The organism is Streptomyces sp. NBRC 110028, from assembly GCF_001417735.1.
Classification (GTDB): Bacteria; Actinomycetota; Actinomycetes; order Streptomycetales; family Streptomycetaceae; genus Streptomyces.
This window is the reverse complement of sequence record NZ_BBUZ01000022.1, coordinates 1,001,321-1,111,930: the sequence shown is the minus strand read 5'-3', so window position 1 is coordinate 1,111,930 and position 110,610 is coordinate 1,001,321. Positions and strand designations below refer to the sequence as shown.

General features: G+C 71.4%; 112 protein-coding genes and 4 pseudogenes (1 of these 116 running past the window's edge). 56 read left to right on the top strand and 60 right to left on the bottom strand.

All coding sequences use genetic code 11. The features are described 5' to 3' along the window. A partial coding sequence (locus tag ASC60_RS05180; protein ID WP_159043206.1) for a biotin/lipoyl-containing protein occupies positions 1 to 565 on the top strand: 565 nt, incomplete at its 5' end. A gap of 62 nt (positions 566 to 627) precedes the next feature. Here ASC60_RS05180 and ASC60_RS05175 read toward each other — a convergent pair. Beyond that, positions 628 to 1,803 carry an esterase family protein gene (locus ASC60_RS05175; RefSeq protein WP_055547025.1) on the bottom strand — a complete coding sequence of 392 codons (1,176 nt, stop codon included), beginning with the start codon at positions 1,801 to 1,803 and terminating at the stop codon, positions 628 to 630. Between the two features lie 142 nt (positions 1,804 to 1,945). Here ASC60_RS05175 and ASC60_RS05170 point away from each other — a divergent pair, with 142 nt between their 5' ends. Continuing rightward, positions 1,946 to 2,545: a TetR/AcrR family transcriptional regulator gene (locus ASC60_RS05170; protein ID WP_055547023.1), complete on the top strand. Its 600-nt coding sequence runs from the start codon at positions 1,946 to 1,948 to the stop codon at positions 2,543 to 2,545. A 39-nt stretch (positions 2,546 to 2,584) separates the two neighbouring features. Here the strand turns inward: ASC60_RS05170 and ASC60_RS05165 are convergent, their stop codons facing one another. After that, the gene (locus ASC60_RS05165; RefSeq protein ID WP_055547021.1) at positions 2,585 to 3,577 is read right to left on the bottom strand and encodes a DeoR/GlpR family DNA-binding transcription regulator; all 993 of its coding nucleotides are present in this window, start codon (positions 3,575 to 3,577) and stop codon (positions 2,585 to 2,587) included. A gap of 162 nt (positions 3,578 to 3,739) precedes the next feature. After that, complete coding sequence (locus tag ASC60_RS05160) at positions 3,740 to 5,245, bottom strand: NAD(P)H-quinone dehydrogenase (protein ID WP_055547019.1); 1,506 nt, start codon at positions 5,243 to 5,245, stop codon at positions 3,740 to 3,742. Between the two features lie 108 nt (positions 5,246 to 5,353). Here ASC60_RS05160 and ASC60_RS05155 point away from each other — a divergent pair, with 108 nt between their 5' ends. The 4 genes from ASC60_RS05155 to ASC60_RS05140 all read left to right on the top strand — a co-directional run bounded on the left by ASC60_RS05155 (position 5,354) and on the right by ASC60_RS05140 (position 9,753). Further along, a complete protein-coding gene (locus ASC60_RS05155) occupies positions 5,354 to 5,791 on the top strand; it encodes a gamma-glutamylcyclotransferase (protein WP_055547017.1) in 438 nt (145 codons plus the stop codon). Positions 5,792 to 5,919: 128 nt separating this feature from the next. Further along, a complete protein-coding gene (locus ASC60_RS05150; protein ID WP_055547289.1) occupies positions 5,920 to 6,855 on the top strand; it encodes a hypothetical protein in 936 nt (311 codons plus the stop codon). A 75-nt stretch (positions 6,856 to 6,930) separates the two neighbouring features. After that, complete coding sequence (locus ASC60_RS05145; RefSeq protein ID WP_199830865.1) at positions 6,931 to 7,767, top strand: purine-nucleoside phosphorylase; 837 nt, start codon at positions 6,931 to 6,933, stop codon at positions 7,765 to 7,767. Positions 7,768 to 8,061: 294 nt separating this feature from the next. Next, on the top strand, positions 8,062 to 9,753 hold the full coding sequence (locus ASC60_RS05140) for a phospho-sugar mutase (protein ID WP_055547015.1): 1,692 nt from the start codon (positions 8,062 to 8,064) through the stop codon (positions 9,751 to 9,753). A 10-nt stretch (positions 9,754 to 9,763) separates the two neighbouring features. On the opposite strand, the gene ASC60_RS05135 is transcribed toward ASC60_RS05140, so the two are convergent. Continuing rightward, positions 9,764 to 10,438 carry a PH domain-containing protein gene (locus ASC60_RS05135; RefSeq protein WP_199830864.1) on the bottom strand — a complete coding sequence of 225 codons (675 nt, stop codon included), beginning with the start codon at positions 10,436 to 10,438 and terminating at the stop codon, positions 9,764 to 9,766. A 146-nt stretch (positions 10,439 to 10,584) separates the two neighbouring features. On the opposite strand from ASC60_RS05135, the gene deoC reads away from it, so the two are divergent. Genes deoC through ASC60_RS05120 form a run of 3 tightly spaced genes read left to right on the top strand, consistent with a single transcriptional unit; the run spans position 10,585 to position 13,872 of the window. Further along, positions 10,585 to 11,580 carry a deoxyribose-phosphate aldolase gene (gene deoC, locus ASC60_RS05130; RefSeq protein WP_199830863.1) on the top strand — a complete coding sequence of 332 codons (996 nt, stop codon included), beginning with the start codon at positions 10,585 to 10,587 and terminating at the stop codon, positions 11,578 to 11,580. Between the two features lie 5 nt (positions 11,581 to 11,585). Next, a complete protein-coding gene (locus ASC60_RS05125) occupies positions 11,586 to 13,019 on the top strand; it encodes an aldehyde dehydrogenase family protein (RefSeq protein ID WP_055547011.1) in 1,434 nt (477 codons plus the stop codon). After that, positions 13,012 to 13,872, top strand: coding sequence for an aldehyde dehydrogenase (locus tag ASC60_RS05120; protein ID WP_055547009.1), 861 nt, complete (start codon positions 13,012 to 13,014; stop codon positions 13,870 to 13,872). The genes ASC60_RS05125 and ASC60_RS05120 overlap by 8 nt, the downstream gene beginning before the upstream one ends. Before the next feature lie 213 nt (positions 13,873 to 14,085). Here ASC60_RS05120 and ASC60_RS05115 read toward each other — a convergent pair whose 3' ends face one another. The 3 genes from ASC60_RS05115 to ASC60_RS05105 are packed head-to-tail and all read right to left on the bottom strand — an operon-like array spanning position 14,086 to position 15,867. Beyond that, a complete protein-coding gene (locus ASC60_RS05115) occupies positions 14,086 to 14,529 on the bottom strand; it encodes a PaaI family thioesterase (RefSeq protein WP_055547007.1) in 444 nt (147 codons plus the stop codon). Between the two features lie 50 nt (positions 14,530 to 14,579). Further along, complete coding sequence (locus ASC60_RS05110; RefSeq protein ID WP_055547005.1) at positions 14,580 to 15,251, bottom strand: enoyl-CoA hydratase-related protein; 672 nt, start codon at positions 15,249 to 15,251, stop codon at positions 14,580 to 14,582. A 10-nt stretch (positions 15,252 to 15,261) separates the two neighbouring features. Continuing rightward, positions 15,262 to 15,867 (bottom strand): TetR/AcrR family transcriptional regulator, encoded by a 606-nt coding sequence (locus ASC60_RS05105; RefSeq protein ID WP_234356785.1) that lies wholly within the window; start codon positions 15,865 to 15,867, stop codon positions 15,262 to 15,264. 54 nt (positions 15,868 to 15,921) lie between these two features. On the opposite strand from ASC60_RS05105, the gene ASC60_RS05100 reads away from it, so the two are divergent. Further along, on the top strand, positions 15,922 to 16,620 hold the full coding sequence (locus tag ASC60_RS05100; RefSeq protein ID WP_370592876.1) for an ATP-binding protein: 699 nt from the start codon (positions 15,922 to 15,924) through the stop codon (positions 16,618 to 16,620). Positions 16,621 to 16,813: 193 nt separating this feature from the next. Here ASC60_RS05100 and ASC60_RS05095 read toward each other — a convergent pair whose 3' ends face one another. Beyond that, entirely contained in the window at positions 16,814 to 17,035 is a 222-nt protein-coding gene (locus tag ASC60_RS05095; RefSeq protein WP_234356784.1) for a hypothetical protein, read from the bottom strand. A 203-nt stretch (positions 17,036 to 17,238) separates the two neighbouring features. Continuing rightward, positions 17,239 to 18,369 (bottom strand): Lrp/AsnC family transcriptional regulator, encoded by a 1,131-nt coding sequence (locus ASC60_RS05090; protein ID WP_234356783.1) that lies wholly within the window; start codon positions 18,367 to 18,369, stop codon positions 17,239 to 17,241. Positions 18,370 to 18,488: 119 nt separating this feature from the next. On the opposite strand from ASC60_RS05090, the gene ASC60_RS05085 reads away from it, so the two are divergent. Beyond that, entirely contained in the window at positions 18,489 to 19,217 is a 729-nt protein-coding gene (locus ASC60_RS05085) for an SDR family NAD(P)-dependent oxidoreductase (RefSeq protein ID WP_055546995.1), read from the top strand. A 20-nt stretch (positions 19,218 to 19,237) separates the two neighbouring features. Here the strand turns inward: ASC60_RS05085 and ASC60_RS05080 are convergent, their stop codons facing one another. Together ASC60_RS05080 and ASC60_RS05075 are read right to left on the bottom strand one after the other, a co-directional pair. Then, complete coding sequence (locus ASC60_RS05080; protein ID WP_063787063.1) at positions 19,238 to 19,552, bottom strand: SCO4225 family membrane protein; 315 nt, start codon at positions 19,550 to 19,552, stop codon at positions 19,238 to 19,240. A gap of 260 nt (positions 19,553 to 19,812) precedes the next feature. Beyond that, positions 19,813 to 20,607 carry a SigE family RNA polymerase sigma factor gene (locus ASC60_RS05075; RefSeq protein ID WP_055546991.1) on the bottom strand — a complete coding sequence of 265 codons (795 nt, stop codon included), beginning with the start codon at positions 20,605 to 20,607 and terminating at the stop codon, positions 19,813 to 19,815. A gap of 196 nt (positions 20,608 to 20,803) precedes the next feature. Between ASC60_RS05075 and afsQ1 the strand changes: the two genes are divergently transcribed. The 5 genes from afsQ1 to ASC60_RS05050 all read left to right on the top strand — a co-directional run bounded on the left by afsQ1 (position 20,804) and on the right by ASC60_RS05050 (position 24,792). Further along, positions 20,804 to 21,481, top strand: coding sequence for a two-component system response regulator AfsQ1 (gene afsQ1, locus ASC60_RS05070; protein ID WP_199830862.1), 678 nt, complete (start codon positions 20,804 to 20,806; stop codon positions 21,479 to 21,481). Between the two features lie 112 nt (positions 21,482 to 21,593). Next, positions 21,594 to 23,147 carry an ATP-binding protein gene (locus tag ASC60_RS05065; RefSeq protein ID WP_370592886.1) on the top strand — a complete coding sequence of 518 codons (1,554 nt, stop codon included), beginning with the start codon at positions 21,594 to 21,596 and terminating at the stop codon, positions 23,145 to 23,147. Continuing rightward, positions 23,144 to 23,761, top strand: coding sequence for a hypothetical protein (locus ASC60_RS05060; protein ID WP_055546985.1), 618 nt, complete (start codon positions 23,144 to 23,146; stop codon positions 23,759 to 23,761). The genes ASC60_RS05065 and ASC60_RS05060 overlap by 4 nt, the downstream gene beginning before the upstream one ends. Positions 23,762 to 23,944: 183 nt before the next feature. After that, positions 23,945 to 24,520, top strand: a complete 576-nt coding sequence (locus ASC60_RS05055) for a VanZ family protein (protein ID WP_055546983.1) — start codon at positions 23,945 to 23,947, stop codon at positions 24,518 to 24,520. Between the two features lie 68 nt (positions 24,521 to 24,588). Further along, positions 24,589 to 24,792, top strand: a complete 204-nt coding sequence (locus ASC60_RS05050) for a PspC domain-containing protein (protein ID WP_055546981.1) — start codon at positions 24,589 to 24,591, stop codon at positions 24,790 to 24,792. Positions 24,793 to 24,872: 80 nt separating this feature from the next. On the opposite strand, the gene ASC60_RS05045 is transcribed toward ASC60_RS05050, so the two are convergent. Together ASC60_RS05045 and ASC60_RS05040 are read right to left on the bottom strand one after the other, a co-directional pair. Further along, positions 24,873 to 25,184: a hypothetical protein gene (locus tag ASC60_RS05045; protein ID WP_055546979.1), complete on the bottom strand. Its 312-nt coding sequence runs from the start codon at positions 25,182 to 25,184 to the stop codon at positions 24,873 to 24,875. Between the two features lie 138 nt (positions 25,185 to 25,322). Continuing rightward, entirely contained in the window at positions 25,323 to 26,489 is a 1,167-nt protein-coding gene (locus ASC60_RS05040) for an adenosine deaminase (protein ID WP_055546977.1), read from the bottom strand. A 103-nt stretch (positions 26,490 to 26,592) separates the two neighbouring features. On the opposite strand from ASC60_RS05040, the gene ASC60_RS05035 reads away from it, so the two are divergent. Beyond that, positions 26,593 to 27,357, top strand: coding sequence for an alpha/beta fold hydrolase (locus ASC60_RS05035; protein ID WP_055546975.1), 765 nt, complete (start codon positions 26,593 to 26,595; stop codon positions 27,355 to 27,357). A gap of 92 nt (positions 27,358 to 27,449) precedes the next feature. Here the strand turns inward: ASC60_RS05035 and ASC60_RS05030 are convergent, their stop codons facing one another. Further along, positions 27,450 to 28,616 carry a hypothetical protein gene (locus tag ASC60_RS05030; RefSeq protein WP_234356782.1) on the bottom strand — a complete coding sequence of 389 codons (1,167 nt, stop codon included), beginning with the start codon at positions 28,614 to 28,616 and terminating at the stop codon, positions 27,450 to 27,452. 215 nt (positions 28,617 to 28,831) lie between these two features. On the opposite strand from ASC60_RS05030, the gene ASC60_RS05025 reads away from it, so the two are divergent. Together ASC60_RS05025 and ASC60_RS05020 are read left to right on the top strand one after the other, a co-directional pair. Next, the gene (locus tag ASC60_RS05025) at positions 28,832 to 30,172 is read left to right on the top strand and encodes a S8 family serine peptidase (protein WP_079038159.1); all 1,341 of its coding nucleotides are present in this window, start codon (positions 28,832 to 28,834) and stop codon (positions 30,170 to 30,172) included. Then, the gene (locus ASC60_RS05020; protein ID WP_055546973.1) at positions 30,169 to 30,423 is read left to right on the top strand and encodes a hypothetical protein; all 255 of its coding nucleotides are present in this window, start codon (positions 30,169 to 30,171) and stop codon (positions 30,421 to 30,423) included. The genes ASC60_RS05025 and ASC60_RS05020 overlap by 4 nt, the downstream gene beginning before the upstream one ends. 15 nt (positions 30,424 to 30,438) lie before the next feature. Here the strand turns inward: ASC60_RS05020 and ASC60_RS05015 are convergent, their stop codons facing one another. From ASC60_RS05015 to ASC60_RS05005, 3 genes are all read right to left on the bottom strand, one after another. After that, positions 30,439 to 32,067 carry an MDR family MFS transporter gene (locus ASC60_RS05015; protein ID WP_055546971.1) on the bottom strand — a complete coding sequence of 543 codons (1,629 nt, stop codon included), beginning with the start codon at positions 32,065 to 32,067 and terminating at the stop codon, positions 30,439 to 30,441. A 61-nt stretch (positions 32,068 to 32,128) separates the two neighbouring features. Continuing rightward, positions 32,129 to 33,364: a glycosyltransferase gene (locus tag ASC60_RS05010; RefSeq protein WP_055546969.1), complete on the bottom strand. Its 1,236-nt coding sequence runs from the start codon at positions 33,362 to 33,364 to the stop codon at positions 32,129 to 32,131. A 48-nt stretch (positions 33,365 to 33,412) separates the two neighbouring features. After that, the gene (locus ASC60_RS05005; protein WP_055546967.1) at positions 33,413 to 34,723 is read right to left on the bottom strand and encodes a UDP-glucose/GDP-mannose dehydrogenase family protein; all 1,311 of its coding nucleotides are present in this window, start codon (positions 34,721 to 34,723) and stop codon (positions 33,413 to 33,415) included. A gap of 210 nt (positions 34,724 to 34,933) precedes the next feature. Between ASC60_RS05005 and ASC60_RS05000 the strand changes: the two genes are divergently transcribed. Continuing rightward, on the top strand, positions 34,934 to 35,692 hold the full coding sequence (locus ASC60_RS05000; protein WP_063787062.1) for a TetR/AcrR family transcriptional regulator: 759 nt from the start codon (positions 34,934 to 34,936) through the stop codon (positions 35,690 to 35,692). Here ASC60_RS05000 and ASC60_RS04995 read toward each other — a convergent pair. Further along, the gene (locus tag ASC60_RS04995; RefSeq protein WP_055546965.1) at positions 35,649 to 36,602 is read right to left on the bottom strand and encodes a LysR family transcriptional regulator; all 954 of its coding nucleotides are present in this window, start codon (positions 36,600 to 36,602) and stop codon (positions 35,649 to 35,651) included. The genes ASC60_RS05000 and ASC60_RS04995 overlap by 44 nt on opposite strands. Positions 36,603 to 36,695: 93 nt before the next feature. On the opposite strand from ASC60_RS04995, the gene ASC60_RS04990 reads away from it, so the two are divergent. Further along, positions 36,696 to 37,982, top strand: coding sequence for an MFS transporter (locus ASC60_RS04990; protein WP_055546963.1), 1,287 nt, complete (start codon positions 36,696 to 36,698; stop codon positions 37,980 to 37,982). A gap of 351 nt (positions 37,983 to 38,333) precedes the next feature. On the opposite strand, the gene ASC60_RS04985 is transcribed toward ASC60_RS04990, so the two are convergent. From ASC60_RS04985 to ASC60_RS42040, 3 genes are all read right to left on the bottom strand, one after another. Next, positions 38,334 to 38,969: a nucleotidyl transferase AbiEii/AbiGii toxin family protein gene (locus ASC60_RS04985; RefSeq protein ID WP_055546961.1), complete on the bottom strand. Its 636-nt coding sequence runs from the start codon at positions 38,967 to 38,969 to the stop codon at positions 38,334 to 38,336. Between the two features lie 117 nt (positions 38,970 to 39,086). After that, a complete protein-coding gene (locus ASC60_RS04980) occupies positions 39,087 to 40,019 on the bottom strand; it encodes a type IV toxin-antitoxin system AbiEi family antitoxin domain-containing protein (protein WP_079038158.1) in 933 nt (310 codons plus the stop codon). A 389-nt stretch (positions 40,020 to 40,408) separates the two neighbouring features. Beyond that, complete coding sequence (locus tag ASC60_RS42040) at positions 40,409 to 40,582, bottom strand: hypothetical protein (RefSeq protein WP_199830861.1); 174 nt, start codon at positions 40,580 to 40,582, stop codon at positions 40,409 to 40,411. Between the two features lie 167 nt (positions 40,583 to 40,749). On the opposite strand from ASC60_RS42040, the pseudogene ASC60_RS04975 reads away from it, so the two are divergent. Then, positions 40,750 to 41,052: pseudogene (locus ASC60_RS04975) on the top strand (tetratricopeptide repeat protein); the annotation flags it as partial. Here ASC60_RS04975 and ASC60_RS41495 read toward each other — a convergent pair. Further along, complete coding sequence (locus ASC60_RS41495) at positions 41,038 to 42,144, bottom strand: hypothetical protein (RefSeq protein WP_055546955.1); 1,107 nt, start codon at positions 42,142 to 42,144, stop codon at positions 41,038 to 41,040. The pseudogene ASC60_RS04975 and the gene ASC60_RS41495 sit on opposite strands and share 15 nt — an antisense overlap. Before the next feature lie 239 nt (positions 42,145 to 42,383). Between ASC60_RS41495 and ASC60_RS04965 the strand changes: the two genes are divergently transcribed. Together ASC60_RS04965 and ASC60_RS41490 are read left to right on the top strand one after the other, a co-directional pair. Next, the gene (locus ASC60_RS04965) at positions 42,384 to 43,052 is read left to right on the top strand and encodes a PepSY domain-containing protein (protein ID WP_055546953.1); all 669 of its coding nucleotides are present in this window, start codon (positions 42,384 to 42,386) and stop codon (positions 43,050 to 43,052) included. Between the two features lie 116 nt (positions 43,053 to 43,168). Next, the gene (locus ASC60_RS41490) at positions 43,169 to 43,627 is read left to right on the top strand and encodes a hypothetical protein (RefSeq protein ID WP_159043205.1); all 459 of its coding nucleotides are present in this window, start codon (positions 43,169 to 43,171) and stop codon (positions 43,625 to 43,627) included. Here ASC60_RS41490 and ASC60_RS04960 read toward each other — a convergent pair. After that, positions 43,624 to 44,043 (bottom strand): hypothetical protein, encoded by a 420-nt coding sequence (locus tag ASC60_RS04960; protein ID WP_055546951.1) that lies wholly within the window; start codon positions 44,041 to 44,043, stop codon positions 43,624 to 43,626. The two genes, ASC60_RS41490 and ASC60_RS04960, sit on opposite strands and share 4 nt — an antisense overlap. 661 nt (positions 44,044 to 44,704) lie before the next feature. On the opposite strand from ASC60_RS04960, the gene ASC60_RS04955 reads away from it, so the two are divergent. Beyond that, the gene (locus ASC60_RS04955; protein ID WP_055546949.1) at positions 44,705 to 45,556 is read left to right on the top strand and encodes a hypothetical protein; all 852 of its coding nucleotides are present in this window, start codon (positions 44,705 to 44,707) and stop codon (positions 45,554 to 45,556) included. Positions 45,557 to 45,792: 236 nt separating this feature from the next. Here the strand turns inward: ASC60_RS04955 and ASC60_RS04950 are convergent, their stop codons facing one another. The 12 genes from ASC60_RS04950 to ASC60_RS04895 all read right to left on the bottom strand — a co-directional run bounded on the left by ASC60_RS04950 (position 45,793) and on the right by ASC60_RS04895 (position 60,027). Then, positions 45,793 to 46,434, bottom strand: a complete 642-nt coding sequence (locus tag ASC60_RS04950; RefSeq protein WP_055546947.1) for a LysE family translocator — start codon at positions 46,432 to 46,434, stop codon at positions 45,793 to 45,795. Between the two features lie 61 nt (positions 46,435 to 46,495). Continuing rightward, entirely contained in the window at positions 46,496 to 47,773 is a 1,278-nt protein-coding gene (locus tag ASC60_RS04945; RefSeq protein WP_055546945.1) for a thymidine phosphorylase, read from the bottom strand. 31 nt (positions 47,774 to 47,804) lie between these two features. Then, entirely contained in the window at positions 47,805 to 48,236 is a 432-nt protein-coding gene (locus ASC60_RS04940; RefSeq protein WP_055546943.1) for a cytidine deaminase, read from the bottom strand. Beyond that, positions 48,233 to 49,525, bottom strand: a complete 1,293-nt coding sequence (locus tag ASC60_RS04935) for an ABC transporter permease (protein WP_055546941.1) — start codon at positions 49,523 to 49,525, stop codon at positions 48,233 to 48,235. Before ASC60_RS04935 ends, ASC60_RS04940 begins: the two co-directional genes overlap by 4 nt. Continuing rightward, positions 49,522 to 50,643: an ABC transporter permease gene (locus tag ASC60_RS04930; protein WP_055546939.1), complete on the bottom strand. Its 1,122-nt coding sequence runs from the start codon at positions 50,641 to 50,643 to the stop codon at positions 49,522 to 49,524. Before ASC60_RS04930 ends, ASC60_RS04935 begins: the two co-directional genes overlap by 4 nt. Beyond that, entirely contained in the window at positions 50,643 to 52,244 is a 1,602-nt protein-coding gene (locus ASC60_RS04925; RefSeq protein WP_055546937.1) for an ABC transporter ATP-binding protein, read from the bottom strand. Before ASC60_RS04925 ends, ASC60_RS04930 begins: the two co-directional genes overlap by 1 nt. Positions 52,245 to 52,343: 99 nt before the next feature. Continuing rightward, positions 52,344 to 53,375, bottom strand: coding sequence for a BMP family protein (locus ASC60_RS04920; RefSeq protein WP_055546935.1), 1,032 nt, complete (start codon positions 53,373 to 53,375; stop codon positions 52,344 to 52,346). Positions 53,376 to 53,510: 135 nt separating this feature from the next. Continuing rightward, positions 53,511 to 54,734, bottom strand: a complete 1,224-nt coding sequence (locus tag ASC60_RS04915; RefSeq protein WP_055546934.1) for an amidohydrolase — start codon at positions 54,732 to 54,734, stop codon at positions 53,511 to 53,513. 190 nt (positions 54,735 to 54,924) lie between these two features. Then, the gene (locus ASC60_RS04910) at positions 54,925 to 56,223 is read right to left on the bottom strand and encodes a hypothetical protein (protein ID WP_079038156.1); all 1,299 of its coding nucleotides are present in this window, start codon (positions 56,221 to 56,223) and stop codon (positions 54,925 to 54,927) included. Positions 56,224 to 56,389: 166 nt separating this feature from the next. After that, complete coding sequence (locus tag ASC60_RS04905; protein WP_055546931.1) at positions 56,390 to 57,322, bottom strand: N-acetylneuraminate synthase family protein; 933 nt, start codon at positions 57,320 to 57,322, stop codon at positions 56,390 to 56,392. Next, the gene (locus tag ASC60_RS04900) at positions 57,323 to 58,522 is read right to left on the bottom strand and encodes an acylneuraminate cytidylyltransferase (RefSeq protein WP_055546929.1); all 1,200 of its coding nucleotides are present in this window, start codon (positions 58,520 to 58,522) and stop codon (positions 57,323 to 57,325) included. It abuts the gene before it with no gap. A 161-nt stretch (positions 58,523 to 58,683) separates the two neighbouring features. Next, positions 58,684 to 60,027, bottom strand: coding sequence for a DUF6716 putative glycosyltransferase (locus ASC60_RS04895; RefSeq protein WP_199830874.1), 1,344 nt, complete (start codon positions 60,025 to 60,027; stop codon positions 58,684 to 58,686). Positions 60,028 to 60,250: 223 nt separating this feature from the next. Between ASC60_RS04895 and ASC60_RS04890 the strand changes: the two genes are divergently transcribed. From ASC60_RS04890 to ASC60_RS41485, 6 genes are all read left to right on the top strand, one after another. After that, the gene (locus ASC60_RS04890) at positions 60,251 to 61,228 is read left to right on the top strand and encodes a glycosyltransferase family 2 protein (protein WP_055546925.1); all 978 of its coding nucleotides are present in this window, start codon (positions 60,251 to 60,253) and stop codon (positions 61,226 to 61,228) included. Next, positions 61,228 to 62,661, top strand: a complete 1,434-nt coding sequence (locus ASC60_RS04885) for a polysialyltransferase family glycosyltransferase (RefSeq protein ID WP_055546924.1) — start codon at positions 61,228 to 61,230, stop codon at positions 62,659 to 62,661. Before ASC60_RS04890 ends, ASC60_RS04885 begins: the two co-directional genes overlap by 1 nt. A 94-nt stretch (positions 62,662 to 62,755) precedes the next feature. Beyond that, positions 62,756 to 63,964, top strand: a complete 1,209-nt coding sequence (locus ASC60_RS04880; protein WP_079038155.1) for an acyltransferase — start codon at positions 62,756 to 62,758, stop codon at positions 63,962 to 63,964. 43 nt (positions 63,965 to 64,007) lie between these two features. Beyond that, on the top strand, positions 64,008 to 64,661 hold the full coding sequence (locus ASC60_RS04875) for an MOSC domain-containing protein (protein ID WP_055546922.1): 654 nt from the start codon (positions 64,008 to 64,010) through the stop codon (positions 64,659 to 64,661). Beyond that, a complete protein-coding gene (locus ASC60_RS04870; RefSeq protein WP_055546920.1) occupies positions 64,658 to 65,053 on the top strand; it encodes a VOC family protein in 396 nt (131 codons plus the stop codon). Before ASC60_RS04875 ends, ASC60_RS04870 begins: the two co-directional genes overlap by 4 nt. Before the next feature lie 188 nt (positions 65,054 to 65,241). Next, entirely contained in the window at positions 65,242 to 65,826 is a 585-nt protein-coding gene (locus ASC60_RS41485; protein WP_159043204.1) for a DUF6461 domain-containing protein, read from the top strand. Positions 65,827 to 67,363: 1,537 nt separating this feature from the next. Here the strand turns inward: ASC60_RS41485 and ASC60_RS04860 are convergent. Next, positions 67,364 to 67,693: a hypothetical protein gene (locus tag ASC60_RS04860; RefSeq protein ID WP_055546916.1), complete on the bottom strand. Its 330-nt coding sequence runs from the start codon at positions 67,691 to 67,693 to the stop codon at positions 67,364 to 67,366. A 199-nt stretch (positions 67,694 to 67,892) separates the two neighbouring features. Here ASC60_RS04860 and ASC60_RS04855 point away from each other — a divergent pair, with 199 nt between their 5' ends. The 7 genes from ASC60_RS04855 (at position 67,893) to ASC60_RS04825 (ending at position 71,832) form a co-directional block, all read left to right on the top strand. After that, the gene (locus tag ASC60_RS04855; RefSeq protein WP_055546914.1) at positions 67,893 to 68,744 is read left to right on the top strand and encodes a helix-turn-helix transcriptional regulator; all 852 of its coding nucleotides are present in this window, start codon (positions 67,893 to 67,895) and stop codon (positions 68,742 to 68,744) included. Between the two features lie 12 nt (positions 68,745 to 68,756). After that, positions 68,757 to 68,957 carry a DUF397 domain-containing protein gene (locus ASC60_RS04850; protein WP_055546912.1) on the top strand — a complete coding sequence of 67 codons (201 nt, stop codon included), beginning with the start codon at positions 68,757 to 68,759 and terminating at the stop codon, positions 68,955 to 68,957. A gap of 103 nt (positions 68,958 to 69,060) precedes the next feature. Further along, complete coding sequence (locus ASC60_RS04845; protein ID WP_055546910.1) at positions 69,061 to 69,327, top strand: hypothetical protein; 267 nt, start codon at positions 69,061 to 69,063, stop codon at positions 69,325 to 69,327. After that, positions 69,308 to 69,823 (top strand): DUF6879 family protein, encoded by a 516-nt coding sequence (locus ASC60_RS04840; RefSeq protein ID WP_055546908.1) that lies wholly within the window; start codon positions 69,308 to 69,310, stop codon positions 69,821 to 69,823. Before ASC60_RS04845 ends, ASC60_RS04840 begins: the two co-directional genes overlap by 20 nt. A gap of 15 nt (positions 69,824 to 69,838) precedes the next feature. After that, complete coding sequence (locus ASC60_RS04835; RefSeq protein WP_055546906.1) at positions 69,839 to 70,687, top strand: helix-turn-helix transcriptional regulator; 849 nt, start codon at positions 69,839 to 69,841, stop codon at positions 70,685 to 70,687. A 92-nt stretch (positions 70,688 to 70,779) separates the two neighbouring features. After that, positions 70,780 to 71,091, top strand: coding sequence for a hypothetical protein (locus ASC60_RS04830; RefSeq protein ID WP_055546904.1), 312 nt, complete (start codon positions 70,780 to 70,782; stop codon positions 71,089 to 71,091). A gap of 315 nt (positions 71,092 to 71,406) precedes the next feature. Further along, positions 71,407 to 71,832 carry a hypothetical protein gene (locus ASC60_RS04825; protein ID WP_055546902.1) on the top strand — a complete coding sequence of 142 codons (426 nt, stop codon included), beginning with the start codon at positions 71,407 to 71,409 and terminating at the stop codon, positions 71,830 to 71,832. A 181-nt stretch (positions 71,833 to 72,013) separates the two neighbouring features. On the opposite strand, the gene ASC60_RS04820 is transcribed toward ASC60_RS04825, so the two are convergent. Then, positions 72,014 to 72,655: a DUF4232 domain-containing protein gene (locus ASC60_RS04820; protein WP_055546900.1), complete on the bottom strand. Its 642-nt coding sequence runs from the start codon at positions 72,653 to 72,655 to the stop codon at positions 72,014 to 72,016. Between the two features lie 198 nt (positions 72,656 to 72,853). Here ASC60_RS04820 and ASC60_RS04815 point away from each other — a divergent pair, with 198 nt between their 5' ends. Beyond that, a complete protein-coding gene (locus tag ASC60_RS04815; RefSeq protein ID WP_055546898.1) occupies positions 72,854 to 74,311 on the top strand; it encodes a helix-turn-helix transcriptional regulator in 1,458 nt (485 codons plus the stop codon). Positions 74,312 to 74,363: 52 nt separating this feature from the next. On the opposite strand, the gene ASC60_RS04810 is transcribed toward ASC60_RS04815, so the two are convergent. The 4 genes from ASC60_RS04810 to ASC60_RS04800 all read right to left on the bottom strand — a co-directional run bounded on the left by ASC60_RS04810 (position 74,364) and on the right by ASC60_RS04800 (position 78,269). After that, positions 74,364 to 75,692: a CoA transferase gene (locus ASC60_RS04810; RefSeq protein WP_055546896.1), complete on the bottom strand. Its 1,329-nt coding sequence runs from the start codon at positions 75,690 to 75,692 to the stop codon at positions 74,364 to 74,366. Between the two features lie 4 nt (positions 75,693 to 75,696). Then, the gene (locus ASC60_RS41480; protein ID WP_159043203.1) at positions 75,697 to 75,861 is read right to left on the bottom strand and encodes a hypothetical protein; all 165 of its coding nucleotides are present in this window, start codon (positions 75,859 to 75,861) and stop codon (positions 75,697 to 75,699) included. A 147-nt stretch (positions 75,862 to 76,008) separates the two neighbouring features. Next, positions 76,009 to 77,208 carry a serine hydrolase gene (locus ASC60_RS04805; RefSeq protein WP_234356780.1) on the bottom strand — a complete coding sequence of 400 codons (1,200 nt, stop codon included), beginning with the start codon at positions 77,206 to 77,208 and terminating at the stop codon, positions 76,009 to 76,011. A gap of 617 nt (positions 77,209 to 77,825) precedes the next feature. Then, positions 77,826 to 78,269, bottom strand: a complete 444-nt coding sequence (locus ASC60_RS04800; RefSeq protein ID WP_063787074.1) for an SRPBCC domain-containing protein — start codon at positions 78,267 to 78,269, stop codon at positions 77,826 to 77,828. Positions 78,270 to 78,352: 83 nt separating this feature from the next. On the opposite strand from ASC60_RS04800, the gene ASC60_RS04795 reads away from it, so the two are divergent. Together ASC60_RS04795 and ASC60_RS04790 are read left to right on the top strand one after the other, a co-directional pair. Next, positions 78,353 to 78,961, top strand: a complete 609-nt coding sequence (locus ASC60_RS04795) for a TetR family transcriptional regulator (RefSeq protein WP_159043202.1) — start codon at positions 78,353 to 78,355, stop codon at positions 78,959 to 78,961. Positions 78,962 to 79,428: 467 nt separating this feature from the next. Next, positions 79,429 to 80,301, top strand: a complete 873-nt coding sequence (locus ASC60_RS04790) for a D-alanyl-D-alanine carboxypeptidase family protein (RefSeq protein WP_055547277.1) — start codon at positions 79,429 to 79,431, stop codon at positions 80,299 to 80,301. A gap of 138 nt (positions 80,302 to 80,439) precedes the next feature. Here ASC60_RS04790 and ASC60_RS04785 read toward each other — a convergent pair whose 3' ends face one another. From ASC60_RS04785 to ASC60_RS04770, 4 genes are read right to left on the bottom strand one after another with little or no spacing between them, the layout of a single operon-like run. Further along, positions 80,440 to 81,474, bottom strand: coding sequence for an L-idonate 5-dehydrogenase (locus tag ASC60_RS04785; protein WP_055546888.1), 1,035 nt, complete (start codon positions 81,472 to 81,474; stop codon positions 80,440 to 80,442). Between the two features lie 26 nt (positions 81,475 to 81,500). After that, on the bottom strand, positions 81,501 to 82,271 hold the full coding sequence (locus tag ASC60_RS04780) for an SDR family oxidoreductase (RefSeq protein WP_055546886.1): 771 nt from the start codon (positions 82,269 to 82,271) through the stop codon (positions 81,501 to 81,503). Between the two features lie 33 nt (positions 82,272 to 82,304). Then, positions 82,305 to 83,702 (bottom strand): gluconate:H+ symporter, encoded by a 1,398-nt coding sequence (locus tag ASC60_RS04775; RefSeq protein WP_055546884.1) that lies wholly within the window; start codon positions 83,700 to 83,702, stop codon positions 82,305 to 82,307. A 35-nt stretch (positions 83,703 to 83,737) separates the two neighbouring features. Beyond that, the gene (locus tag ASC60_RS04770; RefSeq protein WP_055546881.1) at positions 83,738 to 84,232 is read right to left on the bottom strand and encodes a gluconokinase; all 495 of its coding nucleotides are present in this window, start codon (positions 84,230 to 84,232) and stop codon (positions 83,738 to 83,740) included. Between the two features lie 169 nt (positions 84,233 to 84,401). On the opposite strand from ASC60_RS04770, the gene ASC60_RS04765 reads away from it, so the two are divergent. Continuing rightward, complete coding sequence (locus ASC60_RS04765) at positions 84,402 to 85,112, top strand: FadR/GntR family transcriptional regulator (RefSeq protein ID WP_055546879.1); 711 nt, start codon at positions 84,402 to 84,404, stop codon at positions 85,110 to 85,112. Between the two features lie 99 nt (positions 85,113 to 85,211). Here the strand turns inward: ASC60_RS04765 and ASC60_RS04760 are convergent, their stop codons facing one another. Then, positions 85,212 to 86,231, bottom strand: coding sequence for an NAD(P)-dependent alcohol dehydrogenase (locus tag ASC60_RS04760; RefSeq protein ID WP_055546877.1), 1,020 nt, complete (start codon positions 86,229 to 86,231; stop codon positions 85,212 to 85,214). Positions 86,232 to 86,322: 91 nt separating this feature from the next. Here ASC60_RS04760 and ASC60_RS04755 point away from each other — a divergent pair, with 91 nt between their 5' ends. Then, positions 86,323 to 86,898 (top strand): TetR family transcriptional regulator, encoded by a 576-nt coding sequence (locus ASC60_RS04755; RefSeq protein WP_055546875.1) that lies wholly within the window; start codon positions 86,323 to 86,325, stop codon positions 86,896 to 86,898. 19 nt (positions 86,899 to 86,917) lie between these two features. Here the strand turns inward: ASC60_RS04755 and ASC60_RS04750 are convergent, their stop codons facing one another. Both ASC60_RS04750 and ASC60_RS04745 read right to left on the bottom strand, forming a co-directional pair. After that, the gene (locus tag ASC60_RS04750) at positions 86,918 to 87,301 is read right to left on the bottom strand and encodes a VOC family protein (RefSeq protein WP_055546873.1); all 384 of its coding nucleotides are present in this window, start codon (positions 87,299 to 87,301) and stop codon (positions 86,918 to 86,920) included. Between the two features lie 224 nt (positions 87,302 to 87,525). Then, positions 87,526 to 88,101 (bottom strand): annotated as a pseudogene (locus ASC60_RS04745) (aldo/keto reductase); the annotation flags it as partial. Between the two features lie 183 nt (positions 88,102 to 88,284). Here ASC60_RS04745 and ASC60_RS04740 point away from each other — a divergent pair. The 5 genes from ASC60_RS04740 (at position 88,285) to ASC60_RS04720 (ending at position 92,328) form a co-directional block, all read left to right on the top strand. Next, on the top strand, positions 88,285 to 88,878 hold the full coding sequence (locus tag ASC60_RS04740; RefSeq protein WP_055546871.1) for a TetR/AcrR family transcriptional regulator: 594 nt from the start codon (positions 88,285 to 88,287) through the stop codon (positions 88,876 to 88,878). Positions 88,879 to 88,914: 36 nt separating this feature from the next. Beyond that, positions 88,915 to 89,397, top strand: coding sequence for a GNAT family N-acetyltransferase (locus ASC60_RS04735; RefSeq protein ID WP_199830860.1), 483 nt, complete (start codon positions 88,915 to 88,917; stop codon positions 89,395 to 89,397). A 102-nt stretch (positions 89,398 to 89,499) separates the two neighbouring features. Then, the gene (locus ASC60_RS04730; protein ID WP_055546869.1) at positions 89,500 to 90,111 is read left to right on the top strand and encodes a hypothetical protein; all 612 of its coding nucleotides are present in this window, start codon (positions 89,500 to 89,502) and stop codon (positions 90,109 to 90,111) included. Positions 90,112 to 90,292: 181 nt separating this feature from the next. Continuing rightward, positions 90,293 to 90,619 carry a hypothetical protein gene (locus ASC60_RS04725; RefSeq protein ID WP_234356779.1) on the top strand — a complete coding sequence of 109 codons (327 nt, stop codon included), beginning with the start codon at positions 90,293 to 90,295 and terminating at the stop codon, positions 90,617 to 90,619. A gap of 422 nt (positions 90,620 to 91,041) precedes the next feature. Continuing rightward, positions 91,042 to 92,328 carry a phosphatase PAP2 family protein gene (locus ASC60_RS04720; RefSeq protein ID WP_199830859.1) on the top strand — a complete coding sequence of 429 codons (1,287 nt, stop codon included), beginning with the start codon at positions 91,042 to 91,044 and terminating at the stop codon, positions 92,326 to 92,328. 5 nt (positions 92,329 to 92,333) lie between these two features. Here the strand turns inward: ASC60_RS04720 and ASC60_RS04715 are convergent, their stop codons facing one another. Beyond that, complete coding sequence (locus ASC60_RS04715; protein ID WP_055546865.1) at positions 92,334 to 92,960, bottom strand: hypothetical protein; 627 nt, start codon at positions 92,958 to 92,960, stop codon at positions 92,334 to 92,336. An 11-nt stretch (positions 92,961 to 92,971) separates the two neighbouring features. Between ASC60_RS04715 and ASC60_RS42625 the strand changes: the two are divergent. Together ASC60_RS42625 and ASC60_RS43965 are read left to right on the top strand one after the other, a co-directional pair. After that, positions 92,972 to 93,470, top strand: a pseudogene (locus ASC60_RS42625) (DUF5753 domain-containing protein); the annotation flags it as partial. Continuing rightward, positions 93,467 to 93,865 carry a DUF397 domain-containing protein gene (locus ASC60_RS43965; RefSeq protein ID WP_079038151.1) on the top strand — a complete coding sequence of 133 codons (399 nt, stop codon included), beginning with the start codon at positions 93,467 to 93,469 and terminating at the stop codon, positions 93,863 to 93,865. The pseudogene ASC60_RS42625 and the gene ASC60_RS43965, both read left to right, overlap by 4 nt. On the opposite strand, the gene ASC60_RS04705 is transcribed toward ASC60_RS43965, so the two are convergent. Next, positions 93,763 to 94,413 (bottom strand): GNAT family N-acetyltransferase, encoded by a 651-nt coding sequence (locus ASC60_RS04705; RefSeq protein ID WP_055546861.1) that lies wholly within the window; start codon positions 94,411 to 94,413, stop codon positions 93,763 to 93,765. The genes ASC60_RS43965 and ASC60_RS04705 overlap by 103 nt on opposite strands. A gap of 58 nt (positions 94,414 to 94,471) precedes the next feature. Beyond that, positions 94,472 to 94,990 carry an IS5 family transposase gene (locus tag ASC60_RS04700; protein WP_370592875.1) on the bottom strand — a complete coding sequence of 173 codons (519 nt, stop codon included), beginning with the start codon at positions 94,988 to 94,990 and terminating at the stop codon, positions 94,472 to 94,474. On the opposite strand from ASC60_RS04700, the pseudogene ASC60_RS04695 reads away from it, so the two are divergent. Further along, positions 94,946 to 95,395, top strand: a pseudogene (locus ASC60_RS04695) (tetratricopeptide repeat protein); the annotation flags it as partial. The gene ASC60_RS04700 and the pseudogene ASC60_RS04695 sit on opposite strands and share 45 nt — an antisense overlap. A gap of 113 nt (positions 95,396 to 95,508) precedes the next feature. After that, the gene (locus ASC60_RS04690) at positions 95,509 to 96,144 is read left to right on the top strand and encodes a class I SAM-dependent methyltransferase (RefSeq protein ID WP_055546858.1); all 636 of its coding nucleotides are present in this window, start codon (positions 95,509 to 95,511) and stop codon (positions 96,142 to 96,144) included. A gap of 13 nt (positions 96,145 to 96,157) precedes the next feature. On the opposite strand, the gene ASC60_RS04685 is transcribed toward ASC60_RS04690, so the two are convergent. After that, complete coding sequence (locus ASC60_RS04685) at positions 96,158 to 97,042, bottom strand: alpha/beta fold hydrolase (RefSeq protein ID WP_055546856.1); 885 nt, start codon at positions 97,040 to 97,042, stop codon at positions 96,158 to 96,160. Positions 97,043 to 97,161: 119 nt separating this feature from the next. Here ASC60_RS04685 and ASC60_RS04680 point away from each other — a divergent pair, with 119 nt between their 5' ends. Next, on the top strand, positions 97,162 to 99,225 hold the full coding sequence (locus ASC60_RS04680; RefSeq protein WP_055546854.1) for an AfsR/SARP family transcriptional regulator: 2,064 nt from the start codon (positions 97,162 to 97,164) through the stop codon (positions 99,223 to 99,225). Between the two features lie 56 nt (positions 99,226 to 99,281). Here ASC60_RS04680 and ASC60_RS04675 read toward each other — a convergent pair whose 3' ends face one another. Next, a complete protein-coding gene (locus ASC60_RS04675) occupies positions 99,282 to 100,100 on the bottom strand; it encodes a HipA family kinase (protein WP_234356778.1) in 819 nt (272 codons plus the stop codon). A 74-nt stretch (positions 100,101 to 100,174) separates the two neighbouring features. After that, a complete protein-coding gene (locus ASC60_RS04670) occupies positions 100,175 to 101,584 on the bottom strand; it encodes an amidase (RefSeq protein WP_055546850.1) in 1,410 nt (469 codons plus the stop codon). Between the two features lie 193 nt (positions 101,585 to 101,777). On the opposite strand from ASC60_RS04670, the gene ASC60_RS40575 reads away from it, so the two are divergent. Together ASC60_RS40575 and ASC60_RS04665 are read left to right on the top strand one after the other, a co-directional pair. Then, the gene (locus ASC60_RS40575; RefSeq protein WP_107096980.1) at positions 101,778 to 101,915 is read left to right on the top strand and encodes an SCO1431 family membrane protein; all 138 of its coding nucleotides are present in this window, start codon (positions 101,778 to 101,780) and stop codon (positions 101,913 to 101,915) included. Between the two features lie 52 nt (positions 101,916 to 101,967). Next, positions 101,968 to 102,690 (top strand): B3/4 domain-containing protein, encoded by a 723-nt coding sequence (locus ASC60_RS04665; protein WP_055547271.1) that lies wholly within the window; start codon positions 101,968 to 101,970, stop codon positions 102,688 to 102,690. 4 nt (positions 102,691 to 102,694) lie between these two features. Here ASC60_RS04665 and ASC60_RS04660 read toward each other — a convergent pair whose 3' ends face one another. Beyond that, positions 102,695 to 102,907 (bottom strand): hypothetical protein, encoded by a 213-nt coding sequence (locus ASC60_RS04660; RefSeq protein ID WP_055546847.1) that lies wholly within the window; start codon positions 102,905 to 102,907, stop codon positions 102,695 to 102,697. A gap of 48 nt (positions 102,908 to 102,955) precedes the next feature. Then, positions 102,956 to 104,539, bottom strand: a complete 1,584-nt coding sequence (locus tag ASC60_RS04655) for a methylmalonyl-CoA mutase (protein WP_055546844.1) — start codon at positions 104,537 to 104,539, stop codon at positions 102,956 to 102,958. Positions 104,540 to 104,673: 134 nt separating this feature from the next. On the opposite strand from ASC60_RS04655, the gene ASC60_RS04650 reads away from it, so the two are divergent. Next, positions 104,674 to 105,582 (top strand): L,D-transpeptidase family protein, encoded by a 909-nt coding sequence (locus ASC60_RS04650; protein WP_079038150.1) that lies wholly within the window; start codon positions 104,674 to 104,676, stop codon positions 105,580 to 105,582. Positions 105,583 to 105,764: 182 nt separating this feature from the next. Here the strand turns inward: ASC60_RS04650 and ASC60_RS04645 are convergent, their stop codons facing one another. The 4 genes from ASC60_RS04645 to ASC60_RS04630 all read right to left on the bottom strand — a co-directional run. Continuing rightward, positions 105,765 to 106,964 carry a hypothetical protein gene (locus tag ASC60_RS04645; RefSeq protein WP_055546840.1) on the bottom strand — a complete coding sequence of 400 codons (1,200 nt, stop codon included), beginning with the start codon at positions 106,962 to 106,964 and terminating at the stop codon, positions 105,765 to 105,767. Beyond that, a complete protein-coding gene (locus ASC60_RS04640; protein WP_055546838.1) occupies positions 106,964 to 107,608 on the bottom strand; it encodes an RNA polymerase sigma factor in 645 nt (214 codons plus the stop codon). Before ASC60_RS04640 ends, ASC60_RS04645 begins: the two co-directional genes overlap by 1 nt. A 54-nt stretch (positions 107,609 to 107,662) precedes the next feature. Beyond that, positions 107,663 to 108,700, bottom strand: coding sequence for a DUF4328 domain-containing protein (locus ASC60_RS04635; RefSeq protein ID WP_055546836.1), 1,038 nt, complete (start codon positions 108,698 to 108,700; stop codon positions 107,663 to 107,665). Between the two features lie 346 nt (positions 108,701 to 109,046). Continuing rightward, positions 109,047 to 110,610: the 3' portion of a family 20 glycosylhydrolase gene (locus tag ASC60_RS04630; RefSeq protein ID WP_055546834.1), read on the bottom strand. The gene runs 98 nt beyond the window's last position; the window shows 1,564 of its 1,662 coding nt (coding positions 99-1,662); the start codon falls outside the window, past its right edge — the gene reads right to left on this strand; it ends in the stop codon at positions 109,047 to 109,049.

The window sequence follows — 110,610 nt, the reverse complement described above, 5'->3', positions numbered from 1 at the left end:
GCTGCAGCGCGCCGCCCGCGCGCTGGCGGAGTTCCAGGTCGAGGGCATGGCCACCGCGATCCCCTTCCACCGGGCCGTGGTCGCCGACCCCGCCTTCACCAGCGACCCGTTCACCATCCACACCCGCTGGATCGAGACCGAGTTCACCAACACCATCCCGCCCTACACCGCCGCTCCCGCCACCGACGAGGACGAGGAAGCCGGCGCGCGGGAGACGGTGGTGGTCGAGGTCGGCGGCAAGCGGCTGGAGGTCTCCCTGCCCGCCTCCCTCGGCGTGGCCACCGCACCCGCGGGCGGCTCGAAGAAGCCCAAGCGCAAGGCCGTCAAGAAGGGCGGCTCCGCCGCCTCCGGCGACGCCCTCGCCTCCCCCATGCAGGGCACCATCGTCAAGGTCGCCGTCTCCGAAGGCGACACCGTGGCCGAAGGCGACCTCATCGTCGTCCTCGAAGCCATGAAAATGGAACAACCCCTCAACGCCCACCGCGCGGGCACCATCAAGGGCCTGAGCGCCGAGGTCGGCACCTCGATCACCTCGGGCTCGGTCATCTGCGAGATCAAGGACTGACACCGCGCCGTACCGCCAACCGGGCCCCGGCCGTCACAAGACGGCCGGGGCCCGCGGCATGCTCAGCGTCTCGCCACGTCCTGCGGGAAGGTCAGCTGCCCGCTCATCCAGCGCAGCGCCGTGGGCAGTTCGCGCCGCCAGGTGCGGAAGTTGTGGCTGCCCCGGCCCAGGATGATCGACTGGGCGCGCATCGGCGGCCGTACGGCGGCCAGGAACGACCGGGTCGCGCCGTAGTCCGGCTCGCCCTTGCGGCTGGAGGCCACCAGCACCGACACCTCGGGCCCCGGCAGGTGCCGCAGCCGCCACAGCAGATCGTGCTCCCGCATCCGCCGCCGCCCCGCCGGACCGCCGCCGAACAGGTCCCCGGTGGTGGGGTCGTTGACCACGCGGTAGTCGGGCGAGAGCGCGACCGCCGCGGAGTAGACCCGCGGATGGCGCATGGCCAGCTGCAGCGCACAGGTGCCGCCCGAGGAGTAGCCCAGGACGCCCCAGGCGCTGGAGTCATGGCCGATCCGGTAGTGGTGTGACAGCGCCTCGGGCAGGTCCTCGGCGAAGTACGTCTCGGCCCGCGGCCCTCCGGGGACGTCCACGCACTGGGTGTCCCGCGGCGGGGCGATGGTGGGCCGGACCATCACGATGACGGCGGGCTGCGCCGTCCCCCGCCGGATCAGGTCGCCCGCGGTCTGCGGCACCCGCAGATGCTGGGCCAGCAGAAACGACCCGCCGGGGTAGCCGCTGATCGCGACGATGACGGGGAACCGCTGGCGGGCGTACGGGCGCTGGAAGTACTGCGGCGGCAGGAAGACGTACGCCGGGTTGGCGACCTGGCTGCGGCGGCCCAGGATCCGCACCGACTCCACCGCTCCGGTCCGCTCCGGCGGCCCGCCGGGCAGCCCGTGCACCCGGTCGAGCCCCTGCGGCGGCGCGGGCTGCACCAGTGCCCCGGCCGGTCCGCCGGGGGCCGTCTCGCCGCCGTGCACGTCCGAGAGGGCGGCCGGGGCCTCGTCGCCCCCGCCCAGCAGCTCGTCCCAGGACCCGTAGAACTGGAAGTGGGCGTTGACCGCGAGCGCCAGCGCGGCGACCAGCGCGCACTGGGTCACCGCCAGCGAGCCGAGCCGGCCCAGCCACGCCCGTACGCCCCGACCGGCGAAGCGCGGCCACAGCCAGGCCGTGAGCGCGAAGCACACCACGGCGGCGGCCATCAGCACGCACTCCAGCGGCCGTCCGGTCAGCCCCATGGGCGTTGCCCGGCGCGGACGTTGATCCCCATCGTTTCCCCTCCTCGCGCGCCGAAGACGACAGTCTCCGGCGCCCCCATGCCGCGTGATGGCATGCTTGACCTACCGGCAGGCACAGCAAGGCACAGCAGGGAGGACCGCGATGGCGACCGAGACAGCCCCGGCGCACACGCCACCACTCCCCCGCCCCATGCGCGCCGACGCGCGCCGCAACTACGAGCGGCTGCTGGCCGAGGCGCGCACCGCCTTCACCCAGCACGGCACCGACGCCTCGCTGGAGGACGTCGCGCGCCGCGCGGGCGTCGGCATCGGCACGCTCTACCGGCACTTCCCCAACCGCACCGCGCTCATGGGCGCCGTCTTCCAGGGCGAGATGAACGCGCTGCTGACGCGCTCCCGCGAGCTGGCGAAGGCGCCCCAGCCGTGCACCGCGCTGGTCGACTGGCTGCGGGCGATCGTCCACCACGCCAGCACCTACCGCGGACTCGCCCAGGCCCTGATGGCCTGCTCGGGCGACGAGAGCTCGGAGCTGTCCCGCGGCTGCCGGCTGCCGCTGCGCGAGGCGGGCAGCGAACTGCTCGCCCGCGCCCAGCGGGCCGGGGCCGTGCGGCCGGACGTGGTGATCGCCGACCTGATGCAGCTGACCAACGCCATCGCGCTGGCCGTCGAGCAGTCGCCGGACGACCCGGAGCTGGCGGACCGGCTGCTCGCCCTGACCTTCACCGGCCTCAAGGCGCACTGAAGCGATCACCCTGGCACCGCTGTCCCACCGGCCGCCCGGTCAGCGGCGGCGCGGCGCCAGATCCGCCACCCGGCCACCGCCCGTCTGCTGCTCGGGCAGCGAGGCCGCGCTGCGCAGCTGGCCCGCGCCGCCGGGCCCCTGGCCGTGCGGATTGCGGCGCGGCCCGGGCAGCGGCAGCCCGTCCTCACCGGATCCGGCCCGCGGGGCCGATGAGCCCAGCCGCCCCGCCTGGCGGCCCGCGCCCGACGAGCCGCCGCCCTCGCCACCGGCCGGGCCGGACTCCGCGCCCGGCCCCGCCACCGCGATCTGCACGCCCTGGTCGGCCAGGGCCTGCAACTCGGTCAGCGCGCGGTCGTCCTGGGCGGGTGGCTCATCGGTCACCAGCCGCGTGATCACATCGGTGGGCACCGTCTGGAACATGGTGTCGGTGCCCAGCTTGGTGTGGTCGGCGAGCACCACCACCTCCGCCGCGGCCTGGACCAGCGCCCGGTCGACGCTGGCCGACAGCATGTTGGACGTGGACAGTCCGCGCTCGGCGGTCAGCCCGCTGCCGGACAGAAAGGCGCGCGAGACCCGCAGCCCCTGCAGGGACTGCTCGGCGCCGCTGCCGACCAGCGCGTAGTTGGAGCCGCGCAGGGTGCCGCCGGTCATCACGACCTCGACCCGGTTGGCATGCGCCAACGCCTGCGCGACCAGCAGGGAATTGGTGACCACGGTCAGCCCGGGGACCCGCGCGAGCCGGCGGGCCAGCTCCTGCGTGGTCGTACCGGCGCCGACCACGACGGCCTCGCCCTCCTCGACGAAACCGGCCGCGAGATCGGCGATCGCCGTCTTCTCCGCGGTCGCTAGATGGGATTTCTGCGGGAAGCCGGACTCCCTGGTGAATCCGCCCGGCAGCACCGCACCGCCGTGCCGGCGGTCGAGCAGTCCTTCTGCCTCCAGCGCCCGCACATCACGCCGTACGGTCACTTCGGAGGTCTGGACGACGCGGGCGAGCTCACGGAGCGATACCGCTCCGTTCGCACGCACCATTTCAAGGATCAATTGGCGACGTTCTGCAGCGAACACGAAACTGACAGTAACGCCAACGACTGTCTGTTTTCAGCAGCTTGCACTAATTAGCAGAAGTTGTTCATCTGCGCGGGCGCAAGCTGCTATAAGGGGCGCACCTCATACCCCGCCGGACCGTCCTGACTACCCTTCGGACGACTTGCGCGTGTGCAACTGCCGTGCCACCTCGGCGATCGAGCCGGACAGCGAGGGGTACACGGTGAACGCCTTGGCGATCTGCTCGACCGTCAGGTTGTTGTCGACGGCCAGCGCGATGGGGTGGATCAGCTCGCTCGCGCGCGGCGCGACCACCACACCGCCCACCACGATGCCGGTGCCCGGACGGCAGAAGATCTTCACGAAGCCGTCCCGGATGCCCTGCATCTTCGCCCGCGGGTTGCGCAGCAGCGGCAGCTTCACCACCCGGGCGTCGATCTTCCCGGCGTCCACGTCGGCCTGCGAATAGCCCACGGTGGCGATCTCGGGGTCGGTGAAGACGTTCGCCGACACCGTCTTCAGGTTCAGCGGCGTGACCGCGTCCCCCAGGAAGTGGTACATCGCGATCCGGCCCTGCATCGCCGCCACCGACGCCAGCGCGAACACCCCGGTGCAGTCACCGGCCGCGTACACGCCCGGCGCGCTGGTGCGCGACACCTTGTCGGTCAGGATGTGCCCGGACTCCTTCATCCGGACCCCGGCCTCCTCCAGGCCCATGCCCGCGGTGTTCGGGATCGAGCCCACGGCCATCAGACAGTGGCTGCCGGTGATGACCCGCCCGTCCGCGAGCGTGACCTCCACCCGGTCCCCGACTCGTCCCTCCTCGCCCGCCTTCGGCGAGGAGGGTCCCTGTGCCGATGCGGGTCCGGGGACACGCTTCACCGCCGTTGCCCGCGACCGGGACATCACGTTCATCCCGCGCCGCCGGAAGACGTCCTCCAGCACCGCCGCCGCGTCCGGGTCCTCGCCCGGCAGCACCCGGTCCCGGCTGGAGACCAGCGTGACCTTGGAGCCCAGCGCCTGGTACGCGCCCGCGAACTCGGCGCCCGTGACACCGGACCCAACCACGATCAGCTCCTCGGGCAGCTCATCGAGGTCGTACACCTGCGTCCAGTTCAAGATGCGCTCGCCGTCCGGCTGCGCGTCCGGGATCTCCCGCGGGTGCGCGCCGGTCGACACCAGCACCGCGTCCGCGACCAGGGTCTCCTCGGAGCCGTCCGCCGCCCGGACGATCACCTTCCGCGATCCGTCCGGCCCCTGCGCGGGCTCCAGCCGCCCACGCCCCCGCATGACCCGCGCGCCGGCGCGCGTCACGGAGGCCGTGATGTCGTGCGACTGCGCGAGCGCCAGCCGCTTCACCCGCCGGTTGACCTTGCCCAGATCCACGCCCACCACCCGGGCCGCCTGCTCCAGCGGCGGGGTGTCATCGGCGACGATGATGCCCAACTCCTCGTACGAAGAGTCGAACGTCGTCATCACCTCTGCCGTGGCGATCAACGTCTTCGACGGCACGCAGTCGGTCAGCACCGACGCCCCGCCCAGACCGTCGCAGTCGACGACGGTCACCTCCGCGCCGAGCTGGGCGGCGACCAGCGCCGCCTCGTAGCCGCCGGGTCCGCCACCAATGATCACGATCCGAGTCACATGCTCCATTGTCCCGTACCCACCCATTAGGCTTCCGCCCGGGGGTTCGAGTGCGCATTCCGCTACGAACCCGCCACCCCAAGAGCGCTTCCACCCCTCTCCCGTACCCTCTGATCCATGTCGCTCTACGCCGCGTACGCCGGCAACCTCGACGCGCGGCTGATGTCCCGCCGCGCACCGCACTCACCCCTGCGCGGCACAGGCTGGATCACCGGCTGGCGCCTGACCTTCGGCGGGGAGCAGATGGGCTGGGAAGGAGCCCTCCCCACCATCGTCGAAGCCCCGCGCTCGCAGGTCTTCGTCGCCCTCTACGACATCGCCCCCATGGACGAGGACTCCATGGACCGCTGGGAGGGCGTCGGCCTGGACATATACCGCCGCATGCGGATCCGCGTCCACACGCTGGACGGCGACGAACCCGCCTGGCTGTACGTCCTCAACGGCTACGAGGGCGGCCTGCCCTCCGCCCGCTACCTCGGCGAGATCGCCGACGCCGCCGAATCCGCCGGGGCGCCCCACGACTACGTCATGGAACTGCGCAAGCGTCCCTGCTGACTCCGCTTGCGCGCGGCTGGTGAAGTCATCGTGCCGATGCGGCCGTCCCCCTGTTCTCCCACGTGGGGCCCGGGTGAGGATGCGAGTTGATCTCGACCGCCACCACCGAAAGCCGAAAGCCGACCGATATGCCCGTCTTCAGGCGCCGCAAGGGCAACCGACCTCGACTGGCCCCCGAACTCGACGACACCGCCCTCGGCCGGGTCCGGCAACGCCTTGAGACGAGCTGGGTCCGCGGCGACCTCGACACCACCGTGATCGCCCAGGTCTCCAGGGTGGTCGAGGACGCCGGTGAGGACTGGGACCGCAAGGCCCACCGCCTCGCCGTGCTCGCCGCCGCCGCGGGGCGGGCACTGCCCGGGATCTGGCGCCGTCACCACCCCCGCGACCAGGGAGCCCTGCTGCTGCACGCCTGGTCGGACCTGGTGCAGGACCAGCCCGACCTGAGCGACGCCCGCGAGGCCTGCCGCCTCGCCGCCGAGCTGGTTCCCGCCGACCCCACCCCCTACGTGGTGCACCTGGCCACACTGCGCCGCGAGCGGCGCCCCCACCACGAGCTGTCGGCGATCTGGCAGGAGATCATGACCCGCGACCGGTGGAACCGCGAGGCGCACCTCCAGGTCCTCGGCTATCTGTCCCCCGAAGAGTGCGGCTCCGCCGTACAACTCCTCGACCTGCTCGACTCGGTCCGCGGCCGCATGCCCGCCGACGCCCCCGCCGCCGCCCTGGAGCTGACCGCGATCGTCCGCGGCCACCAGCGCGCCATGGCCACCGGCGGCATGGAGGCGATCAGCGCCGGCGAGTACTGGCGGCGCGAGCAGGTCGCCTCCGTCCTCGACCAGGCCACCCAGGACTGGACCCGCCCCGGCTTCCTCCGCCACGCCGCCGCCCTCGCGGACCTCAACGTCCTGGCCTACGCCCTGGTCAGGTCCGGCCGCATGGCCGACGCCACCACGGCCCTGCGCGCCACCACGGGCGTGGTGACCCCCTGGCCCTGGAACGCCGACGGCGACCCCCTGGAACGGTTCTCCCAGCCCTACGAACGCCTCGTCGCCCTCTCGTAGCGCGCCCGCTTCACAACGATCCGAACACCACCCACGAAGACCGTCTACGCGCGTAGGCCCGGACGGGCTACCCTCGTGCGCGTGAACGCATCTGTTACCAGGAACAGCCACGGCGACCCCGCCGACCCCCACGCCGTCGCCGACGCCGCCGCCACGCGCCTGCGCGAGCTGACCGGCGCGGAGACCCACGACGTCGCCCTGGTCCTGGGCTCCGGCTGGGTCCCCGCCACGGACGCGCTCGGCAACCCGGAGCACGAGTTCCCCGTCACCGAGCTGCCCGGCTTCCCGCCGCCCGCCGTCGCGGGCCACGCGGGCACCATCCGCTCGTACAAGCTGGGCGACAAGCGGGCCCTCGTCTTCCTCGGCCGCACCCACTACTACGAAGGCCGCGGCGTCGCCGCCGTCGCCCACGGCGTCCGCACCGCCGTCGCCGCCGGCTGCAAGACCATCATCCTCACCAACGGCTGCGGCGGCCTCCGCGAAGGCATGCGCCCCGGCCAAGCGGTCCTCATCAGCGACCACATCAACCTCACCGCCGCCTCCCCCATCGTGGGCGCCAACTTCGTCGACCTCACCGACCTCTACTCGCCCCGGCTGCGGGCCCTCTGCCAGCAGATCGACCCCACCCTGGAAGAGGGCGTCTACGCCCAGTTCCCCGGCCCGCACTACGAGACGCCCGCCGAGATCACCATGGCCCGCACCATCGGGGCCGACCTGGTCGGCATGTCCACCGCCCTCGAAGCCATCGCGGCCCGCGAGGCGGGCGCCGAGGTCCTGGGCATCTCCCTGGTCACCAACCTCGCCGCGGGCATGACCGGCGAACCCCTCAACCACGAGGAGGTCCTCCAGGCCGGCCGCGACTCCGCCACCCGCATGGGCACGCTGCTGTCCCAGGTCCTGGACCGCCTCTGACGCTGGGGGCTCCGCCCCAAACCCCCCGCCGGGGCTCCGCCCCAAACCCCCCGCCGGGGCTCCGCCCCCAAACCCCCCGCCGGGGCTCCGCCCCGGACCCCGGCTTTCGCTGCGGGGTGGGTGCGCGGTGCGTCCGGTCGGCGGCCACCCGCCAGTGGCCCCGCCCCAGCCCGTCCCCGGTTGCGCACCGGGGTCGCACCACGCCGCCCGGCCGGCGGGCGTACCGGAGCCGGGCCGCGGGCCCGGAGTCCGGCGCACCCACCCACCACCCGCACCCCCACCCAGGAGGCCCCCATGGCGCTCGACCTCATCGACCAGGCCACCACCTGGCTGGCCGAGGACCCCGACCCCGATACCCGCGGCGAGCTGCGGGCGCTGCTGGACGCGGCCGAGGGGGGCGACGACGAGGCGCGGCGCGCGCTCGCCGAGCGCTTCTCCGGCACGCTTCAGTTCGGCACCGCGGGCCTCCGCGGCGAACTGGGCGCGGGACCCATGCGGATGAACCGCGCGGTCGTCATCCGCGCCGCCGCCGGTCTGGCCGCGTACCTCGCGCGGCGGCCGGAGCACGCGGGCGGCCTCGTCGTCATCGGCTACGACGCCCGCTACAAGAGCGCGGACTTCGCCCGCGACACGGCCGCCGTCATGACGGGCGCCGGTTTCCGCGCGGCGCTGCTGCCCCGCCCGCTGCCGACGCCGGTGCTGGCGTTCGCGATCCGCCACCTCGGCGCGGTCGCGGGGATCGAGGTCACGGCGAGCCACAACCCGCCGCGGGACAACGGGTACAAGGTCTACCTGGGCGACGGTTCGCAGATCGTCCCGCCCGCCGACGCGGAGATCGCGGCGGAGATCGCGGCGGTGGGCGGTCTGGGCGGCGTACGCCGCCCGGACACCGGGTGGGAGACGCTGGACGACGGCATCCTCGACGCGTACCTGGCCCGTACCGACGCCGTGCTGACGCCCGGCTCGCCGCGTGACGCCCGCGTCGTCTACACGCCCCTGCACGGCGTGGGCCGCGAGACGCTGACGGCGGCGTTCGCGCGGGCGGGCTTCCCGGAGCCCACGGTGGTGCCGGAGCAGGCGGAGCCCGACCCGGCCTTCCCGACGGTGGCGTTCCCGAATCCGGAGGAGCCGGGGGCGATGGACCTGGCGTTCGCGGCGGCCCGCGAGGCGGCGCCCGACATCGTCATCGCGAACGACCCGGACGCGGACCGCTGCGCGGTGGCGGTCCCCGAGCCGGGGGCGGGTACGAGGACGAACACCGGCTGGCGGATGCTGCGCGGCGACGAGGTGGGCGCGCTGCTCGCCACCCACCTCGTGCGCAAGCGCGTCCGCGGCGCCTTCGCGACGACGATCGTGTCGTCGTCGCTGCTGTCGCGCGTCGCGGCAGACGCGGGCCTGCCGTACGACGAGACGCTGACCGGCTTCAAGTGGCTGGCCCGGGTGGACGGTATGGCGTACGCGTACGAGGAGGCGCTGGGCTACTGCGTGGACCCGGACGGCGTGCGCGACAAGGACGGGATCACGGCGGCGCTGCTGGTGGCGGAGCTGACGTCGGAGCTGAAGGAGCAGGGGCGGACGCTCACCGACCTGCTGGACGACATCGCCGTCGCGCACGGTCTGCACGCCACGGACCAGCTGTCCGTACGGGTCGAGGACCTGTCCCTGATCGCGGCGGCGATGCGACGGCTGCGCGAGCGGCCCCCGGCCGAGCTGGCGGGCCTGAAGGTCACGACGGCCGAGGATCTGACGCGGGGGACAAAGGCCCTGCCCCCGACGGACGGCCTGCGCTATCGGCTCGCCGGGAAGGACACGGTCCGCTCGGCCCGCGTGATCGTCCGCCCGAGCGGCACGGAGCCGAAGCTGAAGTGCTACCTGGAGGTGGTCGTGGACGTGCCCGGCGCCGCGGACCTGCCCCCGGCCCGCGCGACGGCGGAAACGGTGCTGGCGGCCCTGAAGAAGGACCTCTCGGCGGCGGCCGGGATCTGACGCCCCGCCCTCAGATCAGCAGCATGATCACCAGCAGCACCGCACCGGCCAGGGTGGGCGCGATGACCTCGAACGCCCAGCGCACCTCGGGCTCGCCCTGCGCGCCGTCGCGGGACGCGTGGGACTCGGCCAGTTCGCGCAGATCGCCGATGGTCTGGTCGGCCTGGGCGCGGCGGTCCGCCGTCGCGCCCGGGCCGGAGGCGCGGCCGGTGACGCCGGGCGTACGGCCGAAGGAGCCCGCCGCCGCGTCGCGGCTCTGCTGCCGGGCGGCCCGCTTGCGCTGCCGCAGCGAGACGGGGACGGCCCACAGCTGGTACGTCGCGCCGCCCGCCAGCACTTCGCTGGTGTAGCCGGCGCGCAGGGTGTCCACGGAGCCCCAGGGGAGGGTGATGGTGCGGAAGGGGTTGCGTACGAGAAGGCGGTCCGCGCCCGCGTACACCGCCGGGCGCACGGTGAAGGCGATCACCACCGGCACCGCGAACAGCAGCCCGGCGAGGGCGAGCCACGGGGTGCGGCCCTCGCCGCGCAGGATGGCGTCGATGCCGAGCCAGCCGCCGAGTCCGAGCAGCAGCACGCCGCCCACGATGCCGCCCGGGGAGCGGTAGACGCGGTCGGCGTACGTGGTGGGTTCCCCGGGCTCCTCGGCGGGCTGCGCAGGGTCGGCGGGGTCGTCCGGGCTCGTCATGGGGCCGATTGTGCCGCACGGCCCTTCCCCTTGGGCCTCGGGATCAACACGGAACGAATACGGATCGGAGCCGTTCCCTTCCGGTTCGGCCCCAGGTCAGGGGGGTGACATACCGCTACGCGCGTAGATATGCTCAGGTGGTGACCATGCCCACCACTGTTCCCGCATACGGCAAAGAGGCCGCGGAGCGACTGGCGTCGATGGCGGACGTGACCGCCACCGACAGCGCGCTGCGCCGCTTCCTGCACGGCCTGCCGGGCGTCGACGCGGTTGGCCTGCAGGCCCGTGCCGCGACCCTCGGCACCCGCTCGATCAAGACGACGGCGAAGGCGTACGCCATCGACCTGGCGATCTCGATGATCGACCTGACGACCCTGGAGGGCGCGGACACCCCGGGCAAGGTCCGGGCGCTGTGCGCGAAGGGGATCAGCCCCGACCCCACCGACCGCACCGTCCCGAAGGTCGCGGCGATCTGCGTCTACGGCGACATGGTGGCGACCGCGAAGGAGGCGCTGGGCGCCGGCGGCATCCACGTGGCGGCCGTGGCGACCGCGTTCCCGTCCGGCCGGGCGGCCCGCTCCGTGAAGCTGGCCGACACCCGGGAGGCGGTGGCCGCCGGGGCGGACGAGATCGACATGGTGATCGACCGCGGGGCGTTCCTCTCCGGCCGCTACCTGGAGGTCTTCGAGGAGATCCGGCAGGTGAAGGAGGCGTGCGTCCGCCCGGACGGCAGCGCCGCCCATCTGAAGGTCATCTTCGAGACGGGCGAGCTGCAGACGTACGACAATGCGCGCCGCGCGTCCTGGCTGGCGATGCTCGCGGGCGCCGACTTCATCAAGACGTCGACCGGCAAGGTGTCCGTCAACGCCACACCGCCGGTCACCCTCGTCCTCCTGGAGGCGGTCCGCGACTTCCGCGCCGCGACCGGGGTGCAGGTGGGGGTGAAGCCCGCCGGTGGCATCCGTACCTCGAAGGACGCCATCAAGTACCTGGTGATGGTCAATGAGACGCTGGGCGAGGAGTGGCTGTCCGCGGACTGGTTCCGCTTCGGCGCGTCGAGTCTGCTGAACGATCTGCTGATGCAGCGCCAGAAGCTGAGCACCGGCCGGTACTCCGGTCCCGACTACGTGACGGTGGACTGATCGCCATGCCCGTTTTCGAGTACGCCCCCGCTCCCGAGTCCCGCACGGTCGTCGACATCGCGCCGTCGTACGGGCTGTTCGTCGACGGCGAGTTCCGCGAGGCGGGTGACGGGAAGGTCTTCAAGACCGTCTCCCCCTCCACCGAGGAGGTCCTCTCCGAGGTCGCCCAGGCAGGCGCCGAGGACGTGGACCGCGCGGTGAAGGCCGCCCGTAAGGCGTTCGAGCCCTGGTCCGCCCTCCCCGGCTCCGAGCGCGCCAAGTACCTGTTCCGCATCGCGCGGATCATCCAGGAGCGCTCGCGCGAGCTGGCGGTGCTGGAGTCGCTGGACAACGGGAAGCCGATCCGCGAGTCGCGGGACGCCGATCTGCCGCTGGTCGCCGCGCACTTCTTCTACTACGCGGGGTGGGCCGACAAGCTGTCCTACGCGGGCTACGGTTCCGATCCCAAGCCGTTGGGCGTGGCGGGCCAGGTCATCCCCTGGAACTTCCCGCTCCTGATGCTGGCGTGGAAGATCGCCCCGGCGCTGGCCTGCGGCAACACGGTCGTGCTGAAGCCCGCCGAGACGACTCCCCTGAGCGCCCTGTTCTTCGCGGACATCTGCCGCCAGGCGGGCCTGCCGAAGGGCGTGGTCAACATCGTCACCGGCGACGGCTCGACCGGCGCCGAGCTGGTGGCCCACCCCGGGATCGACAAGGTGGCCTTCACGGGATCGACCGAGGTCGGCAAGGCGATCGCCCGCACGGTGGCCGGTACGGAGAAGAAGGTCACCCTGGAGCTGGGCGGCAAGGCCGCGAACATCGTCTTCGACGACGCGCCGATCGACCAGGCGGTCGAGGGCATCATCGGCGGCATCTTCTTCAACCAGGGCCACGTCTGCTGCGCGGGCTCCCGCCTGCTGGTCCAGGAGTCCGTCCAGGACGAGCTGCTGGACGCGCTCAAGCGCCGTATGCGCACGCTGCGCGTCGGCGACCCGCTGGACAAGAACACCGACATCGGCGCGATCAACTCCGCCGAGCAGCTGGCCCGCATCCGCGACCTGGCCGACGCGGGCGAGGCCGAGGGAGCCGAGCGCTGGGCGCCCGAGTGCGAGCTGCCCAGCTCCGGCTACTGGTTCGCGCCCACCCTCTTCACCGGCGTCACCCAGGCCCACCGGATCGCCCGCGAGGAGATCTTCGGCCCGGTCCTGTCGGTGCTGACCTTCCGCACCCCCGACGAGGCGGTGGCGAAGGCGAACAACACCCCGTACGGCCTGTCGGCGGGCATCTGGACGGAGAAGGGCTCGCGCATCCTGGCGATGGCGGGCAAGCTGCGCGCCGGGGTGATCTGGTCCAACACGTTCAACAAGTTCGACCCCGCCTCGCCGTTCGGCGGCTACAAGGAGTCGGGCTACGGCCGCGAGGGCGGCCGCCACGGCCTGGAGGCATATCTCGATGTCTGAACGACTCTCCGTCCTCAAGACCTACAAGCTCTTCATCGGCGGCAAGTTCCCACGTTCCGAAAGCGGCCGGGTGTACGAGGTGACCGATCCCAAGGCGCGCCGGCTGGCCAACGCCCCCCTGGCCTCCCGCAAGGACGCCCGCGACGCGGTGGTCGCCGCGCGCAAGGCGTTCGGCGGCTGGTCCGGGGCCACCGCGTACAACCGCGGCCAGATCCTCTACCGCGTCGCCGAGATGCTGGAGGGCCGCCGCGACCAGTTCGTACGCGAGGTGGCGGCCGCCGAGGGGCTTTCCGCGGCCAAGGCCACCGCATCGGTCAACACGGCGATCGACCGCTGGGTCTGGTACGCGGGCTGGTCCGACAAGGTCGCCCAGATCGCGGGCTCCGCCAACCCGGTCGCCGGGCCGTACTTCAACCTCTCCACCCCCGAACCGACCGGCGTCGTGGCCCTCCTGGCCCCCCAGGGCTCTTCCTTCCTGGGCCTGATCTCGGTCCTGGCCCCCGCGATCGTCACCGGCAACACGGCGGTCGTCGTGGCCAGCGAGAAGGCCCCCCTCCCCGCCCTCTCCCTCGCCGAGGTCCTGGCCACCTCCGACCTCCCGGGCGGCGTGGTCAACATCCTCTCCGGCCGCACCGCCGAACTGGCCACCCCGCTCGCCGCCCATCAGGACGTCAACGCGATCGACCTGACGGGCGCGGCCCCCGAGCTGGCGGCCGACCTGGAGAGGGCCGCCGCCGACAACCTCAAGCGCGTGGTCCGTCCACACCCCGTGGACTGGCCCGCCGACCCGGGCACCGGCCGCCTCCTGTCCTTCCTGGAGACGAAGACGGTCTGGCACCCCATGGGCGTCTGACCCCGCGGGCCCCTCGCCCACCCGGCGAGGGGCCGCCTCTCAGCACCGCTCCCGCCGACCGGACTACCGCACCGGCGGCCGCCACCCCGGCGCGCGTCCGCAGGCACAGGCTGACTCGAGCGCGTCGCGCACACGCCTTTGGTCAGCCCTTCGGCATGGGGCACGCAGCGCCAGGCGTCGCCGCACCCCACCTCGGCTGACGCGTAGGCCGACCTAAAAGATCATGCACGTGGTGGTGGCGTGGGCGATCAGGTTGCCCTGGTCGTCCAGCACCCTGCCCTCGGCGGTGGCGGTACGGCGGCCGGCGTGGATGACGGTGCCTTCGGCGGTGAGGGTCTGGCCGTCCGTGCGGGCGGCGCGGATGTAGTTGACCTTGAGTTCGAGGGTGGTGTAGCCGGTCCCGGCGGGGAGAGTGGTGTGGACGGCACAGGCCATGGCGGAGTCGAGGAGAGTGGCGGCGATGCCGCCGTGGACGGTGCCGAGCGGGTTGGCGAAGTCGGGGCGGGTGTCGAGGGAGATGACGATGCGGCCGTGCTCGACCTCGTCGAAGCGCATGCCGAGCAGGCGGCCTATGGACGGGATGTCGGTGGGGCGTTCGGTCTGCACCCAGCGCATCAGTTCCAGGCCGGTCATGGCTGCGAGGTCGGTGGTGGTCACGGTCGTTCTCCTAGGTGGTGCCGGGCGTGCGGGGATCGGCGCGGTGTGGGTCAGCCGAGCGGGTCGGCGGTGTCGCGCAGGGTGGCCAGGGCCGGGGCGTACATGCGGGTCTTGATGGTGCCGAGGGTGTCACCGGCCTTGTCCACCTGGGCCTGGGCGAGGGCGATGGCGGTGGAGCGCACGGCGTCCTCGACGACCGCCTGGTCGACGATACCGACGGCCGCGGCGTCGGACCCGCCGTAGCGGCGGGCGGTGACCATGGCCTCGTGCGCGGTCCGCGGTGTCAGCCGGGACTGGATGAGGGCGGACATGCCGGGAGTGAAGGGGATGTTGATGTCCGCTTCGGGCAGGCACCAGTAGCCGCGGTCGGCGCGCATGACGCGGAAGTCGTGGGCCAGGGAGAACATCGCGCCCGCGGCGAACGTGTGGCCCTGGAGCGCGGCCACCGTGATGACCGGCAGCGACAGCATCCGCGCGAACAGCTCGTGGACGGAGACGACGTAGTCCTGGTGCTGGTCGGCGTGGGCGAACAGCCAGTCCAGGTCGAGCCCGTTGGAGTAGAACTTGCCCGTGGCGGCGGTGACCAGGGCGCGGGGGCCTTCCGCCTTCTCCACCTCGTCGAGCGCGGCGCTGACGGCGGCGATCCAGTCGGGGTGGAAGCGGTTCTCGCCGTCTCCCAGATCGAGGACGAAGACGTTTTCCTGACGGTCGAGCGAGGGCATGACGGCTCCTTCAGGGCTGGGATCCGGCCTCGGGCCGTTGGGGCAGGGCGTTGAGCAGCAGGTCGTGGATCTCGGCGGCGGCAGCTTCCAGCGGAGCGGTGCTCTGCTCGGCACGGCACATGATCACCGCGCCTTCGACCGCCGCGATGATGAAGGCGCCGAGCCTCCGGCCGCGTTCCTCGGTCAGACCGTGCCGGATGAACAGGACCGCAAGTGCCTCCCGCCACCGGGCGAAGACGGTGGCGGCGGAGCGGGCCAGCTGAGGTGCGTCGTCGTTGGTCTCCACGGCCACCGCCACGATCGGACAGCCCGCCCGGAAGCCGCTCTCCACCAACCGGTCGCGCCACAACGCGAAGAACGCGTCGACAGCCCGCACAGGATCGTCGGCCTGCGTGGCGGCAGCGATCAGCCCGGCGATGAAGTCGCCCGCCAGCGCGACCGCTTCGTCGATGAGCTGCGTCCGTCCGCCGGGAAAGTGGTGATACACCGAGCCGCGCGGCGCTCCGCTGTGGGCGAGCACCCGGTCGATACTGGTCGCGCTCGCGCCATGCTCGCGCAACAGGGCGGCGGCGCTGAGAATCATCCGGTCCCGGCTGTCACTCCTGCGCGGGCTCACCTGCTCACCCCTTCTGATCTACCTGTCGGTAACTTATGGGGCATGGCATAGAACATGCAAGAGGGGCGCCGGCGGTCTTTCCGTTCATGCGGGACGGTGGATGCAGCACACTGGTGTTCCGTGACCCTTCATCCAGCCTCCGCGCGCGTCGTCCTGCTCACCGGGCCCTCGGGGTCGGGAAAGTCGTCCCTCGCGGCCCGTACCGGGCTGCCCGTGCTGAATCTCGACGACTTCTACAAGGAGGGGGACGATCCGACGCTCCCGCAGCTCGCCGGGGATGAAGGGGCCGACTGGGACTCGCCGTTGGCGTGGGACGCGGACGCGGCGGTGGCAGCGGTCGAGGCGTTGTGCCGGACATCGCGGACGACGGTGCCGGTGTACGACATCGCCTCCAGCTCGCGGGTGGGCGAGGAGCCGATGGACATCGGGGCGGCATCGCTGTTCGTGGCGGAGGGGATCTTCGCGGCGGACATCGTCGACCGGTGCCGGGCGTCGGGGCTGCTGGCGGACGCGATCTGTCTGCGGGGGCGGCCCTCGACCACGTTCCGGCGGCGGCTGACGCGCGATCTGCGGGAGGGGCGCAAGTCGGCGCCGTACCTGGTGCGGCGGGGCTGGCGGCTGATGCGGTCCGAGCGCGGCATCGTGGAGCGGCAGACGGCGCTGGGCGCGTACGCGTGCGGCCGGGACGAGGCGCTGGAGCGGATAGCGATGGCGGCCACGGCGGGGCGGCGGCGGGAGAACGCACGGGCTTGAGCGGCGCGGGCCTCATCCCGCGGCACGTACCGGCCGAGGGCGGCGGTGCGGCATTCGGTCGGTACGCCCGCGGGACGCGACGGCTTTCACGTGATACGAAAAGGCGAGGCGCCCTGGAATCGTGGCGCCCCGCCGGGGTATTCAGCACACGGCCGGAAAAGGGCCGCCGGAAGTGCCGTTTACCAGAGGCTGTTTACCAGGGGTACATGACGACCCAGCTGCCTTCCCGGACACAGCTGAAGCCGCTCAGCTGACCGGCCTGTGCCGCCCGGTTGCCCAGCGTCTGGCACTCCTGGAAGGAGTACGTGTAGTGCGGGAGGAGACGGGTCTCGGCGGAGGCGGTGCCCGCCGTCACGAGCGGCAGGGCGACGGCAGCCGTGGCAACCGCGGCTACGGCGAGCGCCTTCACGCGCATAGCCTTCTTCATAAGTCTCTCCCATCGAGTACGGAAATACACGATCCGTCATTTCACCCCCACACGGCTCGCGTTCCGGGCGGCAGGGGCGACGGAAGGGAGAGTATCAACGGGCAGGTATCGACTGCCCAGAATCTTGGCGTTTGTCGGCGCCACACTAGGGAAAAGCAAAGAAACGCGCCGCCCAAGGAACCAGAATTCCCTCAGACCACTGGAGGGCAGGATTCCCGCGCGCGACGCGGAAGTCCCGGCCCCCGGCGGCCTTCGCCGGCCGGCGCGTCCGACCGCTTCGCGGCTCTGTGGGAGGGCTCGACGAGACGGCCGCCGGACAGGAGCGTGCCGGCCTGCTTGACCTGGTGGTGCAGGGGAGAGACCTCCATGCTCTGGAGGCCGGGCAGGGAACCGATGCGGTCCGTGGTGAATTCGAAGAGTTCGTCGAGGTCCCGGCAATGCGCGACGGCGTGGATGTTGTGGGGCCCGGAGACGGCCGCGGCGAAGGCGATCCCGGGCTCCCGCGCAAGGGCGCGTCCGACGCTCTTGACCGCCGACGGGTGGACGTGGAGCCACAGGTTCGCCTGGGTCCGATAGCCCAGGGCCGCCGCGGCGATCTCGACGTCGATGTGGACGACGCGGCGCTGGGTCAAGGCGTCGAGGCGGCGTGACGCGCGCCCGGGTGTGAGGCCGGCGGCCGCGGCGAGGTCGACGAGGCCGGCGCGGCCGTCCGCGGCGAGCAGGTCGAGCAGCTTCTCGTCCTCGGCGGTGAGCCGGAGGGGTTCGCGGGCGACGACCGGGCCCTCCGTGAACGGATGGCCGCCCTTCCCGAGCATCGACTCCTGCTCCGGAGTCAGCGTGCCGCGCAGAGCGGCCCAGTAGTGGCCGCGGCCCCCGACGAACTGACGGAGCATCGCGGACGCGTTGATGTCGATCACCGACGCGGTGCGCGGCAGGCGCCGACCGAGGAGATCTTCGCGCTGCTCCCGGGTGCGCGACCGGACCGCGCAGGTGATTTCGGAACCCGCGGCGGTGAGGGCCACCCAGCTGACGTCGTCGCGCCGCGCGAGGGCGTCGGCGATCGCCGTGACGCCACCGGGGCGGCAGCGCAGCCGCACCAGCCACTTGCTCTGCCCCAGCGCCCCCGGATCGACCACACCGGCGACGCGGATGACGCCATCGGCACGCAGCCGACGGTAGCGGCGGCTGACGGCACTCTCGGTGAGGCCGAGCGCCGCCGCGATCGAGGCGAACGAGGCCCGCGGAGCGACCTGGAGCGCGCGCATGATCCGCACATCGTCGGGCCGCACAGCGGTGGATTCCGGCATGAAGGCTCCCGTCACGCGGGCAATCGTACAAATACGCGCTCCCGACGTGCCCTGAGGGGCGGGCGGCGGAAAACTCGACGCGCATCAGCTCACGACGCGAAGAAGGGAGATGGCGCGGAGTGTCATCCAAGGACATGTCATCGAAGGACGCGGACCGGCGCACACCGACCGCTCTCGTCGTCGGGGCGTCGCGCGGTCTCGGTCACGCGATGGCGGCCGAATTCCTCGGCCGGGGATGGAACGTCATCGGAACCGTACGGAACACCACCGCCCGAACACCCTTGCACGATCTCGCGGACCGCTCCGGCGGGCGCGTCCGCGTCGAGCATCTCGACATCAACGAGCCCGCTCAGTCGGCATCCCTGCGCGAACGCCTCGCACCACACGAACTCGATGTGCTGTTCGTCAACGCGGGGACCACCAACAACGAACAGACGCCGATCGGGGCGGTGCCCACCGCCGATTTCGTCGAGGTGATGGTCACCAACGCGCTCAGCCCGATGCGCGTCATCGAAACGCTGGAAGACCTCGTGTCCCCGACCGGACTCATCGGGGCGATGTCCTCCGGCCAAGGCAGCATCACCAACAACACGACCGGAATGCGCGAGGTCTACCGGGGCAGCAAAGCGGCCCTGAACATGTTCCTGCGCGGCTTCGCGGCCCGGCAGGCCCAGCAGTCCGGGACCGCCGAGCGGGCCTTCGTCCTCATGGCGCCCGGCTGGGTCCGCACGGAGCTGGGAGGTCCTGACGCGCCGTTCACCATCGAGGAGACCGTGCCGCGGGTGGTGGACGTGCTGCTGTCGAGGCTGGGGAGGCCCGGTCTCGCCTACCTGGACCGGTGGGGTGAGACCGTGCCGTGGTGAAGCCCGCCGGGCGCCGGCCGCTACGCGCTGCGCGCCGTACGGGCCAGGAGGGTGATCGTGGCGGCGTTGAGCATGGCGGCCGCGATGACCAGGCCGAAGTAGGAGGTCTCGGTGCCCTCCGGGAGGAGGACGAAGAGCAGGCTGGCCGGGGCCGTGAACAGGGCGGGGACGACCGCCGCCAACGAGGCGTCGTCGTAGGGGAAGAAGCTCGCGTCCGCCCAGGCCCAGACCAGCAGGGCGAGGACCACGGCGAGGTAGCCGCGGGAGAGCCAGTCGCCCGCGACCACATCGAGGACGCGTCGTAGGACGTCGCTTGTCTTCCTCCGGATCAGCATGCGGCTCAGCCTGCCGAAACAGGCGATACGCGGGCATGAGTATCCGTACTCAAACCGCCCCGTACGGCCGCACACGAAGAACGGGCCCGGACAGGCCCCCCGGCCGTCCTGACCCGCTCTCCCCCGTTGGGATCCCCCGATCCCGTTTCCCCCGGTTTTCCCCTTTCCCCTGTTTTTCCCTGCCCCCGTTTTCCCCGTTTTCCCCGTTGCCCCGTGCTCCGGCGCTCCCCCGAGCACCGGCCCCCGTTTTCCCCTTGCCCTCAGGCGACGAGCTCGCCGAAGGACTCTTCCTCGTCACGGCCGAAGCTGAGGGTGCCGTCCTCGCGCATCCGGCGCAGCGAGCGCCAGATACTGCTCTTGACCGTGCCGACACTTATGTTGAGTATGTCCGCGATTTCCGGATCCGTCCGGCCCTCGTAGTAGCGCAGCACCAGCATCGTGCGCTGGAGTTCGGGGAGCCGGGCCAGGGCCTGCCAGAGCACGGCGCGCAGCTCGGTGCCGCGCATCGCGTCCTGGTCGCCCGCCGTCTCCGGCAGCTCCTCCGTCGGGTACTCGTTGAGCTTGCGCCGGCGCCAGGCGCTGATGTGCAGGTTGGTCATGGTGCGGCGCAGGTAGCCGCCGACCGCGGCCTTGTCGCTGATCCGGTCCCAGGCCCGGTAGGTCGAGAACAGGGCGCTCTGCAGCAGGTCCTCGGCCTCGAACCGGTCGCCGGTCAGGTGGTAGGCGGTTGCGTACAGGGAGGCGCGGCGCTCCTGGACGTACGCGGTGAATTCCGCTTCCGCCCCGCTCTGCGCGCGCCGCTCCCCCGCTGCCTCCCGGTACGAGCTGCCCCCGTTGCCGCCCCCGTGGTCCCCCCCGGGACCCCCGTGCCCCCCGGGGCCCTCCCCGGCCCCCGGCTTCGCGTCAATGGCCACCATGTACGGCGGCCGCTGACGCCCGGCGCCGCGAGCGCACCCCCGCCCGCTCACGGCACCGGACTTCTCCGTGCTCCGGACGGCGTCGTGGAGGCGCGTGCGAATGACTGCGCTGTCGTGGGTGAAGTGCAGTGTGCTCATGTCGCGCCCCCCGTCGTGGAGCCTGCTCGGTCGTCTGCTGACTGCCCGGCCGCTCGTTCCGGCCGGTGCACAGAAGACTTTGCCGAACCAGTTTCATGGCGCTGTCTGCCGACTGTCACAGGCTCGTCACAGGGGATCAAGGTCGCGCGTTCCCGACGGTCGAACTACAGGCCCCTTGTAGGCCAGAATGACCAACGTGCCTTTCCTGTTGCTGATCGAGGACGACGACGCCATCCGCACGGCCCTCGAGCTCTCCCTGTCCCGCCAGGGCCACCGTGTGGCGACGGCGGCGACGGGCGAGGATGGCCTGAAACTGCTGCGCGAGCAGCGGCCGGACCTGATCGTGCTGGATGTGATGCTGCCCGGGATCGACGGCTTCGAGGTGTGCCGCCGCATCCGCCGCACCGACCAGTTGCCGATCATTTTGCTGACGGCCCGCAACGACGACATCGACGTGGTCGTGGGGCTGGAGTCGGGTGCGGACGACTATGTGGTGAAGCCCGTGCAGGGGCGGGTGCTGGACGCCCGTATCCGCGCGGTGCTGCGCCGTGGCGAGCGGGAGGCGAACGACTCGGCGTCGTTCGGCAGCCTGGTGATCGACCGGGCGGCCATGACGGTGACCAAGAACGGTGAGGATCTTCAGCTCACCCCCACCGAGCTGCGGCTTCTGCTGGAGCTGAGCCGGCGGCCTGGGCAGGCACTGTCGCGGCAGCAGCTGCTGCGGCTGGTGTGGGAACACGACTATCTGGGTGATTCCCGGCTGGTGGACGCGTGTGTCCAGCGGCTGCGCGCCAAGGTGGAGGACGTGCCGTCGTCGCCGACGCTGATCCGCACGGTGCGTGGGGTCGGGTACCGGTTGGACGCTCCGGCGTGAGAGTGAGGGACGCGGCCGCGTACGCCGCTGCGCACGGGTGGGGCGGAGACATACGGAATTGAGCGGTGTGAACGAGGAGCCCGGCCGGGCGCGGGGCTGGGCCGCGGGGATTCTGCGGTGGCTCAGCCTGAGGCTGCGGCTGATGCTGGTGTTCGGGCTGGTGGCGCTGGCGGCCGCGGTGTCCGCGTCGGCGATCGCGTACTGGCTGAACCGTGACGCGGTGCTGACCCGCACCCAGGACGCGGCGCTGGACGAGTTCCGCAAGGCGCTCAAGGACGACACCGATCCGCTGCCCGCCAGGCCGACCTGTCCCGAATTGCAGGACGCCGCTGACCGCATGGCGGACAACACACAGAAGTACGAGGTGTTGTTGGTCACCCGGACCCGGGAGAAGGGCTCCTGCCCGGCGGCCTCGGCGCCGGACCTGTTCACCATGAAGGCCGTGCCGGGGGTGCTGCGCCGCGCGGTGGACGAGCGGCGCGCCGCCGAGGGCTCGCGGTCCGCCCCGTACCACCTCTACTGGCAGCGGATCACGCTGGACGGCACGCCGTACCTGGTGGGCGGGGCGAAGGTGAACGGGGGCGGGCCGACCGGCTACATGCTCAAGTCGCTGGACACCGAGCGCCAGGACCTGAACTCGCTCGCCTGGTCGCTGGGCATCGCCACCGCCCTGGCGCTGGTCGGCTCCGCGCTGCTCGCGCAGGCGGCCGCGGCCACCGTGCTGCGGCCGGTGCAGCGTCTCGGCGAGGCGGCGAACCGGCTGGGCGAGGGGCATCTGGACACCCGGCTGCAGGTCTCGGGCTCGGACGAGCTGGCCAATCTGTCGCACACCTTCAACCGGGCCGCGGAGCGGCTGCAGAAGCGGGTGGCGGAGCTGAGCGCGCGGGAGGCGTCCAGCCGGCGCTTCGTCGCGGACATGTCGCATGAGCTGCGGACCCCGCTCACCGCGATCACGGCGGTCAGCGAGGTGCTGGAGGAGGAGGCCGACTCCCTCGACCCGATGATCGCCCCGGCGGTGCAGCTGGTGGTCAGCGAGACCCGGCGGCTGAACGACCTGGTGGAGAACCTGATGGAGGTGACCCGCTTCGACGCGGGCACGGCCCGGCTGGTGCTCGACGACGTCGACGTGGCGGACCAGGTGACGGCGTGCATCGACGCGCGGGCCTGGCTGGACGCGGTGGAGCTGGACGCGGCGCGCGGGATCGTGGCCCGGCTGGACCCGCGGCGGCTGGACGTCATCCTGGCGAACCTCATCGGGAACGCGCTCAAGCACGGCGGCTCCCCGGTGCGGGTCTCGGTGATCCCCGAAGGACCCGAGGACGGGGACCTGCTGATCAAGGTGCGGGACCACGGCCCGGGGATCCCCGAGGACGTGCTGCCGCATGTCTTCGACCGCTTCTACAAGGCCAGCGCCTCCCGGCCCCGCTCGGAGGGCAGCGGTCTCGGGCTGTCGATCGCGATGGAGAACGCGCACATCCACGGCGGCGACATCAGCGCCGCGAACTCGCCGGAGGGCGGGGCCGTCTTCACGCTGCGGCTGCCCATGGACGCCTCGCGCCTCGCCTCGATCGAGAAGCGGAAGGGCGAGGAGCCGACGGCCGAGGAGCCGACGGCCGAGGAGCGGACGGGCGACGAGGGCCGTACGAACGAAGGGGGCGCGTCATGAGCCCGCGAGCGACCCGGCGACCCGCCGCCCTGCTGCTGACCGTCGTGGTCGCGCTGCTGGCGGCCGGGTGCGGCATACGCGGCACGTCGGTGCCGGTGGACGCCGGGCCCGCGCCCTCGCGCGCGTCGTGCCAGGCGCCGGAGACGGGGCGGGCCGCCGAGGGGACGGGCCGGGCCTCCGTACGGGTCTATCTGCTGTGCACCTCGCGGATCCTGTCGGTGAACCGGAACGCGCAGCTGCCGGGGCAGAAGGCGCCGATCGAGCGGGTGGCGGCGGCCCGGGCACTGCTGGAGCAGTTGCGGCAGCCGCCCACGGCGGCCGAGTCCTCGGCCGGGTTCTCCACCGCGGTGGAGAACTGGGTCACGGTCTCCGGCCCGGCGAAGGGCGATCCGGACGGGGCGCTGCGGCTGAACCGGCCGCCGGAGGAGCTGCCGTCGTACGCGCTGGCGCAGATCATCTGCACGTTCGCGGGCTCGGCGGCGGCGGACGAGGAGCACAAGGTGGTGCTCGGCGGTCCGGACAGTGACCGGGATCCGCTGAAGCGGTACGAGTGCACGGAGGAGACGCGGAGCCGTCCGGAGGTCGCGGTGAACTCCGGGGTGCTGGTGCCCTGACCGGCGGACTGAGCGACGGGCTGACCGGCGGGCTGACCGGCGGGCTGACCGATTCCCTGCGGTTCGCCGCCGGTTCCCGGTCCGTTCGCCGTGGCGACCCGGTGACCAACTCGTCGGTAACCCGTTACTGACCAGCGAGGTGCGTGCGGAACCGGGAGCCGGGCCGGTCGCGTCCTGAGATACGTGCAGGGTCGTTTCGGCCGTCGGGCCGCCTTCCGCTACCGCGCCGCGGGTTTCGTTCTCCTCGTCGCTCACCTTGCGTTCGTCTGCTGGCTGACCCTGCGCCCGCTGACCGTGCCGTGGGTGACGGCCGAGACCCTGGAACCGCTGGGCGCCATCCGCGCCGATCTGGCGCTCACCCCGTGGGCCGCGGCCCGTTCGATCGGCGGGGGGCTGCTGCTGCTCGCGCCGCTGGGGGTGCTGCTGCCGCTGGCGGGGGGCCGGGTGGACGCGTACCCGTTCGCCTCGTTCGTCCGGACGACCTTCACCGGGGCGATGACGGCCATGGCGATCGCGCTGCTGCGCAGCGAGGTGACCGGCCAGATCGTGAGCGTGGACGCGCTGCTGCTGAACACCGTCGGGGTCGCGCTCGCGCATCTGCTGGTGGTGCCCGCCGTACGGACGCTGGTCCGCCGCCGGGCGGACGGGCCCCGGGGCGCGGCCCTCCCCCGGGAGGAGAGCGGCCGGGCGGTGACCCCGACGAGGACCAGGGTCGGCCTCGCACCCTGGAGCGACGCCTCATCCGGCTCGCATACCTAGCGTGGAGGTATCGGCTCGGGCAACCCGGCCCGGGACGGTACGAACCGATACGCCGAGGAGTCGCCATCATGGCCGCCGCACTGGTCCGCCCCCGCAACCACAAGATGATCGCCGGTGTCTGCGCCGGTCTGGCCCGCCGGTTCGGGACGACCCCGACCACGATGCGGGTGATCTTCCTGGTCTCCTGTCTGCTGCCGGGTCCGCAGTTCCTGCTCTACATCGCGCTGTGGATCCTCCTCCCGGCGGAGGACTCCTACCGCGAGGCTTGGTAGCGGCAGGGAGCCGGTGACGACGCGGCCGGGCCGCACACCCGAGGCGGGTGTGCGGCCCGGCCGGTGTGCCGGAAAGAGGATCAGCCCAGGCGCATGATGTTGTTGGTCGGCAGGTTCTTGAGCCCGCCGAGGCCGCCGAGGTTGCCCAGCAGGCCCTGGGCTTCGGGCTGGCTGGGCCGACCGGCGGCGGGGCGGCCGGGGGCCTTGCCCGGGGCCTGTCCGCCGGGGAGCGCTTGCGGGGCGGAGACGCCGACGCCCTGGCCGCCGAGGCCGGACGCGCCGTGGCCCTGGGGGCTCGGGGCACTGGCCGCGGACGCGACACCGCCACCGGCCACGAGGGCGGCAGCACCGAGGGCCATGACGCCGAGGGTCTTGAGGGTTCCCTGCTTCATCAGAAATCTGTCCTTGCAGACGGGGGGCTTGACCGATACGGAAACGTAGCCCTGGATTTCAGACGCCCGCAAACAGGGGAAAGCGGCACCCGAGCGGCCATAGAACCCTTCCCCCAGCCTTTTCTTCCGTCCGTACGATCAACTGCCCTCGACCATAGATTCCCTGGTCACAGCGGTGGTCGAGCCCACCTGTCGGAACAGCCATTCGGACTTCAATTCAGCATACCCAGGCTTGATCACGTCATTGATCATCGCCAGACGTTCACCGAAAGGAATGAAGGCCGACTTCATCGCATTAACGGTGAACCACTGCATGTCGTCCAGCGTGTACTGGAACGTCGAGACCAGGTGCTGGAATTCGGTACTCATGCTCGTACCGCTCATCAGACGATTATCCGTATTCACGGTGGCCCGGAAATGCAGGCGGCGCAGCAGCCCGATGGGGTGATCGGCGTACGACGTGGCCGCGCCCGTCTGGAGGTTGGAGGTGGGGCACAGTTCCAGCGGGATGCGCTTGTCCCGGACGTACGAAGCGAGGCGGCCCAGCGTGATCGAGCCGTCGTCGGCGACCTCGATGTCGTCGATGATGCGCACCCCGTGGCCCAGCCGGTCGGCGCCGCACCACTGGAGCGCCTGCCAGATGGAGGGCAGCCCGAAGGCCTCGCCCGCGTGGATCGTGAAGTGGTTGTTCTCCCGCTTCAGGTATTCGAAGGCGTCCAGGTGGCGGGTGGGCGGGAAGCCCGCCTCGGCGCCCGCGATGTCGAAGCCGACGACGCCGAGGTCGCGGTAGCGGTTGGCGAGTTCGGCGATCTCCAGGGCGCGGGCCGCGTGGCGCATCGCGGTGAGGAGGGCGCCGACGCGGATGCGGTGGCCGTTGTCCCGGGCAAGCCGCTCCCCCTCGCGGAAGCCCTCGTTCACCGCCTCGACCACCTGCTCCAGGGTGAGCCCCTCGGTGAGGTGCTGCTCGGGGGCGTAGCGGATCTCGGCGTAGACGACGCCGTCCTCGGCCAGGTCCTCGACGCATTCGGCGGCGACCCGGACGAGGGCCTCGCGGGTCTGCATGACGGCGCAGGTGTGGGAGAAGGTCTCCAGGTAGCGCTCCAGCGAGCCGGAGTCGGCCGCCTCGCGGAACCAGAGGCCGAGCTTGTCCGGTTCGCTCTCCGGCAGCGCCTCGTACCCGGTCTCCCGGGCGAGGTCGATGATCGTGCCGGGGCGCAGCCCGCCGTCGAGGTGGTCGTGCAGCAGCACTTTGGGGGCACGGCGGATCTGTTCGGGGGTGGGTTGGTGGGTGTGCTCGCTCGTCATCTGTGCAACCATAGCCCCTACGCGCGTAGATGGCCGCGATAGATACGGAACAGTGACCCGCAGGGGTAGTGGACTCCACTCGCCGTTCTGCGATCGTTTTGCCATGGCTCAGCAAGCGTTGCCCGAACGGGGCGCCCGGCTGGGGCGGCCGATGGGCGCGGCCGCCTCGCGGAGGACCGTGCACGGTGTGGTGTTGCTGCTTCCGGGCGGTGATCCGGACGGCGGCACCAGGCGGCCCACCCGGATGTCCGCCGCGGCCGTGCTGCCGCTGGCCCGGCGGCTGGTCCGGGCGGGCGAGGAGGAGGGGCTGGCCGCCCACGTGGTGCACTACCGCTGCCGCGGCTGGAACGGGCCCGACGCCTCCGCGGCCGCCGACGCCGAATGGGCCACCCAGGAGGTCGTACGGCGCTACGGCGACGTCCCGGTGTGCCTCGCGGGCCACGGCATGGGCGCCCGCGCCGCGCTGCGCGCCGCCGGGCATCCCGCCGTCGCCTCGGTGGTGGCCCTGGCGCCCTGGCTCCCGGAGGCGGACACCCCCGATCCCGAGCCGGTCAAGCACCTGGTGGGGCGGCAGGTGCTGATCGCCCACGGGACGAACGACGAGCGCGTGGACCCGGAGCTGTCGTACCGGCTCGCCGAGCGCGCCAAGAAGGTCAACCGCGATGTGTGCCGCTTCGAGGTGCACTCCGACGGGCACGGGCTGCACCAGCACCGCCACGAGGTCCAGGCGCTGGCCATCGACTTCCTCCTCGGCTCCCTCTTCGCCACCGGCTACTCCCGCCCGGTGGCCGACGCCCTGGCCGCGCCGCCCCCGCTGGGTCTGCGCATGCCGCTGGCGGCGGGCTTCGGGTCGACGCTGCGGCGCTGAACTCCTGGGGAGTGCCCAACGCGGCGTGGGGTGGGGCTCGCCGGGTGGCGGACCCCACCCCACGTCATGGGTGGTCGTGGATCAGTCGCCGGTCAGTGGAGCAGGTTCAGGGTGTTGGAGGCGTCGTCGACGAAGTACACCGAGCGGCCGTTCGGTGCGACCGCCAGTCCGAACAGCGCGCCCGCGCCCGGCGGGGTGCCGGTGGAGTCCAGCCGACGGATGGCCACCTGGCGGCCGGCCGGGGTGGTCTCGACGATGTTCCCGTCACCGCCGTTGACGGTGAGGATGTTGTTGTTCGGCGCGACGGCGAGCCCGAGCGGGCCGTTGAGCGCACCGCCGGAGCTGACGGTGCGGCCGGTGCCCGCGCTGGTCCTGCGCTTGAGGGCGTCCGGGATGGCCGCGATGCGGCTGTTGACGGTGTCGGCCACGTAGAGGGTGCCGTCGTGTCCGAGGCCGACGCCGGTGGGGCCGACGACGAGGGCGTCCGGATCGGTCCGCTCGGCGAAGCCGGAGCCGATCTTCGTGGTCTTCTCGCGGGTCGGCGGCTGGTTGCCGTGCAGCTCGAGGGCGATGCGGAGCACGGTGCCCCGGTTGACCACATTGCCGCCGCCCGCGACCGTACCGTTGAGCACGTTGGTGACGAACAGGTCGGCGCGGTTGCCGTGGCTGACCGCGGTCATGTCCCAGGGGCCGTTGATGCCGTGTCCGGTGAACGTCTCACGGACGGTGCCGTGACTGTCCAGCACCAGCAGACATCCGGCCTCGGCGTTCGCGGCGTTCCCGTCGCCGGTGGGCAGGCTGCCGACCACGACCCAGCCGCCGGGCAGGATGGACAGCGCGGTGGTGAGGCCGATGCCGCCGGTGCAGGGGCTCGGGAGCCGGCTCGGGTTGATCCGGGCGAACTGGCTGACGCCGCCGTCCGGCTTCACCTGGACGATGGTGGTGCCGGTGCCCTGCTCGTTGGCGGCGTTGTTGAAGTTGCTGACCAGCACGTTGTTCTTGTGCAGAGCGCCGATGCTCTGCGGGACGACGGCCGTGCCGTACGGGTTGAGGTCCCCGTTGGCGGGGACTGTGGACGCGATCGTGGTGACCGTGTGCAGCGGGCCGAGGAAGGTCCCGTGGTGGGCGGCGGCCGCCGAGGTGCCGCCGAGACCGACGGCCAGCGCGGCGACCGCCGAGACGAGTGAGCGGCGCCGGGGCAGCCGGGGACGTCGCGACCGCGTCTCGGCCGACGCGACGGACACAGAGTGAGAATTCATGACGTAAAGCTAAACTCTTGAGTCCGTTATGTTCTGTTTTGACCCTTAATTATCACTGTGGCGTACGTATGGCAGGGCTGATCGGCTGAGTTGCGAGCCCCGGTGGGCGGGGTGACGGTGGATGAGGGGCGTCGCCCCACCCTCCGCGCACAGCGGCGCACGTCCCCTCTCTCGGGGGAGACAGCGCACGCAAGCTCAAGAAGCGGAGAACCCCCATGACGAACGGACCCATGGGCAGGCCGCCCAACGGCGAACATCCCGAGCGGGCCGATGTGCCGCTCATGCCCCACGCCACCGAGTACACCGGCCGGTACGTGGTGCTGCTCGACCAGCGGGAGACGGAACGCGGATTGGACGCGCTGCGCTCGTCCGCGGGGATAGCGTCCGTCGAACGCGTCCGCGGCACCGAGGCCGCCGGCGCCGCCGAGCTGCTCCAGCGGCCCGATGTCTCGGTGCTGTTCGACGAACTCGGCGCCGCCGTCGTCGAAGTGCAGCCCGACCAGCGGCACACGCTGGTGACCACGGCGCAGACCGAACCCGCCATCATCGCCGCCGAGCCGGAACGGATGGTGTACGCCTCGGTGATCACCGAACCGCAGCGGACGCTGACCGGGTTCTTCCCGACCTACCGCAGCGACGAGGAGGAGGTCGACCGCCACACCAGGGCCGAACTCGCCTCCTCGCTCGGCCCCGCCTGGGACGAGGAGAGCGTCACCTGGGGCCTCCAGGCGATCCGGGCGAACTTCTCCACCCTGTCCGGGCGCGGGGTGAAGGTGGCCGTGCTGGACACCGGGGTGGCCACCCAACACCCGGACCTGGCGGGATGCCTGGAGGAGACGGCTTCCTTCGTACCCGGCGCGAGCGTCGAGGACGGCCATGGCCACGGCACCCACTGCATCGGCACCGTCGCCGGTCCCGCGAAGCCCGAACACGCGCCCCGTTACGGGGTGGCGGGCGAAGCGCGGATCCTGGCCGGCAAGGTGCTGAACGATCGCGGCAGGGGCACCGACGGGCAGATCCTGGCGGGCTACGCCTGGGCCGTCGCGCACGGCGCCCGGGTGATCTCCATGTCGCTGGGGGCGCCGGTCGCCCCCGGGGAGCTGTTCCCGCAGACGTACGAGAACGTGTTCCAGCGCGCGCTGCACCGCCAACCGGGCACGGTCACCATCGCAGCGGCGGGCAACGAGAGCCGGCGGCCGGGGTTCGTGGCCCCCGTCGGCCGGCCCGCCAACTGCCCCTCCGCCCTGGCGGTGGCCGCGCTCGGCAAGGAGCTGGCGACGGCGTTCTTCTCGTGCGGCGCGATCAACGGCGAGGGCGGCGAGGTGAACATCGCGGCACCCGGCGTCGATGTGTTCTCGGCCGCGCCGGACGGCTCGTACCAGACGCTGAGCGGCACGAGCATGGCCACCCCGCACGCCGCCGGGGTGCTCGCGCTGATCGCCCAGGCGCATCCGGAGTCCTCGACGGCCGGCCTGCGGGCCCGGCTGCTCTCCGGGGCGTACCCGCTGCCGCTCCCCGCCACGGACGCGGGCGCGGGTCTGCTGCAGGCACCGTGACGGGCCCCGCGCACGAGGCGCCCGGACCGGTCGGGGTGATCGTCTCGGTCGACCCCGACCGGTTCGCGGACGTGGTGCGGGCCGCCCGCGGAGCCGGCCTCACGGTCACCGGTGAACAGCCGCTGCTCGGCTTCCTCACCGGCACCATCGCCGAGGAGCGGATTTTGGTGCTGGAGGCGGTGGACGGGGTGGAGGCCGTCGACCGGGAGCGCATCATGGGGATCCCGCCGCCGGACTCGCCGCTCCAGTGAGCCGCGTACGGGCCTCTACTCGTCCGACAGCGTCAGGTCCGGCACCCGTGCGGCGGCGATCAGGAACGCCACCAGGAGCACGGCGGCGCCGGTGAGGAACACGATCCGCAGGGAGCCCACGTACCCCTCCAGGAACGGCTGGGCGACCCGCGGGTCGAGGGTGTGCAGGAAGGCGGAGTCCTCCAGGTTGACCTTGCCTCCGGGGCCGACCGCCGCCTTCAGCGCCTCCGCGTTCGCGGGCTGTTCGGCGAGCTTGCGGTACGCGGGGTCCCCGAGCGCCTCGGTGAAGCGGTCGCCGATCCGCGTCCCCGCGAACGAGAAGAGGATGGAGACGAAGGCCGCGGCGCCCACCGTGCCGCCGTTGGAACGGAAGAAGTTCACCCCGGCGGTCGCCGCCCCCATGTCCGTCCGGGGCACCTCGCTCTGCGCGAGCGTGGTGAGCGTCTGCATCGCCGCGCCCAGCCCGGCGCCCATGAACACCATGCCGAGCCAGACGTGCCACAGCGGGCTGTCCACCCCCAGCGTCGCGTAGACGACCATGGCGGCGGTGAACGAGCCGATGCCCGTCACCAGATACACCTTGAACCGCCCGGTGCGGGAGATCAGCCGGCCGACGACCAGCGTGACCGTCAGGTTCGCCGCGACGGTGGGCAGCGTGGCGAGCCCGGCCTCGATCGGGCTCATGCCCTTGACCAGCTGCAGATACAGCGGCAGCGTCGTCATCGCGCCGAACATCCCGATGCCCACGATGAAGTGCAGCGTCGTGCCCATGCGGAACGACCTGATGCGGAACATCCGCGGCGGCAGCAGCGCCGCGTCCCCCATCCGCCGCTCCACCAGCACGAACCCGGCCAGGCCCAGCGCCCCGACCGCGTACATCGCCAGCGACAGCGGCGCGCCCCAGCCCCAGCTGCGCCCCTGCTCGGCCACGGTGAGCAGCGGGACGAGACCGACGGCGAGGGCGGCCGCGCCGCCGTAGTCCAGCCGGTGCTTCACCGGGCGGTGCGGGACGAAGCGCAGCACCCGCAGGATCACGGTGATGGCCAGGATCGCCAGCGGCACGTTGATCAGGAAGATCCAGCGCCAGCCGTCGATCCCCAGCAGGGTCTCGCGGCCCGCCAGCGCCCCGCCGACGAGCGGGCCGACGATGCTGGAACCGCCGAAGACCGCCATGAAGTAGCCCTGGTAGCGGCCGCGTTCCCGGGGGGAGGTGATGTCCGCGATGATCGTCATGGCGAGCGACATCAGCCCGCCGCCGCCCAGGCCCTGGACCGCCCGGAAGGCCGCCAGTTCGTACACGGAGGTGGCCATCCCGCACAGCAGCGACCCGAGGGTGAACAGCACGATCGCGGCCAGGTAGACCGGGCGGCGGCCGTGGATGTCGGAGAGCTTGCCGTACAGCGGGGTCGCGATGGTCGCGGTGATCAGATAGGCCGTGGTCACCCAGGCCTGGGCGGTGAGGCCGTGGAGGTCGTCCGCGATGGTGCGCAGCGCGGACGACACCACGGTCCCGTCGAGCGCCCCCAGGAACATCCCGAGCACCAGACCCGACATGACGGTGGTGATCTGGCGGTGGGTGAGCCGTACGGGCGGGCCGTCCGCGTCGGGGGCCGCGCCCCGCTCGGTCGTGTCGGAGGTGGTCACGAGGAGGTCCGTCTCTTCCCGGGGGTCGCGTCGTATCGGTGACGTGAGGGGCGGGGCGGGGCTATCCGGCGAGCTGCTCCAGATCGCCGACCGCGGTCTCGATGCCGGGCGTGGCCAGCATCGCCAGCCGCGCCGTGCGGGCGCGGGCGGTGATGGCCTTGTCGGCGAGGACGTCCCGGCAGACGGCGGCGACGCCGTCCGGTGTGGTGTCGGTGACGGCCCGGCCGATGCCCAGCTCCTGGACCCGCCGCGCGTTGACGTGCTGGTCGCCGAACTGCGGCAGGACGGCCAGCGGGGTGCCGGTGCGCAGCGACTCGCGGATGCTGTTGAAGCCGCCGTGGGTCAGGAACAGGTCCACGGACTCCAGCAGGATCGGCTGCGGCACCCTCTCGGTGACGTGGACGTGCGCCGGGAGGGCGTCGGTGTCCAGGGGGACGCCCGAGGTGCTGAGGACGACGGTGCAGTCCTCCAGCCGTGACACGGCGTCGGCGATGGTGCGCAGCGTGGCGATGGGGTCCGGGAACTCGACGGGCGGCGCGGCCTGCGCGGCGCCCTCTTCGGCGGGGGCGCCACCGGTCAGTTCGAGGATCCTCGGCAGCGCGGTGCCGATGGCGGCGTACACCAGCGGCTTGTCGGTGGGGAGTTCGGCGGCCCAGCGCGGCAGGACCGAGGACCGCTCGACGTCCACCGTCTGCCGGTACGACCACGTCGGGGGCAGGTGCCGGGCGAAGGTGAACTCCGGCGGTACGCAGTCGACGCGCCCGTGCGGCACGACGGAGAGCGGGTCGTCGTGGGTGGGCAGCCCGACCTCCTCGCGGGTCGCGTTGAGGTGCGGCAGCACATCGGCGGGGTCCAGCATGTTGGCCGCGCCGGAGGGGGTGGACAGCTGGGGTATGCCCAGCCGCTCGGCGATCAGGACGGCTCCCATGTCGAAGCCGTCGCGCAGGATGAGGTCCGGCTGGAACTCCTTGGCCACCGGGAAGACGCCCTCCAGGGAGATCTTCGCCCCTTCACGAGCCATGCCGCGGAAGAGGATCGCCGCCATCGAGAGGTGCAGGGCGGCCTTGTCGTCCTTCGGCAGAGCGGCCAGTTCGTCGGCGCGCTCCGCCATCCGGGCCCGGGGGTCGAGATCGGGCATCGTGGTGTTCAGCCGGACGTCGTCGTCCTGGAAGACCGGCGCCAGGCCGGGGGTGGTGACCACCAGAACCTCGTGTCCGGCGGCGGCGAGCGCGCGGAGCAGGGGCAGCTGGGCGCGCCCGTGGGAGGGGCTGCCGCTCGTGGTGCACAGGACCCGCATGGGGTGATCCCTTTCTGTTCGGTGACGTGCTACGGGTGTACGGACGGCTCAGCCGCGCGGCGCGAGGGCGGGCGTACGGCCGACGCCGTGCCACCGCAGCCCGGCCCGCTCCAGCCGGACCGGGTCCAGGAGGTTGCGGAAGTCGTGGACGGTGGGGGTGGCGAGCCGCCCGGCGACGGCCTCCCAGTCGAGGTCCCGCAGCTGCGGCCACTCGGTGAGGACGACGCACGCGTCCGCACCGGCCGCCGCGTCCAGCGGGTCGTCGACGAGGGTGAGCAGATCGCTGAGGTCGGGACGGGTGGTGCCCCGCAACGCGGGGTCGTGGCCGAGGAGTTCGGCGCCGCGCTCCTTGAGGAGCCGGGCGATGGCCAGGGCCGGTGAGTCGCGCAGGTCGGAGGTGCCCGCCTTGAAGGTCAGGCCGAGCAGCGCGAGGGTCACACCGCGCAGCGAGCCGTCGGCGCTCCCGTGCTCGGCCGCGACGCGTTCCACCAGCCGGTGCTGGTGCTCGACGTTGGTCTCGATGGTGGCCCGCAGCAGCGGGAAGTCCACCCCGGCCTGCCGGCAGATCGTCAGCAGGGCGTGGGTGTCCTTGGGCAGGCAGGAGCCGCCCCAGCCGGGGCCGGGCCGCAGGAACGCGGGGCCGATGCGGGGGTCGTGGCCGATGCCGTCGGTGACGTCGCCGATGTCGGCGCCGAAGTGCTCGCAGAGGGTGGCCAGGTTGTTGGCGAACGACAGCTTCATGGCGAGGAAGAAGTTGGCCGCGTACTTGGTGAGTTCGGCGCTGGCCGCGTCGGTCAGCACCACGGGCGCGTCGAGCGTGCCGTACAGGTCGGCCACGCGCTGCGCGGCCTCCCGGTCCGCTTCCTTCTCGGCGCCGATCACGATGCGGTCCGGGTGGAGGAAGTCGTGCACGGCCCGGCCCTCGCGGAGGAATTCCGGATTGCTCACCACCGTCACGTCCGGGCGGCCGAGCAGCTCCGCGACGCGCCGCGCGGTGCCGACGGGCACGGTGGACTTGTTGACGACCACGCTGCCGCCGGGCAGGACGGTCCGGATCTCCCCGGCCACCGTCTCGACGGCGGCCAGGTCGGCCGCGCCGCCCGCGCCCATGGGCGTGGGCAGGCAGAGGAACACCACCTCGGCGTCCGCCACGGCGGCCGCGGTGTCCTGCGTGAACTCCAGGTGGCCGCCGGCCGCGGTGTCCCGGACGAGGTCCGGCAGGCCGGGTTCGAGGATGTCGACCTCCGCCCGCCGGAGCCGCTGGACCTTCTGGGAGTCGGCGTCCGCGCACACCACGTGGTGGCCGAGGGACGCCAGACAGGCGCCGGTGGTCAGTCCGACGTAGCCGGTTCCGATCACGGCGACACGTCGACCAGATACATCAGACACAGATGATCTCCCAACCCCTAAGTCATCGATCGTTGACTTATCGATCATCGTGCATGGGCGATCAACGCGAAGTCAACAAGCGCTGACAACGATCGGTGACTTTGAGACAGTCAGCAGAGCCTGGAGGATGGGCGACCGGCGAACGGCCGTACCGCGGCGTACTGCGCGAGGAGTTATCGGGTGAACGAACCAGCGAACGACGGGACGTCGAGGGCGTGTACCGGCCCCGCCGTCACGCCCGCGCGCAAGCGCAGCGCGGAACGGACCCGCACCGCGCTGATGTCCGCCGCCGCCTTCCGTTTCGGCCGGTACGGCTACGACGGCACCAGCGTGCGCGACATCGCCGGGGACGTCGGCGTGGACGCCGCGCTCGTCTACCGGTACTTCGGCTCAAAGGAGGCGCTGTTCGAGACGGTGTCCAGCAACTCCAAGGTCTTCGAGCCGCTGCTCGACGTGCCGCTGGACTGCGTCGCGGACTGGTTCAGCGCCCTGATCTCCGGGGAGCCCAAGGACGCCGACTTCCCCCACCCCGTGCTCACCGTGCTCCGCTCCTCCAGCCGCGACGAGGCCGTCGGCCGGCTGCGCGGGGAGCTGACCAGCCTGTTCACCAAGCGGTTCGCCGCCCGCCTGGACGGACCGCACGCCGAGGTGCGGGCCGAGTTGCTGGTGGCCTGGGTGCTCGGCACCAGCCTGATGCGCGGCACCATCCAGACCCCGGCGCTGGCCTCGGCGGAGAACCAGGAGGTGTTCGAGCAGTTCCTGCGGGCCGGGATCGACGTGCTGATCAGCCCGGAGGCCGCGAGCATCAGCCGGGAGACCGCCGACCGGGACAGCCCCGGCCGGGAGGACACCGGCCGGGAAGACCTCAGCCGAGAAGACGTCGCCCGAGAAGACCTCAGTCGAGAAGCTGACCGCGGCGGCTCAGCAGAAACCGCTTGAAGGCGGCCACCGGAGGCGTGTCCGGGTGGCCGTCCAGCCAGGCCACGCCGATCTCACGGACCGCGCGCGGCGCCGTGACCGTCAGCTCCGCGACCCCCGGGCGGGGCACGGCGGGCGGCGGCAGCAGCGCCACACCCAGCCCCGCGGCGACGAGACCGCGGATCGTCTCGGCCTCCTCCCCCTCGAACGCGATCTTCGGCGTGAAGCCCGCCTCCGCGCACAGGGTGTCGGTGATCCGGCGCAGCCCGTAGCCCGGCTCCAGGGTCACGAACAGCTCCGTCGCCGCCTCCACGAGCCGGACCCGGCGGCGGCCCGCCAGCCGGTGGTCGTCCGGCACCACCAGCCGCAGCCGCTGCTCGTCCAGCCGGCGGGCGACCAGATCGGGGGCGTCGGGGACGGGCGAGGTCAGACACAGGTCGAGGTCGCCCGCCCGCATCCGCTCGATCATCGCCTCCCCGTAGTTCTGGACGAGCTGGAAGCGGACGCGGGGGTGGTCGACGCGGAAGGCGCGGATCAGGCCGGGTACGGTCTCGGAGCCGAGCGTGTGCAGAAAGCCGAACGCGATGCGGCCCGCCGCCGGGTCCGCGTCGGCCCGTACGGTCTCGGCGGCCCGGTCCACCTCGGCCAGCGCCCGTTCCACCGAGCGCAGGAACGTACGCCCCGCCGGGGTGAGCGCCACCGTACGGCCGCGGCGGGCGAACAGCGCCACGCCCAGGTCCTCCTCCAGCCGCACCATCGCCCGGCTGAGCGTGGACTGGGGCACCTCCAGCTCCTGGGCGGCCCGGGTTACGTGCTCATGGCGGGCGACGGCGGCGAACTGGGCGAGGCGGGGCGTCAGGGCCGCCGCCCAGGACTCGGACTCGACCTCGACTGTCACCGGAATGTCTTTTTCGTTGCGGATGCGTGACATAAACGCCCCTGACCTCTACTCATGCTCTGGTGCATCGATTATCTCGATTCCGTGCATTGGACGCATCAGTATTCCGGTCCTTACGGTCGAACCATGCCTCCTGCTGATACCGGGGCGTCCACCCAAAGCCGCGTGGACGCCTCCGCACCGCCCGTCTCCTCCGACTCCGAGCGCATGGCACCCGGCCGCCCCGGCTACATCCGGATGAGGCTCGCCCTCTTCACCGCCGGGCTCGCCACCTTCGCCCTGCTCTACTCGACGCAGGCGCTGCTCCCCGCGATCTCCGACGATCTGCACGTGCAGGCCGACCAGGCCAGCTGGAGCGTGTCCGCGGCCACCCTCGCGCTGGCCCTGATGGTCGTCCCGCTGAGCGCCCTGTCCGAGCGGTTCGGCCGCCGCACGATGATGACCGTCTCACTGACGATCGCGGTGGCGGTCGCGCTGGCCGTGCCGTACGCCCCCGACCTGGGCTGGCTGATCGCGCTGCGCGCGGTCCAGGGCGCCGCGATCGCCGGCATCCCGGCCTCCGCGATGGCGTACCTCTCCGAGGAGGTCGAACCGCGGGCACTGGTCGGCGCGATCGGGCTGTTCGTGGCGGGCAACAGCGTGGGCGGCATGAGCGGCCGCCTCATCACCGGCTGGGTCGCCGACGGCTACGGCTGGCGCATGGGCCTCGCCGCGGTCGGCGCCATGGCGCTGGTGTGCGGGATCGCCTTCCGGCTGCTGATCCCCAAGGCCCGGAACTTCTCCCCCGCCAAGGTCAGCCCGCGCGACCTGGCCCGCACCGTGACCCGGCACCTGTCCGACCCGCTGCTGTGCCGCCTGTACGCCATCGGCGCGCTCTTCATGACCGTCTTCGGCGGCGTCTACACGGTGATCGGCTACCGCCTGGTGGATGAGCCCTTCGGGCTCTCGCAGAGCATGATCGGCTCGATCTTCCTGATCTACCTGGTCGGCACGGTCTCCTCCGCCGCCACCGGCAAGCTGGTCGGCCGCCTCGGCCGCCGCGGCGCCCTGTACGTCGCGGTCTCCATGACCACCGCCGGGCTCCTGCTGAGCCTCGCCGACTCGCTGGCGTCCGTCCTGCTCGGCCTGGTCCTGATCACCGCCGGCTTCTTCGCGGGCCACGCCGCCGCCTCCTCGGCGGTCAGCCGCACCGCGAAGACGGGCCGAGCCCAGGCCGCCGCGCTCTACCAGACCGCGTACTACGTCGGCAGCAGCGCGGGCGGCACGCTCGGCGCCATGGCCTTCCACACCGGCGGCTGGCCCGGCACCGTCGCCCTCGGCCTGCTGGCCGTCGTCGGCGCCACGGCCATCACCCTGTACGGGACGCGCAAGGCCCGGGTCGAGCGCCGGGCCATGTCCCCCGCCCACGCCTGACGCCGCCACCCCCCATCCCGAAGGGGCCGCGCCCCGCCACTGTCCGGCGGTCGCGGCCCCTTCGCCCGCTCCAGGGCCCGGGCTCCGGAGTGTGCATGGCACGGACGATCGTTCGGCACGCCGCCATGCCTGCCACAGGCCCCACTGGTCTTCAGCGCCAGGCCGCCAGCTGCGGATCCCAGCTCCCCTTCACAGAGCCATCGAACAGCGGGTCGACGAAAGGTGCCGCTGATTGAGCCGCTTCCTGGAAGGTGCGGCAACCGGCCAGCCCCAGAACCAAGGACGCCTGCTCCGGGTATAAAGTGGGCCAGTCCGGACCGGGGGATTCGAACGCTTCGGGCAAGGCCACAGTCAGTCCCATCGCGCGCCGCCTATCGGCTTCGCGGTGGAGAGCTTGGTGCACCTCCCATCGATGGTCTCCTGCTGCGTGATCAGCAGGAGGTCAGCGAGATCTCGGTACCGGTTCGAACCGTGCCGACCATTGGGTCCGTGACGTTCGTACATGGCGCAGATTTTGTCGGCGACATGATCGATGACCGGGTAGAGGCGCACCTGCGGCCAGTCGACAGGCCACTCCAGGTCGACAGCAGATGTGAGTGTCCGCATGTCCGGGTGGCCGGCGAGAGTCCGGCCGACCACGAGATCGACCTTGATGTCCGCCGCCTTCCTCGCGCCCAAATAGACGGCAAAGGATTGCGCTCCGCCACGGCCTTCATCACTGTGTTCAACAAACTTGGTGGGGACGAACCGCAGGAAATCTCCGAGGTCTACCGCTACCGCGTCTTTCAGGAGGGATGCGGCCTCGGCCACCGAGCGGTGAGGAGAAACGCACTGCAAGTCGATGTCGCGGCTCAGCCGGGCGGCCCCCGCGTAGCGCACAAGCAGGGCCTGGCCGCCCTTGATGAGCCAGCCGTTGGGATCTGCGGTGAAGACTCGGGCCGACAGACGATTGAAGTAGAAGACATTCATGAGCTCGGGAACGCTCATGCCCGTTGTCTTCCTCATGTTCAGGGCGGCCTGCTTTAACGCCGCCCTGAACGCATTCGGATTAGCATATTTTCCCACGCTTGCCGACCCCCTGGTACGTACTGTCCGAAGCTGACTCTACGGCTCACGATCATCGTCGTCAGCCCGTCTCGCGCTCCGGCCAGACGGGGTTGCGTCATCAGGCGCTGAAGCGGCCTCACGGCCAGACGACGCCATCCCATGCTGCAAACTCTGAATGCTCTGGGTGAGTTGCAGGAGGCCGGAGACGGGCAGGGCCGCATTTGCGAGCACGCGCCCAAGGTTCGCCTGTTGCGACCCGAACATGTGTTGCAACCCGAGCATGTGGAGGGCGCTGTTGAACCCGGCTTGGGAGGCACGTTCAAGCTGGTCAGAGCGCAGAGTCTCCCCCGCTTGCAGCACCAGATGTTCGATCAACGCTCGCCCGTCGCTGGTTCGCGGCATGCCGTACCGGCGGACAAACCGTCCAGCCTCTTCCGCCAGCTCCTCCACAGAGACCAGACCGCGTCGTTCTGCTTCGGCGATCACCCCGCCTACATGCCCGCCGTCGGCCTTGGCGCCCAGCAAATCGAGGATGGTCCTGCGGGCGGTGGTGACAGGAAGCCCGTCGATCAAGGTGATGTCGGAAGGTTCGACCACCGCGGTACGCAGACGAACGGAAGAGTCCTTGGTGACTCGGCGGCGCGGCACACTGATCTCCACCACCGGGGCCGGAATATCTCCGAGCTCTTGCAGCTGGCAAGCCGAGGCATGCGAGACCACGCCCGAATCGGGGTCGCCAGCGGAACGCTGCCAGGCAGGAACGGACGGCTGCAGGCGCAACCAGGCGACCTTGACCTCAAGGTGCCGAGGCTCACCGACAGCCGTCACCAGGTACACGCCGTGGGCAACGCTCTCCAGCAGCCCCGACTCGGCCAGACGCAGCAGCTGCACGCCGTTCAACCCTGCGCCCTTGGCCTGCGCCGAGGTCACCAAACCCCACTGATCGGCGGCGAAACCGCTCAGCAACGAAAACTGTGCAGCACGGTTCATGCATCTATAGTTACACGAGGACCGCAGCGATAGTTACGTTCAGACGTAACTATCGCTGCATCTAGTGGCTCATCCTGTGTAATCATCGACGCTTACCCCGCCGCGTTGACAGGCCGACGAAGATCCTCGGGCGGGTGGCGGGCCGACGGGCGGAATGCCTGGCGACCGGAGCCCTGGGGGTCGCTCGGGACGGCGGAGGTTTCCCGGGTCGGTCATCCACTCCCGTCCGCCCTTCTCGGGGCGGAGGAACGCGACGAGCGGGCCCGGCATCCCGTGATCGAAGGCAAGCTCGTTGATGTGACAGAGGGCCTGGAGCACGCCGACCCGCCCAGTGAGGCCGTCGTAAGCCTCCTGGCCCGGTCGTGGACCTTCGTACGGCATCTGCTTGTTCACGTGGGCAGCCCCCGGCGGGCCGTCATCACGGACGGCGCTTCGTGGGCCGGGTGTTGACGGCGCAGCAGTTCGTAGTCGGCCGCCGCCCGGTAGTCCCCGGACAGCTTCGCCGCTTCCCGCAGCTCGATGTACTTCCCGCACCCCGCGCAGGGCGGGGTTTCCTCCGTCATGCTCCGCTCCCCCGCCCCAGATGCTTGTCGATCTTCTTTTTCAGGGCTTCCGCGCGCTGGTCCAACTCCTTCGGAGCGGGACGCTCGGGCGGAGGCGGCGTGTCCGCGTTCACCGCGCCGCTTCCAGCGCTCGGAGTTGCTCGTACCGGACGATGTAGAGCGGCACGGGCTCGGTGTCCCACGCGATGGGGAAGATGCAGGCGGACGCGCTTCGCGCCGGCGTCTATCGGCGCGGGAGGGTTCGCCAGGGCGCCACGCTTGCGGAACGTCAATTGCACATCGGCCACCTGGAAGCAGCCTGCTCCACCTGGCATCAGGTCCTGGATGATTTCCCGTTGGTGCAGTCGGGCCGAGCCGATCAAAGAGTGCGGGCCATGTTCGGCCTGATCCAACCCCACCTCAAAAACCAGGCGGCCCGCGAACTCCACGAGCGCGCCCGCACGATCGTTCCGGCCTCACTCCTCGGCTGATCGCCGTCGGCCGATCGCCAAGCCTCTGGACGGCGGGGCCAGGGCGCCGAGGATCCAGGGGGCGTCGCGCCGCCCGGTGGCGACGAGGACCGGGCGGTCGCCGTCCCGGCATTCGATGACCACGCCGTCGTACTTGTAGAGCGTGTACCAGCCGGCGGGGTCCTCGGGCCCCAGCCCCCGGACGCCCCGTACGGCCAGCGTCTCCGGAAGCGTTCTGCGGGCGAAGTGCCCCGTGGGGTCCGGGGTGGCCGCCGGGCGGCCGTCTCCCACCACCACGTGGTCGCAGCCGCCCCCGCTGTACGGGACGTCTCCGTGGACCGACGCGCGCACGCACCGCGGCTCCGTGGCGGGAAGCGCGACGATGTCTCCGGTGTCCGCGGCGCGGGCGGCGCGCCGCCGCAGCCACCAGGCGTACAGGGCGGCCAGGCCGACGGAAGGCGGAATGCCTGCCGCCGTGATCAGGAACGCGTCCCGTACCCCGCCACCGGCCATGCCGCCGAGGAAACCGGCACCGCCCAGGAAGGCGCTGCCCAGCACCCCCACGGTGAGCGGCCAGGGGGCGGTGTGCGCGGGGAAGGGGCGGTAGCGGTGCGCCCAGCCGGCCAGGAGCATGGCGATCCCGAACGGCAGCGCCAGGAGGCCGAAGGCCACGGGAAGCCGCCAGCCGTCGGCGGGCGAGGCGTGGGTGTCCTGGGCGGCGGCGCCGAATGTCACGGTGCGGATCTCGCCCCGCCAGTACGTCAGCGTCACGTCGTCGCCCGCGCGCACCGCGTCGTACACCGGTTCCGATCCGGCCATGCGCACGCGCCGTACGACGTCCGAGCCGCGCTCGGTGACGAGGAGCCAGTAGCGAACGCTCTTGCCGCTGGGCTGGTCCTCCGTGCCCTCGACGGTCGCCGGGACCGTCACCGTGCACGCGTCCGACCGCGTGCCGCCCGGGCAGGCGGGCGCGGTGGCGTACGCGCGCTCGTCCGCCAGCGTGCCCGGCACGGTGGCGAACAGCCCGGCGGAGACCAGCACGCACAGCAGGCCGAAGCCGGCGGGCAGCAGCCACTCCCACGCGCGGCGCGCTCTCGGTGCCCGGTCCGTCATCCCCGTTTCCCCTCCCGCCCCCGGGCCGTCGACCGGCCCCCTTTCCGGACGTTACGCCGCCCCGGGGGGAACCCGGAATATCGCGGACAGGCCGCGTCGTCCCGGACCGTTTCCTGAACACCGCTTCAGGATTTCAGCGTCCCTTCAGGTCCGGTTCGGCAACGTAGTGGGTGTCGGAAGGGCGCGACAGGGCCCACCGGCGGACCACGACCGCCACACGAACCGGAGGAACCGCCCCCATGAAGGCCAACGCCAAGCGCACGCTCGCCCCCCGCGCCGTCGTCCTCGCCACCGCCGCCGCCATCGCCCTGATCGGCGGCATGGGTGCCGCGACCGCCTTCGCGGACGACGACGGCCCGGCGCCGAAGTCCTCGGTCAAGCTCTCCCAGAACGAGCGCGGGCTGGACGACGCCGCCGAGGACCGCGCGCAGGTCAAGGCCGACAAGGTCAGCTACGACGAGGCCACGGCCGCGGCCCTGAAGGCCGTACCCGGCACCGCGACCTCCGCCGAACTCGACCACGCCGACCGCGACGGCTCCCTCGTCTGGGAGGTCGACGTCTTCGGCAAGGACCACAAGAGCCACGACGTGACGATCGACGCGGGCAACGGCAAGGTCCTCACCCAGCACACCGACCGCGACGACGACGCCGAGGACGCCGCCGAGGCCAAGGCGCAGCTCAAGGCCGACAAGACCGGCTACGGCAAGGCCACCGACCGGGCCCTGAACGCCGTCCCCGGCACCGTCACCTCCTACGGCCTGGACGACGACGACCGCAACGGCTCCACCGTCTGGGAGGTCGACGTCCTCGGCAAGGACCACAAGAGCCACGAGGTGACCGTCGACGCCGCGGGCGGCAAGATCCTGGGCCAGCACGTCGACCACGACGACGACCAGAACGACGACTGACCGGCCTTCCCCGAGCCCGGAGGGGCCGCGTCCGCAACTGTCCTGCGGGCGCGGCCCCTCCGCCCGTTTCCTGTCCTGACCCGCCGGAGCCCGGGAGCGGACGGACAATGGCGGGCATGGTCCTCTTCCGCTGCGGCCGCTGTCACGGCGATGTCGCCGGGCCCGTACGAGAGGTGCCGCTGCCCGACGCGGACAGCGCCCCGGCGCCGTACGAGCTGCCGAAGGGCGAGGAGTGCCCGCCACGGACGCGTCCGGGCACCTTCGCCTACGACCCGCCCGAAGCCGGGGAGCGGGTCTTCCGGCCACACACCGCCGGGGCCGCCCTGGGGCTGCGGCGCGCGGGGCTGAGCGGCATCGTCCTGGCCCGGGCGGATGTGCGTGGCACCGAGCCGACCACGCTGCGCGGACGGCGGAACGGCTGCTGCGGCCTCGACGGCTGCGACGGCTGCGACGGCCCGAACCTGGTGTGCCGCCGTGCGCGGCCGAGGTGGCCACCGAGCGTTCGGACTGCTGGACCCCGCAGGAGGTCGTGCTCGTCCCCGACGCGGTGGAGGGCGTCGACGACGGCTAGCTAATCGAAGTCGTAGGAGGTGAAGGCGAGGCAGACGACCGTTCCGTCCTCCTCCAGCGCCTCGTAGCCGTCTCGTTCCTCCCCCGTGACCGGGAAGAACAGGGCGTTGCCGCCGTGGTCCGGTTCGGTGACGATCTCGGCGTAGTTGACCCGGCGGCCCTCGGCGTCGCCGGTCGCGATGATCCGCTTGGCCTCGCGGAGATCGGCCTCGGCGTCGCGTCCCCTCACATGCAGGGGATCGAACGGCTCGCCGCACAGGACGCCGTACCCGTCCACCGGTGCCGGTTCGTAGCCGTTGTAGCCGTCGCCCCAGTCGGCCGCGACGATCCGGGCGGGATCCGCCAGCGGCAGGACGACGATGCTGACCCGGGCCACCGCCGGTTCGTCGCCGTCCTGAGACCAGTGGAAGCCCGCGTACACCGGAGCTCTGCCGGAGCCGGGGAGTGCTTCCCCTCGAAGCTGATGACCGCGGGCGGTGGAGGGGGTGGCGCTGCGGAGCGTTCGGTCGAGGTGTCGGTCACGGTCACCAGGAGCCCTCCTCGGGTCGCCGCCGCACCTGGATGGTCCGGCGATGCCAGGCTCAACGAGACGGCGGGCGTTTCGAACGCGCTCGATTCCGGACGAAGCGGCGGCCCGGGAATGCGGGGCCATCGAACGCGTGGTCGCCGTGGCGCACGGCTTCCGGCCCGGCCGGGGGTGGCCGAAACGCCGGTGGGTGTGACGTGGGTGGCGTACGGGGTTCGGCGGAAGTCCCCCGGCCCTGGGAAGCCGGGAGTTGGTCATCTCCCGTCCCTTCGCCCCACCGGCTCCGGGCCTTCCGGGCACCGGCCGCCGTCGGCTTTCCGGCCCGACCGGGGCCTCGTACCCAAGGGCCCGGTGGGCCGCGAACTCCCCCAGAGAACCGGGGTGAAGAACTCCCGCCCACCCACCCTTCCGGCTGCGCTCACTCGTACGGGTGACCGGCTTGCGGTGACGGCACGACGGTCGTTACGTTCACGGCAACAACCGCAAAACGACGGCCCCCGCCGGGACGGCAATCCCGATCGAGGGCCTGACCGATCAGGAAGAAGTGAGCTTCCCGATGGCTGACGCGCAGTCTAACGCGCCCACGCGCGCCGACGCCGGAGCACCGACCTCCGGCGTGATCCACATCCGCACCCGCCTCACCGCCGACTTCACCGTCATCGCCAACGACCTCGCACAGCGACGCGGCAGCGCGGTCACCATCGGCGTCGCGGCCTACATCTCCTCGCTCCCCGACGGCACCCCCGTCAGCATCGCCGCCCTGTGCGCGCACTTCACCGAAGGCGAGATCCTCATCTCCCGGGCCTTACGGGAGCTGGAAGCCGCCGGATACCTGGAACGGCGGCGCGAGCGCGGACCCGGCGGGGCGATCCGTACCCGTACCTACTTCTACGACGTACCGGGCCAGGGAGCGCCCACACCACCACCGGCCCCGCCACGGCCCCGAAGGCGCCGCGCGGCCGAGGTGAAGCCGACACCCGGGCCCGGGCCCGGGCCCGAAGCCGCTGCCGCTGCCGAGCCATCAGCCGAGGCCGAGGCCGACGAACGGGCGGTCACCATCCTCGCGTCGCTCCGCCTCGCCGACCCCCGGCTCATCCTGTCCCGACGGGACATCGTCGAACTCGCCCCCGGCGTCAGCGAATGGCTCGCCGCCGGAGTGGGCCCCGCGCAGATCACCGCCGCCCTCACCGCCCGGCTCCCCGACCGCCTGCTGACCCGCCCCGCCCGCATCCTCGCCTTCCGCCTCGGCGAACCACCCCTCCCCGCGCCCCCACGGCCCGCCGCCGCGCCCAAGGCGCCCCCCGCCCTCCCCTGGCGAAACTGCGACGGCTGCGAACGCGCCTTCCGCGCATCCGCGCCAGGCCGGCTCTGCCGCGACTGCCGGACCGAGGGGAGGGCAGCATGCTGAACCCGTGCGGGGAGCGGCAGGCGGGAGGCCATCCGCGCAACGATGCTGAACGGACGCCCCGAGGGAGGTGGCTCAATCTGGCACGAGGCGTCGCGGAGGAGGCATGGTCGAACGGCTCGACTCACACCGTCACGCGCTCTACAGCGCCGTAGGAAAGGGCGGCCCCGCGGCCTACGCCGTACGACGGGATCGCATCGAACAGACCTGGCCTTGACGTGCGTCCCTCAGTGCCCCACTTACTCCGTGCGGCCCGTCGCGGCGACCGTGACGCCGAGGCCGATCATGGTGAGGCCGCCGACGCCGCCGACCAGGGCGAGGCGTTGGGGCGAGCGGACGAACCAGCCGCGGGCGGTGGCGGCGGCCAGGCCCCAGACGCTGTCGGAGGCGAGCGCGATGGCGTTGAAGACCACGCCGAGCAGCAGCATCTGGACCGCTACATGGCCCTGGTCGCGGTCGACGAACTGGGGGAGCACGGCGGCGAAGAAGACGATGGTCTTGGGGTTCGCCACCCCGACGGCGAACCCCTCCCCCAGGGTGCGCAGGCCGCCGTGGGCGGTGGCGCCGCCGCCGGTGAGGGCGGCGGGGAGGGAGCGGCGCCCGCGTATGGCCTTCGTGCCCAGGTACACCAGGTACGCGGCCCCCGCCAGCTTGAGCGCCGTGAAGACGAGCACCGAGCGCTCCACGAGCGTGCCGACCCCGAGCGCCACGGCCACGACGAGGGTGTACGCGCCGAGAGTGTTGCCGAGGACCGAGGTCAGGGCGGCGCGGCGGCCCTGCGCCAGCGCGCGGCCGATCACGAACAGCACGCTGGGGCCGGGGACGACGATCAGCAGGAACGACATCGCCGCGAAGGCGAGCAGGCGGTCGGTGGACGGCATACGGGTCAGCGTAGAGACGGACGCCGCTGCCGCCCACCGGTTAAATCCGGCCGGGCGTCCGTCAGGCGATGCGCTCCAGCACGATCGGCTTCGGGGAGAATCCGGTGTCCGCCGGGGCGTAGTCGGTAGCGCCGTCCAGGGCCTCCAGCGCGTACGGATACGCCGACGGGGTGTCCGTGTGGAGGGTCAGCAGGGGCTGTCCGGCGGTGACGTGGTCGCCCGGCTTGGCGTGGATCTCGATGCCCGCGCCCGCCTGGACGGGGTCCTCCTTGCGGGCGCGCCCGGCGCCCAGCCGCCAGGCGGCGACGCCCACCGCGTACGCGTCGAGGCGGGTGAGGACGCCGGTGGAGTCGGCCGTGACGATGTGCTGTTCGCGGGCCACCGGCAACGACGCGTCGGGGTCGCCGCCCTGGGCGGTGATCATGCGCCGCCATACGTCCATGGCGGTGCCGTCGGCGAGGGCCTTGGCGGGGTCGGCGTCCGTCAGACCGGCCGCGTCGAGCATCTCGCGGGCCAGCGCGAGGGTGAGTTCGACGACATCGGCGGGGCCGCCGCCCGCCAGCACCTCGATGGATTCACGGACTTCGAGCGCGTTGCCCGCGGTCAGCCCGAGCGGGGTGGACATGTCGGTGAGCAGGGCGGAGGTGCGGACGCCGTGGTCGGCGCCGAGGCCGACCATGGTGGTGGCCAGTTCGCGGGCGGCGCCCACGTCCTTCATGAAGGCGCCGGAGCCGACCTTGACGTCCAGCACCAGGGAGCCGGTGCCCTCGGCGATCTTCTTGGACATGATCGAGGAGGCGATGAGCGGGATCGACTCGACCGTGCCGGTGACGTCGCGGAGCGCGTAGAGCTTCTTGTCGGCGGGCGCGAGGCCGTCGCCCGCCGCGCAGATGACGGAGCCCACATCACGTAGTACGGACAGCATCTCGTCGTTGGACAGCGCGGCCCGCCAGCCGGGGATGGACTCCAGCTTGTCGAGGGTGCCGCCGGTGTGGCCGAGGCCCCGGCCCGAGAGCTGCGGTACGGCCGCCCCACAGGCTGCGACCAGGGGCGCCAGCGGCAGGGTGATCTTGTCGCCGACGCCGCCGGTGGAGTGCTTGTCGGCGGTCGGGCGGGGCAGCGAGGAGAAGTCCATCCGCTCACCGGAGGTGATCATCGCGGCGGTCCAGCGGGCGATCTCCGCGCGGTCCATGCCGTTCAGGAAGATCGCCATCGCGAGGGCGGACATCTGCTCGTGGGCGACCTCACCGCGCGTGTAGGCGTCGATGATCCAGTCGATCTGGGCGTCGCTCAGGCGGCCGCCGTCGCGCTTGGCTCGGATGACGGAGATGGCGTCCATGTGCGGGAAGGGCCTTTCGTACGAGGTGCGGTCAGCCGTGGGCACTGATGCGGGCCAGGTCGGCCGGGCCGAACGCGTCCGGGAGGAGTTCGGCGAGCGGGCGGATGCCGGACGCCGTGTCCACCCTCAGCTCGGGGCCGCCGTGCTCCCACAGCAGCTGGCGGCAGCGGCCGCACGGCATCAGCACGGCCCCGTCGCGGTCGCAGCAGGTGAAGGCGGTGAGGCGGCCTCCGCCGGTGGCGAAGAGGGCGGAGATCAGGCCGCACTCGGCGCACAGCGCGACGCCGTACGCGGCGTTCTCCACGTTGCAGCCGCTGACCGTGCGGCCGTCGTCGACGAGGGCGGCGGCGCCCACGGGGAAGCGGGAGTAGGGGGCGTAGGCCCGGGACATGGCGTCCCGGGCCGCGCTGCGCAGCGACTCCCAGTCGGGGCTCCGATCGGGGGCCGCGGCGGGTGTGGTCATGTGCCCTGTCCTTTCCGGTAGGGCTTGTTGTTGGCCTTGGGCATCCGCAGCCGCTGTGCGGCGAGGCCCATGACCAGCAGGGTGACGATGTACGGGGTCGCCGGGACCAGGTCGTTGGCCACGGTGTCGGTCAGCGCGTACCAGAGCACCAGCAGGATCGCGGCGCCGCCGGACACCGCGCCCGCGACGTACCTCTTACGGTAGAGCCGCCGGCCCGCCAGGAGGGCGAGCCCGAAGGCCACCAGGAGCAGCAGGGCGTGGACGGTGGCGCCGCCGTTGCGCAGCTGGAGGGCGTCGGAGTAGCCGAAGAGGCCCGCGCCCATGGCGAGGCCGCCGGGCCGCCAGTTGCCGAAGAGCATGGCGGCGAGGCCGATGTAGCCGCGGCCGCCGGTCTGGCCCTCGTTGTAGATGTGGGAGCGCACCAGCGCGAGGAAGACGCCGCCGAGTCCGGCGAGACCGCCGGAGACGACGACGGCCGCGTACTTGTACAGGTAGACGTTGACGCCGAGGGATTCGGCGGCGGTGGGGTTCTCGCCGCAGGACCGCAGCCGCAGCCCGAACGAGGTCTTCCACAGCACGAAGAAGGTGCCCGCGAAGAGCAGGATCGAGACGATGGTCAGCGCGGAGATGTCGGTGACCAGGCCGCCGAGCAGGCCCGCGAGGTCGGAGACCAGGAACCAGTGGTGGTTCTCGACGGTGGCCAGCCCATCGGACAGGCCCGGCACGGTGAACGACGCGATGTCGTCGACCTGCGGGGACTGCTTGGGGCTGCCGCCGATGTCGGAGAGCGGTTCGAACCAGCGCTTGGCGAGGTAGGCGGTGGCGCCGAGCGCGAGGATGTTGATCGCGACACCGGAGATGATGTGGTCCACGCCGAAGGTGACGGTGGCGACCGCGTGCACCAGCCCGCCGACCGCGCCGCCGAGGACTCCGGCGAGGACGCCCACCCAGGGGTTGGACTGGTAGCCCGCCCAGGCGCCGAAGAAGGTGCCGAGGATCATCATGCCTTCGAGGCCGATGTTGACGACGCCCGCCCGCTCGGCCCACAGCCCGCCGAGGCCCGCCAGCCCGATGGGCACGGCCATGGAGAGGGCGGCGCCGATCTGGCCGGAGGAGGTGATGTTCTCGAACGCGGACGCCTGCGTGGCCCCGGCCAGGGCTCGCAGCACCGACAGCGCGACCAGCGCCCCGGCGACGATCAGCAGCACCGTGGCGACGGACATCCGGGAGCCGGGCTTCTTCCCGGGTGCCGTGGGGGTGTCCTTGGTGGCGGTAGCCGTGGCGCTCATACCGCCACCTCCTTCTTGGAGTCCGAAGTACGCGCCTGCGCGGCGAGTTCCGCGCCGACCCGCTGCTGCTGGCGCTTCAGCCCGTAGCGGCGCACCAGTTCGTACGCGATGACGACGCACAGGACGATCACGCCCTGCATGACGCCGACGATCTCCTTGTCGTAGCCCTCGAATTCCAGCCGGTTGGCGCCGCGCTCCAGGAAGCCCCACAGCACCGCGGCCAGCGCGATGCCGACCGGGTTGTTGCGGCCGAGGAGGGCGATGGCGATGCCGGTGAAGCCGATCCCGGCCGGGAAGTCGGAGGTGAACTGGTGGGTGTCGTTGAGCAGCATCGGCATGCCGATGAGCCCGGCCATCGCGCCGGAGAGCAGCATGCTGGTGAGCACCATGCGCCTGACGTCGACGCCGCTGGCCTGGGCGGCGGACTCGGAGCGGCCCACCGCGCGCAGGTCGAAGCCGAAGCGGGTGCGGCCGAGGAGGAACCAGAACCCGACCCCGGCGAGCGCGGCGACGACGATGAAGCCCCAGATGGGGTCGAGGTCGCCGCCCGCCGGGATGGTGAAGAAGTGGCTGGAGGACGGCAGCGGGTCGGTGGCCACGATGTTGGTCTGCTTGTCGAGATCGGCCAGCCGCCCGTCGACCAGCAGATAGCTGATGAGGATGGACGAGAGGGAGTTCAGCATGATCGTGCTGATCACCTCGCTGACCCCTCGGTAGACCTTGAGCAGTCCGGCGATGGACGCCCACATCGCGCCGACCAGCATGGCGACGAGGATGATCAGCGGGATCTGCACCAGGCCCGGCAGCCCCAGCGCCCCGCCGACGACGGCGGCGAAGAACGCGGCGAGCCGGTACTGGCCGTCGACACCGATGTTGAACAGGTTCATCCGGAAGCCGATGGCCACCGCCAGACCCGCCAGGTAGTACGTGGTCGCCTTGTTGAGGATGTAGACCTGGCTGTCCGCCTTGACGCCGTAGTCGAACATGATGCCGAAGGCGTCGAACGGTGCCTTGCCGGTGGCGGCCAGCACCAGGGCGGTCAGGAGGAACGCGGCGACGAGCGCGAGCAGCGGGGCCGCGACCGCGAGGAGCACCCGCTCCTTGTCGAACTTCTTCATCAGTCCTCTCCCCCGGCCGTCTCCACCGCGGGGCTTTCCAGGTGGCCGGACGCCGCGCCGGTCATGGCCGAGCCCAGCTCCTCCGGAGTGATCGTGGCGGGATCGGCGTCGGCGACCAGCCGGCCCCGGTACATCACCCGCAGGGTGTCGGACAGGCCGATCAGCTCGTCCAGGTCGGCGGAGATCAGCAGCACGGCCAGGCCCTCACGGCGCGCGGTGCGGATCTGGTCCCAGATCTGCGCCTGCGCGCCGACGTCCACGCCGCGCGTCGGATGCGCGGCGATGAGCAGTTTGGGGTGGTGGCTCATCTCGCGGCCGACGATCAGCTTCTGCTGGTTGCCGCCGGACAGCGAGGCCGCGGTGACCTCGATGCCGGGGGTACGGACGTCGTACGCGGCCACGATGCGCTGGGTGTCACGGCGGGCGGCGGCCGGGTTGAGCAGGCCGCCCTTGCTGTTGGGCGCCTCGGTGACATGGCCGAGGACGCGGTTCTCCCACAGCGGGGCCTCCAGCAGCAGGCCGTGCCGGTGGCGGTCCTCGGGGATGTAACCGATGCCGTCCTCACGCCGCTTGCGGGTGGGCGCGTGGGAGATGTCGGTGCCGTCGAGGGTGATGGTGCCCGCGTCGGGGTCCCGCATGCCCATGATGGCCTCGACCAGTTCGGCCTGCCCGTTGCCCTCGACCCCGGCGATGCCGAGGACTTCGCCCTTGCGGATGCGCAAGGCGATGTCGTCCAGGACGGCCCGCTCGACGCCGTCGACGTCGGTGGCGGTGAGCCGCACCCCGTCCAGCCGCAGCATCTCGGTGTCGGTGACGGTGGATTCGCGGGTCTCCGGCGAGGGCAGTTCGCTGCCGACCATCAGCTCCGCGAGCCGCCGCGGGTCGGTCTCGGAGGGGACGACGGAGGCCACCGTCGTACCGCGCCGGATGACGGTGATGTCGTCGGCCACGGAGAGGACTTCGCCCAGCTTGTGCGAGATGAACAGGACGGTCAGGCCCTCGGCCTTGAGGTCGCGGAGGTTGGCGAAGAGCGCGTCGACCTCCTGCGGGACGAGGACCGCGGTGGGCTCGTCGAGGATGAGGGTGCGGGCACCCCGGTAGAGGACCTTCAGGATCTCCACGCGCTGGCGGTCCGCCACGCCCAGGTCCTCGACCATGACATCGGGGCGGACGCCGAGGCCGTAGGCGTCGGAGATCTCCTTGATCCGGGCGCGCGCCTTGCCGCCGATGCCGTGCAGCTTCTCCGCGCCGAGGACGACGTTCTCCAGCACGGTGAAGTTGTCGGCGAGCATGAAGTGCTGGTGCACCATGCCCACGCCGCGGGATATGGCGTCCGCCGGGGAGTGCAGTGCCACGGGTGCGCCATCGATGGCGATGGTGCCCTCGTCGGGGCGCTGCATCCCGTAGAGGATCTTCATCAGGGTGGACTTGCCCGCGCCGTTCTCGCCCACGAGGGCGTGCACGGTACCGCGTCGCACGGTGATGTCGATGTCGTGGTTGGCGACGACTCCGGGGAACCGCTTGGTGATTCCGCGGAGTTGGACGGCGGCGTCCGCGACGTCACCGGCGGGGACGCCCTTGGGTGGGCTGGCGGCTTTGATGGCGCACTCCTGAGGGGCGGGAGGTAGAGGCAGGGGGCGCGCCCGTCAGGCACGCCCCCCAGGGTCCGTCGGCGACAGGTCCTCGGCGACGGGGACCGGCTACTTGTAAGTGTCCGCGACCTTGATCTTGCCGTCGATGATCTTCTTCTTGGCCGTCTCGATCTTCGGCTTGATGTCGTCGATGAAGCCGCCGGAGTACGAGAGGCCGACGCCGCCGCGCTTGAGGTCGTAGGACTGCACGCCGTGCTCGGGCTTCTTGGTCTTGACGACGCTCTTGATGAAGTCGTAGACCGAACCGTCGACGTTCTTGACCATGGAGGTCAGGATCGCGTTCTTGTACGGGGCCAGGCCCTTGTCGTAGTACTGGTCGCCGTCCACGCCGATCGACCAGGTGCCCTTCTTCTTGCCGGTCGCCTCGATGGCGCCCGCGCCGGAGCCACCGGCAGCGGAGAAGATCACGTCGACCTTGTTGGAGAGCATGCCCTCGGCGATGTCCTTGCCGCGGTCCGGCATGCCGAAGCCCTTGGGCGAACCGACCTGGACCCACTGGACGTCGAGGGAGGCCTTGGGGTTGGTGTCCTTCAGGCCCTGCTGGAAGCCGCCCGCGAACTTCTTGATCAGCGCGCTGTCGGTGCCGCCGATGAAGCCGACCTTGTCGGACTTGGTCTTGAGCCCGGCGGCGACCCCGGCGAGGTACGAGCCCTCGTGCTCGGCGGAGACCAGGCTGGCGACGTTCTTGGAGTCGACGACGGAGTCGACGATGCCGAAGTCGGTGTCGGGGTACTTCTTGGCGGCCTTGGTCAGCGAGGGGGTCCACGCGTAGCCGACGCCGACGACCGGGTCGTAGCCCGCCTCGGCGAGGCTGGCCAGCTTGTCGTAGCGGTCGGCGTCGGTGTCGCCGTCCTTCGCGGTCAGCTCCTTGCCCTTGACCTTGAAGTCCTTCAGGGCGCGGTCGTAGCCCTTGGCCGCGGAGTCGTTGAACGAGTGGTCGCCGCGGCCGCCGACGTCATAGGCGAGGCCGACGCCGGCGTTCTTGGTTGCCTCTTCGGAGCTGCTGCCGCAGGCGGTGACGGAGAATGCGAGAGCCGCGGTGGCAATGCCCGCGACAGCTATCGTGGATACCCGGCGCACGAGGGTCCCCTCTGAAATCTCGAAGCGCCTCTCTGCGGCGCTGGCTCCGCCGCATCGTAACGCGCGTAGATCCCAGATAAAGGCCCGCTCCGAAGCCGTTATCGGATCGTCGCGAACCCCTCGTGACGGCCGGCTCTACAGAACGTTTCGTTCGAGCAAAGCCGCTGCGGTGAACAGCTCGACACCCACCTCGATGGCGCCCTCGTCCACGTCGAAATCGCCCGCGTGGAGGTCGCGCCGGGTGGTGTCGCCGACCCTGCGCACGCCGAGCCGGGCCATCGCGCCGGGCACCTTCTCCAGGTACCAGGAGAAGTCCTCGCCGCCGAGGCTCTGTTCGGTGTCCTCGACCGCGATCGAGCCGCGGCGGGCCACCATCGCGTCGCGCAGCAGCTCGGTGGAGGTCGCCTCGTTGACCACCGGCGGGACCCCGCGGATGTAGTTGATCTCCGACTTGGCGCGGTGGAGGGTCGCGACCTCGTCGATCGCGGCGTGCACCAGGTCCGGGGCGGCGCGCCAGGCGGGCAGGTCCAGGCAGCGGACGGTGGCGGACAGCTCGGCGTGCTGCGGGATGACGTTGCACGCGTGGCCGGACTCGACCCGGCCCCAGGTGACGGCGAGCCCGGAGCGGGCGTCGACCCGGCGGGCCAGCAGCGCGGGCACCTCGGTGATCACCTTGGCGGTCGCGGTGACCAGGTCGGTGGTGAGGTGGGGGCGGGCGGTGTGGCCGCCGGGCCCGTCGAGGGAGATCTCCAGCCGGTCGCAGGCCGAGGTGATGGGGCCGGTGCGCAGCCCGATCCGGCCGACCTCGACCTTGGGGTCGCAGTGCAGGGCGAGGATCCGGCCGACGCCGTCCAGGGCGCCGCCCTCGATCGCGTCGGCCGCGCCGCCCGGCAGGACCTCCTCGGCGGGCTGGAACAGCAGCCGCACCGGGCGCCGCAGCCGTCCCTCGCGGGCCAGCTCGGCGAGGACCAGACCGGCGCCCAGGACCACGGTGGTGTGGACGTCGTGGCCGCAGGCGTGCGCGCGGTCGGCGACGGTCGAGCGGTACGGGACGGTCTTGGTGTCCGGGATGGGCAGGGCGTCGATGTCACCGCGCAGCGCGAGCGCCGGGGTCACCCCGTCCCAGGGGCCGATGTCACAGATGAGGCCGGTGCCGCTGGGCAGGACGCGGGGCGTGAGGCCCGCCTTCTCCAGCCGCGCCTTGAGGGCGGCGGTGGTGCGGAACTCGCAGTTTCCCAGCTCGGGGTGCATGTGCAAGTCCCGCCGGAAGGCGATCAGTTCGGCGCGCAGCTCATCGGGGAGCGCGCCGGGCAGGGCCGCGTCGGCAGAAGGTGTGGCATCGGTCTCATCGAGGGACATCAATTGCTTCACCCAAGGAAGCGTAGAACGACCTTGGGGTGCCGCGAATGTCGATCAACAAAACTTCAACCCGTTCGAGGCGGGAAACTACCCCGGCCGGTGCATGATCTCCCTAGTCAGGGGGTATAACAGTCCGCTTCTCGGTGAGCGTGTGATCCTTTCGTGAGAAGCGCCACATGGGGGACCCGTCTCACGACGCGGTCACCGGGGCGCCGGGCGCGGCCGGGGGCACGGCGGCCGGCGGGACCCTGGCCGACATGGCCGACGTCTCCGGGCGGTCGGCGGGCGACGGCTCCCGGCGGTCGGCGGGCGACGGCTCCGGGGGGTCGGCGGGCGACGGCACCGAGCTGAGCCGGTGGACGTCCCGCGCGGTGCCGGTGACGCCCGACAGGAACCCCTGGGCGCGCGGGGACGCGTCGCTGGTCAGCCAGGCCGGGTCGACGTCGTACACGGCGACCTTCACCTCGGTGCCCGCGAGCGCCAGCGGCAGGGTGTGCACCACGGTGGACGGGAAGCTCACGATGGTGTGCCCGATGGGGCCGCGCCGCGCTATCAGCTCCAGCGGCAGATCCGGCCGTACGATCTCCAGCCCCACCTCGTGCGAGACCCGGCTGAGCTTCTCGGCGCTCTCCCGGCGGTGGGCGAAGTAGCGGGTCGCGCCGTGGGCCCCGGCCAGCGAGCCGACCGCCTCCAGATAGCGCTCCAGGTCGACCACGCCGGTCTCGACCAGGGAGGTGCCGACCAGGTCGGTGCCGCGGGTGATCCGGGGCGGGCCGAAGCGGGCCCGGGTCCACGCGAAGTCGTTGGCGGTGATGGTGACCCCGGGGGGCGGTTCGACCGGCATCGAGCTGAAGACCTCGACCCGGCGCTTCCGGCCCGGGGTGAGCTTGCGGCGCGCGGTGGCGGAGAACGGCGCGAACACCATGTCGCGCGCTCCGCGGCTGCTGCCGCGCCGGTGCCAGCGCACCAGACGCTCCCCGTTGGCCAGCTGCGAGACGAACTCCATGGTGGCCGTGCCGTCGTCCACCACGACCAGGTCCTTGGCCCGGGTGAGGGTCAGCAGCAGCTGGACGTAGCGGGAGAACGGATCCCCGATCACGATCCGGGCGGCCCGGCGCAGCGGTCCGCGCAGCCCGCCGATGGTCTTCAGCGGGGCGCCGGCCCCGCCCCGCGCGTCCTCCCAGCGCACCGTGATGCCCTCGTCGCGCGCCAGCTCGGCCATCCGGCGCAGCTGGCCGCGGGTCATCGGATCGTGCGGGGAGAGCACCACGACGGTGAGGTCGGCGGCCCGGCCCAGCGACGGCAGCGGGGACGGCTCGTCCCCGCGACCCGGCGGCCCCGGGGGCGCGGCCGGGTCCGGTCCCGGGGCGCGCAGCGCGTCCGCGTACGCCCACTCCAGCACGTTGAGGAGCTGGACCGGGCTTTCGACGAAGGCGAGGGTGGCGGCGGTCTTGGCGCCGCTCCCGGGCGCCGCCCCGTCCACAGACATCGCACCGTCCACAGTCGCACCGTCCACAGACATCACACCGTCCGAAGACATCACACCGTCCAAGGGCAGGGCCCGGAAGCGGCGGTGTCCCCCCGAGGAGCCGGGGGATCCCGCCGCTTCCGGGCGTGGGCCGGTCCGACCGGCCGGTGGAATCACGGAAGAAGGCTCAGACCGCGACGGGCTCGCGGTCGTCGGCCTCGGTGTCGGCGACCACACCGGAGACCCGGCGCAGCTTCTTCATCGGGCCCAGCTCGCTCTCGTAGACCTTCTTGACGCCGTCGCCCAGCGACTCCTCGACCACGCGGATGTCACGCACCAGGCGGGCGAGACCCTGCGGCTCGACGGAGGCGGCCTGGTCCGAGCCCCACATGGCGCGGTCCAGGGTGATGTGGCGCTCGACGAACGCGGCACCGAGCGCGACGGCGGCCAGCGTGGTCTGCAGACCGGTCTCGTGGCCGGAGTAGCCGATCGGCACGTTGGGGTACTCGGCCTGCAGCGTGTTGATCACGCGCAGGTTCAGCTCCTCGGCCTTGGCCGGGTACGTGGAGGTGGCGTGGCACAGCAGGATGTTGTCGCTGCCGAGCACCTCCACCGCGTGGCGGATCTGCTTCGGGGTGGACATGCCCGTCGACAGGATGATCGTGCGGCCGGTCGCCCGCAGGGCGCGCAGCAGCTCGTCGTCGGTCAGCGAGGCGGAGGCCACCTTGTGCGCCGGGACGTCGAACTTCTCCAGGAAGGCGACGGCCTCGGTGTCCCACGGGGAGGCGAACCAGTCGATGCCGCGCTTCTCGCAGTGCTCGGAGATGGCGCGGTACTCGTCCTCACCGAACTCCACGCGGTGGCGGTAGTCGATGTAGGTCATCCGGCCCCAGGGCGTGTCCCGCTCGATGTCCCACTGGTCACGCGGGGTGCAGATCTCCGGGGTTCGCTTCTGGAACTTGACCGCGTCACAGCCGGCGTCGGCGGCGGCGTCGATCAGCTTGAACGCGTTCTCCAGGTCGCCGTTGTGGTTGATGCCGATCTCACCGGTGATGTAAACCGGCCGGCCGGGTCCGGCGGTCTTCGCGCCGAGGGTGCGGAGGCGAGAGTTGGAGCTCACTTAAGACAGTTCCTTTCCGAGAATCCACGAGGCGATCTCGCGGATCGCGCCGTCTCCTCCGGGGGTGGAGGTGACCGCACGTGCGGCGCCGCGCACGACGTCGTGCGCACCTGCGACCGCCACGGGCCAGCCGACGAGGCCGAAACACGGGAGGTCGTTGACGTCGTTGCCGACGTAGAGCACGCGCTCCGGCGCGATGCCCTGCTCCTCGCACCACTGCTTCAGTGCGAGATCTTTGCGGTCGATGCCGTGGAGCACGGGGACCTGCAGCTTGCGGCCCCGCGCGGCGACGACCGGGTTCTTCTCCGTGGACAGGATCAGCAGTGCCAGCTCCGCTCGGCGCAGTGCGGCGATCCCGAGCCCGTCGCCGCGGTGCACGGAGACGAGTTCGCGTCCTTCGGAATCGATCAGCACCCTGTCGTCGGTCTGGGTGCCGTCGAAGTCGAGTACCACCGCGTCGATGTCGTCGCGGGTGGGGAGGGCGCCCGGGCGCCCCGCGTCCAGCAGCGGGGCGAGGGCGCGGGCGCGGGCCAGGTCGTGCGGGTCGTCGACCTCCAGCACCCGGGCGGGGTCGGTGCGCACCAGCTCGGTGCGGCCGAAGAAGCGGTGCCCGGCCTCGCGGAAGCCGCGCGCGTCCATGGCGTAGGCGGCGCCGGTCTCCAGGAAGTCCTGGGGGCGGTCCTGGCGGCGCGGGCGGTACGACTTGTCGTGGTTCACGCCGTCGCCGCCGTCCCTGCCCGGGTCGTCGCCCTCGCGCCAGACGAAGCCGTGGAAGGGTGCCACCGTCAGCGCGCTGTCCGCGCCCTTCTCGGCGACCGCGCCGGCCACCCCGTCGATGTCCTCGCGGACGATGAACGGACTGGTGCACTGCACCAGGAGGACGACGTCCACGGTGGTGCCGTGCATCGCCTCGTACGCGTCCATCGCGTGGATGACCGCAGCCTCGCTGGTGGCGGTGTCGCCCGCGATGTCGGTCGGCCGCTGGACGACCACGGCGCCCGCGCCGCGCGCCGCGGCGGCGATGCCCGCGTCGTCGGTGGAGACGGCCACGTCGGTCACCAGGCGGGCGGCCCGGCACTCCATCACGGCACGGGCGACCAGCGGCACACCGCCGACGGCGGCCAGATTCTTGGCGGGCACGCCCTTCGACCCGCCGCGGGCGGGAATGACGGCGAGCACACGGGGGCTCGATGCGGGCATGGCGGCTCCTTCGGGGAATTCGGATGTGACCCGTTCGCTCAGGGCCCCACCGCGGTTCGCTACATCGCTCACAGCCGCTGTTCCGTTCGCTTCTCCGCCCACACGGCGCAGAGGCGCGGCCATCGTCGTCACCTGCCGCCCGGCGGCCGCGCGCGCGTCGCTCACAGCTCCCCCATCCGCCGGATGACCGGGGCCACGCGCTGGACGCCATGCCGGTAGGCGCCGCGCGCCGCGTCCCGCACGGTGTTGCGTACGACCCGCCGCAATCCGCCGACCTCGGCCTCGTCCAGGGAGGCGGCGCCCGGGCGGGGCCGGCCGTCCGGCTCGAAGCCGTAGCGCTGAAGGATCCGGGGCAGATAGCCGGGCGCGGTGGCCCGGGTGTAGTAGGGGGCGAGCGCCGGGAGGGATTCGGCCGCGGCCAGGGCGGAGACCTTGTCCCGGGCGGTGTCGAACGCGGTCTCGTACGCCCCGTCGGCGGCCACGCCCTGGCGGGCGAGCCACTCCGGATCGGGCTCGGGCCGGTATCCGGCGTCCAGCTCGTCCCACGAGGCCAGACATCCGGAGCCGAGGAAGTGGTGGTTGCCCAGCGGCTCGCGGATTCCGAGGTCGGTGAGGATCGCGGTCGGAATGGAGCGGTGCAGGGACTCCAGAGCGGCCGTGGAGCTGATGGTCACCAGCAGGTCGGTGGTGTCCAGGACCTCGCCCATGTTCCCGTAGGCGAGGCGGAAGTTGGGCGGCAGCCCGTCGCCGAACTTGGCGATCAGCTTCTGGTACGGCAGTTCCTCGATGTGCGTGGTGTGCTCGCCCGGCTTGGAGCGCAGCTTCACCACGACCTCGCGGTCCGGGTGGCGGCGGGCGTGGTCGACGGCCCGGCGCAGCAGGTACGTACGGTCGGCGCGATTGTCCGGCACGGACGGCTGGACGGCGAACACCACCGTGCCGCCGGGATACTTCCGCGCCTGCCGGGCCTTCTCGTCGTAGCGGGCGCCGCCGAGGAAGGGGAGCGCGCACTCGGTGACGCTGTCACCGGAGGCGCCGACGCCGGTGTACACCTCGCGGAAGCGGTCCGCGTCATGGCGCGAGTTGGCGAGCACCACGTCGGCGCCGTGCCGCAGCAACAGCCCGTCGGCCAGCTTCTCGTAGACGACGCCCACATAGCCGGTGACGATCACCGGGCGGCGGGTGGCGCCCTGCCAGGCGTGCGCGAGGGCGTGCAGCATGGCCTGGACGCCGCCGCCCACCAGGGACAGCACGATCACGTCGTACTTCTCGCGGTCCATGGACCGCACGAACTCGATGCCCGTCACCTCACGCAGCGAGTCCGTGCGCACCCCGACCTCGGCGAGCTGCCGGACGGTCGGCGTGGCGCGGCCGCGCAGCAAGTAGCCGTCCAGGCGACGGCCTGAACCCGCTGAACCCGCTTCCTGGGAATCCGAGCTGTCGGGGACGAGGCGCTGCGCGGTGAGCGCGCCCCATTTCCACCGGGTGTCGGAGTCGGCGAGCACGGCTACTCGCACAGGGGATTTGATACGTGAGGGCACGTCGGAGACGCTAGGAAGGGATTTCGATTCACGGCCCAACGCAGGAGCAACAAAGGGTTAACAGCGCGTCGACGAATGGCGAATCGGCTGGCCGGAGCAGCGGGTTAACCGTTCCGACGTATTTCGTTCACCTTGACGTACACCTGCGGTCAAGACGAATGCCGCCCGGCGACCTAGCGTCACCCGCGTGGTTAAGCTCTCCGTCATCGTGCCGTTCTACAACGTGCAGACCTATGCCCCTGACACGCTCAGAAGTCTTCGTGCGAACGCACGCGCGGACTTTGAATTCATTCTCGTCGACGACCATGCGACCGACGGGACACCGGAGATCCTCGAGCGCGCCGAGCGCGAGCTTCCGGGGGCCGTCTACATCCGTCATGAGCACAACGGCGGGCTCGCCACCGCGCGCAACACCGGTCTGGACGCGGCCACCGGCGAGTACATCACCTTCCTCGACGGCGACGACTGGCTCGCGCCCGGGTATTACGAGCAACTGCTCGCCGCCATGGAGGACCTGGGGTGCGACTTCGTGCGCACCGACCACGTCCAGTGCACCGGCCGCAAGCGCTCGGTCCACCGGGTGCCGCACGGCCTGCGGGACCAGGTGATGAACCCGCGGGAGGTGATCCTGCCCGCCGACCGCTCCACCTCGGTCGACTACGCCTTCGCCTGGGCGGGCATGTACCACCGGCGGCTGGCCGACGAGGGGCTTCTCCACTTCACCCACGGGCTGCGCACCGCCGAGGACCGGCCCTGGATCTGGCGGCTGCACCGCGAGGCGCGCAGCTTCGCCGTCCTCGGCCTGCACGGCGTCTTCTACCGGCGCGGCGTCTCCTCCTCGCTCACCCAGATCGGCGATGTGCGGCAGCTCGACTTCATCCGCGCCTTCGACCAGGTCATCGAGGAAACGGCGCGGGACCGCGACGCGGACACCCTGCTCCCCAAGGCCGTGCGCACCTACTGCGCGATCATTTCCCACCATCTCGGAAACATCGAACGCTTCGAGCCGCAGGTGGCCCGCAAGCTCCGTTCGATGTCGGCGGCCGCGCTGAAGCGCATGCCCCAGGACGTACTGAAGGACGCGCTGGATTCCATGGACTACGAGCGTGCCGCCCGGCTGCGGCGGCTGAAGCGCCGCGGCGCGGGCACGGAGGTGGCGGCCTGATGTCCGCGACCCTGACCTACACCCCGCGCGGCGAACGCAAGCGCACCCAGATCTTCATGGCCTCCACCCTGTACGGGGCGGCCACCCTCGCCGCCGCGATCGACGCGGGCAGTGTCGGACCGGCCGACCGCCGGCTGCTGCTGGTCAGCAACAACGCCGCGACGCCGGAGACCACGCCCGCCGTGGACGACATGCCGGGCTTCGAGCGGCTGCGGCCGCGCTTCGACCGGGTGCTGTCCTGGAACGAGACGATCAGCCCCTTCCACCCCGGCGGCTGGTCCCCGCGCCAGGACGACGCCCCGCTGTGGGAGCGCCATCTGCGGCTGCTGTGGAACCTCGGCGAGGACGACATCGAGCTGATCCTGGAGTCCATCCAGGTCAGCCCGGCGATGGCGATCGCCCAGGTGTTCCAGGGCGCCCCCATCGACGTCTACGCCGACGGGCTGATGAGCTACGGCCCGACCCGAAACAAGCTCGACCCGCTGGTCGGCACCCGCATCCGGCGGCTGCTCCACCTCGACCTGGTGCCGGGGCTGAAGCCGCTGCTGCTCACCGAGTTCGACGTACCGGCCGAGGTGCTGCCGACCGAGACGTTCACCAAGGTGCTCGCCGAGATCGGCGAGGCCGCCCCGCGCGCCGTCACCTCCGCGACCGCTTCTCCGACTGAGCGTGTCGCCACCGGCACCGGGCCCGCCCTGATCCTGGGGCAGTACCTGTCCGCGCTGGACATCCTCACTCCGGAGGAGGAGGAAGAGCTGCATGTGCGGATGCTGCGGGGCGCGGTCGCGCTCGGCCACCGCACGGTCGTCTTCAAACCGCATCCGACCGCCCCGGCGCGCTGGTCGCGGATGCTGGAGAAGAAGGCCGCGGAACTGGGCGCGGAGCTGACCGTCGTGGACACCCCGGTCCTCGCCGAGGTGCTCTACCAGCGCATGGAACCCGGTCTGGTCATCGGCTGCTTCTCCACCGCGCTGCTCACCGCGAGCGTCTTCTACGGACTGCCGGTGGCCCGCATCGGCACCGATGTGCTGCTGGAGCGGCTGACCCCGTACCAGAACAGCAACCGGGTGCCCGTCACCATCGTGGACGCGCTGCTGCCGGACCTGGAGGACCACAAGGCGGTGGCCGCCGGGGCCGCTCCGGTGGACGAGCGGTCGGGGCAGAAGCTGAACGGGCTCGTCTCCGCCGTCGGCTTCTGCATGCAGGCGAAGATCTACCCCGGTCTGCGGCCCGCCGCGGAGCGCTATCTCGCCGCCCATCTGGACGCCCGCACCTGGCGCTACTTCAAGCGCCGCCGGCTGACCGCGCTCGCCCTGCCCGGGGCCGTCCCGTCCCAGCTCGGCTTCATCCCGCGCAACGAGACGGTGCGGCGGGTCGCCCGCCGCGCCCGGGCACTGAAGAAGGCCGCGCTGAAGAAGACCGCCACCAGCTGACCCAGCCGACTGTTCGTCCCACCAGAAGGAGCCACGGCGTGACCGCCGACCACGGGGTAAGCCACATACGCACCGGCGCCTCGGGGGTGGCGCCATGACCGCGGGCGCGGGCGCGCCGCCCGCCCCCGAAGCGGGCCCGATAGCCCCGGCCCCGGTCCCGTCCCAGCGCGAACCGGGGCTGGGGCCGGGGCAGCCCGAGCCGGGGCAGGGGCCGGGCCGGCCGGTCCCGGGCCGCAAGGGGCAGCCGGTGCGGCTGCGCGCCCTGGACGGGCTGCGGCTGCTGGCCGCGCTCATGGTCGCCGCGTACCACTACGGCGGCCGCGACGGCGAGATAGCCCAGGCGTGGGGCGCCTCCCCGCGCCACATCTTCCCCACCGCCTCGTCGTACTTCGCGTACGGCTGCCTGGGCGTCCAGATCTTCTTCGTGATCAGCGGCTTCGTCATCTGCATGAGCGGCTGGGGACGCCCGCTGCGCTCCTTCTTCGCCTCCCGCGTCTCCCGGCTCTTCCCCGCCTACTGGGCCGCGATCCTGCTGATCACCGTCGTCTTCGCGCTGCCCTGGGTGGCGTTCGAGACGGTCTCGCCCAGCGACACCCTGGTCAACCTGACCATGCTCCAGCAACCGCTGGGCGCCGACCGGGTCCTGGGCGTGTGCTGGACCCTCTGGGCCGAGCTGCGCTTCTACGCCCTCTTCGCGCTGTTCGTCGTCCTCCCCGGCGCCAGCCGCCAACGCGTGGTCCTCTTCTGCGCGGTGTGGACCCTGGGCGCCGCTGTCACCGACGCGGCGAACCAGCCCCTCCTGGACCTGGTCCTGATGCCGAACTACGCCCCGTACTTCATCGGCGGCATCGGCCTCTACCTGATCCACCGCTACGGCCACGACGCCACGGCCTGGGGCATCGTCGCCCTCAGCTTCCTCATCGGCCAGCACTACGCGGTCTCCGAGTTGTGGCACCGCCCCGACCCGGACTTCTTCTCCTACCGCTCCGCCTTCGGCATCGTCGCGATCGTCGCCTTCGGCTACCTCGCCGTCGCCCTGGTCGCCCTCGGCAAGCTCCAGTGGGCCAACTGGCGCTGGCTGACGGTCGCGGGCGCGCTGACGTACCCCTTCTACCTGGTCCACGAGCACCTGGGCTGGGTCGTCGTCGGGTACCTCCACCGCACCCTCGGCCTCCCCTCGTACACCACGTTCGCCCTGACCATCCTGCTGATGCTGACCCTGGCCTGGCTCCTCCACCGCTTCGTGGAACAGCGCCTCACCCCGGTGCTGAAACGCTCCCTCTCGACGGCCCGGGTGCGCTGAAAATACGTCGCCCCAGGGCCCGGCGGCCCCTACCGTCAGCCCCATGAAGCTGCTCTCCGTGAACGTCGGCACACCCCGGCCCAACCCGTGGAAGGGCCTCAGCGCGACGGGCATCGACAAACGCCCCGTCGACGGCCCGGTCACCGTCACCGCCCCCGGCCCCAAGGGCACGGGGGCGGTCGGCCTCGACGGAGACCGGGCGTACGACGTGAAACACCACGGCGGCCCCGACCAGGCCGTCTACGCCTACGCCCGCGAAGACCTCGACGGCTGGGAAGCCGAGCTGGGCAGGCCCCTGCGCAACGGCGTCTTCGGCGAGAACCTCACCACCCTCGGCCTGGACGTCAACGCCGCCCTGATCGGCGAGCGCTGGCACATCGGCCCCGAAGTGGTCCTGGAGGTCTCCTGCCCCCGCATCCCCTGCGCGACCTTCCAGGGCTGGCTGGAGCGCGACGGCTGGATCAAACGCTTCACCCGAGCCGCCCTGCCGGGCGCCTACCTGCGCGTCATCACCCCCGGCGCCCTACGCGCGGGCGACCCGGTCGAGATCGCCCCTCGCCCCACCCACGACATCACCATCGCCCTGGCGTTCCGCGCCCTGACCGCCGAAGCCGCCCTGCTCCCCCGCCTCCTGGCCGCGGACGCCCTGCCGGAAGAGATCAAGGCACTGGTCCGCACACGCACGGAGGACTCATGACCAGCAGGTTCACCGAGTTGGTTGTCGACTGCCACGACCCGGAGCGCCTCGCGGCCTTCTGGTGCGCGGTCCTGGACTTCACCGTGATCGAACGGAGCGAGACCGAGGTCGAGATCGGCTCCTGGGAGCCGACCGTCGAAAAGGTCCGGGCCCGCCAGATGCCACCCACCCTGCTGTTCATCCGGGTCCCCGAGGGCAGGACCGTGAAGAACCGGCTCCACCTGGACGTCAGCCCGATCGACGGCAGTACCGACGAGGAGGTGACCAGGCTGCTCGGCCTCGGCGCCGCCAAGGTGGACGTGGGCCAGGGCCCCGGCCGCAGCTGGGTGGTCCTGACCGACCCCGAGGGCAACGAATTCTGCGTCCTGCGCACCCTGGAACCACCCCATTAGCCTCGCCGTTTCGGTTGGGGTGACGAGACGTCGCTGTTCGTCTGCTGTCGCGTGGGCAGGGTGATCAACGGCCCCTGGGGCAGCGGTACAGTTCTGGTGATCCATGCGAACAGACGTGCAGCCCGCCGACCCGCTGCCCGAGTGTCGGTGAGGGCGCGCCGTGCCGCCCCAGTGGAAGACATGATGCGGTGACGGAATCATCCCTGGCCATGTGTGTGCCGTCGGATCACTTCGGCCTTACGTGTGTGCGGGATGTCTCGCCGGACGAGGTGCTGGCCCGCTTGAGCGTCACGGATCAGGCACCGTACCCGCTCTACACAACTGGCGAGGCTGTCCGGCGCTTGGGATTCGGCCACGAGAACCCCGCGGCACGTATCTGCCAGGCCGGTCAGTGGACCTTCCTTCTCGACGTCGACGCCCACGGTTTGCTGCTCCAGACCCCGGTGCTCACGCGCCTGTCGGTGGGGACCGAGGCGGTTTCGGTCTGGAACGTGATGGATGGTACGACCCGGATCGGGCACGCGCGAGGAGGAGAACTGCTGGCCTCCTACGACGCCTGGCACTCCGAGCCGCCCGAGGGTGCCGATCCGTCGTTCCTCAACCAAGCCCTCACCGACGCAGGTTTCTTCCTGGACGAGAACTGGGAGTCTGGCGAGTGGGAGCCGGCCGGTGCCGCGTTGCTCCTGCTGGAGCGAGAGTTCGGCCTGACGCTGTCCTCCGGGACCGCAGAGAGTCCCCTGCCGACGGTCGGCCTCCATCACCTGCGAAGCTGACCGTCGACCCCAGGCGTGGGAACGCGGGAGTTTGAGGGTCGGTGTATACCAGGGCACCACACAGCCGCCGGTGTTGGTGACGGCGTACTGGTCGTCGCAGCGGACTTCTACGCCGCCCCAGGTAATGGGGGGCAGGAGATCGATGGCGTCGGGGGAGCCGATGGAGAGCTGATAGTCGACGTCTATGTACTGGTAGCCGCTGGTTGGCTGCTGTGCTACGAATGTGGAAGTCGACTTCAGGTTCTGGCTGTCGGCGATAGGCGTTCTGGCCCACGGCTTGGTGCTTGAAGGAGCGCATGGAGCCGTACAGTTCGTGGTCCACGACACGCCCAGGCCGGCGGGCAGAGTGCCGGTGTGGGAGAGCATCGTGATCTGATCGGTCTCCGTCCACTGCAGACTGTTCGCCTTCAGGTCCAGCTGCTGCGCAGTGGCGAACAGGGCGGTGGCTTTGACCTGATTGTTGCTGTCGAGGTAGGTGTACTGCACGTTCGGGTCGATCTGACACTGCATGGTGCGCGTGGCGTACCAGTAGCCGTCCTCATCCCTCGTGCACTCGTTGACCGGCAGCGGAGCAGCCAGCGCCCCGGACGCGGACCCCGCAGATGCCGCCGCAGCACGGAGCGCAGCCTTCCCCTCCGCGGGCGAGAGCCGCGTCAGACATCCGTACGCACGCTTCACACCCCCGGCACGTCTGGCGCGTGCTGCGGCATCTGCGCAGTCTTCTTCGGTGGGGCCGGACCGTTTGCCGCTGGTGTCCAGGCGCTCCTTGTCCACGGAGGTGGACGCGGAGGCGGGGGCGGAAGCCGCTATCGGTCGTTCGTCGCGGGTGGGGGTGGCGGAGACAGCGGGCTGGACTGCCGCACCTGTGAGAAGTGCGGCTGCGGCAAGGGCGGGCAAGAGGATGCGTCTTATCACAAAGCATCTTTCGAGCAGCACGACATGGCCACCGGCGGATCCGGCGGCTCTTTGGTACGGGGGGTTCACGGCACGCTCGCAGCTCAGCAACGGCATGGGCAAGCCGTTTCCACAGGCTCAAAGACTCATCTGTTCTGTGCCCGAAACCACGTGCGACTTAGGGAAAGTGAGGATTCTGCTCTGGGATGCTGTGGTTTTCGCTGCCCAGGCGCATTCGGCAAGGGAAATTCCAGTCGTTCAATCGACCAGGGGCGGCAAGTGAGCCAGGTCACAGCCGATTGGGTCGGCCCTACGGTGAAGGCCGGCCCCTGCCGCAGGGAACGGTAGGCACTTCCATGACCAGGGCCGGTGGCAAGGGTTCCGCCGCGAGAGCGCAGGGCTCCGACAGCAGAGTCGAGGCGGGCTCGAACGTCCAGCGCTGCCACACCTCCGGCCTGAACGTGGCCCTGGGACACGCTCGTCGACCAGCACAACGCCATCCACCCGGGCACCTTCATCAACCCCATCGACTGCCCCCTCAGCCCGACGCCACCCCTCACTCGTCCACTGCCCCGGTGTGCCACGCCGGGACGGCGGGCTTTCCGCTACCCAGCCCCACGCCCCAGCCGTCGGGCGCTGGCCATCAGGCGGCGAGGCCAGGGTCGAGCGAGGCGACCGTGGGCGGCCCGAGCCACACGAGCTGCGCGGTGACCCCACTCCGGGAGAACCACGCCTCCGCCCGCTCGGGCGAGCCGAGCACCAGCCGCTGCCCCGGAGCGATGACTTCGGTGCGCCCGTCCTCGTGGGCCATACCCCACGCGGCGATCTCCACGTCCGCCTCGTCGGTGCCCTCGTACGGGTGGATACGGGCCACGGCGAAGAGGCGGGGCGCGGTGGCGAGGGCTAGGGCGCGGAGTTCTTTGCCGAGGTCGAACGGCTCGGGGGTGGATTCCTGCGGGGGTACGAAGGTCATGGCATGTCTCCTTACCGAGAGGCGCAGTTGGCCAGGACCAGGCATGCGTGGTCGACGGCCACCGTTACGCCGAAGTGGTCTGCCTCACATCGTAGAGCAGCAACTAGAAGAGTTTCTATATTTCCTTAGATGTCTTTCTAGTTGGAGCAGGAGGGGCTTTCACGGCAGACTGTGCCCAGGTGCGAGAAGGAGAGGCCGGATGCCACCAAGGGACGCACTGACCGTCCGCCAGCGCCGCTTGGGTGTCGAGCTACGGAAGTTGCGCGAACGCGCAGGGCTGACCTCCACTGCGGCAGCGGTGATCAACGGCGTCAATCAGGCGCGGATCAGCAACCTTGAGGCGGGACGGTACGCGGTGAGCGCCGAGCGCGTGCGCACACTCGCCCGTAGCTACGACGCCGCTGATCAAGCCCTGATCAACGCCCTGGCCACCATGGCTGGACGACGGGACCGTCAATGGTGGGAGGAATACCGCGAAGTCCTGCCCACGGTCATGCTCGACATCGCCGAACTCGAACAGGAGGCCGCAGGGTTGCGGGTCGCCTTGGCGGTCCACATGCCCGGACTGCTCCAAACCATGGATCACGCCCGTGCCCTCTACCGCGAAACCGTCCCAGCCCTGGAACCGTACGAGGTGGAGCACCGGGTCGCCTTCCGCGTCCGCAGACAGGGAATCCTCCACGGCAAGCGGCCAATCCCGTACAAGGTCATCCTTCACGAGGCCGCCCTGCGCTTGGGCTGCGGTGGGCCGAAGGTCGCCAGGGCACAGTTGGAGCACCTGATGGAGATGAGCGAGCGCGACAACATCACCGTGCACGTGATCCCCCTCGGCAGCGGACCGTTCCCCGGCTCCGGCCAGCCGATCGATTACGTATACGGCCCTGTGCCCCAACTCGATACGGTGACGTTGGATACCGATCACGGCTGCGAGTTCCTGGACGCAGAAGCGCAGCTGGTGAAGTACCGGACCGTTCTGGACCGGCTGGAGGAGACCGCGCTCGCCCCAAAGGCGTCACGAGATCTGATGCGCCGCGTCGCACTCGACACCTGAGAGGAAACCCACGTGCCCGAACGTCACTGGCGAAAGTCGTCCTACAGCGTGGAGGGATCCAACTGCCTGTACGTCGGCGTGGACGAGTGCGACGCCATAGTGCTCCAGGAGAGCGAACACCCCGAGGCCATACTCTCGACCACGCGCGCACCCCTGAGAACCTTCATACGCGCCGCCAAGGCAGGTCAGTTCGACCACGTCACCGAATCCTGAGTACCCCTCACGCCCCGGTTGGCGCCTGTGCGCCCTTGCCCACCTCATCGGACGGGTGGAGAGTCATGCGCTATCCGTGAGCGAATCGGTACAGGAGGCAGCCGTGGCACTAAAGTTCCTGGGGATCTATCCGAACACTCCGAATGACGGCTCGCCCACCATCTGGCTGGACGACGACTCCGGTGATCTGATCATCCAGTCGTGGAAGGCGGACGACGCGACACTCAGGCAGTGCCAGGAGGTGGGGTCGATTCCTGGCCACTCCACCGACGTGCCCGACCACGAGACGGTGATCCGGCTCCCTGCGAACATGCGGCAGTTCATCCCTCAGCCTGATAGCGAGGTCAACAGTGGCAACGGCGGTACGTGAGGCCCTGGCTTCCGCACAGCATTCGGCAGTTCATCTGGAACTGCGCGACATCTACACGCCCGACGACCCTGATTTCGCCGACTGGCGGGCCGGCGCGCACTTCGACCCAGCCGAGCGGTGGCGAAGCTGGTTCGACGTGGTGATGGCGACCACGGCCAGAGGCGTTCGGATGAGGCGGGCTCGTGTCGTCTCCGAACCCGTCAGTGAATACATCAAATTCGAGTACGACGTGACAGGGGCCCACAACATCGCAGCCGGCGAAGAGGTCCGGTGGTTACCCCGGCGGAAGGCGGCCGATCTCGCCCTTCCGGGCGCAGACTGCTGGGTCATCGACGATGAGGTCGTGATCTTCAATCACTTTGATGGAAACGGCAATTGGGACCCTGCGACGGGTATGGACGTGCGGAGGGAACCTGCGGTGGCAAAGCTGTGCGCCTCAGCGTTCGAGGCCGTCTGGGAGCGCGCCGTACCGCATGCGGAGTATCGGCCGCTTTGAGCGAAGCCCCTGGCGATGCCCGTTTCCCCCTCGTCCAGCGCACGACATGCACGGCAAGCTCTTGGCGCCCGCCTCGGTGAGATCCGCGAAGACGCGGGGCTGACCGGACGGGCGCTCGCCGCTCTCTGCGGTTGGCATCCGTCCAAGATCAGCAAGATCGAGCATGCCAAGACGTCCCCCTCTCCGGACGACATTCGGGCCTGGGCAGAACACTGCGATGTACCGGAGCAGACGGCAGACCTGATCGCGTCGCTGCGCACAGCGCAAGGCATGTGGGTTGAGTGGCGCCGAATGGAGCGGGCGGGACTGCGCCGCGCACAAGAGGAACGTCTGCCGCTGTACGAGCGCACCACCCGCTTCCGGGTCTACTCGTCCTGGCTGATCCCTGGCTTGATCCAGACCCGCGCCTACACAACCGCGGTGTTGCGCGCCATCCGCGAGCGCCGTGGGCTTGTGGATGACGTCGAGGCCGCCGTAGCCAGTCGTATGGAGCGTCAACGAGTGCTGCATACCGGAGAGCGTCGTTTCGCCTTCCTCATAGAGGAATCTGTATTGCGCTCCGGCACCGGGGGCTCGGAGACGATGGCGGAGCAACTCGCACACATACTCGCCATCAGTTCGCTGGCCAACGTCAGCGTGGGCGTGGTCCCGATGCAGCCGGACCGAACTCGCTGGCCCGTGGAGAGCTTCTGGATGTTCGACATGGCCGAGGTCAATGTCGAACTCGTTTCGGGCTTTCTGACAATCACCCAGCCCGGCGAGATCGCCATGTATGCCGAGACCTTCGGCGAATTGACCGAACATGCGCTCTACGGAGCGGCGGCACGAGAACTGATCTCCTCGGCAGCCGACTCGCTCGGTTGAAATTCCCGAGCAACTTCGAGCAACCTCGTTGAGCAGGCATTGATTCGCTCCGTAGTGTCTCCGTCACTCACATCTGCGGGGAGCTGCGCGCCATGAAGATCACCGAGGAACACATCGACGCCATGCGTTCCGCGCGTCACCGGGCGGCTGGAGCGGAGGCAAGGGCGGTCGCTGAATTACTGCGGGAGGTGCTGGGGCGCCTCGGCTTCACGCCCGACGTGGCCGTACCCCACGGCGCACATACCGAGGACCTGTTCTGGCCCGTCCTGCGGGGCGAGGTGACGGTCTCGGGACATCCCATGGTCGCCCTCGGCCGCATTCCGCTCGACAGCGCGAACCACCTCGCGGACATCCTCATGCGCGCCGCGCTGGAAGAGCAGACCAAGAGGGCCGCCACGAGCTGAGCGACGGCCCCTTTCACACCCCCGTCCCGGCTGGACCGGAGCCCTGGCAGGTCGAGCCCAGCGCGGAACGGGCGCACGTGCACGACGGCGGCGGGGAAGGCCCCCGCGCCGACAGCATCGAAGGGAATCATCCCGATGCGCTTACGCGGATTCAAGGCCGCCGTCCTCCGGCAGGACCCCGAGGACGACGGACCGACCGAGGGCGGCCAGCAGGGCGGCTGCGGTGACGGCGACGGCTGCGGCCGTCAGTAGCGGGTGAGACGGGGCGGTCCCCATCTTCGGGTGGGGACCGCTCACCACGGAGAGAGCGAGCGCATGCACCACCACGGCTACACCTGGCTCGGATCCGCCCACGAATTACTCAAGGACGGCCCCCGACGCCCACCGCACCCGGAATTCGGATCCAGCAAGGTCGTCCCCCTGGAACTGGCCCACTGGCTGCTCAAGCCCGCCTCCTTCATCCAGGGAACCTGGACCGATCCGGACCAGGCCGCGGAATGGTTCAGCGCGCAAGCGCGGGACGCCGCCGCGTCGTTCGTCTCGGAACACGACCGCGATGCGGTAGGCCGAGTCGTCAATCGTGTCGCCAGCGGCGAGGACATGGTCGGCGGCTGGTACCTCACCGGGCAGAGATTTCTGTCCGTGTGCCTGATCGCGTGCAGCCCGCACCGCATGCGACCGGAACTCCCCTGCCCTGGCGGCTCGCCCAGGCCGGGGCCGACGGTCACTGGTCCGGCGTGAGACTGCCCATGACGTACTCCAGCTGGAAGACCGGGGGACACCCGCCACGTCGAGTTCGCCCCGGTCGACCGTGTCGTCGTCGACGACGAACACCTCACCACCGTTCTCCACGCGGACTATGCGCTGCCCCCGCCGGAGCCTTCGGCCTGGCGGGGGCGCGGGGAGGCGCGTCAGCGGGGGGTTACCAGATGATGGCGTCGTCCAGGTCCTGCTGCCAGTACGTGACCTTGATGGAGTCGTCGATGTAGACGCCCTTGGCGGGCAGGGACGGGTGGGCGGCCGAGGAGAGGCTCTCGCCGTCGCGGTCCGAGAAGTAGACGGTGAGGGACTTCGCGGTGTAGCCGTTCGAGCCGCTGCCGTCGGCGGCGGACAGGTTCACGGAGGCGTAGCCGGACTCGCCCGGGGCGAGGGTGACGACGGCCTGCGGCTTCGATTCCTTGATGACCGGCGGCACCGACTGGGCCGCCTCGAACTGGACGGCCGGGTAGTTGTAGAGGTAGCAGGGCTTGCTGCCGGTGTTGGTGACCGTGAGCAGCATGTGGTTGAGGGGGCGGGCCAGAGGGGCCGCGGTCGTCTTGGTGTTGGAGCCCTGGCAGGTGACGGCGGCCCGGTTCGTGCCGGCCTTGCTGTTCGCCGACACCGCGGACGCGTTCGCGACCGGCTTCGCACCGGCGAGGGACTTCGCGCCCTCGTGGGAGGACACCGACGCACCCTCGGCACGGGCGCCCGATCCGTCGGTGAACGCGGTCAGGGAGAGGGTGGCGACCGCGGCGGTCGCGGCGACGGCCAGAAGGCGGGTGCGGGAGAGGCGGGTGCCGGACATGTGAGGGAGTCCCTTCGGCGGTGCGGTGGATGTGCTGCTTGGATGACCTGAGCTTGTGGGGCCATCTGTCCCAACCGCCACAAATTCCGGGCAGGTTGGAACGCTGGAACGCCGAAACGGGCTTTTACCAGGGGGAACGTAAAGCGCCTGGAACGCGGAAATGGGACGCGCCGGGCCGGCGGGGAAGGGGAGGGAACGGTGTCAGGAGTGACAGGGGCCACCGAGGCGACGGGGGCGGCCGGGGACGCCGAGGCGTTCGCGGAACTGCTGCGGGGGCTCAAGGAACAGTCGAAGCTGAGCTACGGGACGCTCGCCAAGCGGCTGCACATGAGCAGGTCGACACTGCACCGCTACTGCAATGGCAGCGCGGTGCCGGCCGACTACGCGCCGGTCGAACGGCTCGCCCGGATGTGCCGGGCGACCCCCGAGGAACTGGTCGAGCTGCACCGGCGCTGGATTCTGGCGGACGCGGCGCGAAGACGTAAGGGGCCGGGGCCGAATGGAGCGATACGCGATGCCGAGGAACCCGAGCGGGCCGCCCCGACGCCTGGGAAACCGGCCCCCGGCGCCGACGAACCCGAGCGGGCCCCGACGCCGCCCGAGGAACCGGCGCCCGGCGCCGACGAACCCGAGCGGACCGCGACACCGGGGGAACCGGCCACCGGCACCGAGGGCCACCCCACCGCTCCGGAGGTCGTCGGCGGCACCACCCCGCCCGCTCCCCCGCGGACCCGTCGGCGCCGCACCGCGCTCATCGCCTCCGTCGCCGTGGCCGCCGTTCTGGGCGCCGTCGTGCTGGCCGTGAATCTGCCGTTCCCCGGGGGCGACAGCGGCGACAAGTGGAAGGCCGCCGCGGACCCCGCCGGGGGCACCACCCCGGTCACCACGACCGATACGGCCACCGCCACCGCCACTCCCCGGGCCGGCCGGAGGAACGATGAGCGGCCGTCCGCGTCGGACTCCCCCGCCCCGGCTCGGCGCGCGGAGAGCGGCAGATCCGCCGCCTCGGCCCCGGGGCCCGACGCTCCCGACGGCGGGGACGCCGCCGAGCGCACCGGCGGCGTACCGCTCAACGTCGCCACCCGCCCCTACGTCTACGACAGCCCGTGCAGCCAGCACTTCCTCGTCGACAAGGAGCCCGAACACGTCGGTCCGCCCGCCGCCGAGCAGGACGCGCCCCGCTGGGCCGCCGCGAACGGCGCGGTCTCCTCGGGGGAGCAGCGCGTCGCCCTCACCGTGCAGGGCGCCGGGAAGGACACCGTCGTCCTGGAGGCGCTGCACATACGCGTCGTCACGAAGGGCGCCCCGCTCGCCTGGAACGACTACTCGATGGGCGTCGGCTGTGGCGGCGGCGTGGACACCAAGTCGTTCGACATCGACCTCGACAACGGCAGCCCCACCGTCACCGTCAAGAACGGCCAGCGTGACTTCCCGTACAAGGTCAGCGAGTCCGACCCGGAGGTCTTCTACGTCACCGCCCGCACCACGGCGCACGACGTCCGCTGGGACCTCGCCCTGGACTGGTCCAGCGGCAACCGCCGCGGCACCGTGCACATCGACAACAACGGCACCCCGTTCCGCACCAGCGCCGACACCGGCCGCCCCGGCTACGACTACCCGCTGGGCGGCCGGGAGTGGATCGATCGGGCCGGGTGAACCCCGGAAGGCGACTCACGGTCGCGCCCGGGCAGAACGGGGGACCAGGCTCTCAGACCCACGCCGGGGCGTCGGTGCCCCAGCGGCCGGGCGGGCGCGCCCAGTTACGGGGAGCGCCGTCGTAGGCGAGCGGCGGGAGGGCGTGGCGCAGGCGGCCGTACGGGGACGGGGTCTTCGTCAGCCAGGGGTCCGGGGCGTACGTCCCGTCCGGCGGCGGTGCGGGGGTGATGCCGTGGAGGAGCCAGGACGCCGTTCCGGCCAGGGAGAGGCGGAGGTGGCGGCCGCCGCCCGTGTCCATGCGGCCGGTCAGGGCGCGGAGTACGCCCGCGGCGAGGAGGTAGCCGGTGCCGTGGTCGAGGGCCTGGGCGGGCAGTACGCCGGGGCGGCCGTCGTCGGCGGCCTCGGTCAGCGCGATGCCGGTCCCGGCCTGCACCAGGCTGTCGAAGCCGCGCCGGGCGGCCCACGGCCCGCTCCAGCCCCAGGCGCCCAGCCGGGCGACGATCAGCCCGGGGTGATCGGTGAGGAAGCGGTCCAGCGCGCCGGGACGGTAACCGGTGACCACGACGTCGGCTCGGGCGAGGAGTTCGTCGAAGGTCCGCCGGTCGTGGGGGTCGGCGAGGTCGAGGCGGGTCGAGCGCTTGCCGAATCCGGTGTCGGTGTGGGCGTCGGGGTCCTCGGGGAGGTGCGGGGAGTCGACGCGCAGCACGTCCGCGCCCAGCAGCGCCAGGGTGCGGGTCGCGACGGGACCGGCGATGACCCGGGTCAGGTCCAGCACCCGGACCCCCTCGGCGGGGAGCGCCGCGGGCGGGAGGGGGCGTGGGGCGCCGCCTGCGGTGTCCCGGGATTCCACCAAGGGGAGGGTACGGATGGGGAGTTCGCCCGGCGGTGCGGCGGCCACGGCCAGCGCGCCCGCCGCGTACGCCGTCTCCTGGACCTCCCGTGACGGGCGCTGCGCCAGCTCGGCCGCCAGCGCGTCCGCGTCGGCGCCCTCCCGCAGGCCCAGCGCGGTCAGCAGCCGGGCGCGGTGGTGCGGGTAGTTGGCGTGGGTGCGTACCCAGCCGTCGGCCGTGCGCCAGAAGCCGGACAGCGGGGCGAAGGTGGTGGCCTCGCGGCCGTCGATCCGCAGATGGCGTTCGCTGACGAACGCGGTGGCGACCGCGCCCTCGTGCACCCGGACGGCGGGAACCCCGCCCCCGGAGCGGCGCGCCGCCAGTTCGGCGGCGGCCAGCGAGCACACCCCCACGGTGGCCCGGGCCAGTTGCCGCACCGGCAGCCGGGCGGGCAGCACCGGGCCCGCCGGGACGTACGTGACGCGCTCGGCGAGCGCGGGCGGCCCGCCGAGCGCGTCCCAGGCGTGAGACGTGGCCGCGTCGAGTGTCATGGGGTCATTGTGCCGCCGGGCCGAACGTGACCTCGATGCCCGCGACGATCGTGCGCAGGGCCTCCTCGAAGCGGGTCTCGTGGCGGAAGCGCCCGCCCCCGGACGCGCGTCCGTGGTTGCGTATCGTGTCGGCGGCCCGGCCCCCGATCTGCTCGACCCGGACGGCCACATCCGCGACGGGTACGGGTATCAGAGGGAAGTACGTAACGTGATTTCGCGATTTCGCATTTGCCGTCAGCAGATCATGGCGGTGTTCGCTGCAACCGACACCCCGTTGCGGGCACGGACGGTATGCGGGGCACAGCTGGCTCCGGGGCTACTGGTGCCGTGGGAGAGCCTGTGCCTTCTGCGCCGAAAGGGTCTTGTAGACGGTACCGGCGAGGTCGGGCAGCGTGTCCCCTTCGCCAACGGCACTGTTGACAGCGATGGCGATGATCATGCCAGTTTTCGGGAAGTACATGTGCAGCACCCGGTTTCCATAAGTGGCCCCCTCATAGGCCCAGACCGTCCCGGTCACAGGATGGACCAATTTCACGACACCGAGCCCGAAACCCATGGGATCGTCGGCCGTGACGCTCTTGATGGGCTTACTCGTCTTCGTCGAGACCAGGGACTCCAGCTCGCGCTGCTGCGCTGAGGGCAGCAGTCGACCGCTGTACAGCGCCCTGTCCCAAGCCGTCATGTCGTTCAGTGAACTCACCAGGCCACCCGCCCCCTGCGCCCAGGACAGGCGGAGCCGAGGAAGTGACTTGTTGAGATGCTTCGGCAGGACGGAATGGGTGGAGTACGGCGTCGGCATGCGCGAGGCCGTGTCCGGAGGGCAGTCCGGGGGGAGGCAGGTGTCGTTCATTCCGAGAGGTTCGATGATGCGCTCGGCGAGCCGCTCATGGTAAGTATCGTGCGACGCTCGTTCGACAATCATCTGCGCGAGGAGGTAGTTCGTATTCGAGTACTCGTACTTCGCGGGACCCAGTGGCAGGCCCTCCACATAGGACATCAGGCGCTCCAGCGTGAAGCGCGTGGAGGGATTGGCGTCGAAATCCTTCAGGAACGCATTCTGCTCGGTGTAGCTGGGGATGCCGCTGGTCATCGACAGCAGTTGCTTGATGGTGACATCGCGCCACGCCGGATACTGGGGAAGCCACTTTCCCAGCTTGTCCCGTATGGACAGCTTTCCTTCGGCCTCCAGTTGAAGCAGCAGCACGGACGTGAACGCCTTGGTGTTGCTGCCTATCTGCCACAGCGCCTTGCTGTTCACCGGTCGACCACCGCCGTAGCGGGACGTCCCCGCATCGACCGAGATATCAGGTCGCTGATCGGCATAGGTCACCCGAAGGGAGACCGCTGAGAAATGATCCTTGGTGCCCTGAGCGTCCAGATATTTCTCGAGGTCACTTCGCAGTGACGCGGTGGCACTGCGAACGGATGGCTCCACCTCCGCATTCGCGACGGCCGGCCCACTTCCCTGCACCATCATCCCCGAAACAACCGCCGCGGTGACCGTCGCCAGGGCCACGAGGCGCTTCCCTTGCCGACCACCCCGCCGACGAAGCCTGTACCTCACTGTCGCTATTCCTCCATCGAATCGAACAGAACTGGGAACGACGATCACGCTACGCAGTGGAGGCACGGCAGGTAATGGGGGTAACCCCCGCTTGGCAGTGGTGCTGACCCGCTGAGTGAGGCCAATTACAGCTTCGAAGGCAGCCATCTGCCCGTCGGAAGAGGAGAGACCGCGACGGTCATTGACTCATCACTGAGGTGCGACAACTGGCGAAGCTGGAGCCCCTGCTCCCTGCTGGGAAGAAGTCCGGACGACCGCCGGTACACACCAAGCGGCAGCTGATAGACGGCATACGCCGGCGCACCCGCCTACCTGCGCAAGCGCGGCATCCGCTGCACGATCCCGGAGAAGCGCGACCAGACCGCTTGCCCCCATCGAAAGGGCACACCTGCGCCGGTCACCGGTCCGGACCAGATCGCCAGCCTGGACATACGAAGACGCGAGCGCCTCGGCGGCATCCTCCACGCATACCGGCATGCCGCGTGACCTGGGCGGATGAAGTTCTGGCAAGCGCACCGTCCTGCCGATTCAACGCCCCGCATAGATCACGAAAGAGGCGGAACGGGCAGTCATGCCTCCACGCGGCGTTTCAGCGCCTGGTTGAAGGCTTCGAACCCCTCGTCGCCTCCGCGCGGCCCTTCCTTGACCAGCCGGGCCAGCAACCCGCTGAAGTGCTCCCGGTGAGTCAGCCTTGTCCCGCCGTCGGGCAAGTCCGCGAGCACGAATTCGTGAACACCGGTGTAGATCGCATGGGGCAGCCAGGTGGCGCCGGGAATCGCGGCTGCCCACGCCAGCCTGACACCCGGTGTCGCCTCAAGGACAGGCACGTCCACTACGTAAGGCTTTCTGTCGGGCGGCCCGAGAACGACTCGTAGCCGGTTGCCGACTTCGGCCTGTCCGTCGAGTTCCTGGATGTACGTCGTCCACGTCGGGTAGCGCGGAAAGTCGGTGAGCACCTCCCACACCCGCTGCGGGCTCGCTCCTATGTCCACTACCGCTTCGATCGTTCGCATGCCGCGCAACATAGCCCCTCTCTGAACCAAGTACAAATATGCATCCAGTTCAAATTTATGTCAGCGGCGGCTATGCTCCTGACGTGCACACCGAAGCTAGCGACTCGCGCGAGGTCGGGCTGCGAGCCAGCAAGAAGGCAATGACGTGGCGGGCGATCCGCACCACAGCCCTGACCCTGTTCGAGGAGCGCGGGTTCGACGCGGTCACCATCGACGAGATCGCCGCCGCAGCCAACGTCGCACGTGGGACCTTCTTCAACTACTTCGAAAGCAAAGAGGCGGTCGTCGTCACCTACGGCGCGCACGAGGCCGAGATCCAGCGCCGCCTGATGGAGCAACGGCCGGCAGACGAGTCACTGTGGGACTCGTTGGTGGCGATCATCCTCGGCTACCTCGACGAGTTCGAACCGCAGATCGTCGTGCATCTGCGTCTCAAGGCGGGCTCACCCACCCTGTCCCGGTCCGCTCGACCGATGACCCAACGGCTTGTGGCCGACCTGCGAACCTGGGCGCTCGAACGCCATTCCCACCTGTCCGAGCCGGAGATCATGCTCTTGATCAACGTCGCGGTCACCGCCCTCGGGACCGGTGTCCACTACTGGCAGACCGACCAACCTGCCGCAGACAGGATCGCCGTGGTGCGCGCGATGCTGGACCACGTCGGCACTGGCCTGGCAACTGCCCGTAGGTGACTTCGCGTGTCAGCATGCCGCGTACCGAGAGTCGATACACAGACGGGCGACCACGCCGTCCAGCGCCGCGTTCCGCCTGGTCCACGGTCCGTGCACCCAGGGCGCGAGCGACGGCTGGGGGACGGGTCAGTGTGTGCCACCACCCCCACGCGGAGAGCGAAACGGACATCAGCTCACGTACCACCCTCTCAGGGCGTCGTGGTCATACGGCCGAACGGGTACGTGGGGTGCGCGGCCGACCGTGCGGCAGACCGCGCGGCCGGCCGTACGGACGAGATGACGGGATATCTGACCAGGTTGGGCACGTAGGACGATACGGCGGGAAACCGCACAGCGGGTACGGCTACCATCGCGAAGCGCACATCCATTGACCGCTCTCATGCGTCCCTGGCTCGACGGCTCTCCCTCCGGACAGCCGCGCCCATAGGGACATTTGGAGTATTCATTTGAAAACCACCACCAAGCGCATGCGTCGCCTCTCCGCGCTGAGCGTTCTCGCCGCGGGATCCGTCCTGGCCTCCGGGGCGTTCGTCCCCGCGCAGGCCGCCGCCGCCGCTGCGCCCACGATCACCGCCAAGGGCGGGTACGTGATGAACAACGGGACGGGCAAGGACCTTTACAAGAAGGCCGCCGACACCCGTCTCTCCACCGGCTCCACCACCAAGATCATGACCGCCCGCGTGGTGCTGGCCCAGCCGGGCCTGAACCTCGACTCCAAGGTCACGGTCCAGAAGGCGTACAGCGACTACATCGTCGACAACAACTGGGCTTCCTCGGCCCGGCTGATCGTCGGCGACAAGGTCACCGTCCGCCAGCTGCTCTACGGGCTGATGCTGCCGTCCGGCTGTGACGCCGCGTACGCCCTGGCCGACAAGTTCGGCACCGGCTCGACCCGGGCCGCGCGGGTGAAGTCGTTCATCGGCAAGATGAACTCCACCGCCAAGAGCCTCGGCCTGAAGAACACGCACTTCGACTCGTTCGACGGCATAGGGCACGGCCAGAACTACTCCACGCCGCGCGACCTGACGAAGCTCGCGAGCAACGCGATGAAGTACTCGACGTTCCGCACGGTCGTGAAGACGAAGAAGACCACGCAGAAGACCGTCACCAAGAGCGGCGGCTACCGCAACATGACGTGGGAGAACACCAATCCGCTGCTCGGCACCTACTCGGGCGCCATCGGCGTGAAGACCGGTTCGGGCCCGGAGGCCAAGTACTGTCTGGTCTTCGCCGCCACCCGCAGCAACAAGACGGTCATCGGCACCGTCCTCGCCTCCTCCGCGGTCGGCACCCGCACCACCGACGCGAAGAAGCTGCTGGACTACGGCTTCAAGCGGTAAGGACGCACGGACACCGGAAGGGGCCTGCTCGCGAGCCACGCGAGCAGGCCCTTCGCGCTTATCAGGCGGCTCCGGCCTGGCGGTGGAGGGACAGGGCCTCGTTGCCCAGCGTCGGGTGGTACTCGTTCTGCCCCGCGCTCACGCCCCGTCGAAATCCAGCAGCACCTTGCAGGACTGGCGGCGGTCGGCGGCCTGGGCGAACGCCTCCGCCGCCTCCCGCACCGGCCGGACCCCGCTGATCAGCGCGTCGAACGACGGCTCCGCCGCGAGCAGCCGCAGCGCGTCGTCGAACTCCTCGTGGAAGCGGAACGCGCCGCGCAGGTCGATCTCCCGGGCGACCAGCAGGTTCCCGGCGAACGGGCTCTGCCCGGGCGGCAGCATGCCCAACTGGACGATCACCCCGCCGCGTCGCACCCGGTGCAGACAGGTGTCGAGCCCGGCGGCGACACCCGACGCCTCGATCGCGACATCCACCTCATCGGTGGGCCAGTTCGGGTCGTCCGGGTCGTCGGCCCGTACGCACGCCGTCGCACCGGCCGCCGCCGCGAACTGAAGGGCCCGGGGCAGCACATCGGTGGCGGTGATGGCCGCGGCGCCCGCCGCCCGCGCGGCGGCGACGGCCAGACAGCCGATCGGCCCGGACCCGGTCACCAGCACATGGCGTCCGGTCAGATCGCCCGCGCGGCGCACCGCGTGCAGGGCGACGGACAGCGGTTCGGCGAGCGCCGCCCGGCGCGGCTCAAGGCCCTCGGGCAGGGTCCGCAACTGCCCTGCGGGTACGGCGATACGGGACGCGAAGCCGCCCTGTACGTGGGGGAAGCGGGCCGCGCTGCCCAGGTAGCGGGTGTCGCGGCAGATGTTGGCGCGGCCGCCCGCGCATTCGGGGCACACCCCGCACGGCGTCGCCGGGTGCACGGCGACCGGGGTGCCGGGGGCGGGCCCGCTCGCGCCCTCGCCGTACGACACGACCGTGCCGACGACCTCGTGCCCCAGCACCATGGGCTGCTTCAGCCGGAAGTCGCCCACGCCGCCGTGGCTGTAGTAGTGGAGATCCGACCCGCAGATCCCGCCGTACCGGATCGCCACCAGCGCCTGGCCGGGCGCCACCTCCGGTTCGGGGAGTTCGTCGACCCGCAGATCTCCCTGCCCATGGATCACACAGCCCAGCGCCATCCGTCCTGCCTCCTTCGTCATGTGCTTCACAACACGCTCGTCATGCCGCCGTCGACATACAGCACCTGCCCGCTGACGAAGTCGGCGGCGGGCGAGGCGAGATAGAGCAGCGCCCCGATCAGGTCCTCGGTGCGGCCCCAGCGGCCCGCCGGGGTCCGGCCGCGCACCCAGGTGCTGAACTGCTCGTCCTCGACGAGCGGCCGGGTCAGCTCGGTCTCGATGTAGCCGGGGCCGACCCCGTTGACCTGGATGCCGTACGGGCCCCAGTCGGCGCACATGCCCTTGGTGAGCATCTTCAGCGCACCCTTGGTGGCCGCGTACGGGGCGATGCCCGGACGGACCACCTCGCTCTGCAGCGAGCAGATGTTGACGATCTTGCCGTGGCCGCGGGCGGTCATGCGCCGCGCGGTCTCCCGGCCCACCAGGAACGCGCTGGTCAGGTTGGTGTCCACGATCTGCCGCCAGGCTTCGTCGGTGAACTCCACCAGCGGGGCGCGGTTCTGCATCCCGGCGTTGTTGACCAGGATGTCGAGCGGACCGACCCGCTCCTCCACGTCGGCGATCCCGGCGGCGACGGCCGGGCCGTCGGTGACGTCGAAGGCGGCGGTGTGCACGCCCGCCTCCGCGCCGCCGAGTCCGGCCGCGGCCTTGTCCAGGGCCTCCTGGTCGCGGCCGTTGAGGACGACCGTGCAACCGGCCTCCACCAGGCCGCGGGCGAGCGCGTGCCCGATGCCGCGGCTGGAGCCGGTCACCAGGGCGGTGCGGCCCGCGATGTCGAAGAGCGGATGTGTCGTCATGACGTACGTATTCCTTCCGGGGCCTTCCGGACCTCACATGACCAGCGACAGCAGCAGGACGAAGACGAGCGCGACGACCGAGATGACCGTCTCCATCACCGACCAGGTCCGCACCGTCTGCCCCACGCTCATCCCGAAGTACTCCTTGACGAGCCAGAATCCCGCGTCGTTGACATGGCTGAAGAAGAGCGACCCGGCACCGATGGCGAGCACCAGCAGCGCCACGTGGGTGGTGGACATGTCGGCGGTGAGCGGCCCCATCAGCCCGGCGGCGGAGATCGTGGCCACGGTCGCCGAACCGGTCGCCAGCCGGATCGCGACCGCGATCAGCCAGGCCAGCAGCAGCGCGGAAACGTTCCAGTCCTTCGAGATGTCCATGATCACGTTGCCGACGCCGAGGTCGATGAGCGTCTGCTTGAAGCCGCCGCCCGCCGCGACGATCAGCAGGATTCCGGCGATCGGGGCGAGCGAGGTCTCCACGGTGGTGGAGATGCGGTCCCGGGTGAAGCCCGCCGCCCGGCCGAGGGTGAACATGCCCACGATCACCGCGGCCAGCAGCGCGACCAGCGGGTTTCCGATGACGTCGGCGATCCGCTGGACGGTGTTCTCCGGGTCGTCCACGGCGATGTCGACCAGTGCCTTGATCAGCATCAGCACGACCGGGAGCAGCACGGTGGCCACGGTGGCGGCGAATCCGGGCCGCCGCTCCAGGTCCTCCGAGGGGCGCGCCGGCATCAGCCGGTCCGGCGGGGTGACGTCGACCCAGCGGTCGGCGAAGCGCGAGAAGACCGGGCCCGCGATGATCGCGGTCGGCACCGCGATGAGCACGCCGAGCGCCAGGGTCACGCCCAGGTCGGCGTGGACCGCGTCGATCGCGGCGAGCGGGCCGGGGTGCGGTGGCACCAGGCCGTGCATCACGGACAGGCCCGCGAGCGCCGGAATGCCGATCCGCATCATGGAGAAGTTGCCGCGCTTGGCGACCAGCAGCACCACCGGAATCATCAGCACCATGCCGACCTCGAAGAAGAGCGGCAGGCCGATGATCCCCGCGATGAGCACCATCGCCCAGGGCATCGTCCGTTTGCTCGCCTTGCCGAGGATCGTGTCCACGATCTGGTCGGCGCCGCCCGAGTCGGCCAGCAGCTTGCCGAGGATCGCCCCGAGGGCGATCAGCACGCCCACGCCCGCGACGGTGGCGCCCAGCCCGCCCGAGAAGCTGGTGATCACCTTGTCGAGCGGCGCCCCCGCGACGGCGCCGAGCGCCAGCGAGCCGATCGTCAGCGACAAGAACGCGTGCAGCTTGGTCTTGGTGATGAGCAGGACGAGAACGGCTATGCCGACGAGGACGGCTATGCCCAGCTGCGCGTGACCGGCCGACGTGATCGGGTCGACGGTGTCCGCTGCCAGCATCTCGGCGCTGAGTCTGGTCACGGAGGGTTCCTCACGTACGTGAATGACGTGGCGGGCTATCGCAGCGCGGCGACGGCCCGCTCGGTGATGGTTTCGGGGCCCGGGGCGATGTCGACGGCGACGCCGTGCTCGTCCGGCTGGAGCGGCTCCAGGGTGGCGAGCTGCGAGTCGAGCATCTTCTCGGAGAAGAAGTGGCCCTTGCGCTCCTTCATCCGGTCGGCGATCAGCTTGCGATCGCCGGTGAGGTGGAGGAAGACGACCCCGGGCTCGGCGGCGCGCAGCCGGTCCCGGTAGCTCCGCTTCAGCGCGGAGCAGCTGACCACGCCGCCGTGGGCCACGTGGTCATGGGCCCAGGCGCCGATGGCGTCCAGCCACGGCCTGCGGTCCTCGTCGTCCAGCGGGGTACCGGCCGACATCTTGGCGATGTTGGCCGGCGGGTGGAAGTCGTCGGCCTCGGCGTACGGCACACCGAGTGCCTCGGCCAGCAGGGGGCCGATCGTGGTCTTGCCCGTACCGGACACTCCCATGACGACGACCAGGGGGGCATGCATGTGGAAAACCTCGCTGTCTGCTCCGGTGCTGTCTTCCTCGACTGTCTTTCCGACCTCGGCACCGCTGGCAGCACACTCAACCCCACAGGTACGACGTATTCAAGAGTTCGTGACTTAAAAGTCATACTTAAATGAGAGGGGCGGCGGGGCGGCCCCGTAGTCTGACCCCATGGACAACCAGGGGCCCGCAGGCCGGGGACTGCACGCTCGGGTGCTGGCGTCCCTCGGGCCCGCGATCACCGCGGGCGACTACCCGCCGGGGACGGTGCTGCGCACCGACGAGCTGGAGCGCCGCTTCGATGTCTCACGGACCGTGGTCCGCGAGGTGGTGCGGGTCCTGGAATCCATGCACCTGGTCCGCTCCCGCCGCCGCGTCGGGGTGACCGTCCTCCCCCCGGAGGAGTGGGACGTCTTCGACTCGCAGGTCATCCGCTGGCGCCTGGCCGGCCCCGACCGCCCCCGCCAGCTGCGCTCCCTGACCTCCCTGCGCTCGGCCATCGAACCGGCCGCCGCCGCCCTGGCCGCCGAGCACGCCACCCCTGCGCAGTGCGCCGAGCTGACGGAGCACGCCCTCAACATGGTCGCCACCTCACGCGGCGAGCAGCTCCCCGCCTACCTCGTCCACGACATCGCCTTCCACCGCGTGATCCTGCGCGCCTCGGGCAACGAGATGTTCGCCCGCCTCGGCGACGTGGTGGCCGAAGTGCTGGCGGGCCGCACCGAGCACCAGGTGATGTTCAGCGACCCGGACCCGGAGGCGGTCACCCTCCACGTCCGGGTCGCCGAAGCGGTCCGCGCGGGCGACGCGGAGCGCGCCGAGCGCTACACCCGCGAGATCACCGTGGGCGCGCTGCGCGAGCTGGACATCCTGGCGCCGTAGGCCCGGACCCCCGTCCCACTGGCCCGCCGGCCCGTTGACCCACTGACCCGCCGGCGGGCAGGCCCCCGGCCGGTCGCCTGCCGCCCGCGTGAGCGGCCGTCAGAACTCCAGGACCGCGCGGTAGCGGGCCCGCCCGACCCGCACGCGGTCCAGCGCCTCCTCGATGCGCGACACCGGGTACGTCTCGGTCTCCGCCCGGATGCCGTGCCGGGCCGCGAAGTCGAGCATCTGCCCCGTTTCCACGGGCGTCCCCACGAGCCCCCCGGCGAGGGTCTTCTCGCCCAGCAGCAGGGACAGCGGATGAACGGTGAACGCGGACTCGGGTACCCCGACGACGCTCAGCCTCCCCTGCGGCCGCAGCGTCGCCAGGTACGCGTCCCACGGCAGGTCCCCGGAGACGGTCGACAGGACGAAGTCGAACGCTCCGGAGAGCCCCGCCAGCCCCTCCCCCGCCGCGCCCGCCACGACGAATTCGTGCGCCCCGAACCGCCGGGCGTCGTCCGCCTTGGTGGCCGTCGAGGAGAGGGCGGTGACATGGCACCCCCACTTCGCGAGGAACTGGAGGGCGAGGTGGCCCAGGCCGCCCACGCCGACCACGGCGACCCGGTCCGTGGGCCGCACCCCGTGCCGCACCAACGCCGTGAACACCGTCGAACCGGCGCACATGAGCGGCGCGGCCTGCTCGGACGCGAGCGCGTCGGGGAGGGGCTGCACATACCGCCAGTCACCGGCGCGCACCCGGGTCGCGAACGCGCCACCGTCGCCACGGAGCACCAGGTCGTCCTTGTCCGGGCAGAGATGCTGTCGACCGCTCAGACACCACTCGCAGGCGAAACACGCGCCGGCGGTCGCCCCGACGCCCACCCGCTGCCCGACGGACAGCCGGGTGCGGTCGACCGCGCTGCCCAGCGCCTCGACGACGCCGACCGCCTCGTGCCCGGCGACCACCGGGAAGCGGGAGATGCCGTGCAGGTCGTCGATCATGCCGACGTCGGTGTGGCAGACACCGCAGTGGGTGACGGCGACATCCACCTCGTGGGGGCCGAGGGGCGCGGGCTCGTACTCCCGCGCCCGTACCGGCCCTCGGGCTTGCTCCACCGCATACGCGCGCACAGACACGGGTTACCGCCTCTCCAAAAAACCAACTAGTTAGTTTTACGGTAGGGCAGAGGTCCGTGAAGGGCAACCAACCAGTTGGTAATCTGGCGCCATGTCCCCCGCGAAAGCCGACGCCACACGCCGTCGCCTGCTGGACGCCGCCACCGAGGACTTCGCCGCCCACGGCGTCGCGGGGGCGCGCGTGGACCGCATCGCGGCCGCCGCCGGCGTCAACAAGGCCCAGCTCTACGCCTACTTCGGCGACAAACTCGGCCTGTTCGACGCGACCTTCCGCCTGCACGCCGACGCCGTCACCGACGCCGTCCCGTTCACCGCCACGGACCTCGCCACCTACACCGTGCGGCTCTACGACGCGTTCCTCGCCCGCCCGGATCTGGTCCGTCTGGTGACCTGGGCGAAGCTGGAGGGGATCCACACCGGAAGCCTGGACCCCGGGAATCCGGCGGTCGCCGCCAAACTGCGGGCGCTCTCCGAGGCGCAGCGGAACGGCGGGGTCATCGCCTCGCTCGACCCTCAGGACATCCTCGCCCTGATCACCTCCATGGCCCTGACCTGGTCCGCGGCGGGCCCCTGCGCCACCGCGACGCAGGACGACCGACCCGAGGAGCACGACCGCCGCCGCCAGGCCCTGTCGGAGACGGTGCGGCGGTCGTTCGTCCGCTCGTGAGGGCGGGCGCCCCTCTCGCCTACGGCCGGACGTAGGGCCGGGTCATGATCTCCATGTTGTGGCCGTCGGGGTCGTCGAAGTACGCGCCGCGGCCGCCGAAGAGGGTGTTCACCTTGCCGGGTTCGGTGTGGTGCGGGTCCGCGTAGTAGGTGGCCCCGGCCGTCTCCAGGCGGGCGATCATGCCGTCGAACCGCTCCTCGGGGACGAGGAACGCGTAGTGCTGCGGCTGGATCGGCTCGTCCCGCTTCTCGTAGTAGTCGAGCGTGACGCCGTTGCCGAGGTCGACGGGGAGGAACGGGCCGAACGGGGCACCGACCTCCAGGCCGAGGACCGTGGCGAGGAATGCGGCCGACCGCTGCCGGTCCGAGGCGTAGACGGCGGTGTGGTTCAGCTGGATGTTCATGTGAGGTCTCCGGTGTCGTCGTGGTGGTGGCGCGAAAGGCCGCGGTGCGAACGATGAACAACGGAGAGGGACGGCGGGGCTCTGGCCCGCCTCGCGCTCACGCCGAGGCCGGGCGCCTCACTCGTGAATGGCCCGCTTGGGCCGACCCGGCAGTCACCCGGCCGAATCTAGCGGCCCTCCCGAGGGACATCAACGGGATAACCGGGACGTCGAGTTGCCCGCCGTCAGCGGCGCCGCGGCGACGGGTCCAGCAGCGCGGGCGGGGTGTCGTACTTCTCGTGCGGGGCGAGGTCGGTGCCGGGGGTCACGATGGCGTCGATCGCGTCGAGGACGTCGGCGGAGAGCACGGTGCCGGCGGCGGCGAGCTGCGCGCGCAGGTGGTCCAGGGTGCGGGGGCCGATGAGCGCGCTGGTGACGGCGGGGTGCGCGGTGACGAAGCCGAGCGCGAGCTGGATCATCGTCAGGCCCGCCTCGTCGGCCACCTCGGCCAGCCGCTCGACGGCGTCGAGCCGGGCGCGGTTGGCGGGGAGGGCGGTGTCGAAGCGTTCCGGCATGAACTCCGAGCGGCTGGTGGCGATCTCCCGGCCCGCGCGGACCGCGCCCGACAGCCGGCCCGAGGCCAGCGGGCTCCACACCAGTACCCCGAGCCCGTACTCCTCGGCCACGGGCAGCACGTGCGCCTCGATCCCGCGCTGGAGGATCGAGTAGCTGGGCTGTTCGGTGACGTAGCGGCTCAGGTGCTGCTCGCGGGCGGCCCACTGGGCCTGCACGATGCGGTAGGCGGGGAAGGTCGAGGAGCCGCGCCGAGCGCGAGGGTGCTGACCTGTACGCCGGTGCGGCCCAGGGTGCGGTAGCGCATGGTCGTGTTCCTCCGTCGAGGGTGGAGCTGGCATCATGAGCAAACGGAACCTCGTTCCACTTGACGATACGGAACAGCGTTCCGTTTTGGCGAGGTCACCCAGGGCAACGGAGGGAGCGGCGCGGTGAACGACACCGGCGAGGACGGCACGGGGCGCGCGGCCCCGTCCAAGCGGAAGGACGCCCGGCGCAACAAGGAGACACTGCTCGACGCGGCCGCCACGGTCTTCGTCAGATCAGGCGTGGAGGCGCCCGTACGCGACATCGCGGCCGAGGCGGGCGTCGGCATGGGCACGATCTACCGCCACTTCCCCACCCGTGCGGACCTCATCATCGCCGTCTACCGCCACCAGGTCGAAGCCTGCGCCGAGGCCGGTCCGGCCCTGCTGGCCTCCAGCGCCACCCCGCACGCCGCGCTGGGGGCGTGGATCAACCGCTTCGTCGACTTCCTGGTCACCAAGCACGGCCTCGCCGCCGTCCTGCAGTCCGACAGCTCCGGCTTCGACACGCTGCACGCCTACTTCCTCGATCGCCTCGTGCCCGTGTGCACCCAACTCCTCGACGCCGCGGCCGAATCCGGCGAGATCCGCTCCGAGGTGGAGGCGTACGAGCTGATGCGCGGCGTGGGAAACCTCTGCATCGGCGCGAACGGCGACCCCCGCTACGACCCGCGCCACCTGGTCGAACTGCTCATCGCGGGGCTGCGCCGACCGGACTGAGCCGGTGTCCTCCCCGGCGCGGCCGGGGCGCCTGCCATGATCGGCGTCATGGGGGTACACATCGCACCGGCCGAAGTGGCGGACTTCCACCAGGTCCTGACCGATCATCCCCGCTACTGGGGCGAGCGCGACCTTCGGTCGCTGCACCTTCTGGCACTGGTGCGGGAATTCGGACCCACCTGCCTGGTCGCCCGGGCGGAGGACGGCATCCGTGGGTACGTCTTCGGATTCGTCACCCCGGACCGCACCGGCTATGTGCATCTGATCGCCACACGGGACGACACCCGGGGCACGGGTCTCGGGCGTCGTCTGTACACGGCGTTCGCCGAAGCCGCGGAACGTCACGGCGCGCGGCGGCTGAAGGCGATCACGTCGGTCGGGAACACCGGCTCGATCGCCTTCCACCGCAGCCTCGGCTTCGACGCGAAGGTCGTCGACGACTACAACGGCCCGGGCCGGCCCATGGCCGTCTTCCACCGGGATCTGCCGCTCGACGTCCCGCACCCACCTCCGCGTTAGGCGGGTGTTAGCGGAGCAGCAGGCCTGCGATAGGGGCCCCGAGCAGAGTGGGTGACGTACCGAGGAGACAACGACACCGACCACCCCCCGGGGGGACCCGAAATGCACTCCACCACCGCCCGCACCGCTCGTCGCCGCACCCTGCGCCTCGCCGCCGCGGCCCTGGTCGCCGCCGCCGGCCTGACCCTGACCGCCTGCTCCGGCTCGGGCGGCACCGACCCGAAGCCCGCGTCCGCCGCGCAGGGCGCCGACGTCAAGGTCGAAGCCGCCGAGGCGGGCACGGCGAGCAAGGCGGGGTCCCTGGTCCGCACCCAGACGCTGGCGGACGGCATCAGCAAGGCCAAGATCTACAAGGTGGCCGACCAGCACTACCGCGCCGAGATCGTCGCCCGCGGTGAGGTCCTGGCCACCCTGGAGGCGAAGGACACCGAGGGCGGGCTCGACGCCAACGACATGTTCGTCGTGCTCTCGCCGGACGGTCAGATCCACTCCTGGATGGGCGGCGGGCACCATGGGCCGGGCACGTTCAAGGTCGCGGGCGGTTGGACGGTGAAGGTGAAGAAGGTCGGCGAGCTGCGTTACCGCGCGCAGTTCCTCAACGACGAGGGCGAGGATCACGGCACGCTGGAGGCGAACCAGCGCGACGCCGGGCTCAACGCCAACGGCGTGTACGTCGTGCTCAGCGCCGGCGGCGTGATCAGCGCCCACGAATAAGTCCCGCGACGGGAATCGGTGGGACGTGAGGGGTTGACGCATACCCGCCCGGGAGATTGAGTGATCGCGACCACCTTTTGATCACTCGCGTAGTGGTCCACGACCGCCATCGGGGGAATCGATGCGCACTCTCATCACGGCTGGCGGCATGCTCGCAGCCGCCGGTCTCACTCTCGGCCTGATGTCCGCACCGGCATTCGCGGCGTCCGACTCGGCAGCACAGGGAAAGCCGCCGAAGTCGGGCAGGGACAGCATTCAGTGCAATGAGAACAAGTCGCGGGTCAACTTCTCATGGAAGACCGGCTACTCAAGCACCAAGATCTACTACAACAACCACTGCCTGGGCGGCACGAAGATCAAGGCGGCCTTCAAGTCCTGGAACGACGGGTCGACGCCGTTCTACAAGTGCGTGACCTTCGAGGGAATGACCCAGGGCACGTACAAGTTCGCGCACATCAACGAGATCATGGACGTCAACAAGGACACCAAGAAGTGTAAGCAGAACTAGACGTCCACGAAGCTCCTGGGGTTTGGCCCCACCGCACAAGCGGTGGGGCCAGCCCCTTTTTGTCGTGGCGGGACATCCTTGAGGGACATCCTTGAGACATCCCCTCACCTCAAGCCCGTCTCGGGGCGCGCGGCTTGGGAGTCGCGGGTTCGCGGCCCGCGCGGGCCGCGGAAACGCCGGGCGCGGGAGCGTCCCCGCCTTCGCGTCACCTGGGACAGCGGACCCCACCCGCACCACTCCGATAGCATGGCCAACTCACGACGAGCGCCCCGATCACCCGCCCTGCCCCGAAAAACCCTGCTATCCGGCGCGAAGAGTGACCTATTTGACTTACACCTAACAAAGCGGCTGACCAATTGATACCTATAGCATCGCGGGTGTTTTCGCGAATAAGCAGTCGACCACGGACGGTATTGTGGGCCGTGGCAGGGGTGGCGACCCTCGGATTCCTCGTCGCGCTGGAGGTCGCCGCGCGCCGCTACGGCCTGCCGGGGCCGATCACCACCCAGGCACAAGAGGTGCTCATCGCCCCGAAGTCGGGGTTCCTGTTGTACGCCGGTATGGCGTTGATGATGGTGGTGCTCACCTGGCGGGAACGGTTCATCGCGCTCGGTGCCGCGATCGGCATCGACGTCGTCTTCTTTCTGGTGCGATGGGCGGCCGACATCAAGGTGACCGACGGGCACCCCTTCGGCAACGGCGCGCTGTGGGTGATTCTGGGATATGCGGTCATCGCCGTCGCGCGCCGCACCGGCCGGGAACGCGCCCTGCTGCTGAAGGGCGTGGGGCTGGGCCTGCTGCTGGTGGCCGGGCGTAAAACCGGCGATACGTGGCTGCTCATCACGGCGAAAACCCGCCCGGCGGTACTCGACACATATCTGGCGACCGCCGACCACGCACTGGGCAACCCGTCATGGGTGGCAGGCCGGATTGTCGCGGCCACCGGCCCGATCGGCTCCCATGTGCTCGACTACGTCTACATTCAGCTTCCCCTGGCCGCGGTCGTCATCTCGCTGTACCAAATGCGCAAGGTGGCGGCCGAGCGCGGCTTCCCGGCCCACCATCTGGTGCGGACCTTTCTGGTCATCGGCCTCCTCGGGCCCGCCATTTACATGATTTTCCCGGTGGTCGGGCCGGTCTTCGCCTATGGCGGCGGCGCCTTCGGTACCGGCGGTGAGCACTGGGCGATAGCCAGCCTGTGGCCGCACACTCCGCCGCCGATCAGCCCCCCGCATCCGGTGTCCTACGACACGCTCACCCCCCGCAACTGCATGCCCAGCCTGCACACCGCGTGGGCCACCGCCATCTTCATCCACTCGCGCAAGGGCCCGCGCGCCCTCCGATTCGCGGGCACGTTCTGGCTGGTCGCCACGCTCAGCGCGACGCTGGGATTCGGCTACCACTACGGCGTGGATCTCATCGCCGGTGTGGTGTTCGCGCTCACGATCGAGGCAGCGCTGCGTTCGCTCGCACGCGGCTGGGACCGCTCAGGAACGCAGCTGGTCGCCCACGGCACGGCGGTCTTCGCCGCACTCCTGGTGGCCTATCGCTATCTGCCGCTGGACATGGCCAAGCACCCGTGGCTGTTCGGCCCCCTTCTCCTTCTGGCGATGGGCTCGGTGATCCACGGCTACATACGGACCACCACATCATGGGAGCTGATAGCCGCGCCCGCGCTGCAACCGGAACCACAGCCCCGGGTCGCCTGACCGCCTCACGCTGCCGCCGCCTGGCGGCAGTCGCGGCACAGGCCGGGCGCGGGGGCCCGGAAGGCGCGGTCGCAGCCGTCGCACTCCTGCAGCGGGACGACCACCGGCCGGGGGTCGGGCGCCGGGCCCGCCGCCGTGCCCGCCGCGAGAGGAGCCGGGAGGGGCGGCGGCAGGAGCGTGCTGAGGCGGTGGGCCAGCAGGACGGTGGGATGGCGCAGGTCGGGCGGCAGGTTCGCGGTGAGGGTGCGGCGTACGGCCTCGGGGGCCGCACCGCGCTCCAGCCAGACGGCCACGGCCGGGGCGAGGCGGCGTACATCCCGCTCGGGCAGGAGTAACCGGTCGTCGTCGCGTCGGAGGGTGGCGAGGAGGGCCGTCGCGCCGGGGTGAGGCGCGGGAGTCTCGGGCCGAGGAAGGGGCGGCGGCAGGGCGGAGCGCTCCGGTGCGCCACTGGTCGCCGGGGCCGGGGGCGCGGGTTGCGGCTCCCGTACGGGCCGTACGGGGCATGGCTCGTGCGTACGGCCCGTACGGCGGGCGCGCGTGGCCTCGGGGTGGTTGTACGAGACCGTACGGGTGACCATCCGGCCGCCCGGGGTGCGCTCCCGTACGCGCTCGACGTACCCGTACGCCTCCAACTCCCGCAGCGTACTCGCACGCCGTGTTCAGCGGCCGACGTCCCGCGTTCACCGAGGAAGAAGTGGAACGGCGGATGGCCGGACGCATGGCTCGCCAAGAACTCCTCCGTGCCACGACGGCACGGCCGCTCTTCAACTTTGTGCAGTGCGAGTCGACGCTGCGCCTCGGTATCGGGGGCAGAATGGTCCTGCGGAGGCAGCTCGAACACCTCTTGGAGGTCGGGCCAGTTGCGCAATGTGGACCTCCAGGTTCTGCCTCAGAGCCGTGAGGTGAACTCCGGTCTCGGCGGTCCGTTCCGGCTGCTGAAGCTCAACGACGGCACCACGGTCGGGCACGTCGAAGTACAGCTCTTCAGCCGCGTGATCGTCGCCCCCAAAGAGGTCCAGATCCTTGAAATGCGCTATGGGATCATCCGGGCGCAGGCCCTCACGCCTCAAGAGTCACTGGCCTTCATCGAAAGACATGACCCACGGACGACGGCCCCGACTGCGTCGAGGTCGCCTGGATGAAGAGCAGCCACAGCACCGACGACGGCCCCTCATGCGTCGAGGTCGCCTGGACCAAGAGCAGCCACAGCACAGCCGACGGCCCCGACTGCGTTGAGGTCACCGCCACACCCACCGGCACCATCCACATCCGCGACTCCAAGAACCCCGACACTTCTCGATGCCGTGGTGTCCTTCTCCTGCCGCTGGAAGACGGGCCGCACCTCCTGGTGCCAGCCGCTGGACGTGGCGGCCTCTCCTCGGCCCCGCCGACGACGTCATGGAGGTCACCGTTGCCCAGGTCGGCGCCGTGCGCTCAAGCTTGTTGGCGGCCCACTCCCACGGCAATCATGCCGTGCTCCGGGTGGTTCGCTAGGTCCGGCAACGGCATGCCCTTGCCGGGGTCGGCAACGCCGTAGAGACCACTGGGATAACGATTCTCCAGGATCGGCAACCGGTCATGGGAAACGTCCAGATGGTCGGCGTACCGTCTCATTGCATCGCTTACCCCCCGGCGCTTCAGAGGCCATAGCGGATCGTGCGCCGACGGGCGCAGGTCCGGCAGCGACACCTCGAAATGGTGAGCCATGAGGCGGCAGACGGCCGGATTACGGGTCACCGAGGTGACTATGTCCGCCCGCGTGACGTCCAGAAAGCCGGCGAAGGCACGCATACCCAGCCCCATGCCCTGGTAGGCGGTTCGGGTGGCACGGCCTTCGATCGCCCAGTGCCCCTCAGGGCCCGGCAGCCGGTCATACAAGCAGAAACCGGCCAGGACACCATCCACACGAATGACCTGTCCGACCGCTGCCTTGGCGAAACGTGTCGCCACCTGGTCCGCCATCACCTCGTACCGCTGGCCGAACGCGTCCGCACCGATCCAGGTCAGCTCCGGCGCATTCTTCCGGTGGAAGTCCTCAGGGTCGTCTATCCATTGGATGGACGCGCAACGGGATGTGGCCGTCATGTCGTGCTCCTGGGGTGCTCGAGGTTCTTGATTCTAGGGCGTGTATCGAATGTGCTGATCACAGCCACTCGTTGATGGCCGCAACGAGGACGGTCGCCTCGTAGCGGACCGCGAGCTTGTCGTATCTCGTGGCGACGGCGCGGTGCCTTTTGAGGCGATTGATGCCGCACTCGACCGCGTGCCGAGCCTTGTAGTCCTCGGCGTCGAACTTGGGCGGCCGGCCGCCCCGCGAGCTGAGCTTCTTGCGGTTACGAGCCTGGTCGGCCTTGTCCGGGATGGTGCAGCGGATGCCGCGACGTCGCAGGTAGGCACGGTTCTTGCGAGACGCATACGCCTTATCGGCGCGGACCCGGTCGGGCCGGGTGCGCGGACGCCCCGAACCCTGGCGGGCAACGCGGACCTTGTTCAGGACGGGCTCGAACTGCGGGGAGTCGCCACGCTGCCCAGCCGTGATCACTATGGACATGGGCCGCTGGCCCTGTTCGACGGCCAGATGGAGCTTGGTGGTCAGGCCGCCGCGCGAGCGTCCGACTACCGCACCACCCTCGCCCGCGCGGCAGCGGCCGACAATGATCACACCACCTCCGCGCAGACCGCCATCGAGCAGGCGCCGTCCCGGCCGGGCCGGTCCTGGGCGAGCCACTACAGCCACGGCCGGTGGGCCCATGAGTCCGGCATGATCCACGCCAAACTCGGCGACCTCGCCGCCGCCGAAGAACACCTCCACCTCGCCCTCGACATCCACGGCCTCGACCGCAAGCGCACCCGGGCGATCGTGCTCGCCGACCTCGGACGCGTCCAGCTCAAACGCGGCAACAGCGAGACGGCTCTGGCCACCTGGAGGGAGTTCCTCGACTGCGCCGACGGCGTTCAGTCCGTACGGATCAACGACGGCCTGACCAACATCGCCGCCCGCGTCACCTCCATGCCCGACAGTCCGGCAGCCACCGAACTCGGCGAGCGCATCGCCGCCCGGGCGTGAGGCGCGCGACGCGCTGCCCGCCTGAGTCATTGGCCGAATCTTCGGCGACAACGGCGCGGGGGTCACGGGCGCGGGGCCGCGAACGGGCGCGGGTGCTAGCTTGCCTGCCCGTGATGGAGCGCCAGGAGCACCAGGACGAGACCAGGGCGGCCTACGACGGGGTCGTCGAACTGTACGCGTCGCTGTTCGCCGATCGGCTGGAGACGCATCCGTTCTCGCGGAACATGATCGGCACCTTCGCCGAGCTGGTGCGCGGGACGGGGAACCCTCGGGCCGCCGATGTGGGGTGTGGGCCTGGGCATCTGACGGCCATGCTGCACGAACTGGGGCTGGACGCCTTCGGGCTCGACCTCTCCCCGGCGATGATCGACCACGCCCGGCGGGCTCATCCGGCGCTGCGCTTCGACGAGGCGCGGATGGAGGCCCTGCCGGTCGAGGACGGCGCCCTCGGCGGCGTGCTGGCCCACTACTCGATGATCCATACGCCGCCCGGGGAATTGCCCGCGCTGCTCGCCGAGCAGGTACGTGTCCTGGCGCCGGGGGGCCTGCTCCTGGTCTCGTTCTTCGGGACCGACGGGCCGGAGCCGGTCCGTTTCGACCACAAGGTGACGCCCGCCTACAGCTGGCCGGCGGACCGGTTCGCCGAGTTGCTGACCGGGGCCGGGCTCGTCCCGTTCGCCCGGCTGCTCCACGATCCGGCCTCCGAGCGGGGCTTCCTCGACGCCCACGTGCTGGCCCGCCGCCCCTGAAGCGTGCGTCCCGTCAGGGACGTCGGGCGAGGAGCGCGCGGAGGGCCTTCGTGACGTCGGCGGGCGCCTCCTCGGCCATGAAGTGGCCGTACGAGACGGTCCTGTGGTTCAGGTCCGGCGCCCAGGCACGCCACAGCGCCTCCGCGTCGAAGCCGAGCGCGGCGCCCCAGTCCTGCTGGAGGACGGTGACCGGCATCCGCAGCCGGTGGCCCGCGTCGCGGTCGGCCTGGTCGTGGGCGACGTCGACACCGGCGGAGGCCCGGTAGTCGGCGACGATCGAGGGGACGGCGGCGCGGCAGGCGTCCAGGTACGCGGTGCGGACGGCGGCGGGGATCGCGGCCGGGTCCGTGCCCCAGAGGTCGAGGAAGTGGCCGAAGAAGTCGTCCGGGGCGGCGGCGATCAACCGCTCGGGCAGGCCCGGGGGCTGCGCCATCAGATAGAGGTGGAAGCCGACGGCCGCGGTGGTGCCGTGCATCGCCTGCCACATGTCGAGTGTGGGCAGCACATCGAGGGCGGCGAGGTGGGTGACGGTGTCCGGGTGGTCGAGCCCGGCGCGGAAGGCGACCAGGGCACCGCGGTCGTGCCCGGCCAGGGCGAACCGGTCGTGGCCGAGAGCGCGGGCCACGGCCACGATGTCGGCGGCCATGGTGCGCTTGGCGTATGTGGTGGGGTCGGCCTCGGCCGGTTTGTCGCTCGCGCCGTAGCCGCGCAGGTCGGGGCAGATGACGGTGTGATCGGCGGCCAGGTCGGCGGCGACGTGCCGCCACATCAGGTGGGTCTGGGGGAAGCCGTGCAGCAGGACGATCGGGCTGCCGGTGCCGCCGACGGCCACGTGGAGGGCGGTGCCGTCGTCGGCGACGGGGACGCGGTGGTGGGCGAAGCCGGGGATCTCTGGCATGGGGTGCCGCTCTCATTCGGTGATCCGTCCGCCGGGTGTTCCGGCGGACAGGTCGAGGCTGCCGCGTCCCAATCAGCAGCCGATCAGCGCGTGTCCTACGGCCCCGCTACGGTGGCCTGGTGGCGTGGGAACGGGTCGCGTTCGGGGTGCTCGGGCCGGTGGTGGCCGAGGGCGACGGTGTCGCGCTCGCGTTGAAGGGGCCCCGGCACCGGGCGGTGCTGGCGCGGCTGATCGTGGCCCGCCGCCGGGTCGTACCGGTGGCGCGGCTCGTCGAGGACCTGTGGGACGTGCCCCCGGCGGGAGCCGTCGGCGCCGTACAGACCTTCGTCGGCGCCCTGCGCCGCGCCCTGGAACCGGACCGTCCGCCGCGCGCCCGGTCCCGGCTGCTGGTGACCGAGGGGCCCGGATACGCGCTGCGGGCGGCGCCCGACGCCGTGGACGCGTGGCGCTTCGAGACGGCCGTCGGCGCGGCCGCGACCCTGCCGCCCGCGGCGGCGCTGCGACGGCTCGGGGACGCGCTGGAGCTGTGGCGCGGTCCGGCGTACGCCGAGTTCGAGGGGGAGGCGTGGGCCCGTGGCGAGCGCACCCGCCTGGCCGAGCTGCGGCTCCGGGCCGTCGAGCGGCGCGCCGAGGCCCTGCTCGCGCTGGGCCGCGCCGCCGAGGCGGTGCCCGACCTCGACGCCCATGTGGCCGATCATCCCTGGCGCGAGGACGCCTGGCGTCTGCTGGCCCTCGCGCTGTACCGCTCGGGCCGCCAGGGGGACGCGCTGGCCGTCCTGCGCCGGGCCCGCACCACGCTGGTCGGCCAGCTGGGCCTGGACCCCGGCCCCCGCCTCCGCCGCCTCCAGGCGGACATCCTCGCCCAGGACCCAGGACTGGAGGCGGGAGCCGGGCCGGTGGAGGCGGGAGCCGGGCCGGTGGAGGCGGAACCCGGGCCGGTGGAGGAGGCCGGACGGTCCGCGGCGGCCGGCGCCGCTCGCGTGTGGTCGGAGGCGGCCGCGGACTACGACCGTACGGTCGGCGGCGCGGCGCGGGCCCGGCTGGAGGCCACGGTGGGGCTGATCCGGAACCTCGCGGTGACCGGGGGCGGCGGCCTGGAGGCGGCCCGGCAGCACCGGTCGGCGGCCATCGCCGCCGCCGAGGAGTGCGGCGATCCGGAGCTGACGGCGCGGGTGATCGGCGCCTACGACGTCCCCGCGATCTGGCCCCGGGGCGACGATCCGGAGCTGGCGGGACGGATCGTCGCCGCGGCCGAACGCACCCTGGCCGCGCTGCCCCCGGAGCGCGGCGCGGCGCGCTGCCGTCTGCTGGCCACGATCGCGCTGGAGATGCGCGGCACCCGCTCCCCGCGCGGGCCCGAGGCGGCGCGCGAGGCCGAGGAGATCGCCCGGCGGCTGGACGATCCGGCGCTGCTGGTCTTCGCGCTGAACGGCGCGTTCATGCAGTCCTGCGCCCGGGCCGGGCTCGCGCCGCGGCGGGACGCGATCGGCGCGGAGCTGATCGCGGTGGCCGCCCGGCACGGGCTGGTGACGTACGAGGTGCTGGGCCATCTGGTCCGGCTCCAGGCGCGCGGCGCGCTCGGCGACTTCCCGGCCGCGGACGGGCACGCCGCCGCCGCGGACCGGCTGGCCGCGCGCCATGAGCTGCCGCTGGTGGGCGTGTTCACCGAGTGGTACGGGGCGCTGCGGCTCGCCGCCGCCGGGCGCGCGGCGCGGGCCGAGGCCGCGTACCGGGCGGCGGCCGGGCGGCTGGAGGGGGCCGGGATGCCGGGCGTGGAGCGGGGGCTGCTGCCGCTGGCGCTGCTGTGCCTGCGGCTGTCGTGCGGGGAGTCCGCGCGGGAGGCGGCCCGGGGCGTCGATCCGGGCGCGGACTGGGGCCCGTACCGCCCCTGGGCCGAGCCGTTCGCGCTGCTCGGCGGGGGTGACGCCGCGGGGGCACGCGCGGCGCTGCGCGCCCTGCCGGAGCCGCCGGCGGATCTGCTGTACGAGGCGCTGTGCTGCCTGGAGGCGGCGGCCGCCGCCGACCTCGGCGACCGGGACGTCCTGGAGCGGGCCCGCGCCCGTCTGCTCCCGGCGGCGGGCCAGCTCGCGGGCGCGGGCAGCGGGCTGCTCACGGCCGGTCCGGTGGACGGCTGGCTGGCCGCGATCGCGGCGGCATCGGGCGCGGCACGGCCGGCGGGATGAGGGCGCGGGCGGCGGGGTGAGGGCACGGCCGGCGGGGTGAGGGCGCGGGCGGGCCGTCAGCCGCGTACGGCGGAATCGCCGCCCGGGAGCCATACGGCGGAGCGGCGGGCGCGGGTGGCCAGGTGGGTGACGTAGGCCTCGCGGAGGTCGGCGGGGGACGGGAAGCCCGGCTCGCCGGTCAGCCAGGCGTCGGGGACCGCGGCCACGATCTCGCGGAGCAGCCGTGGCGTGACCCGGGGGGCGAGTTCGGCGTCGGCCTCCGGGAGGGCGGGGGCGCCGCGTACGAGGACGTGGCCGCGGAGGTCGTACGGCCTGGCCACCGCGGCCGCCGCGGTCTGCCAGCGGTGGTGGAAGACGAGCGAGGCGCCGTGGTCGATGAGCCACAGCCGGGGCGGCTGGTGGCCGGAGGTGGGCCAGGTCATGAGGTTGGTGCTGTGCGGTGTGCGGTCCACGTTGGCGGTGAGCGCGTCCAGCCACAGGATCCGGGCGCACTCCAGCGGGCCGGGGTCGGGCGCGTCCGGGGCGTGGGGGGTGAAGTCGGCGGCGCCCGGCAGGTAGTCCATGCCGAGGTTGAGGCCCGCGCTGGCGCGCAGCAGGTCCTGGATCTCCTGGTGCGGCTCCTGCGCCGCGACCGCGGGATCGAAGTGGACGAGGACCAGTTCCGGTACGCGCAGGCCCAGCCGCCGGGCCAGCTCGCCCACGATGACCTCGGCGACGAGCGCCTTGCGCCCCTGCGCCGAGCCCGTGAACTTGACGACGTACGTGCCCAGGTCGTCGGCCTCCACCACGCCGGGCACGGAGCCGCCGGTGCGCAGCGGGGTGACGTACCGGACGGCCGTCACCTCGCGCAGCGCGTGCGCTGCCGCCCCGTCCACGCCGCCCACCATCCGCCCCCCTCCGAAACTGAACCGCACTGCAAAGATACAGTGCGTTTCGGTTTTAGGGGGGCTTACGACGAGAAGGCCAAGGGCCAGCGCTCGTACCACCGCTGATCGGCCTCCAGCTGCGCGGCCAGGGAGATCAGCCGCGGCTCGCTGCAGGCCGGGCCCAGGAGCTGGGCGCCCAGGGGGAGGGTGGCGGCGGGGTCGGCGAAGCCCGCCGGGACGTTGACGGCGGGCCAGCCCAGCACGTTCCAGGGCCAGGCGTACGGGCAGGCCGCGATCATGGCCCGGTCGGTGTGCCAGCCGGACAGCCGGGCCATGGCGCCGATCGGCAGGGGCGGGGTGGCGGTCGTCGGGGAGAGCACGACGTCGTACCGCCGGAAGATGGCCCCGACCCGGCGCCGCAGCGGTTCCTCGGCGGCGCGGGCCAGCCGCAGGGTGCCGCGCAGGAGTCGGCCGTTGCGGGCGGCGGCGCGGGTGCGCACGTCCAGCAGCAGCGGATCGGGGACGCGGCCCGCCCATTCGCACAGGCCCCCCGTGGCGCGGGGCAGGAAGGAGAGCCCGACGGCGCCGTAGCGCGGCTCGGCCTCCTCGACCTCGTGACCGAGGGCGGCGAGCCGTTCGGCGAGGGCGGTCACGGCGGCGCGGACGGCCGGGTCCAGGCTTTTCGGCGTGCCCGTGAAGGCGGGCTTGAACGACAGGGCGATCCGCATCCGCCCCGGGTCGCGGCCCGGGGCGGCCAGCACGTCGACCGGATCCGGGCAGTGCAGGTCGCCGTCGCGGTTGCCGCTGGCCGCGTGCAGCAGCAGGGCGGCGTCGGCGACGGTGCGGGCGAGGGGGCCGTTGCAGGTGATGCCGTGGAACGACTCGGCGTCCGGCCAGGTGGAGATCCGGCCCCGCTGCGGCTTGATGCCGACGAGATGGGTCCAGGCCGCCGGGATACGGACCGACCCCGCGCCGTCCGAGCCGAGCGCGGCGGGGACCAGCCCGGCGGCGACGGCGGCCGCGGCGCCGCCGGAGGACCCGCCGGGGGTGTGGGCGAGGCTCCAGGGGTTACGGGTGTCGCCGAACGCGGGACCCTCGGTGAACGGCCACTGGCCCAGCTCGGGCGTGTTCGTCTTGCCGACGATCACGGCCCCGGCCGCCCGCAGCCGCCGCACCGCCTCGCCGTCCTCCGTCTTGGCCGGAAAGTCGCCGCAGCAGCCGAAGGCGGTCGGCTCGCCCGCCACGTCCGTGTCGTCCTTGACCGCGACGGGCACCCCGAGGAGCGGCAGCCGCTCGCCGTCCGCCAGCCGCCGGTCGGCGTCGGCGGCCTCGCGCAGCGCGGCCTCGGCCCGCACGCGCCGGAAGGCGTTGAGGGTGGCCTGGGTCCCGGCGATGCGCCGCAGCGCCTGCTCGACCAGCGCCTGCGAGGTCACCTCACCATCGGCCAGCGCCCTGACCTGCTGGCCCAGCCCCTTGGGAATGACGCTGGTCAACGATGGACCTCCTCGCTCGCACTCGCCCGGACTCGCTCGAACACCTGGGTGAGTTAGCCCACTCCCTCTTTACCCGGAGAGGAGAACCCGCGCACCCTGGGCAACAGCGGCTGCCCGTTTCCTCACCATCATCACCATCCTCCCGAGCATCTCCAAGCAGCCTGATCCTCTCCGAACAGCAAGGACGACCCGCATGACCGACATCGCCGTCCGCCGCGCCCGCACCGGCGGCCCCTCCGGCTCCGGCCACGACAAGCTGATGGAGCACGCCATCGGGTGGGCCCTCGCCATCGCCATGGCGATGTTCGCCGTACAGCTCGGCCTGTTCTAGCCAGCCACCCAGTACAAAGAGCTGCACCAGCACGTATGCCATAGTGGACCGCATGACGACGTCCACCGCATCCCACTGGCTCGCATCCGCCACCATCGACCCCGCCGTACACGCTCTGCGCCCCGACTACCGCGCGCTGCTCATCACCGCCGACGGCCTGCGCCCCGGCCCCAGCGACGAGCTGAGCGAGAAGTGGCTGTCCGCCGCCGAGACGGAGGCCCGGGAGCGGTTCGGGGACGGGCCGGTGCAGGAGCATCCGCATCTGGCCGCCTGGCACGAGGCGTTCCGCGCCTTCGGGGCGAAGCCCAAGCGCACCCGGCCCAGCGCGGAGGCGCTGCTGCGCCGGCTGGACGCCGGACTGCCCCGGGTGGACCGGCTCACCGACCTCTACAACGCGATCTCGGTCGGCCATGTGGTCCCGCTGGGCGGCGAGGACCTCGACCACTACACCGGCGCGGCCCGGCTGGTGCGCGCCACGGGGGACGAGGTGTTCGAGACGACGGCGAGCGGCGAGCCCGCCGTGGAGCACCCCGCGCCGGGTGAGGTCGTGTGGCGGGACGACGCGGGCGTCACCTGCCGCCGCTGGAACTGGCGGCAGTGCACCCGCACCCGGCTCACCCACACCACCACCCGGGCCATGTTCGTGCTGGACGCGCTCGGGCCGATGGACGACGCCGCGCTGACGGCGGCCGGCGACCGGCTCGGCGAGGCGCTGGCGGAGTCCAGCCCCGGGGCCGAGATCGCCTTCCGGCTGGTGAGCCGACCCGCGCCGTGAGCGCTCAGAACAGCGGCTGCTGTCCCGGCGTCGGCGGCTCGTCCCCGCCGAACAGCTTCGGCGGCGTGGTCAGCAGCGGCGCGATCCGCCGCGAGCCCGGGCACGAGACCAGCTCGTAGTCGGAGCGGCGGCCCGGCGGGTCGTGGCGGGCGAAGCGCCCGCCGACCACCGCGATCTCACGGGTGCAGACCGGACAGGTGCGGCGGGGAGCAGACATGACCCCAGTGTCGCTCACCCGCCCGGCGCCACGACCACTCCGAACGCCTCAGCGCGCGTCAGCCGGGACGTACGTGCCCCACACCTCCCGCAGCACGTCGCACACTTCGCCGAGCGTGGCCCGCGCCGCGAGCGCGTCCTTCATCGGGTAGAGCACATTGGCCGTCCCCGGCTCGCTCTCCGCCGCCTTCTTCAGCGCCGACAGCGCCGCCCCCACGCCCGCCCGGTCCCGGCCGGCGCGCAGCCGGGCGAGCCGGTCGCGCTGGCGCTCCTCGATGGCCGGGTCCACGCGCAGCGGTTCGTCACGCTCCTCCGCGTCGATCCGGAACCGGTTCACACCGACCACCACCCGCTCCCCCGCCTCCTGTTCGCGGGCGACGCGGTACGCGTTGCGCTCGATCTCGTCCTTCTGGAAGCCCCGTTCGATGGCGGCCACGGCGCCGCCCAGGTCCTCGACCCGGCGCATCAGGTCCACCGCCGCCTCCTCGACCGCGTCGGTCAGCGCCTCCACCGCGTACGAGCCCGCGAACGGGTCGACGGTCGCCGTCACATCCGTCTCGTACGCCAGCACCTGCTGGGTGCGCAGCGCGAGCCGGGCCGAGGTGGCGGTGGGCAGGGCGATGGCCTCGTCGAAGGCGTTGGTGTGCAGCGACTGGGTGCCGCCGAGCACCGCCGCCAGCCCCTGGACGGCGACCCGGACCAGGTTCACCTCGGGCTGCTGGGCGGTGAGTTGGACACCCGCGGTCTGGGTGTGGAAGCGCAGCATCTGCGACTTCGGATCGCGTGCCCCGAACTCCTCGCGCATCACCCTCGCCCAGATCCGGCGCGCGGCGCGGAACTTGGCGACCTCTTCGAGGAGCGTCGTACGGGAGACGAAGAAGAAGGACAGGCGCGGCGCGAAATCGTCCACGCCCATGCCCGCCGCGAGGGCCGTACGGACGTACGCGATGCCGTCCGCGAGCGTGAAGGCGACCTCCTGCGCGGGCGAGGCACCGGCCTCGGCCATGTGATAGCCGGAGATCGAGATCGTGTTCCACCTGGGCAGCTCGGCCCGGCAGTACTGGAAGATGTCCGCGGTGAGCCGCAGCGACGGCGCTGGCGGGAAGATGTACGTGCCGCGCGCGATGTACTCCTTGAGGACGTCGTTCTGGATGGTGCCGGTGAGCCGGTCCCCCGGCACCCCCTGCTCCTCGGCGACGAGTTGGTACAGGAGCAGCAGCAGCGCGGCGGGCGCGTTGATCGTCATCGACGTCGAGACCTGGTCGAGCGGGATGCCGTCGAACAGGACGCGCATGTCCTCGACCGAGTCGATGGCGACGCCCACCTTGCCGACCTCGCCGTGCGCGAGCGCCGCGTCGGAGTCGTAGCCCATCTGGGTGGGCAGGTCGAACGCGACCGACAGCCCGGTGGTGCCGTGCTCGATCAGCTGCCGGTAGCGGGCGTTGGACTCGGCGGCGGTGCCGAACCCGGCGTACTGACGCATCGTCCACGGGCGGCCGGTGTACATCGACGGATAGACGCCACGGGTGAAGGGGTACGCGCCGGGCTCGCCCACGCGACCCCGTTCGCCATGGTCACGACCGGGCCCGTACACCGGCTCGATCGGGAATCCCGACTCCGACTCGCGCACCATGCATCCCTGCCTTCTGGTGGCTTATACCTGCCCTTGTGCCCATTCAGGGCCTTCTTCACAGCATGCGCCGATGTTCACCGCACGGCAGCCCCGGGCAACATTCCGGGCGACGAACCGGCGAAGAGGGGGGATGTATGCACGGAAGATCGGTCGTCCGCACCGCGCTCGCCACGGCCGCCGCGGCGGCCCTCGTGGCGGGCTGCCGGGGCGAGGCGGTGACCCTGAACGGACAGCGACATACCGGAGCGGAGCCGCGGGCGGGCGCGAGCGCGGCGAGCGCGGCACCCCGCGCCCCGGCCGCCGCGCCGCGCCCGCACCGCACGTTCACCCACACCCCGCGGGCCACGCCGCACCGGGCCGCCCCGCCGCGCACCCGGGTGGCGGCGAAGCCGCGCACCGCCCCGCGGGTGGCCCCGCCCGTCGTCGCCTTCGGCACCAGCGGCGAGCGGGTGCGCGAACTCCAGGCGCGGCTGCGCCGGCTCGGGCACTTCGACCGCAACCCGACCGGCTACTTCGGCACGGTGACCCGCGCGTCGGTCGCCTCGTACCAGCGCGCCCGCGGCCTGGCGGCCACCGGCTCGGTGGACAGCCGCACCTGGGCCTCGCTGCGGTCCCGCACCACCGCACCCACCCGCGACGAGCTGTACCCGCCGACCACCAACCCCCTGGCCAAGCCGGACTCGCGGTGCCTGACCGGGCGGGTGCTGTGCATCAGCAAGGGCAGCCGGACGCTGGCGTGGATGATCAACGGCCGGGTCGTGTCGGCCATGGACGTGCGGTTCGGCTCGCAGTACACGCCGACCCGGGAGGGGCTGTTCCAGGTCAATTTCAAGAGCCGGGACCACGTCTCGACGATCTACCACACCCCGATGCCGTACGCGATGTTCTTCAGCGGCGGCCAGGCCGTGCACTACTCGGCCGACTTCGCCGCCCGGGGCTACAGCGGGGCGTCGCACGGATGTGTGAACGTCCGCGACAAGAAGAAGATCGCCGCGGTCTTCGGTCAGGTGAAGGCGGGCGACAAGGTCGTCGTCTACAAGTAGGCGCCGCTGTACGCGGCGAAGAAAGTGGCGCGGGCAGAGCCGGGGGAACGTGCTCTGCCCGCGCCGATGCGCGGAGCCGTCGGTACGGGGGGAACCTCGGCTCTCGCGCGGCCGATGACCAGTCGGCCCGTTTCTTACTGCGTCCCCCCTGGAAAAAACGTCACACCTGGATCCGGGACCCCTCAGGGAGCTTCGGATTTCGCGGGTTCCGCGGAGTCGGACTGCTGCGCGGAGGGGGCGCCGGACGGGCTGTCGGAGGCGCTGTCGGACGTACTGCCGGACCGGGCGCCGGACAGGGGCTGCGACGAGGTGCCGGATGTGGTGGACTCCGGGCTCGGCGTACCGCCCTCGTCTCCGGAGGGCCTGTCGGAGGGCGGTGGGGGCGCGGGGTGGGAGGACCCGTCCTCGCCGCTCCCGGAATCGTCCGTGCCGTTGGTGCGGCCGCGCGGAACGGTGCCGGCGCCGACGAGCCGCACGCAGTAGTCATGGATGCCGGAGCGGCTGCCCGCCGCCCGTGTGAGCTTGTTCAGCGCGTTCTTGCCGACGGCCGGTCCAGTACCGGCCTCCGCCGCGAGGTAGCGGCGACAGGCGCCCCGGGCCCGCTGACCATTGCCCTTGCCCTGGCCGGTGCCGGTCTTCCAGGCCCCGGGGACGCCCTTCTCCCCCTTGCCCTGGTCGCCGCGCCCGTCGCGCTTGCCGTGTTTGCCGTGTTTGCCGCGCTTGTCCTTGCCGTGGCCCTCGTCGCCGCCCGGTACGCCCCGGCCCTGGGGGCCCTCCGAGGTACCGCCGCCGGTGCCGTCGGGCGACGTGGACGAACCGCCGCCCCCGGAGATCTCCGGCCGCGCCGACTCCCCGCCGCCGGGGCCGGTGTCCGACACGCTCGCGCCGGGGCCCGGGGTGCCGTCGCCGTGCCCGAACGGCAGCACACCGGCCGCCGCCGCGACCGCGAAGCCGCTGAGCGTGCAGGCCGCCACCGCGGCCACCATGCCCGCGCGCAGCGGACGGCGCATCCCGCGCCATCCGGTCCGCCGCCCGGCGGGGGCAGCGGCGGGCTCGCCCGATCGCGCTATGCGCGTCAACTCGGCGCCGACCTGGTCTTCCGCCGACATCGGAACCACCGTCGGCTTGGCCCGCGCGGCGCGGAACGCGGCCACCGCCGCCTCCTCGCCGGGGAGCGGGGCCGTGCCGCCCGGGGCGGCGCCGTCCGGGCGGCGGGCCAGCTGGGCCACGGCGCCGAGCACGGCCGCCAGCCGTTCCGCTTCGGCGTGCGGCCGATCGCTCCGGTCGTCGGGGGTACCGTGCCGCCCCTCGACCGGTTCACCGCGAAGCAGCCGCTCCGCGGCCTTGTCATCCAGCCAGCTGTAGCGGTGGTCGTCGGCCATCACATGTCTTTCTGCGTTGGCGCGCCTGATTCCGTCACACCCGCGGACCTGGCCACCCCCGTCTCGCGCTGCCCGGGTATCCCGTCGAGCACGGGCGTGTCACCGAGCAGATCGCCCAGCCGCCGCAGACCGCGGTGGGCGGCGGTCCGTACCGCGCCCGGGCGCTTGCCGAGCACCGCGGCCGCGCTCTTGGCGTCCAGGCCGAGGACCACGCGCAGCACCACCGCCTCCGCCTGGTCCTGCGGGAGCTGGGCGATGAGGTTGAGCGCGCGGCCGGTACCGAGGGCCTCCAGGGCCTCTCCGGCGGTGTCGGCCTCGGACGCCCGGGTCTCCAGCTCCGTCTCGTCACCGCCGATGACCGGGCGCCGGCCGCGCATCCGTATGTGGTCGAGGGCGCGGTTGCGGGCGATGCGGGCGGCCCAGCCGCGGAACCGGTCGGCGTCCCCGTCGAACCGTCCGAGGTCGCGGGCTATCTGCAGCCACGCCTCGGAGGTGATGTCCTCCGCGTCGGCGTCACCGACCAGGGTGCGCACGTATCCGAGCAGGCGGGGGTGGACGCACCGGTACACGGTCCGGAAGGCGGTCTCGTCCCCACCTTGTGCCGCACACACGGCGGCGGTGAGTTCCGCGTCGTCCCCCTGCACGCTCTCTTCCTGCCCCACTCGGAGATCTGAGGTCCGCGATGGCGTCGCGGTGGGCTAGCCCTGGCCGTAGGGAGGGTACGTCCCGGGCGGGTTCTGCGGCATGGCCGGGGGCGTCTGCGGGGCGCCGCCGTACGGGGACCCGCCGTACGGGGACGGGCCGGGCGCACCGTACGGCGACGGGCCGCCCGGGGTGCCGGGCGCGCCGCCCATCGGGCCACCGCCCATCGGCCCCATCGGTGCCATCTGCGGCGGCAGCGCGGCGCGCTGCTCCTGCATGGCGGTGATCTGGCGGACCAGCAGCAGGGCGAGGATCGCGGCGGCGATGGTGATCAGCATCGCGAAGATGCTGATGCCGAGGGCCGACTTCATGTCCCCGATCACATCGCGCACCTCGCCGAGGCCGCCGATGTCGCCGTGCTCCATCTGCGTCAGCCTCGTGTCGGCGGCCGTGTACTGCATGCTTCCCACCAGGCCGACGCCGATCGAGACCAGCAGCGTCACCCACCAGCCGTTGAGCAGAGCACGGTTGACCCGGTGCGGCCCCTGGGGGGAGCTGGCACGCCAGATGTCGTTGGCGATCTGCTTGGGGAACCAGAGGTTCACCACCGGGGTGAACCAGGATCCGGCGGCCCAGCCGGGGCTCATCCGGTGCTGGCCGGGCGCGAACGCCTCGGCGTTCAGCCGCAGCCGCCGGAACCAGACGGCCCACACGATCGTGGCCGGGATGGTGACCAGGGCGTTGAGGACCGACATGCCCAGATAGAAGTTGTCGGCGTCGTTGGCGTCGTCGAGGGACACGTCGCTGGTGTTGTCGAGCATGTCCGAGACGACCCCGTACTGGCCCCCGCGCGCGATCGTGACCAGGATCAGCGTGGGGATCATCAGGGCGAACAGCACGGTGAGCGTGGTGGACAGCCCGCGGCGCAGGTCGACGCCGCCGGCCGGCATGCCCATCGGCGGGGCGGCGGGATAGCCCCCGGGCCCGGCGGCCGGGGCCGGATGCTGCTGCAGCTGCTGCTGATAGGTGCCGCACGCCGCGCAGCGACCGTCGGGACCGACGGCGACGGCGCGGCAGTTCCCGCACGGATACATTTCTTGATCCCCCTGGGGACGTGGTCCGATCGGAACCACGCGAGAAAATAATCTGACCGCGCCCACAGCGCGGACCTGCACGTTACGGGCATCCGACCGGTCCCGTCCAGAGTCGGCCCAGGGCATGGGCCCGACCGGCGTGCCCGTAACGGTCAGGTTTCGGGTCCACGGCGGGTGTGACGTATCCGAAGCGTGCGACGCTATAAGGAGCAAGGGCCTTCACCGGCCCACGCTGGACGGCGGTCGGGGCCTCTCCTGTGGGGGGTGGCGGCCCCGGCCGTCCCTCCGCCCCCCACCCCCTTCACCGCCGCCTTCCCGCGTGCCTTCCCGCCCGCTCCCGTGCTGCTCAGACCCCCAGCCGGTCGGCGAGCCGGGTGAAGGCGGACCAGGTCAGCGGCGGGTTTCCGGGGTCCCACAGGCGCTGGGAGAGCGCGGCGAGCGGCAGCCGGATGCCCTTGGCGACCTGCTGCTCGGTCTGGGCGCCGGGCTGATCGGACCAGACCGCGAAGCGGGCGCCGAGGACACGGCTCGGGCCGGTCAGCTTTTCGTCGGAGATGGGCTGGGTCCCGCGCAGCGTGCCGGGGGTCCATTCGTCGTAGATGCGCTTGCCGGTGGGGTAGGAGAAGCCGTTGGGCTGGCCGAGCACGTAGTAGAGGTACTCGGAGTTGAGGTTCACCACGTTCCGGCCCTCGCGCAGATACTCCACGGGCGGCCGGGCGGGCCATTTGGTGCGGCCGGTCCAGTACTCGACCTGGATGTTCTTGTCGGGGGAGATCACCCCGCCGGTGAAGAAGCCGTCGTTCCACGCCTTGGGCTCCTTGCCGAGCGAGCGGGCGACCGCCGCCCGGTCGTTCAGCCAGCCGGTGGCCAGGTCCTGGACCGTGGCCTTCGAGCCGTACTTGCGCTGCGCGGCGGCGACGAGCTGCGGGAACGAGGCCTGGGGGTCCTTGACGGTGAGCGCCAGGTACTCGTCGGCGCCCAGATGCCAGTAGCGGCCGGGGAAGAGCGGGGCGTACTCGCGCATCAGCTGGTCCACGATCCGGGCGGAAGCCGGCTTGGAGATGTCCACGTCGCCCTGGAACGAGGTGCCGCCCGCGTTGCGCAGCTGCAGCTCCGGGTGCTGCCGGATCACCGCGCCGAGGTGGCCGGGCGAGTCGATCTCGGGCACGACGGTGATGTGCAGCCGCTGTGCGAGCGCGACGATCTGCCGTACCTGGGCCTTGGTGAGGTGCCGCGCGGAGACGATCTCGGGGTGGGTATCGCTTTGGATACGAAATCCCTGGTCGTCCGAGAAGTGCAGGCCCAGCTGGTTGAGCTTGAGGTCGGCCATCTCGCGCAGCCGCGCCTCGATCCATCCGGCGGTGTAGAACTTGCGCGCGATGTCCAGGTTCAGCCCGCGCTGGGGGCGGTCGGGGCGGTCGTGGATGACGCCCTCGGGGAGCTTGCCGCCGGAAGCCAGGGCCTGCTTCACGGTGCGGGTGCCGTAGAAGACGCCCGCGGTGGACGGGCCGGTGACGCGGGCGCTGCCCTGGTGGACGGTGAGCGTGTACCCCTCGGTGCCGCCGCCCTGACCGGCCACGACGGCGAGGGCCAGGTCGCCCCGGCGCGGGGCACCGGAGGCGGTGCGCAGCCCCAGCTCCCCGGCGATCATGCGGGCCTCGTCGGCCAGCGGGCCCCGGAGGTCGGCGACCACCCGGCTGTTCCTGCCGGGCTTCCAGCCGGGGCCGGACCGCGGCGTGAACGCGCGGACGGAGGGGATCGTGCGGGGCGCGGCGGAGGGCGTCGGGGTGGTCTGGGCGGAGGTGGGCGCCGCGGTGGTGCGGGTGACCGCCGGGGAGCCGGTGGTGTGCTGCCGCGTGGGGAGGGTCGGCGCCCTCGGGGAGGCCGTGCCGTGGTGCGTGGACTGCGTC

Bases quoted from the DNA above. Each gene is read 5' to 3' on its own strand.
- ASC60_RS05175 (WP_055547025.1), bottom strand. From the start codon at position 1,803: ATGGGGCTGACCGGACGGCCGCTGGAGTGCGTGCTGATGGCCGCCGCC.
- ASC60_RS05170 (WP_055547023.1), top strand. From the start codon at position 1,946: ATGGCGACCGAGACAGCCCCGGCGCACACGCCACCACTCCCCCGCCCC.
- ASC60_RS05165 (WP_055547021.1), bottom strand. From the start codon at position 3,577: ATGGTGCGTGCGAACGGAGCGGTATCGCTCCGTGAGCTCGCCCGCGTC.
- ASC60_RS05160 (WP_055547019.1), bottom strand. From the start codon at position 5,245: ATGGAGCATGTGACTCGGATCGTGATCATTGGTGGCGGACCCGGCGGC.
- ASC60_RS05155 (WP_055547017.1), top strand. From the start codon at position 5,354: ATGTCGCTCTACGCCGCGTACGCCGGCAACCTCGACGCGCGGCTGATG.
- ASC60_RS05150 (WP_055547289.1), top strand. From the start codon at position 5,920: ATGCCCGTCTTCAGGCGCCGCAAGGGCAACCGACCTCGACTGGCCCCC.
- ASC60_RS05140 (WP_055547015.1), top strand. From the start codon at position 8,062: ATGGCGCTCGACCTCATCGACCAGGCCACCACCTGGCTGGCCGAGGAC.
- ASC60_RS05135 (WP_199830864.1), bottom strand. From the start codon at position 10,438: ATGACGAGCCCGGACGACCCCGCCGACCCTGCGCAGCCCGCCGAGGAG.
- deoC (WP_199830863.1), top strand. From the start codon at position 10,585: ATGCCCACCACTGTTCCCGCATACGGCAAAGAGGCCGCGGAGCGACTG.
- ASC60_RS05125 (WP_055547011.1), top strand. From the start codon at position 11,586: ATGCCCGTTTTCGAGTACGCCCCCGCTCCCGAGTCCCGCACGGTCGTC.
- ASC60_RS05120 (WP_055547009.1), top strand. From the start codon at position 13,012: ATGTCTGAACGACTCTCCGTCCTCAAGACCTACAAGCTCTTCATCGGC.
- ASC60_RS05110 (WP_055547005.1), bottom strand. From the start codon at position 15,251: ATGCCCTCGCTCGACCGTCAGGAAAACGTCTTCGTCCTCGATCTGGGA.
- ASC60_RS05100 (WP_370592876.1), top strand. From the start codon at position 15,922: ATGCAAGAGGGGCGCCGGCGGTCTTTCCGTTCATGCGGGACGGTGGAT.
- ASC60_RS05095 (WP_234356784.1), bottom strand. From the start codon at position 17,035: ATGCGCGTGAAGGCGCTCGCCGTAGCCGCGGTTGCCACGGCTGCCGTC.
- ASC60_RS05085 (WP_055546995.1), top strand. From the start codon at position 18,489: ATGTCATCGAAGGACGCGGACCGGCGCACACCGACCGCTCTCGTCGTC.
- ASC60_RS05080 (WP_063787063.1), bottom strand. From the start codon at position 19,552: ATGCTGATCCGGAGGAAGACAAGCGACGTCCTACGACGCGTCCTCGAT.
- ASC60_RS05075 (WP_055546991.1), bottom strand. From the start codon at position 20,607: ATGAGCACACTGCACTTCACCCACGACAGCGCAGTCATTCGCACGCGC.
- ASC60_RS05060 (WP_055546985.1), top strand. From the start codon at position 23,144: ATGAGCCCGCGAGCGACCCGGCGACCCGCCGCCCTGCTGCTGACCGTC.
- ASC60_RS05050 (WP_055546981.1), top strand. From the start codon at position 24,589: ATGGCCGCCGCACTGGTCCGCCCCCGCAACCACAAGATGATCGCCGGT.
- ASC60_RS05045 (WP_055546979.1), bottom strand. From the start codon at position 25,184: ATGAAGCAGGGAACCCTCAAGACCCTCGGCGTCATGGCCCTCGGTGCT.
- ASC60_RS05040 (WP_055546977.1), bottom strand. From the start codon at position 26,489: ATGACGAGCGAGCACACCCACCAACCCACCCCCGAACAGATCCGCCGT.
- ASC60_RS05035 (WP_055546975.1), top strand. From the start codon at position 26,593: ATGGCTCAGCAAGCGTTGCCCGAACGGGGCGCCCGGCTGGGGCGGCCG.
- ASC60_RS05030 (WP_234356782.1), bottom strand. From the start codon at position 28,616: ATGAATTCTCACTCTGTGTCCGTCGCGTCGGCCGAGACGCGGTCGCGA.
- ASC60_RS05025 (WP_079038159.1), top strand. From the start codon at position 28,832: ATGACGAACGGACCCATGGGCAGGCCGCCCAACGGCGAACATCCCGAG.
- ASC60_RS05010 (WP_055546969.1), bottom strand. From the start codon at position 33,364: ATGCGGGTCCTGTGCACCACGAGCGGCAGCCCCTCCCACGGGCGCGCC.
- ASC60_RS04995 (WP_055546965.1), bottom strand. From the start codon at position 36,602: ATGTCACGCATCCGCAACGAAAAAGACATTCCGGTGACAGTCGAGGTC.
- ASC60_RS04990 (WP_055546963.1), top strand. From the start codon at position 36,696: ATGCCTCCTGCTGATACCGGGGCGTCCACCCAAAGCCGCGTGGACGCC.
- ASC60_RS04985 (WP_055546961.1), bottom strand. From the start codon at position 38,969: ATGAGCGTTCCCGAGCTCATGAATGTCTTCTACTTCAATCGTCTGTCG.
- ASC60_RS04980 (WP_079038158.1), bottom strand. From the start codon at position 40,019: ATGAACCGTGCTGCACAGTTTTCGTTGCTGAGCGGTTTCGCCGCCGAT.
- ASC60_RS42040 (WP_199830861.1), bottom strand. From the start codon at position 40,582: ATGACGGAGGAAACCCCGCCCTGCGCGGGGTGCGGGAAGTACATCGAG.
- ASC60_RS41495 (WP_055546955.1), bottom strand. From the start codon at position 42,144: ATGACGGACCGGGCACCGAGAGCGCGCCGCGCGTGGGAGTGGCTGCTG.
- ASC60_RS04965 (WP_055546953.1), top strand. From the start codon at position 42,384: ATGAAGGCCAACGCCAAGCGCACGCTCGCCCCCCGCGCCGTCGTCCTC.
- ASC60_RS41490 (WP_159043205.1), top strand. From the start codon at position 43,169: ATGGTCCTCTTCCGCTGCGGCCGCTGTCACGGCGATGTCGCCGGGCCC.
- ASC60_RS04955 (WP_055546949.1), top strand. From the start codon at position 44,705: ATGGCTGACGCGCAGTCTAACGCGCCCACGCGCGCCGACGCCGGAGCA.
- ASC60_RS04950 (WP_055546947.1), bottom strand. From the start codon at position 46,434: ATGCCGTCCACCGACCGCCTGCTCGCCTTCGCGGCGATGTCGTTCCTG.
- ASC60_RS04945 (WP_055546945.1), bottom strand. From the start codon at position 47,773: ATGGACGCCATCTCCGTCATCCGAGCCAAGCGCGACGGCGGCCGCCTG.
- ASC60_RS04940 (WP_055546943.1), bottom strand. From the start codon at position 48,236: ATGACCACACCCGCCGCGGCCCCCGATCGGAGCCCCGACTGGGAGTCG.
- ASC60_RS04935 (WP_055546941.1), bottom strand. From the start codon at position 49,525: ATGAGCGCCACGGCTACCGCCACCAAGGACACCCCCACGGCACCCGGG.
- ASC60_RS04930 (WP_055546939.1), bottom strand. From the start codon at position 50,643: ATGAAGAAGTTCGACAAGGAGCGGGTGCTCCTCGCGGTCGCGGCCCCG.
- ASC60_RS04915 (WP_055546934.1), bottom strand. From the start codon at position 54,734: ATGTCCCTCGATGAGACCGATGCCACACCTTCTGCCGACGCGGCCCTG.
- ASC60_RS04910 (WP_079038156.1), bottom strand. From the start codon at position 56,223: ATGTCTGTGGACGGGGCGGCGCCCGGGAGCGGCGCCAAGACCGCCGCC.
- ASC60_RS04900 (WP_055546929.1), bottom strand. From the start codon at position 58,522: ATGCCCGCATCGAGCCCCCGTGTGCTCGCCGTCATTCCCGCCCGCGGC.
- ASC60_RS04885 (WP_055546924.1), top strand. From the start codon at position 61,228: ATGTCCGCGACCCTGACCTACACCCCGCGCGGCGAACGCAAGCGCACC.
- ASC60_RS04880 (WP_079038155.1), top strand. From the start codon at position 62,756: ATGACCGCGGGCGCGGGCGCGCCGCCCGCCCCCGAAGCGGGCCCGATA.
- ASC60_RS04875 (WP_055546922.1), top strand. From the start codon at position 64,008: ATGAAGCTGCTCTCCGTGAACGTCGGCACACCCCGGCCCAACCCGTGG.
- ASC60_RS04870 (WP_055546920.1), top strand. From the start codon at position 64,658: ATGACCAGCAGGTTCACCGAGTTGGTTGTCGACTGCCACGACCCGGAG.
- ASC60_RS04860 (WP_055546916.1), bottom strand. From the start codon at position 67,693: ATGACCTTCGTACCCCCGCAGGAATCCACCCCCGAGCCGTTCGACCTC.
- ASC60_RS04855 (WP_055546914.1), top strand. From the start codon at position 67,893: ATGCCACCAAGGGACGCACTGACCGTCCGCCAGCGCCGCTTGGGTGTC.
- ASC60_RS04835 (WP_055546906.1), top strand. From the start codon at position 69,839: ATGCCCGTTTCCCCCTCGTCCAGCGCACGACATGCACGGCAAGCTCTT.
- ASC60_RS04830 (WP_055546904.1), top strand. From the start codon at position 70,780: ATGAAGATCACCGAGGAACACATCGACGCCATGCGTTCCGCGCGTCAC.
- ASC60_RS04825 (WP_055546902.1), top strand. From the start codon at position 71,407: ATGCACCACCACGGCTACACCTGGCTCGGATCCGCCCACGAATTACTC.
- ASC60_RS04820 (WP_055546900.1), bottom strand. From the start codon at position 72,655: ATGTCCGGCACCCGCCTCTCCCGCACCCGCCTTCTGGCCGTCGCCGCG.
- ASC60_RS04810 (WP_055546896.1), bottom strand. From the start codon at position 75,692: ATGACACTCGACGCGGCCACGTCTCACGCCTGGGACGCGCTCGGCGGG.
- ASC60_RS04800 (WP_063787074.1), bottom strand. From the start codon at position 78,269: ATGCGAACGATCGAAGCGGTAGTGGACATAGGAGCGAGCCCGCAGCGG.
- ASC60_RS04790 (WP_055547277.1), top strand. From the start codon at position 79,429: ATGCGTCGCCTCTCCGCGCTGAGCGTTCTCGCCGCGGGATCCGTCCTG.
- ASC60_RS04785 (WP_055546888.1), bottom strand. From the start codon at position 81,474: ATGGCGCTGGGCTGTGTGATCCATGGGCAGGGAGATCTGCGGGTCGAC.
- ASC60_RS04780 (WP_055546886.1), bottom strand. From the start codon at position 82,271: ATGACGACACATCCGCTCTTCGACATCGCGGGCCGCACCGCCCTGGTG.
- ASC60_RS04770 (WP_055546881.1), bottom strand. From the start codon at position 84,232: ATGCATGCCCCCCTGGTCGTCGTCATGGGAGTGTCCGGTACGGGCAAG.
- ASC60_RS04765 (WP_055546879.1), top strand. From the start codon at position 84,402: ATGGACAACCAGGGGCCCGCAGGCCGGGGACTGCACGCTCGGGTGCTG.
- ASC60_RS04755 (WP_055546875.1), top strand. From the start codon at position 86,323: ATGTCCCCCGCGAAAGCCGACGCCACACGCCGTCGCCTGCTGGACGCC.
- ASC60_RS04750 (WP_055546873.1), bottom strand. From the start codon at position 87,301: ATGAACATCCAGCTGAACCACACCGCCGTCTACGCCTCGGACCGGCAG.
- ASC60_RS04735 (WP_199830860.1), top strand. From the start codon at position 88,915: ATGATCGGCGTCATGGGGGTACACATCGCACCGGCCGAAGTGGCGGAC.
- ASC60_RS04730 (WP_055546869.1), top strand. From the start codon at position 89,500: ATGCACTCCACCACCGCCCGCACCGCTCGTCGCCGCACCCTGCGCCTC.
- ASC60_RS04725 (WP_234356779.1), top strand. From the start codon at position 90,293: ATGTCCGCACCGGCATTCGCGGCGTCCGACTCGGCAGCACAGGGAAAG.
- ASC60_RS43965 (WP_079038151.1), top strand. From the start codon at position 93,467: ATGAAGAGCAGCCACAGCACCGACGACGGCCCCTCATGCGTCGAGGTC.
- ASC60_RS04705 (WP_055546861.1), bottom strand. From the start codon at position 94,413: ATGACGGCCACATCCCGTTGCGCGTCCATCCAATGGATAGACGACCCT.
- ASC60_RS04690 (WP_055546858.1), top strand. From the start codon at position 95,509: ATGGAGCGCCAGGAGCACCAGGACGAGACCAGGGCGGCCTACGACGGG.
- ASC60_RS04685 (WP_055546856.1), bottom strand. From the start codon at position 97,042: ATGCCAGAGATCCCCGGCTTCGCCCACCACCGCGTCCCCGTCGCCGAC.
- ASC60_RS40575 (WP_107096980.1), top strand. From the start codon at position 101,778: ATGACCGACATCGCCGTCCGCCGCGCCCGCACCGGCGGCCCCTCCGGC.
- ASC60_RS04665 (WP_055547271.1), top strand. From the start codon at position 101,968: ATGACGACGTCCACCGCATCCCACTGGCTCGCATCCGCCACCATCGAC.
- ASC60_RS04660 (WP_055546847.1), bottom strand. From the start codon at position 102,907: ATGTCTGCTCCCCGCCGCACCTGTCCGGTCTGCACCCGTGAGATCGCG.
- ASC60_RS04655 (WP_055546844.1), bottom strand. From the start codon at position 104,539: ATGGTGCGCGAGTCGGAGTCGGGATTCCCGATCGAGCCGGTGTACGGG.
- ASC60_RS04650 (WP_079038150.1), top strand. From the start codon at position 104,674: ATGCACGGAAGATCGGTCGTCCGCACCGCGCTCGCCACGGCCGCCGCG.
- ASC60_RS04645 (WP_055546840.1), bottom strand. From the start codon at position 106,964: ATGGCCGACGACCACCGCTACAGCTGGCTGGATGACAAGGCCGCGGAG.
- ASC60_RS04635 (WP_055546836.1), bottom strand. From the start codon at position 108,700: ATGTATCCGTGCGGGAACTGCCGCGCCGTCGCCGTCGGTCCCGACGGT.